Source organism: Streptomyces sp. NPDC049915 (assembly GCF_040656475.1).
Taxonomy (GTDB): Bacteria; Actinomycetota; Actinomycetes; order Streptomycetales; family Streptomycetaceae; genus Streptomyces.
In genome coordinates, this window is sequence record NZ_JBFAMH010000006.1 from 56,247 (window position 1) to 170,700 (window position 114,454).

Below are 114,454 nucleotides of genomic sequence, written 5' to 3' on the forward strand. Positions count from 1 at the left end.
GCCGCTGCAGCCGCGCCTCGAAGACCGCCTGTGCCAGCGCCCGCGGCACGTCCTGCGCACAGGACGGCTCGGCGGCCCATCCGACGAGGGGTTTCATCAGCGCGGGCGCGTCCACGTTCGTCAGGTTCGCCTGTGGACCCATGGCCGCCCGCACCTGCTGCCCGGCCACCACCACCAGCGGTGTACGGGAGGCCACCGCGTTCGTCAGGGCACCCATCGCGTTCCCGGAACCGGCGGCCGCGTGCAGATTGACGAGCACCGGGCGGCCCGTGGCCTGCGCGTACCCGTCGGCCATACCGACCACCGCGCCCTCGTGCAGACCCAGCACATAGCGGAAGCCGTCGGGCAGCTCGGCGAGGAAGGGCAGCTCGTTGGAGCCGGGGTTGCCGAAGATCGTGGTCAGCCCCTGGCGGTGGAGGAACTCGTGGGACACACGGCGAACGGAGGGCACGGGACGTTCCTTTCCGAAGTGACGCACGCCACGCTAAGGATCCCGCGACATGGACTCCAATAGATGTTTCCGCGCAGCGATATAGAGACCATCGATACAGTGGCCCGCCATGAGGAGCTTCGACCTCAACCTGGCCCGCGTCTTCGTCCTGCTGTACGAGACCGGCAGCGTCACGGCCACCGCCGACACGCTGCACCTCACCCAGCCCACGGTGAGCTACAGCCTGGCCAAGCTGCGCCGCCACTTCGGCGACGAGCTCTTCCGGCGCACCGGCCGCGGACTGACGCCGACCGCGGGCGCCCGCCGGCTGTACGAGCCGCTGCAGCGGGCGCTCGCGGAGATCGACGGCGCGGTGCGCCAGGCCGACCCAGCTCCCGCCGTCCACCGGTCACTAGTCCGCGACCCGCCGCACGGTGACGGTCACCTCCTGGTCGGGTGCGGCCGGCAACCATGCCCGGCCGGGCTCGCCGCGCAGCACCGTCGCGTTGGCGGTGATCCGCCAGGTGCCCCGGGGCAGGGACAGCTCGGTCAGCCGGGTGCCGTGTCGTGCGGCGCGGTAGGCCAGTCGGTACACACCCGTCTCGGGGTCGTACGACGCGGAGCGCACGGTGCCGGCCACGCTCGCCGCGTACGGTTCGGCGGTCAGCTCCTTGTTCTTGCGGAAGGCACCGGAGTCGTCGACCGTGCAGTATCCGCCGCCGTAGCACCACACGTACCCCGCCCAGCCGGAGGTGTAGCGGGCGAGGGAGGCCATCGCGTCGCCGTAGAAACGCCGCATGCTCGGCAGCGAGTTGTTCAGCGGACCCCACTCGCCCACCACCACCGGCACCTTGTACCGCTTCGGGTACGCGACGACGGCCCGCTCGTACGCCTCGATCCATCCGGCGCCGGGATCGTAGTCGGCGCCCGCCTCCATGGCGGTGTTGTAGAAGTGCGGGGCGTACACCACCTTCGGGTCGTCGACGTGTCCGAGACCGGTCGGCACGCCCTCTCCGACGATCGGCGTGGGTTCGACGAAGACCCATCCCTCCCGGTCGGCCGAACGCACCGCGTCGGCAAGGCGGTTGTACAGGGGGGTGAGTTGCTCGCGCTCGATGCGGCCGCCGGCCGTGGGCAGGTCCTCGCCCTGCTTCAGCTCACCCATCGGCTCGTTGATCAGGTCGTAGCCGATCACCGCCGGGTGGTGGGCGAAGCGGCGGGCGAGCACCCGCCACGCGCCGGCCTGGGCGCGGCGCAGGTCGGGGTCGTCGTAGAGGTGGGTGAAGGCGCGCTGGACGGCGGGCTCGAAGTACTCGGCGAACCAGTCGTCGGGGTGCGGGGTGAACGGCAGGCCGTCGGTTCTGGTCGCCCACTCGGGGATACCGCGATGGCCGAACGCGGGCCCGAAGACGTCCTGGTGGGCGTCGAGCACCACCTTGATGTCAGAGCGCTCGGCCCAGTCCAGGATGCGCTGGATCTTCCTCAGATACGCCTCGCTGTAGTGGCCCGGCCGTGGCTCCAGGTCGTCCCAGAACACCAGCAGCCGGGCGAAGTCGAAGCCCTGGGCGCGCATGTCGCGGAAGTGGCGCTCGGTGATGGCGGACAGCGCCTTCTCACCCCGGCCGGTCTTGTCCTCCACGTTCCAGCCGCGCAGTGTGAGCACCCGCCCCTGCCGGTCGGTGAGGTGGGGGATGCCCGGCTCTCCCTGGCCGGCCGGGGCGAGGGCCTCGGCATGTGCCGGGAGGGCGGCGGGAGCGAGCAGCGCGGCCGCAACCACGCTCGCCGTCAGGGTCGTTCGCAGCACGGGCACCTCCGGGGTCGGCGACACACGGAGCCGCGAAGCGGAACTTGAGACTCCCTCAACTTTACTCGGCAGAGGTATTCCCAAACGCGGCTACCGGCCAGTAAATACCGTGGGTAACCCCACGTCCAGGAGGTGTCATGAGACGCTCCGGGTACCGCATCCGGTGGACCGTCACCACCCTCGCCGCCCTGCTCGGCATGGCGACGGCCACCCTTCCCGCCACCGCGGCCACCGCCGACGACGCCCCGCGGCAGGTGTCCACCGCCACCCCGCTCCCGCCCGACCTGGAGGCCACCCGCGCCGCCGAGGCCACCCAGCTCTACGGCGACCCGGCCGAACGGCCCCTCGCCGACCGCAGGACCGCGCTGATCTCCCTCGGCGACAGCGAGATCTCCGGTGAGGGCGTCGGCACCTACGAGACGCCCACCAACGGCCCCGACAACTGGTGTCACCGCTCACCCGACGCGGCCATCCACCGCACCGGCACCCCCGTCGACCTCACCTACAACGTCGCATGCTCCGGCGCCTACACCGGCAACATCAGGATCGGTGGCGGCAAGCAGTACGCCGACGAACTCGTCCAGAGCGACAGCCTCGCCGTCAAGGCGCGCAACACCCGCATCAAAATGGTCCTGCTGGTCGCGGGCGCCAACGACGACCTGCAGTTCGGCCCCGTCATGACCGACTGCGTCGAGCGCTACCTGCTCTCCCAGGGCCCCTGCGAGCCCAAGTACGCACCGGGCTGGCAGGCCCGCGTCGACGCCCTCGTACCCAAGGTCGAGCAGACCGTCCGCGACCTGAAGTCCGTGATGCGCGAAGCCGGTTACGCCGACGGCGACTACAAGCTCGTGCTGATGAGCTACCCGAGTCCCATCGGCCCCGACTTCCGTGACAACCCCGACTTCACCACCAAGCTCGCCTGCGGCGGCCTCGGCTACGACTCCGACACCGTCTGGGGCCGCAACACCGCCGTCCCCGCCTTCGAACGCGGCATCCGCAAGGCCGCGGCCGAGACCGGCGCCTTCTACCTGGACAACTCGCGCCTGTTCCATGGCCACGAGGTGTGCACGGAGAACACCTGGGCCCGGGGCCTGTTCATCGACGTGTCCAAGCCCGGCCTGCCCGACGAGAACTCCGTGCGCCAGTCCTTCCACCCCGATGCCCGCGGCCACGCCGCCTTCGCCACCTGCCTCACCCGGTTCTACACCGCAGGCCTGCGCGAGGCGTCCTGCGCGGACGTCGACTCCTCCGGCACACCGGCCCTCTTCCCCTTCGCCTGGGACGACGTCTACAGCGCCGTACGCAACGAAGCCACCGGCACCTGCATGGACGTCACCGCCTCCCGGAGCGCGAACAACACCGGCGTACTCGGCTGGGACTGCACCGGCAACCGCAACCAGCACTGGTGGTACGACCCCGCCCGGCAGACCTACCACACCGAACTCACCCAGGACCGCTGCCTGGACGTCCCCGGCGCCCAGTACCGCGCGGGCGACGCACTGATCGTGTGGAACTGCTCCGGCGCGGCGAACCAGAAGTTCGTCCGCGACGGCGCCACGATCCACCCGGCCGCCGCGACGGGACTGTGCCTCACCCAGTCGGCACCGCGCGAGCCACTGCGCCTGCAGAACTGCGACGGCTCGGCGAACCAGCGCTTCACCTCCTGAGCCGCGTCGGCGCCCACGGCCGGCCCGGGCACTGTCCCGGCCGGCCACCACCGGTGCCGCATGGCGCCGTCCTCGGCGGGAACCCGCCCACCATGGCGAAGTCACGGTCGCGCCGATACGCGGTGGCGGCGAGCAGCCGCTGGTGGAGCGACGAGGACGCACGCTGGTTCCCCGCGGGCGAGGTACACGCCTGGGAACAGGGGATGAACCAGACCGTGTGCGGGCTGTCGTTGCACCGCTCCGAGCTCACCCGCTTCGCAGGCGTGCAGTGGGCCGACGCCCTGCCCGAATCGGGCGGCGCCGCCGACGCGGTCCGCCGCGTGTGCCCCCGCTGTGCCTCGGCGGCAGGACGCGGCGCCCCCGGCACCCGCCGCGCCTGGCGACGCACCAACGCCCGTCCCTAGGGGATGTCCGCGGGCGCGCCCGGTGTACCAGGCAGCGCGCCATGATTCCCCGCCAATCACTCCAACGAGTGAATTGCAGGATGGATTTCCGGACGTCTCCCGCTCTGTCCGGTGTGCTGGGCCCGGCGGTGCCCGAACCGGACGGGGCCTGCCGACGAGGCAGGGGAGTGGGGCGTATGCGTCTCATCGTGTGGTGTGCCTGGGTGCTGACGGCCGTTCTGGGCGGCTATCTCGCCACCGTGTGGATCCGCCACGGTGGTCTGCGCCAGCGCACGCCCGGCGTGACCCGGTTGCCGCTGTGGCTGGTGCTCGGGCACGTCGCGCTCGCGGTCGCGGGGCTCGCCGCCTGGACCGCGTACCTGCTGGGCGGGGTGCGCGGGTCGGCGTGGGCGGCCTGCGCGGTCGTCCTCGTCGTCGCCGCCTTCGGGTTCATGATGCTGCTGCGCTGGCTGCCCAGCTCCGGCCGGCACTCGAACGCCGGCGAGGCCACCGCCGAGCGGCACTTCCCGCTGACCGCGGTCGTCGCCCACGGCACGAGCGCCGGTGCCACCGTGCTGCTCGTGGTCCTCGTCGTACTGCGCATGGCCTAGATGCCGGCCAGGCGGTGCGCCGGGCCGCCGTTCCGGTCCGTGGCGCGGCGAGCCGCGGGTCAGGCGCCCGGCGTGCGCCGCGCCGGCGCGCTCGCCCGAGTGCGGGAGCGGGTGAACCAGCCGTGGACGGCGTCCCACGCGTGCGCTCGGGCGGCCTCCCAGTCCGGCTCCCAGCCGGGCCGCACCCCGCGCGCCCCCCACCCGTCGGGCCGGCGGTGCGGCACGTCGAGCCCGGCCGCGTGGGCGGCGAGCGCCGCGTCGCACACCTCGCGAGCGATCCGCACGGCCTCCCGGCTGCTGTCGGCCTGGCCGGTGAAGACATAGCTGCCCCGCCGGTCGGGCTGGGCCGGGTGCCTGATCGGGACGTCGACCTGGAAGAACGGCTTGGCCACCACGTCCACCTTCCTGTGTCGGTCGGTCGGTGTGACGAACGTATGGGCGATCCGCCGTGCCTGCCATCCGGGGACGGGGCCCTACGTATACGCAATTAACCCGCTGTGTGCGCCACGGCCCCGGTCGATCCCCGCCGACGTCTTTTGCTCCGGCCCACCTCGGACGCAGAATCGTCGTTCTGACGCTGGCAGAGCCGGGGGCCGACGACTGGAGCAATGTGGTGGCACTTGGTGACGCTCCGTGGATACACAGGCTGCGGCGGACGCTGGACGGCGAGACCGGCCGGCCGGTGCTCGTACTGGTGGAGGGCCCCGCCGGCTTCGGCAAGAGCCGTCTCGTCCGGTGCCTGACCACGACCCCCTGGGCGGCCCGCACGCCCCGTGAGGTGTGGGCGTGCGGCACGGGCGAGCCCCCAGCGCCGCCCGCCGGGGACGGGCCGCTGCTGTTCGTCGCCGAGGACCTGCACCGGGCCCGGGACCGGGACAGGGCATGGCTGCGCGAGGTGCTGGAGGACGCGCGCCCGGGGCTGGCGGCCGTGGTCACCTACCGGCCGGAGGAACTGCCCGAGCCCGGACTGCCACTCGGCACGCCGCCCCCGCACTACCCCTCCCGTCTGTCGGTGCGCAGACACCGCCTGCAGCCGTGGACCGCCGCCGACGTGCGCCGCTTCGCCGCCGAGGCCCTCGGCAGGCGCTGCACACCGGAGGCGGCCGCGCGGCTGTACGAGCGGTCCGCGGGCGTGCCGCAGGTCGTGGCCGACCTGGTGGAAGCCCTGCGGGACTGCCCCGAGGCACAGCGGTACACCCCCGCCGACGTCGACGCCGCCGGGGTGCCGGTCCGGCTGGCCGACCTCGTGCTGGGCCGTACCGCCGCGCTCGCGGAGCACCACCGGCCCGTGGTGTGGGCGGCGGCCGTGCTGGAGCGGCCCGCCACCGGCGCCGAGCTGCTCGCCGTGGCGGCCCTCGGGGAGCAGGAGGGCCGCACGGCCCTGACCGCCGCGCTGGCGTCGGGGCTGCTCGTGGAGGCCGCCGACGACGGCTACCGGCTGATCTGCCCGCTCGCTGCCCTGGCCCTGCACCAGATGCTGCCCGGCCCGCTCCGCGCCCACCTGCACGGACGGGCCGCGGACGCGCTGGGCGCCCGGCAGCCCGCGTCCTGGCCGGAACTGGCCCGGCACCGCCGCGCCGCCGGCCGTGTGCGCAGCTGGCTGCGGGCGGTGGAACGGGCCGCGGACCAGGCCCACGCCCTCGGGGAGAGCGCCCGCTATCAGGAGGCCATCGGGCTGCTGGAGCAGGCGATGGCCTCCCCGCTCGTCTCCCCGCAGGCCCGGGCCCGCCTGGCGCCCGTGCTGGCCCGCAGCGCCGTCGACGGGCTGCGCTCCGACCAGACCGTCGAGGCCCTCCAGCGTGTCGTCCGGGACGACACCCTGCCGGCCGCGGTGCGCGGCGAGATCCGCCTGGACCTCGGACTGCTCATGGTCAACCAGGTCGGCGGCGAGGACGGCCGCGCCGTACTGGAACAGGCCGCGGCGGAACTGCGCGAGGAGCGCCCCGCCCTCGCCGCGCGGGCCATGTGCGCGCTCGCCTCACCGCGCTGGCCCGGCACCGGCGCCGACGTGCACGAGAAGTGGCTGCGGGCCGCCGGCCAGGCCGCCGCCGACAGCGGCGACGAGGCAGCCCGGGCGGCCGTGGCCACGGCCCGGGTCACCCTCGCCACCATGCGGGGCGACCCGCGGGGCTGGGCCCTGCTCGACGCCCTGCCCACCACCAGCACGGACGCCCAGGCGCGCCGGCACGCCGCGCGCGGGCTGTGCAACGCCGCCGACGCGGCCGTCTGGCTCGGGCAGTACGAGCGGGCCGAGAAACTCCTCGCCGAAGGCGTCGAACTCTCCGTGACGAGCGGCTCGCCGTTCACCGAGCACACGGCGCTCGGGGCCCGCCTCACACTCGACTGGATGCTGGGGCGCTGGCAGGGGCTGGCGGAGCGGTGCGAGACGTTCGTGGCCGCCACCTTCGACATGCCGCTCATCTCCAGCGACGGACGGCTGGTCCTGGGCCTGCTGGCGCTGGCCCAGGGGGAGTGGGGCAGGGCGGTGTCCTGGCTGTCGGGCGAGCGCGGCACGGCACCGGAGTACGTCTCGCCGAGCCAGTCCGCCACCATGTCCGGCGCGCTGATCCGCCGCGAACTGGCCCGTGACGAGGTGGCGAACGCGGCCGCCGAGGCCCGCACGGCCTGGGAGAAGGTCGCCCGCAAGGGCATCTGGGCCTGGGCCGCCGAACTGGCCCCCTGGGCGGTCGAGGCGACCGCCCGCGTCGGCCGCGTACCGGAGGCGAGGTCCATGGTCGACGCCTTCGCCGAGGGGCTCGACGGCGTCGACGCGCCCGGCGCCCGAGCCGCCCTGACCTGGACGCGGGCCGCGCTCGCCGAGTCCACCGGCGAGGTGTCCGAGGCGACAGCGCTGTACCGCGAGGCCTGTGCCGCCTACGCCGCGCTCGGCCGGCCGTACGCGAGGGCACTGACCGCCGAAGGCGCCGGACGCTGCGCGCTGACGGCCCGCGACGGCGACGGCCCGGACTCCGTCGCCGCCGAACTCACCTCGTGCGTCGAGCAGTTCACGCATCTCGGGGCCACCTGGGACGCGGCCCGCACCCGCGCGCTGCTGCGCGTGCACGGCCCCGCACCCGAACGGCGTCGGAACGGCCGCCCCGCCTACGGCGACCAGCTCTCCCCGAGGGAGCACGAGGTGGCCCAGCTGGCCGGCTCGGGGCTGACCAACCGGGAGATCGCCGCCACCCTGCACCTGTCGCCCCGCACGGTGGAGCAGCACGTCGCCCACGCCATGCGCAAACTGAATCTCACCTCGCGGCAGCAACTGGCCGAGCCGGGCGACGACATCTGACGGTCGTGACGCAAGCCGGGGCGGCCAGGCCCGTGCCGGGCGTCATTCGACCGGCCAGGTGTGCACGGGGGCGTTGAGATGCATGTAGTCGATGTACTGCTGCGTCATGCGCCGCAGGGTCTCGTGCCGGCCCGTGTGGGCCAGGGTGTCGAGGTGGTGGAACACCTCCGTCTGCCAGACCGCTCCGTTGCGCGCGGACACACAGCGCTGCTCGATGATGCCGAGCAGCGGCTCCCGCCACGCGTCGTCCATGCCGGAGCGCTCCAGACCCCGGTGCGCCATCGGCAGCAGCCGCCGCAGCACCAGCTCCGGCACGGGCACCTCGCCCATGCCCGGCCAGTACAGGCGCGCCTCGATGCCCTCCCGCGCGGCGGTGTGCAGGTTGTCCTCGGCGGCGGAGAAGGACATGCGCGACCAGACCGGGCGTTCCTCCTCGACGAGGGCGCGGGTCAGGCCGTAGTAGAAGGCGCCGTTGGCCAGGGTGTCGGCGACGGTCGGACCGGCCGGCAGGACGCGGTTCTCCACCCGCAGGTGCGGCTTGTCGTGGGCGATGGCGTAGACGGGCCGGTTCCACCGGTAGATCGTGCCGTTGTGCAGGGTGAGCTCGGCCAGGTGTGGGATGTCTCCGCGTCCGAGCGTCTCGGCCGGGTCCTCCTCGTCGCACAGGGGCAGCAGCGCGGGAAAGTAGCGCAGGTTCTCCTCGAACAGATCGAAGACGCTGGTGATCCAGCGTTCCCCGAACCACACCCGGGGCCGTACGCCCTGCACCTTGATCTCCTGCGGGCGGGTGTCGGTGGCCTGCTCGAACAGCGGGATGCGCGTCTCGTGCCACAGCTCCCGGTCGAACAGGAACGGCGCGTTCGCGGCCAGCGCGACCTGGACACCGGCGATGGCCTGGGCGGCGTTCCAGTAGTCGGGGAACTCCTGCGGCGAGACCTGCAGGTGGAACTGGGTGCTGGTGCAGGCGGCCTCGGGGGTGATCGTGTCCGCGTAGGTGCGCAGCCGGTCGACGCCGCCGATCTCGATGTGCAGGTCCTCACCGCGGGCGGCGAAGATCTGGTCGTTGAGCAGGCGGTAACGCGGGTTCTCCGACAGCGCGGCCGCACCGACGTGCTGCTGCCGCAGCGTGGGCAGGATCCCGATCATGATCAGGCGGGCGCCGACCGAGCGGGCACGCTGCTCGGCGTGGTTGAGCGCGGCACGGATCTCCGCCGCCCAGGAGTCGGGGCCGCCCTCGGTGAGCCGGCGGGGCGGGATGTTGATCTCCAGGTTGAACCGGCCCAGCTCCGTCGACCAGGCCGGATCAGCGATCGCCTCCAGCACGTCGCTGTTGCGCATCGCGGGCTCGCCCCGATCGTCCACCAGGTTCAGTTCGATCTCCAGACCGACCTGGGGCCGTTCGGCGTCGAACCGTGCCTCACGCAGCATCTGCGCGAGGACGTCGAGACACTGCTGCATCTTGCTCCGGTAGCGGCGTCGGTCCTCACGGGTGAAGACCAGCGCCGGAACGTCCCGTCCCATGGGCCCTCCCGGTCGCGCCTGTCTGCGCTGCCGCTCACCCCAGAATCCCACCGCCGGCCGAGGGCGACCAGACGGGGCGCCGGCGTGCGCACCGCGGGCCGAGTACCCCCCTTCGCCGGACCACCACCGCCCGTGGACGGCCAGCCGGTGGAGTACGGCCGGTGTACGCGCCCGGGGTGTGCCTCACGCGTCGGCCGTGCCCCGCCGCTCCGGCGCACGGCGCGCCATCCAGGCGGCCACGAGCGCGCCGGAGACGTTGTGCCACACCGAGAACACGGCGGCCGGCAGCGCGGCGAGCGGTGTGAAATGCGCGGTGGCCAGTGAGGCGGCGAGGCCGGAGTTCTGCATGCCGACCTCGAAGGCCATCGCGCGGGAGGCCGGCCGGCCCAGGCGGGCGAGCCGGCCGCACCCGTAGCCGAGGGCCAGGCCGCAGCCGTTGTGCAGTACGACGGCCACCAGCACGGTGAGCGCGGCGGACTTCAGCGCGCCGGCGCTGCCCGCGACGACCACGGCGACGATCACCGCGATCGCCAGGGACGACAGCCACGGCATGGCACCCAGGACGCGCTCGATCCGCCGCCCGGCGACCAGCCGCACCACGAGCCCGGCGAGAACGGGCAGCAGCACGGTCTTGAGGATGTCGATCACCATCGACCCCGCGTCGACGGGCAGGTACTGACCCGCGAGCAGCAGCGTCAACGGCGGCGTGAGCAGCGGCGCGAGCACCGTTGAAACGGTGGCGACGGACACCGACAGCGCGACGTCGCCCCGTGCGAGGTAGGTGACGACGTTGGACGCGGTGCCGCTGGGCGCACAGCCGACCAGGATCACCCCGGCGGCGAGCGCGGGCGACAGATGCAGCAGATGGGCGATGAGCCAGCCCAGGCCCGGCATGATCACGTAGTGGGCCACGAGACCGAGGAGCACCACCCAGGGCCGCCGGGCCACGCCCCGGAAGTCCTGCAGGGACATGGTGAGTCCCATGCAGAACATGACCACGCCGAGCAGATACGGCACCCAGGGGCCGTAGCCCGTGAACATGCCGGGGGAGGCGAGACCGAGGGCGCCCGCCGCGACGACGAGAAGGGGGAAGACGGTGACGGCTCGCCGAGCGGCGCGGTCCGCGGGGCCGGGGCCGGTGGCCTGCGCGGCCGGACCGGAGGCCGTGGTCGGGGTGTCGGAGCTCTGCATGGAAACATGTAAATGCCACGCATCCTGCCTGGGCAACATCGTCTCGCGATCCGGGCCGGGTCGAACGAAGGGACCACTCGACAAAGAGTCAGCGCGCGCACTGTCACTACGATGCTCGCGGCGATCGAGAGGGGACGGCAGGACGGTGGGCGACCACTACGAGCGGATCGTGGACCTCGAAGTGAGCGGCGAGGAGGCCGGCCGGCTCGCGCAGCGGACGGTGGACCGGATGGTGGCCGAGGGACTGATCACTCGGGAGACGTCCGGCGGGGCGGTGTAAAGCCTGCACGTGGACAAGGGCAATGTGCCGGGCCCGCGCTGGGCACGGGCCGTGGCCGACGCGTCGGACCCGACCTGGCTGCCGGAACCCGTGGCCGTCGTCGTCGGACGCCACCAGCACGTCGGGGGCCAGGGACAGGACGAGGCGGCGTACGCCGTCTGCCCGCGCTGCCGGACCCGGACGGTCGTCATCGACCATCCGCAGCGATGGGAGGCGGACGAGGCGATCTGGCGGCCCTTCAGGGAGGGCATCGCCGCCTGGGAGGAGACGGGAGAGGGCACCGCGCCCTGCTCCGCCTGCGGCGCCCGTGTCCCGGTCACCGCGTGGCAGTGGGAGGACGGCTTCGCGCTGGGCGCCTTGGCCTTCGAGTTCTGGGGCTGGCCCCCGCTCGCCCCCGACTTCCTCGACCGGTTCGGCCGGCAGCTGGGCCACCGCATCGCCCACCACATGGGCAAGTTCTGAACCACGCGCGAGAACGGATACGACGCGGGGGGCGCGGCCCGGCCGGCCGCGCCCCCGTCCCGTGGTCCGTCAGCGCACCGCCGCGGACACCACGGCCCCGACCCCCGTGGCGCAGGCCAGGACGGCCGACCCCAGGACGGCGTGCCAGGTCAGCAGGCGCTGCCGCAGCTGGGCGTAGCGGGCCTCGTACTCGCCGCGCAGTTCGCCGGCCCGGCGCAGCGTCACTCGCAGCCGCTCGCGGGTGAGTTCGATGTGCTGTTCGGCATAGAGCCGAGCCACCTCCTCGGCCTGCGCGGTGGTCAGCCACGGCAGACCGGCGCAGAAGGCCTCGGCCGCGCGCCGCGCCTGTTCCCGGTCGGCCTCGGCGAGGAGGTAGCCCTCGATCTCGTCGGCCAGCGTCGCCCCTTGGTGCCGGGCGAAGGAGTGTGCCGAGTCGGTCATCGCCGCTCGCCTTCGTGCCCGGCGGCGTCGACGGCGTCACGCCGGCCCGTGAGCGCCTTCTGGTCCAGCTCGGAGATCTCCGGGTGGTGCAGGTCGAACGCCGGGGACTCACTGCGGATCCGCGGCAGGGTCAGGAAGTTGTGCCGCGGCGGCGGGCAGGAGGTGGCCCACTCCAGGGAGCGGCCGTAACCCCACGGGTCGTCGACACCGACGTGCTTGCCGTGCTTCGACGTCTTCCAGACGTTGTACAGGAACGGCAGCATGGACAGGCCGAGCACGAAGGAGGCGATCGTCGAGACCGTGTTCAGGGCGGTGAAGCCGTCCACCGCCAGGTAGTCGGCGTAACGACGCGGCATGCCCTCGGCGCCCAGCCAGTGCTGCACCAGGAACGTGCCGTGGAAGCCGACGAACAGCAGCCAGAAGGTCATCTTGCCCAGGCGCTCGTCGAGCATCTTGCCGGTGAACTTCGGCCACCAGAAGTGGAAGCCCGCGAACATCGCGAAGACGACCGTGCCGAAGACGACGTAGTGGAAGTGCGCCACCACGAAGTACGAGTCCGAGACCTCGAAGTCCAGTGGCGGCGAGGCCAGGATGACACCGGTCAGACCACCGAAGAGGAACGTGACGAGGAAGCCGGTGGCCCACAGCATCGGCGTCTCGAAGGAGAGCGCGCCCTTCCACATCGTGCCGATCCAGTTGAAGAACTTCACCCCGGTCGGTACGGCGATCAGGAACGTCATGAAGGAGAAGAACGGCAGCAGCACCCCCTGGGTGACGTACATGTGGTGCGCCCACACCGTCGCGGACAGACCCGCGATCGCGATCGTCGCGGCCACCAGGCCCATGTAGCCGAAGATCGGCTTACGCGAGAAGACCGGGATGATCTCGGTGACGATGCCGAAGAACGGCAGGGCGATGATGTACACCTCCGGATGGCCGAAGAACCAGAAGAGGTGTTGCCACAGCAGTGCCCCGCCGTTGGCCGGATCGTAGACATGGGCGCCGAACTTGCGGTCCGCCTCCAGGGCGAACAGCGCGGCCGCCAGGACCGGGAAGGCCAGCAGGACCAGGACGCCGGTCAGCAGCACGTTCCACACGAAGATCGGCATGCGGAACATGGTCATGCCCGGGGCACGCATGCAGATGATCGTGGTGATGAAGTTGACCGAGCCGAGGATGGTGCCGAAGCCGGAGAAGGCCAGACCCATGATCCACATGTCGGCGCCGATGCCCGGCGTACGGATCGCGTCCGAGAGCGGTGTGTAGGCGAACCAGCCGAAGTCGGCCGCGCCCTGCGGGGTGAGGAAGCCGCCCACCGCGATCAGTGAGCCGAACAGGTACAGCCAGTACGCGAACATGTTGAGCCGGGGGAAGGCGACATCCGGCGCGCCGATCTGCAGCGGCATGATCCAGTTGGTGAACCCGGCGAACAGCGGCGTCGCGAACATCAGCAGCATCACGGTGCCGTGCATCGTGAACGCCTGGTTGAACTGCTCGTTCGACACGATCTGCAGACCCGGGCGGGCCAGCTCGGCGCGCATGAGCAGTGCCATGACGCCGCCGATGAGGAAGAAGGCGAACGACGTCGACAGGTACAGCGTGCCGATCGTCTTGTGGTCCGTGGTGGTCAGCCACTTCACCACGACATTGCCGGGACGCTTGCGCCGCAGGGGCAGCTCGTCCTGGTAATACGCCTCTTCGGCTGGGGAACCTTGGGGATCGTTGAGGATGCTCACAAGCTGTGTCTCTCTCGAAAGACCGGCTTCGCCACGTCAGTCAGGCCATCCTTGCCGGACGTAGTCCGGGGCGTCGCCCGGAAGCAGCGACACGCGGCTGTTCACGTGACGATCGCACACGAACGGAGTAGTGGACGCGCGGCAGCCTCCTGCCCGCGCCCCGCTCCGTCCGTGCGACCCTTCCGGGCGAGCCGCACTCGCGTACACCTGTCGTCAGCGCCCTCGTTGCGGTGGCAGTCCTGCGGTCCGGACCGCAAGCTGGAGCCGTACCCGCACGCATCGCCGCGCACCCGTGCCGCGGAAGGCCTCCAGGAGGATCGTGTGACCGCTTCGCCGCCCGCAGGCGACCCGCCCCCGGCCCGGTACGACGACCTGCGCGCGTTGGTGGTCAACTGCACCCTCAAGCGCTCCCCGGCGACCAGCAACACCCAAGGACTCGTCGACCGCAGCCGCGCCATCATGGAGGCGCAGGGAGTGCGGGTCGACGTCGTCCGCGCCGTGGACCACGACATCGCCACCGGCGTGTGGCCCGACATGAGGGAGCACGGCTGGCAGACGGACGCGTGGCCGCAGTTGTACGAACAGGTCATGGCCTCGGACATCCTGGTCCTCGCCGGTCCCATCTGGCTGGGCGACAACAGCTCGGTGATGAAGCAGGTGATCGAACGCCTCTACGCCTGCTCCAGCCTGCTCAACGACGCCGGTCAGTACGCCTATTACGGCCGCGTCGGCGGCTGCCTCATCACCGGCAACGAGGACGGCGTGAAGCACTGCGCCATGAACGTCCTCTACAGCCTGCAGCACCTGGGCTACACCATCCCTCCCCAGGCCGACGCCGGCTGGATCGGCGAAGCGGGACCCGGGCCGTCGTACCTCGACCCGGGGTCGGGCGGTCCGGAGAACGACTTCACCAACCGCAACACGACGTTCATGACGTGGAACCTGCTGCACCTGGCGCGGGCGTTGAAGGACCTCGGCGGCATTCCCGCCTACGGCAACCAGCGCACCGCCTGGGACGCCGGATGCCGCCGGGACCAAGACAACCCCGAGCACCGATAGCACGGGTCGGGACGATGTCCCCGGGGCGTCACAGCTCGTGCGCCGGCCAGTCCAGCAGCCGGGCGCCGATGACCGCGGTCTGCAGCTTGTAGCGGTGCGCCGGATCGGCGGGATCGGCACCGGTGAGCTTGTGGATGCGCTCCAGGCGGTACGTCATGGCGCGCACGCTGAGGCAGAGCCGCCGGGCGGCCTCGGCGGCGACGCACCCCGAGTCGAAGTAGACCGTCAGCGTCCGCAGCAACGGCTCCGCCCCGCCGCGCGCCGCGGTGAGCGGACCGAGGGTGCTCAGGACCAGGTCGGCCATGGCCTGCCGGTCACGGGCCAGGACGGGGTAGACCAGCAGGTCGGTGGCGTACAGGACCGGGTCGTCCAGGCCGAGCCGCTCGGCCATCTCCAGGCAGTTCAGCGCCTCTTCGTAGGAGTGGACGACCCCGCCCGGCCCCGGCTGGGCGCGTCCGACGGCCACCCTTCCGCCGTCGGTCGCCGCGTGGGCCTGCTTCGCGAAGTGTGCGAGGATTTCCTTCTGATGGCCGGGGGCGATGCACAACAGCCGGCCGTCCTTGGTCGTGATCAGGATGCTGCGGTCACCGAAGCGGGCGATGAGTGCCCGCTCCACCTGACGGGGCACCGGATCGCCCTCCTCGTACGCCGTCGGTGACTGCGCGACGGCGACCGCGTAGGTGTGGGACAGCAGCAGGCCGAAGCGTTCGGCGCGCTGGGCGAGACGACCCAGGTCGCTGCGGCCGTAGAGCAGGTCGTCGATGAACTCCCGCCGAGCTGCGGCCTCCTGACGTACCGCCAGACGCTGTGCGCGCTCGTACCCCTCGGCGAAGGCGTCCACGATCTGCTGCACGGCACCGAGCGCGTCCGCGGCGGAACCGGTGGTGCGCGGCAGGGCGGCCCGGGCGGCGGACAGGTGGGCGTGGACGAGGGCGCGCAGGCCGTATCCGGCCTCGGCGGCCTGTTCGCCCAGGGAACGGCGCGACTCGACCTCCTCACGGGTGAGCCGCCGGCCGGTGGCCATGACCTCGGCCAGAATCAGGGCACAGCCGTCGAGGTACTGCTCGGGTATGTCCCGGTCGGTCAAGGCGGTCCCCCCGCTTTTTGATGTGCCGGTGACGGATTCCTGGCGGTTCACCGGCACGGAGACCTTAGTGAACACTGCCGGACACCGGCAATGCGGATGCGTGGGCCCGGCGTGCACCATGTCGCCCGGGGAGCACTGCGGATGGCCCGATGCCGGACACCGGCAGGTGCCCGGCATCGGGCCGAACCCCGCCCCGCTCGCCGCCTTCCGACCTCTCACGCCCCAAGGACGTATGCCATGACTGCCATCGGCGTGCTCGCCGCCGTCCTCCTCGTCGCCGTCGCCGTCGTGCTGTTCGTCTTCTCCCGGCTGTTCCGCAAGGTCGAGCAGGGCAAGGCGCTGATCGTGTCCAAGACGCGCAAGGTCGACGTGTCCTTCACCGGGCAGGTCGTGCTGCCGGTGCTGCACAAGGCCGAGGTGATGGACATCTCGGTGAAGGCCATCGAGATCACCCGGGCCGGCAAGGACGGGCTGATCTGCCGGGACAACATCCGCGCCGACATCCGTATCTCGTTCTTCGTCAAGGTCAACAAGACGGTGGGCGACGTCATCAAGGTCGCCCAGGCCGTCGGCACCGCCCGCGCGAGCGACCAGCGCACACTGCAGGAGCTGTTCCACGCGAAGTTCTCCGAGGCGCTGAAGACCGTCGGCAAGCAGCTGGACTTCACCGACCTGTACACCAAGCGCGAGGAGCTGCGGTACCGGATCATCGAGGTGATCGGCGTCGACCTCAACGGCTACCACCTGGAGGACGCGGCGATCGACTACCTGGAGCAGACGCCGGTCGGCCAGCTCGACCCGGCCAACGTCCTCGACGCCCAGGGCATCCGCAAGATCACCGAACTGACGGCGGTCGAGCACGTGCGCACCAACGAGGCCCGGCGCCACGAGGAGATGGAGATCACCCGGCAGAACGTCGACGCGCGCGAGGCGGTGCTGGAGCTGGAACGCCGCCAGGTGGACGCCGAGATCCGGCAGAAGCGGGAGATCGAGACCTCCCGGGCCCGTGAGGAGGCCGAGACGGCGCGGGTGGTGGAGGAGGAGCGGTTGCGGGCGCAGTCCGCCTTCCTGCGCACCGAGGAGCAGCTCGGCGTCCAGCGGGAGAACCAGGCCCGCGAGGTCGCCGTCGCCGCGAAGAACCGTGAGCGGGTCATCGCCGTCGAGAACGAGCGCATCGAGAAGGACCGCCTGCTCGAGGTCATCGCACGGGAGCGGGAGACCCAGCTGACGAAGATCTCCGCCGAGAAGGAGGTCGAGGCGGAGAAGCGGGACATCGCCGAGGTCGTCCGCGAGCGGGTCGCCGTCGACCGCACCGTCGCCGAGCAGGAGGAGTCCATCAAGAAGCTGCGCGCCGTGGAGCAGGCCGAGCGCGAGCGCCAGGCCGTGATCATCGCCGCCGAGGCACAGGCCCAGGAGAAGCTGGTCAAGGACATCAAGGCCGCTGAGGCCGCCGAGCAGGCCGCCGTCCACCGTGCCGCGCAGGAACTCACGCTCGCCGAGGCCCGGTTGAAGACCGCCGACCTCGACGCGCGGGCCAAGCTGCGGACCGCCGAGGGCGTCCAGGCCGAGGCCGCGGCCGAGGGGCTGGCCGCCGTCCAGGTCCGCGACAAGGAGGCCGAGGTCGTGGAGAAGACCGGCCGGGCCGAGGCCGAGGCGACGCAGGCGCGGATGCTGGCCGAGGCGGAGGGCGCCCGGGCGAAGGCGCTCGCGGAGGCGGCCGCCATCGGGGAGAAGCTGAAGGCGGAGGCGGCCGGCCTCACCGACAAGGCCGCGGCGATGGCGGCACTCGACGACGCGTCCCGCACCCACGAGGAGTACCGGCTGCGGCTGCAGGCGGAGAAGGAGATCCGGCTCGCCGGTCTCGACGTGCAGCGCCAGGTTGCCGAGGCACAGGCCACCGTGCTGGCGACCGGACTGGAGAACGCCGACATCGACATCGTCGGCGGCGAGTCGGTCTTTTTCGACCGGCTGCTGTCCTCCATCTCGCTCGGCAAGAGCGTCGACGGGTTCGTCCAGCACTCCGACACCGCGCAGGCGCTGGCCAAGCCCTGGCTGGACGGGTCGTCGCCCTTCACCGACGACCTCACCCGGATCCTCGGCTCCGTCTCGGCCGCCGATGTGCAGCACCTGACCGTCTCCGCCCTGCTGATGCAGCTCATCAACGCCGGCGGCCCCAACACCGGCCGGGTCAGGCAGCTCCTCGACCGCGCCGGTGAACTGGGCCTCGCCGACACCCCCGTGACCGCCCTGAACGGCGCCGGCCGGGCCTGACGACCAGCGGTGCGGGAGCTGCCGCACAGGGGAGGGCAGCTCCCGCACCGCCACCTTCGCGAAAGGGACCGTGATCCGTGGCAACCCGCCTGGACACCCAGACGTACGACGCCCTCGACGCCGGCACCTACGAGGTCCTGCGGGACCGGCTCACCTCCCAGGCCGCCGAACTCGCCCGCCGCGCCGAGGCGTTGAACGTCCGCCGCAGCGAGGAGTTCGGCTCGGTACGGCTGGAGCTGACCCGCACCCGGCACCTGCGCACCGAACGCACCGTCGTGCCCCGCGACCTCGTGTCCGTCGGTGACCGCTTGCTCGTCGGCTACGACGGCGGCGCCGGCCAGGAGCGCGCACAGGACGTCTTCGCGCTGTACGACCGCGAGCTGAACCGGATTCCCGCCGACCAGGTGCCCGGCCTGCTCGACGACCCCGGCGCCGTACGGGAACTCACGGCCCTGTTCCGCTACTACCGGCAGGCGCGGCTGCTGACGCTGCGCCGGCTCGACGGCAGGCTGCTGGCCGTCTTCCAGACCGGTGAGAAGACCGGCGACATCCGGGTGCTGCGCTGGACGGCCGGCGACGACGGGCGGGTGTCCTTCCTCGACGCACGCGGCGAACGCGACGACGTACTGCCGCCCGCTCACGACGTCGTCTGGACGCAGACCACCCGGGAGGACCACGTCCTCGGCAGCCGTCCGCACATCCGGGTGCCCGGCGGCCTCCTCGTCACCACCGTCGGCGGCTTCCTCACCGTCGGCAGCGAGGCGGGTCAGGAGCTGCTGCGTGAGCCGGTGGACGAGCCGCTGCAGTCGCTCGCCGACGCCACCGTCGCGTACGCGCGCGTGGGCGCGCTGCTCCTGCTGCGCATCCGCCCCTACAAGGAGGACGGGCACCGCCATCTGGTCGTCAACACCCTCACCCGCGAGGTCGTCCGTCTCGACGGCATCGGACAGGCCTGCCGCCGTCTGCCCGACGACCAGGGCATCGTCTTCCCCGGCGGCTACTGTCTGGCCACCGGCGCCCACAAGACCTTCGAACTCGACACGACAGGCCTGGAGTTCGAGCGCGAGGTGCGCTCGCCGTACGGAGAGGACGTGCTGTACGCGTTCCACGCGCGTGCCGAGGGGCGCAGCCTGCTGCTGTCGTACAACACCATCCGCAAGGAGATGGCCGCCCCGCTCACCTGCCGCGGCTGGACCCTGTTCGGCGACGGCACGCTGACGGTGCTGCGTGCGGACGGTGACGAACCGGCGCATGTGCACCCCCTCCAGATGTGGGCCTCGCCGTACGTCTCCGACACGTACGCCGCCGGGCGCCCGGTGGGGGAGGGGCCGCTGGCCCGGGTGGGCAACGCCGATCTCGTGCGCGCGGTCTCCGGCTGTCTGTCGCTGACCCGCGCGGTCGCCGAGACCACCCCGACGAGCGCGGTGTACGAGGCGCTGGTCGCGGACTGTGTCCGGCTGGCCGACACACATCACTGGCTGGGCGAGGCCGGCCTCGGCGATCTGCGCGCCCCGCTGGAGGCGGTCCGCGCCACCGCCGAACAGGTGCTGGCCGAGTTCGTCACCGTGCAGACGCTGACCCGGCAGGCCGCCGACGCGCTCGACGAGGCCGCCGGCCGGGTCGCGGCGGTCGTGCGCAGGCTGCGCGGCGAGACACCCCGCGACGCGGTCGCCTGGGTGGACGGGCTGACGGAACTGCGGCAGGCGCACGGACACCTGCTGACGCTCAAGGACCTGCGGTACGCGGACACCGCCCGCATCGACGAACTGGCCGCTGCGGCGCAGTCCGACCTCGGCTCCTTCGCCCACCGTGCCGTCGCCCATCTGGCCCGCGAGGGCGCCTTCGCCGGCTACCGCGCCGACGTGGAACGGCTCGCCGCCGACGCCGAGTCGATCGACGGCCTGGCGCAGGCGACGCCCGTCCGGGACCGTCTCGACAGCCTCGCGGACCGGCTCCACGCGGTCACCGAGGTGGTCTCGGGCCTCGACATCGGCGACGCCACGGTACGCACCGCCGTGCTCCGGCACATCGGGGAGATCCTCGGTGGCGTCAACCGCGCCCGCGCCCTGCTCGACGGCCGCTGCCGCACCCTGCGGGACAGCGAGGGACGCGCCGAGTTCGCCGCCGAGCTGACCCTGCTCGGCCAGACCGTGACCGGCGCCCTCGCGGCGGGGGAGAGCCCCGAGGAGTGCGACACGCGGCTGGCGTTCGTCCTGACCCGGCTGGAGACCCTGGAGTCCCGCTTCGCCGGCTTCGACGACCTCCTCAGGGACCTCGCCGGCAAGCGCGCCGAGATCCACGAGGCGTTCTCCGCCCGCAAACAGGCCCTGCTGGACGCCCGCGCCCGCCGCGCCGAACAGCTGGCGGCCTCCGCCGACCGCGTCCTCGCGACGATCGCCCGGCGCACGGCCGCGCTCGCCGACACCGACGCGGTCAGCACCTACTTCGCCTCCGACCCGATGGCCGGCCGGGTCCGCCGTACCATCGACGAGCTGCGCGAACTCGGCGACCCCGTCCGGGCGGAGGAACTGGAGGGCCGGCTGAAGGCCGCCCGCCAGGAGGCGGCCCGCGCGGTGCGCGACCGCACCGACCTGTACGCCGACGACGGCCGCACCCTTCGCCTCGGCGCACACCGCTTCGCCGTCACCACCCAGCCCCTCGACCTCACCCTGGTCCCGCACGGCGACGGCCTCGCCTTCGCCCTCACCGGCACCGACTACCGCGCACCCGTCACCGACCCGGACTTCGCCGCCACCCGCCCCCACTGGGACCGGCACCTGCCGTCCGAGTCGCCCGGCGTCTACCGGGCCGAACACCTCGCCGCCCGCCTGCTGCGCGCCCACGGCCCGGCCGCCCTCGCCGCCGCCGACCTGCCCGCCCTGGTGCGCACGGCCGCTCAGGAGGCCTACGACGAGGGGTACGAGCGCGGCATCCACGACCATGACGCGACGGCGATCCTCACCGCCCTGCTCCCCTTGTACGAGCAGGCGGGGATGCTGCGGTACGAGAGCGCCGCGCGCGCCGCCGCCCAGCTGTTCTGGGCGCACGGCACGACGGCCGAGGAGCGGACGGCCTGGACCCGCCGCGCGGTCTCCCTGGCCCGCGCCCGAACGGCCTTCGGCCCCACCTCGGCGATCGCCGACCTGCGCGGGGAACTGGGGACCGCGATCGCCGCCCGGTCCGGCGCGAGCGACTCCGAAGCGGCGGCCGCGTACCTCTTCGAGGAACTGACCACCGGCCCCGACGGCTTCGTCCTCAGCGCCGCGACCCGGACCCTGCTGGACAAGTTCCGCCGCGCGGTGGGCAGTTCGGCCTACGACGACGACCTCGCCGCCCTTGACGACCTGGCCGCCCGCCGTCAGCTCGCCCACGCCTGGCTGTCGGCGTACACCTCCGCCACCGGGGAGGACATCGGCTCCGGGGACCTTTCCGAGGCGGTGGCGGCACAGCTGTGCCCGCAGCTGACGCGCCACACGTCGGACGCTGCTGTGCAGACGGCCGTCGACGGTCTGCTCGGCACACACCCGCGCATCCGGAGCGGCCGGCTCCCGCTGCGGCTCGACGAATTCCTCGCCCGCACACGGCGGTTCGCCACCGAGGACGTCCCGGCCCACCGCGCGTACCAGCGCAGGCGCACCGCCCTGGTGCAGGCCGAGCGGGCCCGGCTGCGGCTCGACGAGCACCGGCCCCGATCCCTGGCCGCCTTCGTGCGCAACCGCCTCATCGACGAGGTGTATCTGCCGCTCGTCGGTGACAGCCTCGCCCGGCAACTCGGAACCGTCGGCGAGACACGGCGCACCGACACCGGTGGCCTGATGCTGCTGCTGTCCCCGCCCGGCTACGGCAAGACGACGTTGATGGAGTACGTCGCCGACCGGCTCGGCCTGATGACGTTGAAGGTCAGCGGCCCCGCGCTCGGCCACGCCGTCACCTCCCTCGACCCCGCCGAGGCGCCGAACGCCGGTGCGCGCCAGGAGATCGAGAAAATCAACTTCGCACTGGCGGCGGGCAACAACACGCTCCTGTACCTCGACGACATCCAGCACACGTCCCCGGAACTGCTGCAGAAGTTCATCCCTCTGTGCGACACCACCCGCCGCATGGACGGCGTGCGGGACGGCCGGCCGCACACGTTCGACCTGCGCGGCAAGCGCTTCGCCGTCTGCATGGCCGGGAACTCGTACACGGAGTCCGGCGCCCGCTTCCGGATCCCGGACATGCTCGCCAGCCGCGCCGACGTGTGGAACCTCGGTGACGTCCTCACGGGCAAGCAGGACGTCTTCGCGCTCAGCTTCCTGGAGAACTCCCTCACCGCGAACCCCGTGCTCGCCCCGCTCGCCGGGCGCGACCGCGCCGACCTCGAACTGCTCGTCCGGCTGGCGGAGAACGACCCCACCGCGCGAGCCGACCGGCTCGTCCACCCCTACGCGCCCGCCGAGACGCAGGAGATCGTCGCCGTGCTGCGCCACCTGCTGCGAGTGCGCGAGACGGTACTCGCCGTCAACGCCGCCTACATCGCCTCCGCGGCGCAGTCCGACACGACGCGGACCGAACCGCCGTTCCGCCTCCAGGGCTCGTACCGCACGATGAACAAGATCGCCCAGCGGGTGCGGCCGGTGATGAACGCCGCGGAGGTCGACGCCCTGCTCGACGACCACTTCAGCGCCGAGGCCCAGACCCTGACCACGGAGGCGGAGGCCAACCTGCTGAAACTGGCGGAACTGCGCGGCAACCGGACGGCGGAGCAGGCCGCCCGCTGGGCGGAGGTCAAGAAGGCCTACGTCCGGACGCGCACCCTCGGCGGCCCCGGCGACGAGCCGCTGGTGCGCGCGATCGCCGCGCTGGGCCTGCTCGCGGACCGGATCGCGGCGGTGGAGACGGCCATCAACCGGGCGGCAGATCCGCGCAGCAGAGATTTTTGAACATGTTCAATTCCGGGCGTATGCTGCCGCCATGAGCGATGTGAGCGGCAGAGCCGCCCTGCTGAAGGGCGTTCGCGCCTGGCTGGTCCTCTTCGTCGTCTGCCTGGTGCTCAGCGGTGCCACGGCCTTCCCCCTGGTGCACGAACTGCACTGGACCGAGTCGGTGCTGCGGGCGCTGTCCGTGCCGGACCATCTGCCGGGTCTGATGCGGTGGATCGAGCGGGTGCGCGACGGCCTGGACGCCACCGACGCCCGCCACCCCTTCCTCCTCTACGGCACCGACTGGCTGGCCTTCGCCCACCTGGTCATCGCGGTGGCCTTCTACGGCCCCTACCGCGACCCCGTCCGCAACATCTGGGTCGTCGAGTTCGGGATGATCGCCTGCGCCGGCATCATCCCGCTGGCCCTGATCTGCGGCCCGCTGCGCGGAATCCCCTTCTGGTGGTCGCTGATCGACATGTCGTTCGGCGTCTTCGGAGTGATCCCGCTGTACGTCGTACGCCGCAAGATCAAGCAGTTGGCGGAGATGACCGCGAAGGCGCAGGCGACACCGGCCACTTGACGGCGCCCGGCGCCGGTCGGACTACAGCGCCCGTGCCACCAGGAGGGCGACGTCGTCGTGGTCGTCGGGCTGGCGCAGGCCGTAGAGGAGGAGGTCGCAGGTTTCCTCCAGGGGGCGTTGGGGTTCGTCGAGGAAGCCGAGGAGGGCGTTCAGACGGTCGTCGATCGCGTGCTGGCGCGTTTCGACCAGGCCGTCGGTGTAGAGCACCAGCAGGTCCCCGGGGCGCAGTTCGGCGGTCGTGGTCTCGAACACGACGCCGCCGATGCCGAGCGGGGCACCGGGGGGCACGTCGAGCAGCCGCGCAGGTTCGCCGGCACGGGCCAGCGCGGGAGGCATGTGGCCGGCGTTGGCTATGGAGCACTGCCTCGTATGCGGGTCGTACACGATGAAGACGCAGGTCACGATGTAATGCTCGAGATCGCAGGTGATCTTGTCCAGGTGCCGGAGCACCTCGCCCGGGGGCAGGTCCAGATCCGCGTACGCGCAGGTCGCGGTCCGCAACCGCCCCATGGTGGCGGCGGCGTCGATGCCGTTGCCCATGACGTCGCCGACGACCAGGGCGGTCTTGTCGCCGCTCAGCTTGATGACGTCGTACCAGTCGCCGCCCACCTCGCTGGTCGCCTGTGCCGGCTGGTACCGGGAGGCGAGCTCCAGACCCGTGTGGTGCGGCGGATGGTCGGGCAGCAGGCTGCGCTGGAGGGTCAGCGACGTGTTGCGCACGCTCTGGAACCAGCGCGCGTTGTCGATGGCGATCGCGGCCCGGCCGGCCAGCTCGCCGGCCAGGATGACGTCGTCCTCGTCGAAGGAGAGCGGGTTGCGGGTGCGCTTGAGATCGAGCGCGCCGAGCACCTCGCCGTGGGCGATCAGCGGAACGGCGAGATAGGAGTGGACCCCGGCACGCGACAGCAGCGCGGCGGCCTCGGCGTCGCGGGCGATCCGCGGCAGATCCTCCTCACCGACGTACCGGACGAGCACCGGCCGGCCCGTGTGCACGCACAGGGTGACCAGGCGGTCCCCCTCGTAGGCTGCGAGGTCGCCGGGGGCGTCCGCGGCACGCAGCGCCACGGAGGGGTGGTCCGCCTTGAGAGCGAGGGCACGGAACAGCTCCGGACCGTTGTCCGGCTCGCGCATCCGGCGGCAGGCCAGAGCGGAGTCCAGTACGTCGACGGCGACCACGTCGGCCAGCGCGCCGCTGGCGATCTCGGCCAGCTCGGTCGCGGTCTGCTCGACCTCCAGCGAGGTGCCGACGCGGGTGGAGGCGTCCGCGATCAGGGCCAGCCTGCGCCGGGCCCGGTCGGCCTCGGCCGCCACCCGGTGCCGTTCGGTGACGTCGACTACCGACATGGCCGCGCCGAGCACCCGCCCGCCCGGGTCCTCCAGCCGGTAGAAGGACACCGACCAGGCGCGCTCGTGCTCGGGGGACGAGCGGGCCCGGCCCACGTGGTACTGGTCGAGCAGCGGTGTGCCGGTGCTGAGCACCTGCCGCAGCGCGGACTCGATGCTGTCGACGTCGGGGAAGGGCAGCGTCTCGCGCAGATGACGGCCGATGTGGTCCTCGGCCGGAACGCCGTCGAGCCGCTGCAGCGCCGGGTTGACCAGGAGGTAGCGCAGTTCGGGGTCCAGCATGGCGAGACCGATCGGAGACTGGTTGATCAGCCGTTCGCACAGCGCCAGATCGGTCTCGACCCGCTGCAGCAGACTGTGGTCGGCGGCGAGACCCAGGGCGTAGACGTCCCCGAGGTCGTCGAGCAGCCGCATGTTGCGGAACTCCATCAGCCGCGTGCTGCCGTCCTTGTGCCGGATCGGGAACGCGCCGGCCCAGCTCCGGCCCGTCTCCAAAACCTCCGCGAACAGTTTGAGGACCCCTTGCAGATGCTCGGGATGGATGATCAGCCGGGCCGCCGGTCTGCCCAGCGCCTCGGCCGCGGAGTAGCCGAACAATTCCTCCGCCTGCGGCGTCCAGAACACGATGCGTCCCTCGACGTCGAGCACCAGCGCCGCCACGCTCAGCACATCCAGCAGGCTGGTCTGCCGGTGCGCCTCGGTGCCGTACTGATCGCCGTCGGGCGGGAAGGTCTCGGCTGTCATCCCTGCGCCTCCTGTACCGGTCGGCAGCACCCGCCGGCCTTCGCCGTCCTCGCCGTACGGCTGTGAACCCGGCCCCTCCATGCTCCCTCGCCTCCCCGGCTAGGGCGACACAGCCCCGTGAGGCTTCCGACTGGCCCCCCGAGCGGGCTGGCCCCACCGCCGGCCATGCGCATCCGGCGGACAAGCAGCACCATGGTCCTGTAAGCGGACAAGCGGGATCATGATCCTTCACGTGGACGAGAAGGCCCCCCTGATCGTGTCGAAGGACGCACGACATGGACCCTGCGCGAAACGGCTCCGATCCACCCGCGGCCGCGGGGGCGCGCGACCTGTTCGACGCGTCCAGCGACGCGGCCGCCGCGCTGTCCCGGCACGGCGTGGTGCTCGCCTGGACGCGCGCCGCCGAGCAGCTGCTCGGCTACCCGGTGTCCGAGGTCGTCGGCCGGCCCGCCACGCGGCTGGCCGCCCTGCCCGGCGACTCCGCACGCGTCGCCGCGATCGCCGAGCGCTGCCGGGCCGGCATGGGATGGAACGGCGTCATCCCGGTCAGGCCTGTTCCTGGCGGCCCAGCTCGCCCACCGCTGGGGAGCCCGCTACACACCCGAGGGGAAGATCATCTGGGCCGAGCAGGAGATCCCGTGAGACCGGACCGGCCAGCCTTCCGCGCTCGCCGTGCTCGCCGGCCGGGTCAGTCGGCGAGGTCGCCGTCCTGGCCCCGGTGGTAGTGGTGGACGAGCCACACCACGCCCGTCACGACGGACCCGGCGGCCACCGCGAACCCGGCGGCGGCCCATCTGCTGCCCGCGAACCGCACGTCGGCGAAGAGGACGGTGACCGTGACCCCGATGGGGAGCAGCAGCGACAGCACCGCGCGTCCCGCGGCGAGCAGCACGGCCGGGTCCAGCCGTGACCGCTCGGGTGCGGCACCGCCGGCCTGCCCGAAGTAGTAGGCCTCCGCACGCTCGGTCAGCCGCTGCGTCGCGGACCGGTACGACACCGCCATGTACGGCACCCACACCAGGGGCGCCACCATGCCCGCCACCAGCCCGAGGAAGGCCATCCGGGCCACCTGGGCGTAGCGGGAGCGCCGGCTCGTCGCCGTGGCAGGCGTGAGCAGGCCGAGCAGGCGGGCCATCCGCAGGGTGAGGCGCCACAGGTCGGCGCGACGGGTGCCCCGTGTGCCCTGGGAGGCCGGGCGGCCGTCGCCGCGGAGCGCGCGCCGCGTGGTCGCCAGCGCCTCGGCGGCCCTTCCGGTGTCGGCGTACCCGCCCTGCAGGACGAGAAGGTCGGCCGCCCGGTCCTCGGAAACGGCGTCCCGGCCGCTCAATGCGGCCAGCTCCAGTACGGTGCGGGCCTGGCCGAGCAGCGCGGTGCAGAACGCGAACGGCACCAGCAACAGGACGGGCCCGCCGACGAAGGCTCCCTCCGCCACGACGGTGCGCTCGCCGCGCGGCCACCCGGCGGCGCAGCTCGGCGATCGGCGCGTCGGGCCGCCGCTCGCGCAGGCGTGCCGTATGGCGGCCGGCGGCGTGCCCCAGGTGCCGTACCGCGAACAGCGCGAGGTGTTCCGGAAGGTGGCCCGGGTCGGCCGTCACCTGACGCAGCAGCGATCGCGGCAGCGACCGCCCGGCGGACCGGGGCGCCGGCTGCGGCACCGTCATCTCCGGGATCGCGTGCCGAGGACCGGCAGTGCGGTCGGCACGGCGACCGTCGTGGTGGGGATCAGCGTTCCCGGGTGCGCCATGCGCCGCATTCAAGCGGCCCGGCATCCGGCCGGCGGTCGCCGACGGACGGGCGCCGGCTCGCGTCACCCGCCCGGCCCACCCCACATGGCCGTACGGCTGCGGCGGCCGGACGCTCGTAGCGCTGACAGAACTTCCGTTCGGCGACGTCACGGCGGTTTCCCGGCGGCGACGCCACGGGAGCCACCGGGCAGGAGAAGGGAACCCCATGAGCCAGGCCGCACAGCCGAACCGTTCCGACGGCCCCTGGCCGCCGCAGCCGGCCGGCACGAGCGGCGGCTGGGCCGCGGGCGGAGTCGTCTTCGCCGCCGTCATGCTGGTGTGCAGCGGCGTCCTCGCCATCCTCCAGGGCATCGCGGCGGTCTCGAAGGACGACGTGTACGCCCGCGTGGGCACCTACGTCTACGAGATCAACCTGACCGGCTGGGGCATCATCCACATCGTCATCGGAGCCCTCGCCGCCCTCACGGGAGCAGGCCTGCTGAGAGGCATGGCCTGGGCGCGCTTCGCGGGCATCTTCCTGGCCTCGCTCAGCCTGATCGCGCAGTTCCTGTTTCTGCCCTACCAGCCCGTCTGGTCCCTGGTCGTGATGGCGATCGACGTCTTCATCGTCTGGGCGCTGGCCAGCCACCGGGAAGCGACGAGCTGACACCCGGGCACCGCGCGACGCTACCCGCCCATCGCCGACCACGGCCTCGTCGGAGACCTCCAGACCGTCGCGCTGGTCTCCTCCGAGGGCGTGGTCGACCGGCTGTGCGCTCCCCGTTTCGACTCGCCCGGCATCTTCGGGGCCCTCCTCGACCAGGACCGCGGCGGCCACTTCGCGATCACCGTGGAGGGCCCGGACGTCACCACCCGCCAGTTGTACTTCCCGGACACCGCGATCCTCGTCACCCGGTTTCCTCACCCCGGAAGGGGTCGGCGAGGCTGTCGACCACATGCCCCTGGACCGCCCGCAGATCCCGAGCTCCCGGCACCGGTTCATCCGGGCGATGCGGGTGCCGCGCGGACGGATCCGGTTCCGTCTGACCTGCCGCCCTCGCCTCGACCACGGCCGCGGGCGGCACCGCCTGCAACTCCAGGAGGGCGCCGCCCGTTTCGCGGGCCCCGGCACCGACGCCCTCCTCCAGCCGGTGAACCCCCGCAGATCATGTACCGGGTGGACGGCGACCCCCACCTCGCCGAGGAGACCCTCGCGCACTGGGACGCCTACCGCGGCTCGGCGCCCGTCCGCGTCGGCAAAGGCGCCGCCGGCCGGCTGCAGCACCTACGCCAACCACGTCGGCCTCTTCGCCGAGGGGATCGGCCCCCTCGGTGAACAACTGGGCAGCTTCCGGCAGGCGTTCACCCACCTCGCCCTGATCACCGCGGCGACGGCACTGGACGAGGCGCTCGACCGGGCCGGGAGCTGAGTGCGAACGACTGGTTCACGTGTGGCTGTGAGGTGAATCAAGCCCGTCCCAGTGCCCTCCAATGACGGTGCCAATCGCATCCTATGGAGGAGCAAAGAATTCCCTGCGGTACTGCCGGTCCGCGCGCGGCGGACTTATGTTCCTCCCGCACCCTGTCATGCCATGTTCAACCAGCATGCGGGGCGCTGAGTGTCATGCTCATGACTGCGTTGTTCTGCCGCCGCTGCGCGCGTCACGGGCCTGCCCACCCAGTGCGAACCCCACCTCACATCGGAGGCAGTACCCCATGCGTGAGTCACGCCCGAGCGGGCGCCTGCACAGTCTGCGAAGACTCGTCGCCGTCGCCTTCCCCGCGCTCGCCCTCACCGTCACCGGACTCGTCGCGGCGCCGACGGCAGGGGCGGCCCAAGTCGCCGCTCCCACCCCGCACACCACCAAGGTCACGCAGAACCACAAGGCGCTGACCGCACCCGAGCGGCAGACCTACCACTCCACCGGCAACGCCGGCCAGAAGGTGCCCACCACACACCTGTGCGCCACCGCCGAGCCCGGCCACGCGTCGTGCTTCGCCCAGCGCCGCACCGACATCAAGCAGCGGCTCGCCTCGGCCCTCGCCGCCGCCACCCCTTCGGGCCTGTCGCCGGCGAACCTGCACAGCGCCTACAACCTGCCCACCACGGGCGGTTCCGGCATGACGGTCGCCATCGTCGACGCCTACAACGACCCCAACGCCGAGTCGGACCTCGCGACTTACCGCTCCACCTACGGCCTGTCCTCCTGCACCAAGGCCAACGGCTGCTTCAAGCAGGTCAGCCAGACCGGCTCCACCACGTCACTGCCGGCCAACGACACCGGCTGGGCCGGTGAAGAGGCCCTCGACCTCGACATGGTCAGCGCGGTCTGCCCGAACTGCAGCATCATCCTGGTCGAGGCCAACTCCGCGAACGACACCGACCTCGGCATAGCCGAGAACGAGGCCGTCACGCTCGGCGCCAAGGTCGTCTCCAACAGCTGGGGCGGTTCCGAGGCCTCCTCGCAGACCACCGAGGACACCCAGTACTTCAAGCACCCCGGCGTCGCCATCACCGTCTCCTCCGGTGACTCCGCCTACGGCGCCGAGTACCCGGCAACGTCCCAGTACGTGACCGCCGTCGGCGGCACCGCGCTGACCACCGCCGCCAACTCCCGTGGCTGGAGCGAGTCGGTGTGGCACACCAACTCCACCGAGGGCACCGGCTCCGGCTGCTCGGCCTACGACCCCAAGCCGAGCTGGCAGACCGACACCGGCTGCGCCAAGCGCATGGAGGCCGACGTCTCCGCCGTCGCCGACCCGGCCACCGGCGTCGCGGTCTACGACACCTACGGCGGCTCCGGCTGGGCGGTCTACGGCGGGACCAGCGCCTCCGCCCCGATCGTCGCCGGCGTCTACGCCCTCGCGGGCACCCCGGGCACGACCGACTACCCGGCGAAGTACCCCTACCAGCACACCGGCAACCTGTACGACGTGACCAGCGGCTCCAACGGCTCCTGCACCACCTCGTACTTCTGCACCGCGGGCACCGGCTACGACGGCCCGACCGGCTGGGGCACCCCGAACGGCACCGCCGCGTTCACCGCCGGCACCTCCACCGGCAACACGGTGACCGTCACCAACCCCGGCAGCCAGTCCACCACCACCGGCGGCTCGGTCAGCCTGCAGATCCACGCCACCGACAGCGCTGGCGCTGCCCTCACCTACAGCGCGTCCGGACTGCCGACGGGCCTGTCCGTCAACAGCTCCACCGGCCTGATCTCCGGTACGGCGTCCACCGCCGGCACCTACCAGGTCACCGTCACCGCCAAGGACTCCACCGGCGCCTCCGGCTCGACCTCGTTCACCTGGACCGTCGGCTCCTCGGGCGGCACCTGCTCCGCCTCGCAACTGCTGGCCAACCCGGGCTTCGAGTCCGGCAGCACCGGCTGGACCTCGACCACCGGCGTCATCACCAACGACACCGGTGAGGCCGCCCACGGCGGTTCCTACAAGGCCTGGCTCGACGGCTACGGCTCCTCGCACACCGACACCGTGTCCCAGTCGGTGACGATCCCGGCCGGCTGCAAGGCCACGCTCACCTTCTACCTGCACATCGACACCGCCGAGTCCGGCAGCACCGCGTACGACAAGCTGACGGTCACCGCCGGTTCGACCACCCTGGCGACGTACTCGAACGTCAACGCCGCCTCGGGCTACGCGCAGAAGACCTTCGACCTGTCCTCGCTGGCGGGCCAGACGGTCACCCTGAAGTTCAACGGCGTGGAGGACTCCTCCCTGCAGACCAGCTTCGTCGTGGACGACACCGCCCTGACGACCGGCTGACGCCCGGCCACACAGCGCCCGTCCCGCACGCGGAAGCCGTCCGCGTGCGGGACGAGCGCGTTTCCGGACGGGTCTGCGGGCCTCCGTCAGGTGTCCGGCAGGGTGAGGCCGGCCCTCGGGGCCGTCGCGCACCAGTGGGCGCGCGCAGGCGTACCGTTGCATCCGGTTTCCGGCGCCGCCGGCAGGGCGGACGAGCCCCGGTGCGGCCGCCGGGCATGTCCGGCCCTTCGGCGGGAAGACGTGGGCTCATGAACGGGGGAACACGAATGGACTCGGTGGATTCTGCGCCTGGCGGTGAAGGTGTGGCCGGCCGCGAGCCGATGCAGGAGATCGTCGCGCTCGACGGCGCCGGCGCGAGTATCGCCGAGGCACGCCGTCATGCGGCCGGCTTCCTGGCCCGCGTGCAGCGGGAGTACGGGCTGCCGGTGTCCGCCCGCGCGATGGACGTGACCCGGCTGGTGGTGAGCGAGTTGGTCACCAACGCCCGCAAGTACGCTCCGGGACCGGTGCTGATGGAACTGCGTGTCGTCGGCGGCCTCGTGGAGGTGGTCGTATGGGACAGCGATCCGTCGCTGCCGGTGGCCCGGGCCGCCGATCCGGGACGTGTCGGACAGCACGGACTGGAGATCGTGATGGCGGTCGTGCAGGGGTTCGAGGTGCAGCGGGAACCGCTCGGCAAGCGGGTCACCGCCCGCATCGCGCTCGCCGACCCGCCGGAGGAGGGCCTCACCGGCCTTCGCTAGCATGACGGCCTCGCGACGCCCTGCGCGCGGAAACCGGCACCTCTGTTTCAGCAGGCTGTGGTGGCCCCGCGCCGGCCCCGGCGGCCTTGGGCCGACGGGGCCGGTCGCCCGGGTTCATGCATGCCGTCGGGCCCACAGCGGGGTGACGAAGGCGATCAGGACCGCGGCGACGCCGATCTGCAGGACGTGGCGGATCCAGTCGATACCGCCCGTGTCCCGCACACCCATGGCGCTTGCGAGCGCGTTGCCGGCGACTCCGCCGAGGATACCGAGGATGACCGTCAGCCACAGCGGGATCGGCTGGCGGCCGGGAATGACGAGCTTGGCCAGCAGACCGATGATGAGGCCGGCGACGATGGCCCAGAGGAACGACACTTTCTTTCTCCCTCCCTGTTCACCGGTGAGGTTCACCCGTGAGTCGTGGATCGTTGGTGCATCTCCCGAATGCCCCCAGCGGCCGTCCGTACGCCTGCGCGATCCGTTCCGCCTCAGACGCCGTCCGCGCGCATGGCCCGGGTGCGCGAGTCGGTGACCGTGAAGTGGTCCCGGGTGCCGGTGAGGGTGAACAGCCGCTCGACGGACGGGTGGAAGGGGCCGAGCAGGATCAGTTCACGGCCGTCGGCCCGGTGCTGCTGCCAGGCCTCGAGGAGGGCGTTGAGCAGCCCGCTGTCGGCGAACGTGACCCGGGACAGATCCACCACGGTCACCCGGCGTGCCGACTCCTCGGCCTCGGCCCAGGCGGCCTGCAGGAGGTCGTCCTCGTCGTAGTCGACCTCGCCGCGCACGCTGATCTCGAAGACTCGGTCATGGCAGGTCACCTTCACGGTCGCCCTGTTGTCCCACTGCATCCGTCGTCCTCGTGCCCCTGGTCCGCTCGCGCGACGGCGCTGATGCCGTCTGCTCCTGTGATCCTCTTCTACCCCGTCCCGGCGATGAGTTGCCTGGGGGGAGACACGTCAGGTGGCATGGGCTCCCCCGGCGTCGTCGTCCTGGAGCGGCAGGCCGGTGAGATGGCCGAGCGTGCCGGTCTGGCGCAGCATGCGCTCGAGCAGGGCGGGACGTTCGTCGAGGCGGAGGATGCAGCCGGCGGCGCTGACGCGCCGATGCGCCATCAGCAGCGCCGACAGGCCGGCGGAGTCGATCCAGGACAACCGGGCGCAGTTCAGGCGCACCACGCGCACGTCCGGACGCCGGGTCAGGTTCTCGGACACGGTGTCGACCAGTCGGTCCACCGTGTCGAGACAGAGCTCGCCCTCGACGTCGACGGTGAGCTCATGAGCTCGGTCGGCGACGGTGAGGCGCAGGGCGGTGGGCGGAAGCTGGGTCATATGTCGCTGAGGGGGCAGGGGGCAGGGGGCAGGGGGCAGGGCGCGGTCGGCCAGGGCGGCCGTCCCGTCGCGGAGCAGGCGCAGGGCACGGGGGAAGTCACGCAGCCGGCCGCCGAGTACGTCGAGTGCGACGGCCACGGAGTGCGGGGGCACCCGCCGGGCCTGAAGGACGTCGGCGGTCCAGGTGAGGAACGTGGTGAAGAGGTCCGCGTCGTCGACGTAGAGGGCGGTGGCCAGGAAGCCGACGATGTGCGCCAGGTCCTCCGCGGTGCGCTCGCGCTGTGCGTCGCTGTAGCGGCGCAGGGCCGGCCGGCGGTCCTCCAGGTCCGTCAGCGCCTGCTTGACCAGATGACTGCGGGACCGGACGACGTACGTGTACTCCTGGTCGGCCAGGTGCGGCAGGTCGTCCACGGCCTGGCGGGTCCTCGCCGTGTCCGGCGGCGGCAGGCCCTCGTCCAGTACGGCGGCCGCGGCGCGGGCGTCCGCGGCCCAGCGGTCGGCGCCCAGCGCGCGGGCGTAGCGGCCGTCCGGTCCGAAGGCGCGGCCGCCCGCCATGACCGGGACGCCGACGGCCTGGCAGGCGGTGACGGCGGCGTGTGCGGTGGGCAGGTGCGTGGGCAGCGAACCGGACAGCAGCATCGCCTGCGAACCGGTGTGGTGCAGATGTGAGACCAGGTGCGCGGTGGGTGTCTGCGCGCCGAGGTAGTCCACGTGCCAGCCCCGCCACCGCAGTACCTCGGCGACCAGCCGGGCCGGCAGGGCGTGCCACTCGCCGTCCACGCAGCTGACCGTGATCCGGCCCTTGGGGGTGCCCGCGCGGAGGCTCCCGCCGGGGCGGCCGTGCACCAGGGCGGTGATGACCCGTTCGTTGATGGCGGTCGCCGCGTGTTCCTGCGCCACGGTCAGGCGGTCTGCGGCCCACTCGACGCCCACCGGGCCCGGTGGGCGAGGTGGACGGCCGCGTATTCGTCGCCCTGCGCCACGGCCTGCCACAACGCCTCCACCAGGATGTCCGTCGCGGTCACCGGGGGAGCGCTCACCCGGTCCTCCGCACAGCCGCCGAGCCCGCGCGGCCCTGACCGCCCACCACCGTCAGCTCCGCCGTACGCGGCGCGCTGATGGCGACGGTGGCGATGTCGTCATGGCTGCCCGGTCCCAGCCACTGCGCGGTCAGCAACTGGATCCGCTCGACGACGGCCTCCGCCGGCATGCCCGCGCACTCGGCGAGGGCCCGCTTGAGCCGGCTTTCGCCGAACAGTTCGTCCCCCAGCGGGCCACCGCGGGCCTCGCTGACCCCGTCGGTGTACAGCACACAGGTCTCTCCGGGTCGCAGCGTCACTTCGGCGCTGACGGCGGTGACGGTCGGCAGGGCCCCGATGAGCGAGCCGTGCGTGTCGGCCTCTTCGACGGTGCCGTCCCCGCGGACGATCAGCGGGGCGAGGTGGCCCGCACTCGTCAGCCGCAGATCCACCTTGCCACCCCGACGGCGGACCGACGCCAGCACCAGGGTGGCGAACCGGGTGTGATGGGAGGACAACAACGCCCCGTTGAGCAGCGTCAGCATGCGCGCGTGGTCGGCGGCCAGCGGGAGCAGCGCGTGCAGCGTGTTGCGGATCTTGCCGGTCAGCACCGCGGCTTCCAGGCCCTTGCCGGCCACGTCCCCGAGGACCACCAGCGTCTCCTCGGCGGGATCGGCGCCGGGGTGCACGTCGTAGAAGTCGCCGCTGATCCGCTCGTTGTCGCGCGCCGGGCGGTAGGCGCCGGCGTAATCCACGCCGTGCACGCTCCGCAGGGTCGGCGGCAGCAGCTCCCGCATCAAGGTGGTGGTGATCGCGGTCTGTTCGGTGTACAGACGCGCGGCGGACAGGGCGGCTCCGGCGCGGGCGGCGAGGAGGCGCGCGAACAGCTCCTCGTCCGCGCTGAAGGCGCGTTCGTGGCCGGACCGCAGCAGGATCAGGGCACCGGCGGGCACGCCGTGTCCCGGCAGCGGGGTGACGATGACGGAACCGATCGGTTCGGTGAAGTCCGGCGGATGCACCCACTCGGGCAGGACGGCCGGGTCGATCCAGCGCGCCGGGACGGGAGGGAACCCCTGCAGCGCCTCGGCAAGACCGGGCACGCGGTCCACGTCGACCTGCGCGGTCACCCGGGTCACCGGGCCGCCGCGGTGCGCGTACGTCAACGAGTGGCGGTGACCCTGCGGCGGAGCGACGAGCAGGGCCGCCTCGGCGAGATGGTCGGTGGCCATCCGGGCCGTCATCTCCATGCAGCGCGTCAGGTTCAGCGTCGACAGCAACTGGCCGGCCACGTCGGACAGCAGCGCGGACCTGCGCCGGGCGCCGGCCAGCGCGGTTTCGGCGATCCGCCGGTCGGTGTCGTCGACGAGCCACCACACCACATGGCGGTCGTCCGGCAGGGTCGGATGGGCCTCGAAGTGGCGGTCCCTGATGGTCCCGTGGACCGGCAGCGCGCCCTCGCGGGCCTCACCGGCAAGTCGGACGTGCGCGTCGGCCAGCCAGAACGGCGCGATGTTGCGCAACCGATCACCGGCAGCGGCCCGCGGCCACAACAGCCGTGCGGCGTCGTTGAGTTCCACCACACAGCCGTTGCGGTCCGCGACGATCACCGGGAAGGGGGACAGGTCCCAGGCGGCGGCGCCATGGACCACGGCGCCGGCAGGAAGGGCGGGGGTGCCGCTGGCATCGAACACACGCGGGGGCACGCCATCGGCGCACCCCACCACCTCTCTACGACAGGAAACAGATGTCCTCCGACAACAGTCCCGCATGAAGCCTTACCGCGCAAGCAGCTTGGGAGCCCGGGGGGCGCCCCCCATTACCGGCCCCCCGCGCCGACAGCCCTGTGCGGACGGCCCCGTGCCGACGCCTCTGTGAGGCAGCCCGGTTCACGCGGCCCCGAGCCGCCCCAGGCCGACAGCGGCGGCTGAAGCCGGCCCCCGAGTCGCACGGCCGGTGAGGTGCGTGATGTGACGGACAGTCAGAGATCGCCGCCGCGGGCCGCGCCCTGCTCCTCCGTCCTCGCCCCGTCGGTCGCGAGCGAGCCGCCCGCGCTCTCCAGGTGGGCGCGCACGAACCACTGGAACTGCTCGAGGTCCCGCAGCTGCTCGATGAGCAGGTCCTCCGTGGCGGGGTCGATCCCGCCCGCCTCCTTGATCGCGGCGCGCACGCCCTCGATCACGCCCGTGTAGACGACGTCGAGTGCGCCGAGGTGGGCGAGGGCGTCGGCACGGCCGATCGAGTAGTCGTCCCACTTCCGCTCCGCGACGAGTGCGCCGGGCGTGCCCTGGGCGACGCCGCCGAGCGCCGCGATGCGCTCGGCCACGTCGTCGGCCATCTCGCGCACCCGGTCGACCTGCGGGTCGACCATCTCGTGCACGGCGATGAAGTGCGGACCGACGACGTTCCAGTGGATGTGCTTGAGGGTGAGGTGCAGGTCGTTGAGGGCGTGCAGGCGCAGGCGGAGGAGGCCGATGAGCCGGCCGGCGGCCTCGCGCTCGATGCCGGGAACCGTGTAGCGGGGGGTCAGATCCTGGGCCACGTCAAGCTCCTTCGTCGTGCGATGTCGTGCGCAGGGACCGGTCCGGCCACGGCCGGACCGATCCAAGATCGTGTTGCATTCCTCTGCCCCGTTCTTCGCGATCCATGGCCGCGTCGGATGCGGGACGGCGACGGGTTTCCGGCCGGTGAGCACAGCCCGGGGGAGCGGGGGGCATACTGCGAACGGCCGAAGGGAAGACCACTCGCACGAGCGACGAATGCGATGCGTATGCGGAGGCACACGGAAAGTGCGCGCGTGCGGCCGTCTGCTTCCTCCTCCGAGCAGCCGGCGTTCCGTCCGCGCCGCGGTCCGGCGCCGACCGATCCTGCCCACGACCGGGTCGGCGTCGGATCACCAGCCCCACCGCCGTCGGCACACACCACCGCCGTCGCCAGACATCTCCGGCCCGGCGCACCCCGCTCCCCTCCGCCGTGACCAGGGAGTCCGGTTGGACGGGTGGGGCCGGGACACTCGGCAGCGGCCGGTCGCACGACCGGTCTCCCGTACGTGTGGAGGCGCTCGTGGCCGTTCGCCACCGTCTGATCAATGCCCGCCCCAGCGACGTGTGGGAAGTGCCGGCCGACGGCGGAGCGTGAGGAGGAGTTTCGCGGCGAGGGCGGCCGCCTGCTGCTGGTCGGCAACGCGTTGCACGCCGACCTCGCCCCCGAGTCGGCCGGCAGTGCGGGATTCGGCCGGCTGATGGCGATGCTGGGCCAGACCCACGGCTTTCCCGTCCCGGTCGGCGGCTCCGGGCGCGCTCCGACATCCGCGCGGACGCCGGCGGCGAGGGCATCACCGGGCAGTGGAACGCCAAGGAGCAGAAGCTCATGGCCGACCGCATGGAACGCCAGGCGGAACGCTTCGCGCCGGGCTTCCGCTCGCTGATCCGCGCCCGGCGCGTCCTGGCGCCCCGACACTGCAGTTCCTGGACGGCAACCTGGTCGGCGGCGCCATCAACGGCGGCACCCCCGCCCTGCACCAGCAGCCCTTCTTCCGGCCCCTGCCCGGCACCGGACGCCCCGAGACCCCCGTCCCCGGCCTGTACCTGGCCTCCTCCGGAGCCCACCCCGGCGGTGGTGTGCACGGCGCCCCCGGTGCCAACGCCGCGCGCGCCGCGCTGCGCCGCCACCTCGCGCCCGGAAGCGCCGGCCTGCAGCGGCTCCTCGCCCGCCGCGACCGCACCGGCGCCCCCCTGGTGTGCACCCCGACCGGAATGCCCATCCTGTGGGCGCTGACGAACCCGAAGATGGGCGAGCGGGAAGTCCTGTCCGCGATGCTCGACTGCGAACCGCATCTGGCCGCGGACCGGCCGGGCCTGCTGGTGATCGCGGAAAAGGGCTTCGCCTCCAAGGGGTCGAGGCCGATCTGGCCTTCCGGGGCGCGGAGTTGCTGCGTCCTTCGTTCAAGCGCGAGAAGGAGAAGGCCGGCTCGACCTGGAACAGCGCGGCGGCCGGGCCTTCGAAGGTGTCGCTGTCCGCGTCGCCCAGCGCATCCTCGCGATGGCTGCCGCGATCTGGCACAACCACAAGACCGGCCAGCCCGTCATACGATCCTTGATCGCTTACGACCACTGATCACATCGGAATGGCTCGTCTAGGGGCTGGAGGCGGGGGCGCTTGTCGTGGCTGCGGCGTCCTGCTGAAGCAGGGCGGAGATCTGGGCGATGTCGCTCGCGATGGAGAGGAGATCGTCGGTGGTTGCGACTTTGGCGTTGTTGAAGACCACGTCGAAGAGCCAGTAGTGCCCGCCGCCCGCATCGAGGTAGCCGGCCATGGCCCGCCCGGTGATCAGTGTCTGTCCGGTGAGACTGTCACCGGCCGCCTGGGTGCCGGACTTGGCGAAGACCTTTCCCTTGGCCGGACTGTCCGTGCCGAACAGGGAAAGATCGCCGCTGGTGCCCAGGACCGGCAGAGCCTCACGGAACTGCCTTGCCTGGGGCCGACTCGACATGTACCTCAGCAACGGGATGAAGGCCTGTGGGGTGAACGCGTCGCCGGGTAGCCCGCCCTGTCCGTCGGCCTGGGAGGCCTGGGCCAGGTCCACGCCGGCCTTGGTGTCGAACGCCTTGATGGCGGCGAATCCGTCCTGGCAGTTTTGGCTGCCCCGGTGGACGGCGAGCAGGCAGACCAGGAGATCGGCGCCCAGGTTGTGACTGACCTTGAGGATGAGTCTGGCCTCTTGCGAGAAGGGCAGGGAGACCAGCTTCGCCACCGGGCTGCCGTGCGCGGGCTGGTCCGGGGGCGCCGGATTGGGACCCGTCGGGGTGGCGTCGACGCTCACACCTGCCCGATGCAGGGCCTCGATCAGCGCGGTCCGGGCGAAGGCCGCAGGGTCCGCGATAGGGGCGATGGCCAGGTACGGGGCGGCGTCGGCGGCCAGGGTCCCGGTCACCCTGATCACGCCGTGGGGCCCCGGTGTGGCAGTGATGGCGCTGGGCTGCCCCTTGGCCACGGTTTTGACGTGGTAGGAGATGGAGTTCCGTGCGGTCCGGGGGCGCCAGGTGAACGAGGCCTGCTGTCCGGACTTGGTGGGCGTGCTCAGAATGTCGATGATGTTGTCGTTGATGATGATCGGCGAAGGGTTCGTGGTGAACGCCGGCTCCGGCGCGAACAGCCGGTTGTCGATGACCACGTTGCCGTTGACGTGCGTGATCCCGCGGGCTCGGATCTGCTTGGCCAGGCTGTCCAGGCCGGCGAGCGGGTTCTCCGGGGTGAGAGCGGCATGGCCGGGGACCGCCGCGGCGTAAGTGTGGTCGACAGGCCTGAAGTCGAGCGTGCCGTCCGGCTTCGTGCGCCCGCCCATGGTCAGGTCGCCCGCCGCCACGAGCACCAGGTTTCCCTCCAGCGTGTCACCCCTGACCTCGCCCTGCGCATACACCGGGGTGGTGGTGCGCTGCTCGCTGCCGAAGGTGTCCCAGGCCGTCGAGACGGTGAACAGCTTGGTCGTCGATCCGGGGATGAACAGGCGATCGGCGTTGAGCGAGGTGACGGTGCGCTTGGTCGCCGGGTCGACGACCACAAGGCCGAACTGGCCATGCCGGTAGACGGGCTTGTTCATGATCTTCTGGATGCGCGGGTCGATCGGATCCCCACCCGTGTGCGCCACGTCCTTGGGGGATTCGGCGCACGCACCGGCAACCAGCGCCAACAGGCACAGCCCCGCCGCGAGGCGCAGCCGGGCGCCGCCGCCACGCCCGCAAAGTCGGCCCCAAGCCTTGGCGGACGACGCCGGCGCACCGATACGCGTATCAGCGCCATGCCCGATCCGCGCCTGCCCTGCGTTCCCCAACATGCGCTCTCCACCGTCCCTGCCGATCGACGGGAGCCAACGCCCATCCTCTGACGCCAGCCTCACCGGGACCGCGGCGGCCCGCTCAACGGACGGGGCAAAAGGATGAGTGGCTTTGTCCCCGAGACGTGGTTCTGACTCAACTTCTGCGGCATCGCAGCCGGAGCCAAGAGCTTGATCGTCGACACGCCTTCACCTCCGACCGCGAGTACGCCGCCTACGGGTTGGATCCTGGCAAGTCGCCGAACTGGGGGCCTGGATCCGGCACTGGCTGAACGACCCTGGCCGGCACGGCCGGCGAAGTGCGGGTCCAGTTGGTGTGGTGACCGCGTAGGGCGCCGGGTTGGCGGTCGTGGGCATCCGCTGGGGCGGACTCCCCCTCCACAACCACAGCCTGGCCCTTCGGCGACCGTCTCCGCGATCAGGTGAGTCGCGGCACGACCTCGGCTGCGATCCACTCCATTGCCTGCACGACGTGCTCGGCAGCTACGGGCAGCCATAGGGTGCAGGCAGTGAGGCCCGCCTCGGTGAGCTGCTCAAGATCGTCGGCGACGCTCGCCGCGGTGGGCGCCGTGCCGCCGAGCGGCCGTCCCGGTGGCGATACGGCCGCGGGAACGCCGGGCGGCGTGAGGAATGCGGCCGAAGCGAGCGTGAGGCGGTCGGCGTCCGCCGTGCCGGCGGCAAGTTCGCGCCGGCGGCGCACGTCGGTAACGCAACAAGTCGGTGCGGCAGCTGATCGAGTCGGTCAACGACACCCTCAAAGGCCGGCTCGACCTGGAACAGTACGGCGGCCGGACCTTCGCAGGTGTCGCTGTCCGCGTCGCCCAGCGCATCCTCGCGATGGCTGCCGCGATCTGGCACAACCGCAAGACCGGCCAGCCCGTCATACGATCCTTGATCGCTTACGACCACTGATCACATCGGAATGACTCGTCTAGGCCCGGGAGACACCAGCCGGCTGAGACGGCGCCCGCGGTGTCACCCGAGCGCCGCGGGCGGCGGGCGCATCCACCCAAGGGTCCCGCAGCGTAGAGAGCGCAGAAGCACCTGCGACGGCGAACGGCAGAGGCGGGCTCATGCACGACGACCACCCCACCACCACGGACAACGGGGCGCAGAGCCGTGAACCGCTCCTCTGCCTGGTGACGGGCGCCAGCGGCTACATCGGCGGCCGCCTGGTCCCGGAGCTGCTGGACGCCGGTCACCGGGTGCGCTGCCTGGCCCGTACACCGCGCAAGCTGCGCGACCATCCCTGGGCGGACCGGGTGGAGATCGTGCCCGGCGACGTCACCGACGCATCGTCCGTCGCGCGGGCGATGGCGGGGGTGGACGTCGCCTACTACCTGGTGCACGCGCTCGGCAGCGGCCGCGACTTCGAACGGACCGACCGGGCCGCGGCAGGCGTCTTCGGCGAGGAGGCCCGCCGGGCCGGCGTGCGCCGCCTCGTCTATCTCGGCGGACTTACCCCGTACGGCGTCCCCGAAGCACACCTCTCCCCGCATCTGCGCTCCCGCGCCGAGGTCGGCCGCATCCTCCTCGGCTCGGGCGTGCCGATCGCCGTCCTGCGCGCCGCCGTCATCATCGGCTCGGGGTCGGCCAGCTTCGAGATGCTGCGGTACCTGACCGAGCGGCTGCCGGTGATGGTCACCCCGCGCTGGGTGCACACCCGTCTCCAGCCCATCGCCGTACGCGATGTGCTGCGCGTCCTGGTGGGCTGCGCGGCCCTGCCGGCCGACGTCAGCCGCACCTTCGACATCGGCGGCCCGGAGGTGCTCACCTACCTCGAGATGATGCAGCGCTACGCCGCCGTCGCCGGGCTGCCCCGGCGGCTCATCGTGCCCGTGCCCGTGCTCACCCCCGGCCTGTCCAGCCAGTGGGTCGGCCTGGTGACCCCGGTGCCCGCGTCCATCGCGCGCCCGCTGACCGAGTCCCTGCGCCACGAAGTGGTCTGCCGGGAGCGGGACATCGAGCAGTACGTGCCCTGCCCGCCCGGCCACCCCCTCGGCTTCGACCGGTCCGTCGCCCTGGCGCTGCAACGCGTGCGCGACGCCCAGGTCTCCACCCGCTGGTCGTCCGCCTCCGTGCCCGGCGCGCCCAGCGACCCCCTGCCGACCGACCCGGACTGGGCCGGCGGCAGCCTCTACACCGACGTACGGGAACGGGAAGCGGACGTGGCGCCCGACGCGCTGTGGCGGGTCATCGAGGGCATCGGAGGGGAGAACGGCTGGTACTCCTTTCCGCTGGCCTGGGCGGTACGCGGCTGGCTCGACCGTCTCGTCGGCGGTGTCGGCCTGCGCCGGGGGCGGCGGGACGCGCGGCGGCTGCGGGTGGGCGACTCCCTGGACTTCTGGCGGGTCGAGGAGATCGAGCGCGGCCGGCTGCTGCGGCTGCGCGCCGAGATGCGGCTGCCCGGCCTGGCCTGGCTGGAGATGCGCGTGGACGGCGACGGCGACGGGCCCGTCCGGTACCGGCAACGGGCGCTGTTCCACCCCCGCGGGCTGCTCGGCCACCTGTACTGGTGGAGCGTGTCGCCCTTCCACGCGGTCGTCTTCGGCGGCATGGCCCGCAACATCGTCCGCGCCGCCGGCCGGGTCCGGGAGGAGCACGCGCAGTCCTCCCGCACCTCCACCGCGCCCGCTCCGGGCCTCGGGTCCGGCACCGCATCCGGACCCGAGGCCCGGCCGGAAGAGAGCAACGACCGCCGCCGTCCACCGCAGGGGAGCTGACACCCATGCTGGAGACCCGGGTCCTGCACGAGCCGTGGAAGCTGCCCGCCGCCGAGCGGGCGGCCCTCGACTACCCGGAGCCGGTGGTGCAGTTGTCCGAGGGCCTGGCCCGGTTCCGGCACGCCCGCGGCGGCGACCACCAAGCCGCGCCGCGCGAGGACCGGCGGTGGGACGAGCAGCCGCCCTGACACGCGCCCCGCCCGGCCGGCCTCAATGCGGCCGGGGTCGGTGGGCGCCGCTGTCGTCGCCGTAGAGACGGCTCAGCGCCTCTACGGCGTCCCGCAGCCCGGAACAGCGCGGGAAGCCGGCGGCCGCCCGCCGGTCCCAGCCCGGTCCGACCGGCAGTACCGCGGGCCGTCTGCGGGCGCCCGCCGCGCCCCACTCCAGACCGGCGAGATGCCGGGCCAGCGGCATCGAGGCGGTGGAGCGGGTCTGCGACCACAGGACGATCGCGGCCGCGCCGGTGCGCCGCACACACGCCAGCAGGGCCTCCGCGGGCACCGCGGCGCCCAGCATCCGGGTCGGCACGCCGCGCTCGCCCAGTGCGGCGGTCAGCGCCTCGAGGGCCAGCGAGTGCTGTTCGCCAGGGGTACAGGCGAGGACCACGGCCGGGGCCCCGGCATGGGTCTCGGCGCGCGGCAGCAGCAGGGGAGCACTGCGCAGGGTGCTGGAGATGTGCCACGAGAGCAGGTGTTCGACCTCCACATACCGGTCGCCGGACGACTCCCATTTGCGGCCGACGGCACGCAGCGTGGGCACCATCACCTCCTCCCACGCCACCGCCAGGCCGTGCTGCCCGACGCTCTCCATCAGCCGCCGTTCCAGCTCCGGCGCGTCCAGCCGCACCGCGGCACGGGCCAGGCCACGGCACTCCTGACGCACGTCCCCGAGCGGCAGCCCGCTTCCGGCGCCGCCCGGGCGGACTGCCACGGGGGAGGAGGGCGTCGAGGTGGTGTCCGGCGGGGAGGGCGCGGAGACGGTGTCCGGCGGGGACGCCGGGCTCGTTGACGCCGGGCTCGCGGGCGTCGCGGCGGCCGGGGCCGCGGTGCCGTCTTCGGTGAAGCGCAGCCGGGCCACCCGCGCCGCCTCGGCCGGCGGGACGCCCGCCGCCGTCAGCCGGCACATCTCCTCCACCATCGCGATGTCCCGCGGCGCCCAGCGCCGGTGCCTGCCGTGGGCATGCACGGCCGGACCGAGTCCGTAGCGCCGGTCCCAGGAGCGCAGGGTGGTCGGGGACACGCCGAGCCGACGGGCGAGTGCCCCGGTCGTCACGCCCGCCGCTTTGGACGTCCGGTCCTTCGGCCCGCTCGCGGCGGGAACCGGTCCCTCGAGGGCGCTGGGCAGAACGGCTCCCTTCCTGCGGGGCGAGCCCCGATGCGCGGGCGGCTCGTCCCTGGCTCTATCGATGCGCTATCGATGCAAGTTGTCTCCATGGTTCCCGGACGCCCAGTCTGAAGCAAGACCCAGGGCTGTGCCACCCGCGGCTTCGAACAGGAGGCTCGACATGAACCGGCTCCCCTCCACGCCCGGCTCGACCGCGTTGCTCGATCCCGGCGACCGGGACGCCGGTGATGCCTGGACGTTGCTGCACCGGCAGTGGTCGGGACTCGTCCACGGCCTGGCCCGGCAGGCGCTCGGGGATCCACGGGAGGCGGAGGACGTGACCCAGCAGGTGTTCACCGCGGCCTGGCGCGGCCGCGACGGCTACGCCCCGGAGCGCGGGTCCTTCCCCGCGTGGCTGGTCGGCATCACCCGGCGCAAGGTGGCGGACGCCCTGGCAGCCCGCACCCGGCGAGCGGAACTGATCGTGGCGGCGGCCGGCCGCGCGCCGGCGCCGGAGGACCGCGCCGGCGGCGACCCGGAGACCGCGCTGGACCGTGTGGTCGTCGGACGCGCGCTGGAACGGCTCAGCGAGCCGCAGCGCCGCGTACTGCGGCTCGCCTTCTACCAGGACCTGACCCAGACCCAGATCGCCCGCGTCACGGGATGGCCGCTGGGGACGGTCAAGAGCCATACCCGGCGCGGCCTGGACCGTTTGCGCCGCAGCCTGCTGGAGGAGGAGGTGGTGGCCGGCTGATGCATCGATGCGATATCGATGCAACTCGGGGTCGACGGAGCTCGCCGGCCGGCGAACCGGATGTACGGGTCTCCGTCGAAGCCCGCCCAAGAACAAACAGTTCTATATCTGGACAAAGCCATCGACGATTCCCTAGCTTGAGTGCCACCTCTGCCGGGTGCACAACGCACGACACCCCGGACGGTCCGGTCAGCCGACGGCTGCCGGCTGCCGCCGGCGACCCGCCATGGGGAGGACCCCGTGAACTGGCTCGACCTTGCCGCCTGCCGCTTCGAGGACCCCGAACTCTTCTTCCCGCTCACCGAGGACGGGGCGTCCCTGCCCCAGATAGAGCGGGCCCGGCAGATCTGTCACCGCTGCCCCGTCATCCGCGAGTGCCGCACCGCCGCGGTCCGGCACGGCGAGAGCGACGGCGTGTGGGGAGGGCTGACGGCCCGCCAGCGCAAGGCGCTCTTCGCGAGGCCGGCGGACCGGCGAACTCGCGGCTCCGGCGACACCGGCTGAGTCCGGCACCCGCCTCAGCCCCCGCAGCCTTACCGGCCGGCCCGACGGTCCGCGGACGGCACCGCCGACCTCCCGGTGCCGTGCAGGTCGGTGCCCTGCTCCTTCCCGGCCGATCGACGTGGCACGCCCGCCCGGGAAGGACGTACGGTTGGCGGTCAGCGAGCCGACGAGGCGCCATGGACCCGGGGGCCGCACAGGAAGCACAGGGAGACCGTCACATGGCAGGGCCCAAGCACACGGAGCAGGCGGGTGCGTCGTCCGGACCCACGGTCCCGACCGAGCTCGCCGCACGGCTCGAAGCCATCGGAACCGGCGCCTATGTCGTGGACGCACAGGGCTGCATCGTCGCCGCCAACGCGCGCGCCGCGGCGCTCCTCGCCCGGCCCGTCGAACGCCTCATAGGCCAGGACGCGCACGACCTGCTCCATCGGGACCTGCACGGGCAGCCGATCGCCAGGACGCAGTGCGCCATGCGGCATGCCTTCCTCGAAGGGTGCCCCGCGCAGGCGGACCGCGACTACTTCGCCCGCGGGGACGGCGTCCTGCTGCCGATCGGCTGGCACATCACGCCGTACTACGTCGGCCAGGAGCTGACCGGCACCCTGGTCCTTTTCCACGCGTCGGGCCGCACGGTGACGAGCGGCCCCCCGGTCGAGGAGGCCGGCGCGTCGCTGTCGGAGCTGGAACGGCTGGCGCTGCTGGCCGAGACCACCACACAGCTGACCTCCACCCTCGACGTCGAGGAGGCGCTGGACCGGTTGGTGCGGCTGGTCGTGCCCCGGCTGGCGGACTGGGCCGTCATCGACCTGATCACCGAACGTGACGAGGTCTGGCGCAGCGCGGTGGTGCACGGCGAGGGCGACCGCCTGACCCATCTGGAGGAACTCCAGGGTCCGATGCCGCCGATCCCCGACGAGTCGCCCATGCCGCTGTCCCGGGCCCTGCGCGGCGTCGCCTCCACCGTCGCCGGTCCGCACACCTACCAGGGCGAGCCGGACTCCGGCATCGCGGTCGAACAGCGCCGCCTGTTCGAGGCCACCGGAATGCACTCCGCGGCCATCGTGCCCATCCGCAGCACCCGCGAGGTTCTGGGCGCCCTGACCCTCGGGCGGACGGACAAGCCGCTGCCCTTCGCCACGGCCGACCTGCCGCTGCTGGAGGACATCGCACGCCGCGCAGGGCTCGCCCTGGACAACGCGCGCCTGTACCAGCGCCAGCGCAAGGTCGCCGAGACCATGCAGAAGCACCTGCTGCCCCAGATGCCGCATGTGCCGCATCTGCGGATGACGGTGCGATACCTGCCCGCCCCGCACGCCTCGCAGGTCGGCGGCGACTGGTACGACGCCTTTCCGCTGTCGGACGGCGCCACCGCCCTGGCGGTCGGGGACGTCGTCGGCCACGACCTGGAGGCCGCGGCGGGCATGGCGCAGGTGCGCAACATGCTCCGCGCCTACGCCTGGTCCCAGCAGGACCCCCCGAGCCGGGTCGTGGAACGGCTGGACCGGGCGGTTCAGTACATCACCGAGGTCACCATGGCCACCCTGCTCTTCGCCCGGCTGGAACGCATGGAGGCGGGCCACTGGAAGCTGACCTGGACCAACGCCGGTCACCCGCCGCCCCTGATGCTGAGCCGTGACGGCGTGGCCGAGTACCTCACCGGCGCGCACGGCATCCTGCTGGGCAGCAGTGGCGCCGCCCCGCGGGTCGACGCCACGGTGACCCTCCCGCCCGGCAGCACCCTGGTGATGTACACCGACGGCCTGATCGAGGAGCGGGGCCTCTCCCTGGACGAGGGGCTTCAGCGCCTGAGCCGGCACGCCGCCGCCCTGGCCCACCGCCCGCTCGACTCCTTCACCGACCAGCTGCTGCGTCGCGTCCGCCCGGCCGACAACGACGACGACGTCGCCCTGCTGGCACTGCGCACCCCGCTGCACGGGGAGGACGACCCGATGTGGACGGCGCAGCGCCGCTCGGGTGAGTGATCCGGCCTCTGCCGGCTCCGCCGCACGGGCGGACGCACCGACCGCCAGTCGTAACTGCCCACCCCGCCCGCGCTCGGCCCGGTCCCGGCCCGCGGACGCCCGGAGCCGGTTCCTCAGGCCGAGGGTGACGGTGAACCGTCTCCCGCGGACCGGCGTATCGGAGCCAGCTGGTCGAAGCAGTAGTAGACGGCGAGCAGGGCGTGCGAGGCGAGCATGGCGACGGGGCTGACGTAGGCGAGAGCGACGATGGCCAGGTAGCCCAGCCCTCCGACGCCGAAGCGGCGCAGCGCGGCGCGCAGATCCGCCGGCGCGACCGGCGCACGCAGAACCCGCGCGTCGCGGGTGAAGGACAGCAGGAGCAGGGAGAAGGCGATCCCCATGACGACCATCGTCGCCGCGTAGATCGCAGCCGCGGTGTGCGCATCGCTGCCGCCGGCTGTCAGATAGGTGGCGAGCAGCCGGGTGGGGAACGGGATGACGGAGACGGCGAGCAGCAGGAACAGGTTGGCGAACAGCGTGCGGCGGTCCACCCGGCGCGCGAGGCCGCACACGGCGTGGTGGTTGATCCAGATGATGCCGATGACGAGGAAGCTGACCAGGTAGGCGAAATAGGAGGGCCACTGATGGGCGAGCGCGTGCGCCAGCGACTCCCCGTGCAGGGCGTCGGGCTCCGGCACCCGCAGATCGAGCACGAGCAGCGTGATGGCGATGGCGAACACGCCATCACTGAACGCCTCCAGCCGCGCGGTGCTGAAATCGGCCGCGCTGCGGCGCTCGGGAACGCCCGGCTCGGGGGTCATGAGGGCTCCGGTGAAGATGGGGACAGGGTGAACGTCGGTTCGACCCTTCCCACCCGGAGACCGGTGGAACCTCGGCCCGGACACCTCGTGTGCCACTTCCGGCGGACGCGCATGCGGTGAAGTCGCGCTGCGGGGGTACCGGCACAAGACGTGTACATGTCTGCCCGGGAGGGGCCGATGGAAGCGGTGAAGCAGTTGCGGCAGCTCAGGACCGTGTACGCCTGGGGCGCGGCCGCCTGGACCGGGTGTCTTCTGCTCACCTTCGTGGGGGAGCGCGGGACGACACGGCAGACGGTGCTGCTGCTGGTGCTCCTCGCCGCCTTTCTGACCCTGCTGCTGTGGTCGACCTGGTGCCTGTGGGAGACCGGGGCGATCCGCGCGGCCAAGCAGCGTCCCGACACCGCCGGCGGCATGGCGCCGCCGGGCGGGACGGGCGAGAGGTGACCGAGGGAGGATCACCATGACGACGTACGTCATCTCCGTGCCGGGGACGTTCACCGGCGGAGCCGGACACGACGTGCGGGAGGAGCTGGTGAGCGCGCTGCGCCCGGCCGACCCGCACCGCACGCACATGGGCGCACAGGAGGACATCGACATCCTCACGGTCCACGACGACGACACCTTCACCGTCCGCCTCACCGTGGAGGCGGACAGCGGCCCCGAGGCGGAGGGGAAGGCCCGCCGGCTCGCCGAGTCGGCGCTGACCGCGGTGGGCCTCGACGACGGCACCGCACTCCTGGGCCCCGCGGTGGTCACCGGCATCGACACGCAGGAGTGAGTCGCCGACCGCTGACGCGGCACACACCACGCACCCACACCCGGACAGCGCGCCAGGCCCGCGCTCATCACACGTTCGGGTGAAGGACGGCTCTTAGCCTTCGCTCGCCGCATGACCGGGGCCGCTGCGGGGATGACCTCGTCAGTGCTGCCGGTGCGGCGGACGAAGGGAGCCTGCTGCATGAGCGAGATCGTCTTCGTCGCGGACTTCGCCTCCGACCGCCAGTGGGTCGCGGGGCGGTCCTGGGCCTACCCGGACGGCGGCCCCACCAACCCGGGCGACGACAAACTCGACCACCTCACGGACGACCCCGACCACTCCCGCACCGGCACGTTCCGCGCCACGCGCCGCTCCGACGGCCTGTGGGACACGGGCCTGCTGACCACGGAGGACAGCGCCGACGGCTTCATGGTGCGCACCGGGGACCGCCTGGAGACCCGGGTCCGGCTGCCCGTCGGACTCGGCGCCTGGCCGGCGATCTGGACCTGGCGCGACGGCGGCAACGAGGTGGACGTCTTCGAATACCACCCGGACCACCCCGACCTGCTGGAGCTCACCAACCACGTGCGTCCGGGCGGCAGTTACGTCCGCGACAACGCCGTCCGCCCCGGGGGCGTCGTGGAACTCGCCGTGACGTTCGGCATGCGCGACGTGGTCTGGCGGCTGAACGGCCGCCAGGTCTTCGCCGACGGCCGCGGGGTGGGCTCCCGCTGGCACGCCTACCTGATCGTCAACATCTCGGTGTGCGCAGGCCGTTATCACCCCCCGCCCGAGCCCACGACGGACGAGCTGTCGTACCAGGTGGAGAGCCTCGTCGTGCGCCGCTGAGGGACCGTCTCGATAGGGTGGGCGGCCCGCCGACCCAGGAGTTGCCCGTGCCCGCCCGCCCCCGCGTGCTGTTCGTGACCGATCTCGCCTACCCGGCCCGCGGGCGCCGCTACTGCGACGAGGACATCTTCCTGTCGTCGCGGCTGCGCGAGGACTTCGACATCGCGTTGTGCCACCCGCTGGACGCCGCCGCACTCATGGACGCCTTCGACGCGGTGGTCGTCCGCAACAGCGGCCCCGTGCTGCACTACCAGAAGGAGTACGACGCCTTCCGCCACCAGGCCCTCGCGCGCGGCACCCGGGTGTACAACCCGCTGACCGGCCGGGGGGACATGGCCGGCAAACAGTACCTGCTTCAGCTCACGGCGGCCGGCTTCCCGGTCATCCCCACCGTCGACCGGCCCGAGGACCTCCCCGCGCTGCCGGACACCGACCACTACGTGGTCAAGCCGAAGGCGGGGGCGGACTCCCTGGGCCTCACCGTCGTGGCCCGGGACGAGCTGGACGGGATCGCCTACGGCGACGTCCTGGTCCAGCCCCGCGTCGACTTCCGCCACGAGGTGTCCTTCTACTACGTGGACGACGTCTTCCAGTACGCCCTGTACGCCCCCGACCCCGAGCGGCGCTGGGTCCTCGAGCCCTACGAGGCCGGCGCGGCGGACCTGGACTTCGCCCGCCGGTTCATCGACTGGAACACCCTCGACCACGGCATCCAGCGGGTGGACGCCTGCCGTACCCAGGACGGCGACCTGCTGCTGGTGGAGCTGGAGGACCTCAATCCCTACCTGTCCCTGGACCGTGTCGACGAGCCGGTGCGCGACGCCTTCGTCAGCAGCATGACGGCCTCCCTCCAGCGACTCCTGGACTGAGGGGGCGCACAGGGCGGGTTCAGCCGGGGAAGCGGCCCGTGGACCGCAGTTCCCAGCGGCGTTCGGCATAGGCGAGGTCGTCGCGCCACAGGCGTCCCGACGCCGCGCGCATCAGCGGGCGCAGCAGCGGGGCGGCCCGACGGGCGACGGCGAAGCCGCGGCGTTCCGAGGCGGCCACCACGGCCTCGACGACTGCCGTACACGGCCGGCCGTGCTCGTCGACGCCGACGGGCGTGGCGTGCGTCTCGACGACGGAACCCTCCCCCTCGCCACGCGTGATGCGCATGACGACCGTGCGCGGTCCGGGGGCGGTGAACACGGCCCGCACCGGCACGACCAGCCTTCCCGCGACCTTGAACGACACGTCGACGGTGAAGGCGTCGTCGCCGTCCCCGGGTGCGCCGACCACGGTGAGGTCGACGAACGAGTACGGGTGGAACCAGGCCCCGTGCCACGGGTCCAGGCGATTGGCCACCACGTCCTCGGGTTCGCAGACGCCCGTGCCGGTGTAGACGGCCGTCAGGGCGCGCTCGCGCTCCGGGCGCCGGGGCACGAGCGGCACGTCCGTCGGCGGCTCCCCGCCGGCCGCGTCGAGGCGCACCCACACCAAGACGCCGTCGTCGTGCACCGGCAACGGCGTCCAGCCCGCGTACGGGCTGCCGTCGAGGGACAGCCCGTGCCAGTGACACACCAGCGCCCCGCAGCGCACCGGGCTGTCGCGCAGCGGCGCCCCCAGATGCGGACACATCCCGGGGCCGCCCACGAGCCGGCCGTCGGCGCCGCGCCAGACGACGACCTCCTCGCCCGCGACCGTGCGCGCCAACGGGCGGTCACCGCGCACCGCGGCGGACGCGCAGACGACGTACCAGTTCCCCGAGGGACGCGCCGCGGCACGCTTCAGGGCCTGAGCGATCACCGCCGGTTTCGCGTCCCGCCAGGTGGGTCGCTGCCGGTCCCACGGCACAGGGCTGCGGCGCAGCGACAGGGGGATACGGCGGGGGCTCACGCGACCTCCTCCGGGACGGGCCGGCCCGCCCGCACGGGTGTGACGGCGGGCAGGGGCACCGGGGCCGGGGGCACCGGGCCGCGGGAGCGGCCACGGGCGCGCAGCCGTGCGAGGGCCACCCGGGTCAGCCCGTCGGCGGCCACCACGGCACGGCACCGGCGCGGGACCACCGCACGGCGGTGCAGCACGGCGTAGCCGTCCCGGGCCACGGCGTCGAGGATGCCGCCGTACAGGACGAACGCGGTGCGGATGCAGGGGCGCGAGACCGGGTCGAGCATGGCGATCCCCGGCGCGGCCTCCCGGTACACGCCACGGGTGAGTGCCGCGAACTCCTCCAGGGCGGCGGTGATCTTACGGTCGGAGCGGCCCGAGTCACGGCTCCAGCGCAGCAGTTCGCGGTCGACGCCGTGTCCGGCGAGCAGATCAGCGGGCAGGTAGACGCGGCCGCGGTCCAGGTCCTCGCCCACGTCCCGCAGGAAGTTGCTCAACTGGAAGGCCACCCCGAGCGCGGCGGCGTGCGGCGCGGCCACCTCGCGCGGCACCACCGTGCCCAGCACCGGCAGCATCTGCAGACCGATCACGGCGGCGGAGCCGTGCATGTAGCGGCGCAGGTCGGCGTAGGTGGGATAGTCCGTGACCGTGAGGTCGCAGCGCATCGCGGTCATGAAGTCGCGGAAGTGCGCGTGGTCGATGCCGTAACGGCGGGCGGTGTCGGCGAGGGCGAGGACCACCGGCTCCTCGCTGCGCCCGTCGCGCAACCCCCTGGCCAGAGCGCTGTCCAGCTGTGCCAGCGCCTCGACGCGGGCGGCGGTGTCCGTGGCCGGGTCGAGCGAGTCGACGATGTCGTCGGCCCAGCGCGCGAACCCGTACAACGCGTGGACGGCAGGCCTGCGCTCGACGGGCAGCAGCCGGGTGGCGAGGAAGTACGTCTTGCCGTGCCGCGCGTTGAGGGCGCGGCAACGACGGTACGCCGCGCGCAGCACCGGGTCGCCGATGCCCGCCGTGTCCAATTCCCGGTCGGTCATACGGTGGTCTCCTTCGACGGTACGAGGCGGTGCGCGCCGGGACGGGCCGGTGGGCCGGTGACGCGGGCGGCGGCGAGCTTCCCCGACACCAGCACGGTCGGCACGCCGACGCCCGGCGTGGTCCCGCAGCCCGCGAGGACGGCGTTCTCGGTGCCGCGCACCAGGTTGCGGGGGCGGAACGGGCCGGTCTGGGCGAAGGTGTGCGCCGCGGAGAAGGGCGTACCGGCGGCGTGCCCCTGCGCGTGCCAGGCCGCCGGAGTGACGAGGCACTCCTCCTCGATCGCGTCCCCGAGGCCGTCCAGGCCGCGCCGCTCCAGCTCGCGCAGCAGCGTCGCCCGGTAGCGGGGGGCGAGGTCGCCCCACGCGGCGGCCCCCGGACCGATGTCGGTGTTGGGGCAGGGCGCGAGGATGTAGTGCAGGTGCCGGCCCGGCGGAGCGAGCCCGGGATCGGTCGCGGTGGGACGGGTGACCAGCAGGGACGGATCGCTCATCAGCCGCCCGGTGCGGGTCAGTTCGTCGAAGGTGCTGCTCCAGGCCGCCCCGAACGACAGGGTGTGGTGGGCCAGATGTGGCCAGGTGCGGTCGGTACCGGCGTGCAGCACGACCGCGGACGGAGAGTGCCGCAGCCGCACCGGACGCCGGGGCCGGCGGCCGAGCAGCCGGTAGGCGACGGGCAGGTCCGGGGTGAGGACGACCGCGTCGCAGGGGATGCGGTCCTGCTCGGTGACGACCGCGGTGACGCGTGCACCGGACCGCTCCAGCCGGGTCACCTGCTGACCGAACCGCAGGTCGGCGCCCGCGTCGGCGGCGGCGTCCGCCATCGCCCGCGGCAGCGCGTGCATGCCGCCCCGCGGGAAGTACACCCCGGCGACGGTGTCCATGTACGCGATCACGGCGTACGCGGCCAGCGCGCGTGCCGGCGGCACACCCGCATACAGCGCCTGGAAGGAGAAGACACGCCGCAGCCGCTCGTCGTCCAGGAAACGGCCGATCCGGGCGTCCAGCCGGCCGAAGCCGCCGAGCGCCGCCAGCCGTGCCAGGTCGGCGTTGACCAGGGCGAAGGGCGAGTCGAAGTTGGCGTCGATGAAGCGGCCCATCTGCGCCCGGTACAGCCGCTCCAGCCAGGTCCGCAGCCGTCGGTACCCGGCCGCCTCACGGGGTCCGGAGAAGCGTTCCACCTCCGCGGCCATGGCGTCCGCGTCGGTGTGCACGTCCAGGGTGCTGCCGTCCGCGAAGCAGGCCCGGTACGCCGGATGCAGGGCGATCAGTTCCACGCGCCGGTGCAGGCTGTCGCCGACGGCGGCGAACGCCTCGTCGGCCAGGTCCGGCATGGTCAGCACAGTGGGCCCGGTGTCGATCCGGTAACCGCCGAGTTCGAGGCGTCCGGCCCGGCCGCCGGGCAGCGCGTCCCGTTCGACGACGGTGACCCGGCGCCCGGCGCCCAGCAGGTGCAGGGCGGCCGAGAGCCCGGCGAGGCCCGCCCCCACGACCACGACGTGATCCGTACGACCTGGCAGCTGACGTGTCATCGCCCTGACTCCCGCGCGGTGAGGTCCGGCGCAGAAGGGGAGTCCGGTTCGCCCTCGGCGGCACGGCGGAGCAGTTCCCGCAGCCGGCTCCCGGCCTCGGGATCGAGCGGCGCGCCGTCGAAGTGCCGCAGCCCCCGCACCACCAGCCGGCCGATCTTCGTCTCGACCACGGCCCGGGCGCCGGTCGCGTCCAGCACCTCCCGCACCTCGGCAAGGCCCGCGTCCGTCAGCCCGGTGTCCCCGAGCGACCGCTCCAGCACGGCCAGAGCGCGGTCGTCGCCGGCTGCCGCGGTCCGGGCCCGGGCGAGGGCCGTCAGATAGGTCGGCTTGCCCTCGCGGATGTCCGCGCCACCGCTCTTCCCGGTCCGGTGGGGATCGCCGAAGACGTCGTCCAGGTCGTCGCGCAGCTGGAACGCCATGCCGACACAGCGCCCCGCCGCGTCCAGCGCCCGCACCGTCGCGTCGTCGGCGCCCGCCAGCGCGGCACCCAGCGCCAGCGGGCGTGCCACGGAGTACAGGGCGCTCTTGAGACACGCGGTGTGCAGAGCACGTGGCAGCGCCTGCGCGGCGGTGGTCTGCCCGTGCACGTCCAGGTACTGGCCCGCCACCATCTCCGTGCGCATGTCGCTCCACAGCCGCCGCACCGGCCGTACCGACGAGGCGGGCAGGTCGGTCTCGGCGACCAGGTCGTCCGCCCACGCGAGCGCCAGATCACCGGCCAGGATGCCGGCCGCGTCCCCGAACCGCCCGGCGCGCCCGGCGGGGCAGGACCCGGCGTACCGGGTGCGCAGGTCCGCATGCAGCGCCGGCCGGCCCCGCCGCAGCAGCGCACCGTCCATGACGTCGTCGTGCACCAGGGCGCACGTCTGCAGCAGTTCCAGCGCCGCACCGACGCGCAGGGCCGCTACGGTGGTCGCCCAGCCGTCGCCGCCGCACGCGCGCAGCGACCACCACAGCATCTGCGACCTGGTGCGTTTGCCGCCGGCCCGGGTGAAGTCGGCGACCCGTGCCGCGAGGTCCGTGGCGAACTGTTCGTCCACGGCGTACGCACGGGCGACGCGCTCGGTGAGGACACCGTCGAGGACGCACCCGACCGCGGCGGACACATCGGCGTCGACCTGACGCGCGTCCCAGGTCTCCACCGGGCACGTGGCGCCTGCCGGGTCCGAGCGGATGTGATCGCTCGACCCGTCCGGGCGCGTCCGTCCGGGCGATCCCGGCATCCCCAGCAGGCGCGGGACGGGCGGCGGCGCGGCACCGTGGTGTTCCTTCGCCTGTGTGGGGCTCATCCCGCTTCCTCTCGTCGTGATCGCGATGCACTCCGTCACCACATGCTTCGGCGGGTCCGCCGGGCCCGGATGCGGCAGCGGCCGGCAACGTGCGCGCCGACCGTCGCGCGATGTCCTTTCCCGGCCCGTCGCCGGGGGGAACGGCGGATCGCCGCACACGAGTGACCCGCATCCGTTCGGGCACACGGGCGGGAACACCGGCAGGCGGGCCAGAGCGGGCGAAGACCGGCAGGCGCGCGGCGAGCAGGACGGGGCGAGGAGGAGGCGTGGTGCTGGAGGCGGAGGTGGCGGTGGTCGGTGCCGGGGCCGCGGGGCTGTCCCTGGCCCACCGACTGAGCGGGCATGCGCCGGGATCGCGGACGCCGTCGGTGATCCTGCTGGACGCCCCGCCCGGCCCGCTGCGCCCGCCGCGCCGCACCTGGTGCTTCTGGGAGCGCGGCCGGGGCCGCTTCGACGCCGCGGTGACGGCGTACTGGGAGCGGCTGCGGGTGCGTCCGCCCGCTGGGGCCCCGATCGAGGACGGACTCGCACCACTGCGCTACAAGATGATCCACTCCGACGACTTCGAGGACATGGTCGGCCGGGACCTCGCGCACAGCCCCAACGTGCGCCGGCTCCAAGCCACCGTGGAGACGGTGGAGGACGTCACCGGCGGCGCCCGCGTGCACCTGCGGGAGGCCGACGGAACCCACCGCGTCCTGCACACCCGCTGGGTCCTCGACTCCCGCCCGCTCGGCAGCCTGCCGGCCGCGCGCACCACCCTCCTCCAGCACTTCCACGGCGTCTTCGTCCGCACCTCCAGGCCGCTCTTCGACCCCGGCGTCGCCGAGCTGATGGACTTCCGCACCCCACAGCCCGCCGACGGCCTGTCCTTCGGGTACGTCCTGCCCACCGGACCGCACGAGGCGCTCGTCGAGTACACCGAGTTCTCACCGCGGACCCTGACCGCGCACGGCTACGACGCGGCGGTACGGCACTACGCCGACGACGTCCTGCGCCTGGGCGAGAGGGAGGTCCTCGCCACCGAGACCGGCGTCATCCCGATGACGGACGCCCCGATCGCCCGGCAGACCGGAGCGTCCGTGTTCCGCATCGGCGCCGCCGGGGGCGCCACCCGCCCCGCCACCGGATACACCTTCGCCGGCCTGCAACGCCAGACGCGGGCCGTCGCCGCGGCGCTGCGCGAAGGGCGCCGCCCGCTGCCCCCGCCCGCCCACTCCGTGCGCTCCCGGGCCATGGACGCCGTACTGCTGCGCGCCCTCGCCAGCGGCCGGGTCGACGGACCCGCCCTGTTCAGCGGCCTGTTCGCCCGGGTCCCCATGGCCCGGCTGCTGCGCTTCCTCGACGGAGACACCCGCCTGCACGAGGACCTCGCCATCGGCCTGCGCACCCCGATCCGCCCGATGCTCCACTCGGCGCTGGAACTGCCGTCCTTGCCCCGCCGCCCCTTCGACTGATGCCCCGACAGCCGCCCCTTCTCCTTTCCCCCTTCGGCCCCTGGAGACCGCATGACCCTGCTGCGCGACGAGGACCTCGCCGCCGCCTTTGATCACGCCTCGCGCAGCTACGACGCGCTGGTCGCCGCCAACCCCGGCTACCACGCCCACCTGCGGCGCTCGGTGCGCCGGCTCGGCCTGCCCGGGCACGGCGAAGGACTGGGCCTGCTCGACCTCGGCTGCGGCACCGGCGCCTCGACCGCCGCGCTGCGATCCGCCCTGCCGGCCGCGCACATCACGGCCGTCGACGCCTCCGCCGGCATGCTGGAGCGGGCCGCCGCCAAGCCGTGGGCGGACGGCGTGACCTTCGTGCACGCCCCGGTGGAACGGCTGGCCGAGGCGGGTGTCACAGGACCGTTCGACGCGGTCTTCGCCGCGTACCTGCTGCGCAACGTCGACGACCCCGACACCGTGCTGGCCACCGTGCGCGAGCTGCTGGCGCCCGGCGGGCGGCTCGTCGTGCACGAGTACGCCCTCAGCGGGCGTGCCGTGGACCGCGCGGTGTGGACCCTGGTGTGCCGCGGAGTCGTCCAGCCCGCGGGAAGGGCCCTCGGCGACGGCGCCCTCTACCGTCACCTGTGGCGCAGCGTCGTCGACTTCGACACCGCCGACCGCTTCGCCGACCGGCTGCGCACGGCCGGCTTCGACCACGTGCGGGCCCTGCCGCTGCCGGGCTGGCAGACGGGCATCGCCCACACCTTCGTCGCGCGCCGCCCGGAGGGCACGCGATGACCGGGGAACGCCGGACGACGGACGGGACGGCGGACGGGCGTCGGGCATCGGCCGGCGCCCGTCGCGGACGGGACCGGCGGGCCCGCGTCCTGCCCGGCCCCGAGGGAAGGCGGCGCGCCGACGGCGCCCGTCCCAGCGTCGCGGTCGTCGGCGGCGGCATCGCCGGGCTGGCAGCGGCCACGGCACTGGCCGAGCGCGGCGTGGCCGTCACTTTGTACGAGCGGCAGCCCTGTCTCGGCGGCCGTGTCGGGGGCTGGCCCACCCGCCTGCCGGACGGCACCCCGGTGACGATGAGCCGGGGATTCCACGCCTTCTTCCGGCAGTACTACAACCTGCGCGGTCTGCTGCGCCGTACCGATCCCGCGCTGGAGCGGCTCACCGGCCTGCCGGACTACCCGCTGCTGCACGCCGGCGGGACGCGGGACGGCTTCCGCCGCGTGCCGCGCACCCCGCCGTTCAGCGCGCTCGGCTTCGCCCTGCTCAGCCCGTCCTTCGGCCTGCGCGATCTGAGGGCCCTGGACCCGGTCGCGGCGCTGCCCCTGTTCGACGTGCGCGTGCCCGACGTGTACACCCGGCTCGACGACATCAGCGCCCATGACTTCCTGGACGCCGTCCGTTTCCCGGACAAGGCACGTCACCTGGCGTTCGAGGTGTTCTCCCGCAGCTTCTTCGCCGACCCGCGGCAGCTGTCGGCGGCCGAGCTGGCGCTGATGTTCCACATCTACTTCCTCGGCTCCGCCGAGGGCCTGCTGTTCGACGTGCCGCGCGCGCCCTTCCCGGCCGCCCTGTGGAACCCGCTGGCCGCCTACCTGGAGGGGCATGGCGCCGTGGTGCGCACGAACACATCCGTCGACCACGTGGAGCCGACGCGCGACGGCGGTCACCGGGTCACCACCGACGAGGACGAGGCCCATCACGACGGCGTCGTCCTCGCGCTGGACACCGCCGGACTGCGCTCCCTCGTCGCCCGCTCGGGCCGGCTGGGCGACGCCCCCTGGCGCGAGCGGATCGCGGGACTGCGCACCGCGCCGCCGTTCCTGGTCACTCGCCTGTGGCTGGACCGGCCCGTCGCCGCCGACCGGCCGGGCTTCCTCGGCACCAGCGGATTCGGCACCCTCGACAACATCAGCGTCCTGGAACGCTGGGAGGACGAGGCCGCCCGCTGGGCCGCACGCACCGCAGGATCGGTGGTGGAACTCCACGCCTACGCGGTACGGCCGCACTCGCCGCGCGACGTCGAGGAGAAGCGCCTCGTCGAGCAACTGCACCGTGCTTACCCGGAGACACGAGCGGCCACGGTCGTCGACAGCCGCCACGAGTGGCGCGAGGACTGCCCCCTGTTCCCGGTGGGCGGCTACCGCGACCGCCCCACCGTGCGCACCCCGGACCCACGTCTGACCGTGGCCGGGGACCTGGTGCGCACCGACCTCCCGGTGGCGCTGATGGAACGAGCGGCGACGACCGGCTTCCAGGCAGCCAACGCTCTGCTGCGGCAGTGGGGCCTGCGGGGCCAGACGCTCTGGACGGTCCCGGACCGAGGCCGCAACGCGGTGCTGCGGGGCCTGGCGCGGTGGGTGAGCGGGTGAGGCAGGCGCCTGAACGTCGGGCGACGTCTTGTAAGGTCCGCTCCGGTGGCAACAGACATCGACGGAGTGATCGAGTGCCGCGCGCACGGGCACGGCTGGCGGGTCGAGGCCGATGTGCTCGACTTCCGGCTGGGACGGGACGGCGACGCGTGGGGGTGTCTCTTCGGCGTCCGCGGTTCCGAGAGCATCGACAGACCGCTCTTCGCGCACCGCGGACTGCCGGACGACCTCTCCGACGTGGTACGGGAGAGCGCCGTCGGTGACTACCAGCACGGACACACCCATGCCACCTGGGCCGACGTGAGGGCGGCCGACTGGGACGCTCCGGTCACGTGCGGGCCCGCCTGGTACTGGGCCGCCGAGTGGAGGGAGGGCGAGCACGGACTCGTGTTCCACGTCGTCCGGGCCACGCCCGACGTGGGCGACGCGGCGGCCGACACCTTCGGCGGCCACATCCTGCTCGCGCCCTGCGAGTGGCCGCCGGGCGGCGAGGTACGACTGGGGGGCGCGGTGTACCGCCCCGTCGTCCTCACGGCCCGGATGCTCGCGCCACCGGACGAGGAGCCGTGGGACCGGCTCTGGGGAGCGATGCGCGACCTCGCCGGCGTACACGGAGACGACAACGTGCGACTGGTCGTGTGGTTCGGGTGAACGTGCGGCTGCTCGTCTGGTTCGGACCTCGGACCACGGGCCGGGCCGGCTGCCCAGGCCCGTCGGCGTGGCCGGCGGCTCTCAGCCCGCCGACCGGGCGGCGTGGGTGCGCACATCGCCGCCCCGGGTCCTCAGCGGCACGCCCGCTTCACGAAGCACGCGGTGCACGAAGCCGTACGAGCGTCCATGGGCCTCCGCTATCGCGCGGATCGAGCGGCCCTCCTCGTACTCCTTCTTCAGTACCTCGGCCAGCTGCTTGCGCGCCGCACCCGTGATCCACTTCCGCTTGTCCACGATGATCTCCTCTCGCGACCTCGAACGTGATCACCGGTTGCCCGCGTCGCCGCGATCCATGTCGCCGAGTCCGGACCCGGTCAGAACGCGTACCGGATCCGCAGCCAGGGCGCGTGCGAGGCGACGAGCCGGCGCAGGGTGCCCACCGCCTCCGCCTTGACGCCGTTGCGGTAACGGTCGTTCAGCGCGCCGTTCCGCGAGCGTTTGGCCTGCTGGAGGCCGGGCCGCCAGAGCAGTTCATGGGGATGCCCGCCGAGGTTGACCTCGTGCAGCCCCTCATGGTGGGTCAGCATGATCACCTCGGCCGCCGCCTGCCGCTTGACCGGCTCCGGCAGCACGTCGTCGAGATGCCTCAGCAGCTCGCTCCCACGCCGCCTGCCAGCCGGGACGCAGCGCGACGGGGGAGAGGTTGAAGGGCAACAACCGACGGGCCGTGGCACTGCGCCGGAACGTGTCCCCAGGGGCCTGGGACGGTGTGGCTGAGCGGCGGCGGCGCCGGGCGCGCCGAGGGCCTCCAGGCCGAACAGGGCGTCGGAGCCGTCGTCCGGTGCGGCGTGGGTCACCGAAGGGCGCTCCGGGAGAGGGCTCGGCTGCTGCGGCGCGTGGTGTCGGTGCCGGTCGGTCAACTGTAGGACCGTCACGCGCGTGGAGCGGCGGCACACGGCCACACGTGCGTGACGGGCACTGCAGGCTGGTCGGCCCGGCCGCCCGCCCGCTGCACGGTCGGCAAGCCTCGTTGACGCCCGGCTGAACGAGCGGCGGGCGGGTAGACGAGCGCTACGGACCCGGGGACCGCCCGCGGTCCCGCGGCCCGACGGAGATGGACGACAAGGAGTGTCATGGCCGGTGTGCTGGAACGCATCAAGGAGTTCGCGCGCAGCCCGCAGGGGCGCCGCACGATGGAGCAGATACGGCGGCAGGCCGCCGACCCGCGCCGGCGCGCCCAGGCCCAGCGCCTCTTCGAACGGTTCCGCTCCCGCCGGTGACGCGGACGCGCCCAGGAGTGATGGCGGTCACGTTTGCCGTACGCTGGGGGCATGACTCGCGCAACGCCGGGTAACGGCCGGTCAAGGACGGCCCGGGGGTACCGAGAGGGCCGGCACGACGAGGGAGGGCTCGACATGGCGGCGCGCGTCGGCACGACGACGGACACCGGCAGACCACTGCCGCGGATCACCGACCCGCAGAAGATCGCCCCTCAGGACGCCCGCACCCTCACCCAGCTGTTCCTCGAACGGCTCGCGGTGATCGAGGAGGGCACCGCCGAGTACCAGTACGCCCGCAACACGCTCATCGAGATGAACATGTCGCTGGTGCGCTACGCGGCCGGCCGGTTCCGCAGCGGGAACGGCCAGACGATGGAGGACGTCGTCCAGGTCGGCGTCATCGGGCTGATCAAGGCCATCGACCGGTTCGAGATCTCCCGCGAGGTGCAGTTCACGAGCTTCGCGGTGCCGTACATCGTCGGCGAGATCAAGCGGTTCTTCCGTGACACCTCCTGGGCCGTGCACGTTCCGCGCCGTCTGCAGGAGGCCCGCGCCGAACTGGCCAAGGCCACCGAGGAACTCCACACCCGGCTCGGCCGCGCGCCCCGGGTCGCCGAGCTGGCGGCGCTGATGAACCTCAGCGAGGACGAGGTCGTCGAGGCGCAGATCGCGGCGAACGGATTCACCTCCGCCTCCCTCGACGCGAGCATCAGCCAGGATCCGGACGACCACGAGACCGCGCTGGCCGAGGTCATCGGCGTGGAGGACCCTGCTTTCGAACTCGTCGAGAACTTCCACACGCTGGCCCCGCTCATCGCCGAACTCGGGGAGCGCGACCGGCTGATCCTCCATCTGCGGTTCGTCGAGGAGCTGACGCAGGCGCAGATCGGGGAGCGGCTGAACATCTCCCAGATGCACGTCTCCCGGCTGATCTCCCGCATCGTCGCCGGCCTGCGGTCGCAGATGCTGGTCACCCGCTGAGAAACGGCTGAACCCCGGGCGGGAGTGCCGGCGTCCGCCGCCGGCGCTCCCGCCCGCATTCGTCCCCCAACTCTCCCTCTCCTGCAGTGTGTTCGGATGAATCCGGGGCAATCGGGACGACACGACGGCGGCTCGCCGGCAGCCGCCACTGTCGAGAGGGGGCAGGGAATCATGCGGAACGCGTGGACGAAGTCCGGTGCGCTCATGGTGGCCACAGCCGCGTTAGGCGGTGTCCTGGCCGGCTGCGGAAGCGACGACGGGTCCGACACGCCAGGAAAGGCCGGCCGGTCCGGCGCCGCACGGGAGCAGGGCACCGCGGCGGTGCGCGCCGCCTACGACAGGACGGCTCAGGCCGACACGGCGAAGCTGACGGTGCGGGTCAGGGCCACGGCGGACGGCCAGACGGCCGTCTCCGACGGACGCGGCGTCGTCGACCTCAAGGACGGCGACAGCGCCCTGACGGTGACCGCCCAGGGCCGTCCGGTCGAGCAGCGTGTGGTGGACCAGATCCTCTATCAGAAGGTGCCGGGCGCCCGTACACCGGCCGGCAAGCCCTGGGTGCGGGTCGACCTCAAGCGGCTGGCCTCGCAACAGGGTCTGGGCACCCAGGGGATCGGCGACCCGGCCCGGTCCGCCGCGTTCGCCAGGGCGGTCACGGACCGGGGGGTGAGCAAGGCCGGCCGGGAAACGGTCGGCGGCGTGGCCACCACCCGCTACCGGGTCAACGTCGACGTGGGCGCCCTGCCCGACGGGGCGAACCTGCGCCGGCAGCTGGGGCCGGCCGTGCCCATGCAGCTCTGGCTCGACGACGACGGCAGGATCCGTCGTCAGCAGATCGAAACGGCCGTCAAGACGCCGATCCCGGCGTCCGCCGCCGCCTCCGGGCAGAGCGCCGCACCGCAGCAGCTGAGGATCGACACGATCCTGGAGTACTCGGACTTCGGCATGGACGTCGACGTCGAGGCGCCGCCCACGGCACAGGTGACCGACCTGACCGATCGCACACCGCAGGACGGCGGCACACCGCGCGGCTGACGCCCGCCGGCGCGGGCGCGGTGGCCCGAGGCGCGATGGGTTGCGTATGGCCAGGCCGTCCGACGCGTGCCTCTGATCATCCGTGAACCGGTCCCCGGGACGATCGCTTGATCCGGCCGATCGCGGGCATCCGCGACACTGCCGACTCACGCTGCCAGGGGAGGATCTCCATGAGCCGAGGAAGCCGCATACTCGTCGCTGCGCACGCAGCTGTCGGAGTGTGGCTGGTCTACTACACCGTCCGCACCTGGGGCGCCGCGACGACGTGGAGCAGCGCCATCATGGCCGCCGCCGCCGTCACGGTGCTGGCCGGCGTCGTCCGCTCCACCGTCGCCGGCGTGCGCGGCACCGGGCGCGAGCGGGACACCCGGCGCGGGGCGCGGCGCGCGGAGGTCGCCGAGGCGCTCGCCCAGCGGGAACTGTCGGCCGCCTGCTGCGAGCGCTGGTGGACGTCGCTCGGCGCCGACCACGACACCGCCTGCGCCCGCCGGACGCCCCGCAGCAGCGCCGCCTGACATCCGAGGATCTGCGGGCGTCCCGGCCGCGGGGTGTCGGCGCGTCAGCGCATACGGCGGTGACGGCGTCCCCCGCGGCGGAACCGCATGACTCCGTAGACGAGATCCGCCAGCAGGACGATGATGCCGATGATCAGCAGGTAGAGCAGGCCGTGGACGGCCGCCCCGACGATGCCCAGGATCAGGGCCACGATGATCAGCAGCAGGAACAGGCTCATCCTGTCCTCCCGGTTCGGGGCGGGTCGATCAGCGACGGGCCAGACGCCGTTCGCCGCCGACTCCGGGGATGTACTCGATTTCGTAGTGGGCGAAGACGGAGGGTTCGTCCTCGGCTGTGAGCACTCCGTCGACATCGATGGACGGAGCCTTCTTGATCACGTTCTTGGAGTGGGCGACCTTGAGGTAGCCAGGTCCGACGGTGGCACCGGTGAGCGGAACGAACACCAGGCGGCGGCGCGTGGGCAGGCCGACGATGACGGTCGCGAAGAACGGCTGGTCGGTCGACGTGTCCACATAGACCGACTCCAGCGCTCCGACCTTGCGCTTCTCCGCGTCGATGACGTCGTGTCCACGCCAGTTGCGGATGTCGTCCGCCTCGAACATGTCCGGCCTCCCGTCGCAGGCCCCTTCTTCATCTTGCCCCGGCGTCCGCCCATGGCGGGGTGCGGTCGGGGCGCTGGGGTGAAGCGACTCCATGCCGGTACCACCGAGTGGTGCGTCTCACACCCTGCCGCGGAAAGAAACCCATCAAGTTGACCGTTCAACTTGATGCGGGTGCGGAGGGGACAGTGTCCCCGGGCCTCACTCATCGCCCGTGGGGACGATCGTTCGGCTGAAGCCCCACGGAGCCACTCGCCGAGAGGCGACCGCCCTCCACCCCGCACCTGGCCGCCCCGGCCGGCTTTCCCCCGAGCCGGCCGGGGCTTTCGCACGTGGAGCGCCACGGCCCGCCGCCGTGCGTTGATCGCCCGCTCAACTTCGGCCAGGACCGGCGTGTTTGAGCCGGTGAGAGATCCCTAGCCTGAGGGCGAAGACCGGCCCCACCTCCGGAGGAAGCCCGTGTCCACCGCCCAGCAGGTTCCCGACACCTATGCGGTGATGCGGGAGAAGGAACCCCTCATCTGGCACGAGGCCACCAAGAGCTACATCATCTCCCGGTACGAGGACGTCGCACGCGTCTTCAAAGACAAGCAGGGCCGGTTTACGACCGACAACTACACCTGGCAGCCGGAACCGGTGCACGGCAGGACGATGACAAGGCCGACCACGCCCGCTTCCACGGCTGGTACACGTCCGTCATCGCCCTTCCTCGGCAACCTGTCCGGGGATCCGGAGGTGAGGGCCGCGGGCGAACGCACCCGTGTGGAGTTCGCCGAGTACATGATCCCGGTCATCCCGTGAGCGCCGTGAGAACCCGGGCGACGACCTGCTGTCCACCCTCTGCGCCGCCGAGGTCGACGGCGTACGGATGAGCGACGAGGACGTGAAGGCGTTCTGCAGCCTCCTGCCGGCCGCCGGCGGCGAGACCACCGACAAGGCCATCGCCGGCATCATGGCCAACCTGCTGCGCCACCCCGACCAGCTCGCGGCCGTCCGCGAGGACCGGAGCCTGATCGCCGCGGCCTTCGCCGAGACACTGCGCCACACCCCGCGCCCGTCCACATGATCATGCGGCTGTCGGCCAACGACGTTGGGGTCAGCGCAGGCACCATCCCGCGGGAGCCACGGTGAACTGCCTCATCGGCGCGGCCGACCGGGACGAGCGCCGCTTCCGCGACCCCGACCGCTTCGACATCTTCCGCGACGACCTCACGACGGACTCCGCGTTCTCGGCCGCCGCGGACCATCTCGCCTTCGCGCTGGGCCGGCACCTCTGTGTCGGCGCGCTGCTGGCCAAGGCGGAGGCGGGGACGGGGATCGACCAGCTGCTGGACGCCATGCCCGGCATCCGGCTCGCCGACGGCTTCGAACCGGTCGAGCGGGGCGTTTTCACCCGCGGCCCGCAGTCGCTGCGGGTGCGCTTCACTTCGGTCACCACCTGAGGGTGCGCATCGCACGTTGGGCGGGCGGACGGGACGCGCCGGTCCCTCCGCCCGCGACGCCTTCACCCGGCGATGCCCCCGCCCGCGACCTTCCCGGCTAGCGGGCCGACGGAGTGAACCGGACCGGCAGGGACGTCAGCCCGCGCATCCAGATCGACGGACGCCAGGTCAGCTCCTTGGCGTCCACCGCCAGCACCAGGTCCGGCAGATGCTCCAGCAGCGTCTCCACCGCCGTACGCGCCATCACATCCGCCAGCAGCGGGGCCGGGTAGGGGCAGCGGTGCTCGCCGCTGCTGAAGGACAGGTGCGCGGAGTTCTCCTGGCCCACATGCGCCTCGGGCCAGATCTGCGGATCGGTGTTGGCCGCGGCGAGGCCCAGGACGAGGCAGTCGCCCTCGCGGATGAGGCGTCCGCCGAGCTGCGTGTCGCGCACGGCCCACCGGCCGATGAACGCCTGCATCGGCGTGTCCAGCCACAGCACCTCGTTCAGCGCGTCCCCGACGCTGACCCGCCCGCCCGAGACGTTCACCGCGAAGCGCTCGTCCGTCAGCAGCAGCCGCAGGGTGTTGCAGATCCAGTTGGCGGTCGGCTGCTGGGCCGCGGCGATCACGGAGATCAGATCCTGCGCGATCTCCTCGTCACCGAGCCCGGCCGGATGCAGCAGCATGCGGGAGACGACATCGGGCCCCGGACGCTCCCGCTTCTCCTTCACCAGGCGGGCCAGACGCTCACCCACCCGCACAAACGCCGCGACCGGATCGTCGCCCTCACCGGCGTCGAGCGAGATCCGCAGATCGTCGACGAGCTGTTCGGTGTCCGCGCTGCCCTGCTCCACACCACACATCCACAGCACGCCGCGGGCCGGCAGGACGTGGGCGTACATGCTCATCAGTTCGGCCTGGCCGCTGCCCGCGAAAGTCGCGATCAACTGCTCGGCGATCGACTGGCACTCACGGGCCAGCTCGAACTGGTCCACGCCCTCGAGCGCCTGGGTGATCACACCGGCGCGTCGCTGGTGCTCCGGCCCCTCGGCGAACAGAACCGACGGCTGGTAGCCGACGAACGGCAGCAGGGGCCAGTCGTCAGGGATGCGGGGCCACTGGTTCCAGCGCCGGGAGTCCCGCGCGAACAACTCGTCGTGGCTGGTCACATAGCAGACCTCGGGGTAGCCGAGGACGAACCAGGCGGGGATGCCGCCGTCGAGCAGCACGGGCGCCACCGCCCCGTGCTCCTGGCGCAGCGTGCGGTACAGCTGCGCGGGGGTCTGCTGGTACTCCAGGCCGCCCAGCCGCACGGCGGAGGCGTGCGCGGGGCAGCCGGATGCGGGCGCGCCGACGGGCGGGGAGCCGGTGGAGTCGCTCACGGTGTTCTCTCCTGGGACAGGGCCAATGCGTACAGATGGTCCACCAAGGTGATGAGAACCTCCTTGCCGGAGGACCTGACCCGCGCGTCGCAGTCGACCATCGGCACGTCCCCGTTCAGGGCGAGGGCCTGCCGGATCTCCTCGAGCGAGAAGCGGTTCTCGTCACCGTCGAAGCGGTTGACGGCCACCACAAAAGGAGTGTTGTGGTGTTCGAGCCGGTCTATCGCGTACCAGGACTCCTCCATACGACGGGTGTCGACCAGGATCACCGCACCCAGCGTGCCGGCGAACAGCCGCTCCCACAGGAACCAGAACCGCTCCTGCCCGGGGGCGCCGAACAGGTACAGCACCATGCGCTCGTTGAGCGTGATGCGCCCGAAGTCGAACGCGACGGTCGTGGTGTTCTTCTGCTCCACCCCGGCGGTCTCGTCGACGCCCCGCCCCGCCTGCGTCATCAACTCCTCGGTGCTCAGCGGCCGGATCTCGCTGACCGACCGCACCAAGGTGGTCTTGCCGACCCCGAACCCGCCCACCACCACGATCTTCAGTCCGGTGTCGGCGCCATCGGCCAGCGGCGTGCGCTGGGAGGGCAGCTCAGAGGTTGCGGAGCCCATGGAGCACCTCCTGGAGCAGTGCGGTTTCGGGGAGGGACGCGACGGACGGTGCCGCGCGCGGGTGCCGGACGCTGATCCGGCCGCTGCCGTGGAGATCGCCGAGCAGGATCCGTACGACGGTGATCGGCAGTTTCAGCTCGGCCGCGATCTCGACCAGCGCCGTGGGGTGCCGGCACAGGCCGAGGATCCGCGCATGCTCGGACTGCATCCCGGCGGCCGGCTCGCACTCGCTGACGATCAGCGTCACCAGGTCGAAGCTCTCGTCCGCTTCGCTCCGGCCGCCCGTGACCGTGTAGAGCCGGTCCGGATCGCCGACGTCCACGGGGTGGTGCATCACGCGGTGGTGCCCAGGGCGACCGCCGCACGCGGCTCCGCCCGCAGGTGCTCGCCGATCTGCTCCACCATCACCGTCATCTGGTGCCCGATGATGCCCGGATCGGCGCTCTCCTGGGCGACGACGGCGAGATGGGCGCCCTGACCCGCCTGCACGATGAACAGCAGACCTCCGTGGAACTCGGTCATGGAGTGCCGGACGCCACCCGATCCGTCCCCGAACTCCATGGACGCGCCCTGGGCGAGGGCCTGGATGCCGGAGCAGATGGCGGCCAACTGGTCGGCCTGGTCCAGCGTCAGATGCTCCGTCCAGCACAGCTTCAGACCGTCCCGGGAGAGGACGAGCGCGTGGCGCGTGCCCGGCGTGCGCTCCAGGAGGTTCTTCAGGAGCCAGGTGAGGCTGTTGTCAGTGGTCTCCATGGTGGGTGGGCGGGGCGACCGGCTGGCGGTCGTCCGGCCCCTTCCTCCAATCCAACGAGGTGCTGTGAATCGGTGCGGGGTCCGGCAGTTGCACCCAAGGTGCGTGGCCCGACCCTAGTCGTCGGCCGTGGCGTCGGGCTTCTGGCCGGGCGTGGGCGTGGCGGCGGAGTCACCGGCGTGCCGGCCGCGATGGAAGGCACCGAACCGGCTTCCGGCATCGCGTCCCACCCGCCCCTCACCGTCCGCGGGTGCGGGCGCCTCCGGCGCCGGCTGCTCCCGCGTCCGCTCCGCCTGCGCCATGGTGCGCCCAGGCGACCTGACCGGCAGGCCGTTGGGGGTGGCGGCGCGGTGCCGCGGGATGTCCGCGCGTGGGCCGGACACGCCCTCGGGTGACGAGACCCGCGTCTCCCGTACCGGAGGGGCCGCCTCGGACACGGGGGCCGGCACCGCTGTCCGGGTCACGACCGGCTCGCGCTGGTGGGCCACCAGCTGAGGCGGAACGAGGACGACCACGCCCGTCCCCCCACGGGACGACGGACGGTAGTTGACGCTGATGCCGTACTTGACGGCGATGCCGCCGACGACCGCCAGACCCAGCCGCGTGCCCTGCAGCGAGGCCAGGTCGGTGACCTGGCCCGACACCGCGTCCTCCGCCCTGCGCAGGGCGGCGTCGGACATCTTCAGCCCGCTGTCCTCGATGGTGATGACGACACCTGCGCTGCGCTCCTCCACGTACACGTGGACCTCGTCGATGGGCGGGGAGAAGTTGGCGGCGTTGTCCATGAGTTCGGCCAGCAGGTGCATCACGCCCTCGGCCGCGAAGCCGGCGATGGCCGCCTTGCTGGAGGAGTGCAGACGCACCCGCCGGTAGGCGGCGATCCGGCCGACGGCCCCGCGCAGGATGCTCTCCATGACGATCGGCTTGTTCCACACCCGGCTGGGACGGCCGCCCATCAGCAGCGCCAGCCGGTCGGTCAGGAGCCCCAGTTGGGAGGTGCTGTGGTCCAGGCGCAGCAGGTCGCCGAACACCTCACCGGTGTGCCGGTCCTGCATCTCCCGCAGCGCCGCCAGCATGCTGACCGTCTTCGCCTGGACCCGGCTGAGCGCCTTGGCGGAAGCGGCCTGGGCGGCGGCCGAACGGCGTTCGCTGTAGGCGAGTTGGCGGACGAACCACTCGGCCGGCCCCTGCAGCAGGGGGCTCTGCGGCCAGTCGAAGCGGGCGAGGACGGTGTCGGCGGAGCTTCCCTCGCGCAGCAGTGCCATCGCGGTGGGCAGTGTCTCGCCGGTCAGCCGCTCGAGTTCCGCCGTGCCCCGGGCCAGTTCGCTGCGCGCGGCCTGCACCGAGGCTTTCGCGTCGGCGCCCCGCCGAACCGCTTCCGCGAGCTCGGTGACGACCATGCGCAGCAGCCGGCTGTGCAGCGGGTCGGACGGCGTGGCGACATGGGAGAGAACCTCGTCCGCACTCGCCCCGCTCTGCAGCTGCTTGATGACGGCCGGCAGGGTCACGTTGACCAACTGCGCGAAGCCGGCGCTGTGCTGCGCCCCGTTCTTCCTGGCCAGCTCCACCTCGTCGGCACGGGCCGAGGCCTGCCGGCGAGCGCGCAGCAGCAGCCGGGAGGCGCAGCCGGCGACAGCCGCCACGCAGCAGAATCCGGCGATCGCCGTGCCCAGCGCCCACACGCGCGCCGCGGCGGGAGCCAGGGCGGCTACGACGGCGACCCCCAGGGCCGCCACCGACAGCGCCACCGCGGCCAGAGCCGGCGAGGAGCGTGCCCCTTCGGCGGATCGACGCTGGCGGGGGCTGGGAGGCACTGGCATTCCGCGGTTCCTCGGTCGGTGCGAGCAGGACGTGCGGGCACGTCGGGGACGATCGCCTGAATCCGGTGGCCGGGCCGACCGGGTGCTCCGGGCGACCGGCACCCTTCCGGACCCTTTCCGGATCCTTCCGGACCTTTCCGGATCAAGCGCGCCGCTCATGTTAGTCACGCCGCGGGGTGCCGGGATGCGTGTAACGGGGCCGCCCCACGCATGAGTTCACTTCACCGAAAAGCAGTCACCGCTCCCTGTGCATGTGGTATGCGGCCTTCACGGCACCGAGTCTCAGCCGGCCGGGCGCGAGTCGGCAGGGGCCTCGACAGGCGCGCGCACCCGCCCCGCAGCCACGCGCAGCGTCACCGCGGCCACGACTCCCGCCGCCCCGCCGCAGGTGACGGCGGCCGGGATGCCCTCACCGATACCGGCCACCAGATACGCCAGGTCCCCTCCGGCCGTGACGGCGTGCAGCACCTGGCCGACCAGCAGGCCGACGGAGGTCGCGCAGACCGAGCACAAGGCCATCGCCGGGACGGTGACCCGGGTGAGGAGTGCGGGGAGTTTGCGCAGCGACCACCACACCACACCGAGCAGGAGGACATCACCGGCGCGGTTCAGCAGCCAGTCGCCGAGCGGTGAGCCGCCGGGAGCCGCCCAGGCGCTCAGCAGCAGCCACTGGCGCAGCAGGTCGCCCGGCTCGGAGAGCAGACCGATGCGAGGCGAGATCGACTGGATCCGGGCGGCGACCGGCACGTACGAAAGGACCAGCACCGAGAAGGCGACCACGGCCGTCCCCGCGGTCGCGGCCAGGCGGGCGGCGGGCGCCGGCCCGGAGCCGTACGGCCGCGGACCCGCGCCCTTGGCCGTGATGCGCGCGGTCAGCACGGTCACCGCCGCGGCGACGAGCGCACCCACCACCACGATCTGCCGCCCGGTGGAGATGACGCTCGCGAGCTGCGGCAGGAACCGGTAACTGCCGTGTCCCTGCGCGGCGATGAACCACGGCGCCGAGACCGTCACGGCCAGGGTTCCGGCCACCGGGCCCCACGCCCACACCGCGACCAGCGAGACCGGCGTCCGGCCGTGCGCCGGTGGCAACCGGCGGATCACCAGCAGCGCCCCCGCCAGGAAGAAGGCGAACAAGGCGCCGAACCGGATCTGCACCCCGGTGTGGTACAGCCGCAGATAACGGGCGCCGTCCACGCTCGTCCCGGCGCCGGTGCTCTGCCCCAGGCCCGGCGGATCGTACGACCACGGACCGAGCCAGCGCTGGAGTTCGGCGACGGGCCGGCCACCGATCACCGTGCTCGCGCCCTGGAGTTCCAGAGCCTGGGTGCAGGACCCGGCCCACCACAGCAGCGCCACGAGCACGATCGCTCCCACCGTCGCCGGTATCACAGCTTGGCGGTACGTCATGGACATCCCCCGTTCCGACCAGACGACCCGCCCGAGGCACTCGCCCCGCGGGTCTGGTCCCGGGCGTATTCAACCAAGTGCTCGACGGGGGAGACGCGGCGGCTGCGCCCGGCCGGTCAGCAGGTCACGTCGTCGCTGCCGGCGGTGTCCCCCGCCGCCCAGGGAGCCGCTCCGCCGTCGCTCCACGCATGCAGCGCCGAACGGTCGACGCACACGATGCCGCACTGTTCGGCGTACTCGGCAGCCGGTGCGGTGAAGTCGCTCGTGGTCACCAGGACGGCGACATCGGCCTCGTGCACGGTGTAGCAGGTGCCGCCGAACCGCTGCAGGTCCTGGGAGCCGACCCGGTGTTCGTCGCTGTAGTGCTTGCACTGGATGACCATCCGCCGTCCGTCCGGTGTCACGGCCAGCACGTCCGCGCCCAGATCGCCTGCGCCGCCGACGACTTCGACCCCGGTGCACCCGTCCCGTTCGCACAGCGCGGCCACGGCCTGCTCGAACTCGTCGGCGTCGAGGGCGTCGTAGTCGACAACCGGTTCGGGGGGCAATGCCTCGCCGGCCTGCCGCGGCACGAACGGTGACTCCACCGCAGGTGTCTCCAGCGCCTCCAGCGCCGTGTCCGTCGCCGCCTCCAGTGCCGCGGCGGCCCGCCGGGCGGTGCGGGCGGCAGTGGCGCGGCGCCTGCGGTGACGCAGGGCGAGGAGTACCGAGACGGCCACGAGGCACAGGGCGGCCTCCCAGACCGGCCGCCGCTGAACGGCCTCGATCACGGTGCGGACAGCGAACCCGAGGGCGCACACGACGAGGGCGAGAAGGCCGAAGTACACGGTCGTGGCGCGCAGGTCGAACCGGCGCCGACCGGTGCGGCGTATGCGGCGTGCGGGTGTGGTCACGGCGGTGCGGGCCCCCTCCTGGCAGAAACACGGTCGGCTCCTGCCTGGTGCCCGCGATCAGCGAGTTCACGGCCGACATGACATGACCATCAGCTTTTCGCCGGCCGAACCGCCCCGGCGGGCAAGGACTCCGTCGGCCTCCGGGCATCTGCGGCGCGGCTCGGCGGATGGGTGCGCGCCCCGTGGATACGCTCAACGGTAAGAGCGCCGCAGGAGGTACCCATGCAGGTGTCACCGCGAGTGATCCGCACCGCGCGTGCTTTCGACGGCGAACGCGTGGTGCCCGGCGGCGTGGCCGTGTTCGTCCGGGACGGGCTGATCGCCGGCCTGGAAGCCGCGCAGGCACCGGTTCCGGACGGCTGGGAGCTGGTGGAGTTCCCGGACGCCACGCTGCTGCCGGGGCTCATCGACATGCACTGCCATCTGGGAGCCGACAGCGACGACGGGGCACTGGAGCGGATGGCCACCGACTCGCCGGCCCGGCTGGAGGAGGTCATCGACGAGTCCCTGCGGCGCCAGCTCGCCGCGGGTGTCACCACGGTGCGCGACCTGGGCGACCGTGACTGGTCCGTCGTCCGCCGTCGCGACCGGGCCCGCGGCCCCGGCGCACCGGGCGTGCCGGCTCCCGCGATCGTCGCCGCCGGGCCGCCGATCACCACTCCCGACGGCCACTGCGCGTTCATGGGCGGTGGCGCCGAGGGCCCGGAGCAGCTGCGCGCGGCGGTGCGCGAGCGCGTGGAGCGGGGCGCCGACGTCGTCAAGGTGATGGGCAGCGGAGGAGTGCACACGCCGGGCACCGACGTGGTGCGCTGCCAGTTCACCCTGGAGGAGCTGCGGCTCGTCGTGGACGCCGCGCACGCCGCGGGAGTGCCGGTGACCGTGCACGCGCACGCCCTCGCCGCCGTGGAGCAGGCACTGGACGCCGGGGTGGACGGCATCGAGCACTGCACGTGCCTGACCGCCGACGGCGTCCTGATCACGGACGGGCTGCTGGAACGCCTCGCCCGGCAGGACACGGCGGTGTGCCTGACGCTCGGGCAGACGGCCGAGGGCGTGCCGCCGCCGCAGGTACAGGCGATCATGGACCGCTTCGGCCTCGGCTTCGAACAGCGCCAGAAGGCGGCCGCTCGGATGTACCGCGCGGGCGTCCGCCTCGTCTCGGGCTCGGACAGCGGTATCAATGCCGCCAAGGCCCACGGCGTCCTCCCCGCGGCCGTCGCCGAACTGACCGCGGGGGGCATTCCCGCGGACGTCGCGCTCGCCACCGCCACGTCGCTCGCGGCGGACGCGTGTGGCGTCGGCGACCGCAAGGGCAGGCTCCGCCCGGGGTTCGACGCCGATCTGCTCGTCGTGCGCGGAGACCCGGCCAGGGACATGGCGGCCCTCGCCGCCCCGGTCGCGGTGGCGGTCCGCGGAGCGTGGATCTCTCCCGAGCCGTGACGACCGGCTGACCGGCTGCCTGACGGGATGCCCCCCTCCCGGTGTGGCCGAAAGTGAAGCTGCACTTCCGCATGGCTGAAACGGGGGAGGCGCCGTAGGCGGGAGTGGTGGAGTCTGGGCCCGAGGGAAACCCGAAAGGAATCGTGCCCAGACGGAGGGGAGAGCGGGCGATGGCCACCACAGCGGGTGCAGAGCGGGCGGTTGCGGCACCGGGCAGTCTCCGGCTGCCGGGGATCATCCTCGGCGTCGGGCTCGGCGGCTTCGCGGACGGCATCGCGCTGCACCAACTCCTGCAGTGGCACCACATGCTCACCAGCACCAACCACGACCACATCGGAGTGAAGTACTACGACCCCCACACCGTCTCCGGCCTGGAGATGAACACCGTGTGGGACGGCGTCTTCCACACCGTGTGCTGGCTCGCCGTACTGCTGGGCCTGGCCGTGCTCTACTCCCGCGTCACCCACCAGCGGCGGGCCGTATGGGCCTCGCGGGTGCTGTGGGGCTGGATCCTCGTCGGCTGGGGCCTGTTCAACCTCGTCGAAGGGCTCCTGGACCATCAGATCCTCGGCATCCACCACGTCCACGGCGGCCCCCACCAGGCCTGGTGGGACGCCGGCTTCCTCGTGCTGGGTGCGGCGCTCGTCGTCGGCGGCCACCTCCTCCAGCGCAGCGGCCGCCCCTTCGTGCCCGGCGCCGCGCCCGGTGCCGAGCGGGCCGGAGGCCAAGCCTGATGCACCATATGCACCCCGCAAGCGGCCAGGACGGCACCGGTGGCCCGGCAACCGTCCTGACCGTCCTGGTCCTGCTGGCCGCCGCGGCCGGATACCTGCTCGCCGTCCGGCGGGCCCGGCGCCGCAATCCGGCCCAGGGATGGAGCCGGACGCGGACGCTCTCCTTCCTCACCGGAACGGCCCTCCTCGCCGTGGCCCTGCTGCCGCCGCTGGCGCCGGCCGCGCACACCGACTTCCGCGGCCATATGACCCAGCACCTGCTCATCGGCATGTACGCGCCGACGGCGCTGGTTCTGGCCGCTCCGGTCACCCTCCTGCTGCGCGCGCTGCCACCGGCCCGGGCCCGGCAGGTGACGGCCCTCCTGCACAGCCCGCCCGCGCGGCTGCTCGCGCATCCGGCCGTGGTCCTGACGCTGAGCACCGGCTCGCTGGTGCTGCTGTACTTCACGCCGCTGTACAACACCGCCATGGCCCATCCGGCCGGGCACGGGCTGATGCACGCGCACTTCCTCGCCTCAGGGTTCCTCTTCGCCTACGTCGTCGCGGGCCCCGACCCCGCGCCCGCGCGGCCCGGCGTGCGCGCCCGGCTGGTCTGCCTCGGCATCGCGATCGCCGCCCATGCGCTGATCGCCCAGGCCATGTACGGCGGCTTCTTCGTCGACATCCACGCCCCCATCGACCAGGTACAGCAAGGCGCGGAGATCATGTACTACGGCGGTGACATCGCCGAACTCCTCCTGGCGGCCGCGCTGGTGGCCACCTGGCGACCCGAGCGCCGCACCCCGCGTGCCACACGGTGGGCGGAGGGCGGCATCGGGGGACCGGCCGGAACGGTCGGTCCCAGTCCCGTGCGGTGAAGCCCGGCGGCGGCCGCTCAGCCGTCCGCCACGCCGTGCAGGAGGTTGTGGACCAGCTGCGTCGCGAAGTCCTCGGTGAGGGGCAGGTTGGGCAGCAGCAGACGGTGGTAGCAGGCGCCCCACAACTGGTCGACCAGCACCTGCGGTTCGATGCCTGCGCGAAGCTGGCCGCGTTGCTGTGCGCGCCTGATGGCCTGCACGGCCAGGTCGCGGCGGGGACCGGAGTAGTGCTCCAGGAGGGCTGCGGACAGGTCGGGGTCGGTCTGCGCCTGGCCGATCAGTTCGGCCATGACCCGGCCGGCCGGCGTCTCGGTCAGCAGCCGGACGAAGGCGCGCACCTGCGTGGTCAGGTCGGCTTCGATGTCACCGGTGTCGGGGAAGGCGAGGGTGGACTCCACGGCGTGGAAGTAGCCGTCGAGGGCGAGCGTGCCGCGCGAGGACCACCACTTGTAGAGGGTCGTCTTGCTGACGGCGGCTTCCTGCGCGACCCGTTCCATGGTGAAGGCGGCCATGCCCTCGCGCAGCAGCAGGGTCCCGGCCGCGGCGAGCGCGTCGGCGCGCACCTCGTCCGCGGGCCGCCGGCCCCGCCCGCGCCGCACCGCCGCGCCCGGCGTGCGTTCCGATTGTTCCTGCATCGCGCTGCCTCCCACTGCTCCGGCGTGCTGTTCCGGCGTATTCCCTTGACGCCTGCGACGCCTATGACGCGTGCGCCTTCCACGCCTTCGACGCCGTTGACGGTGAACACTCACTGTGACATATGGACGGCGCGTCCACCATCTGCTTAAATGAACGTACCGTCCATTAATGAGGCGGGTCCGCTTCAGGAGGTGGCTTCTCATGTCCCAGGTCACACGGGTCGCGCTGGTCACCGGAGCGTCCGGCGGTATCGGCCGCGCCGTCGCCGAGCGCCTCGCCGCCGCCGGCCTGGCGGTCGGCGTCCACTACGCCGGTAACGCCGGCGCCGCGCAGGAAGTCGTCGAGGCTATCGAGCGGGACGGCGGCCGGGCCGTCGCGGTCCGCGGCGACGTCGCCGACGAAGGCGCCATGAGTGAGGCGTTCGACACGGTCGAGAAGGAGTTCGACGGGGTCGACGTGGTCGTCCACACCGCCGGGGTGATGATCCTCGGACCTGTCGCCGAGTTCGACCTCGACGCGCTGGACCGCATGCACCGCACCAACATCCGCGGCACGTTCGTCGTCGCCCAGCAGGCCGCACGCCGGGTCCGGACCGGAGGCGCCATCATCACCTTCTCCACCTCCATCACCCGCCTCGCCACCCCCGGTTACGCCGCCTACGCCGCGAGCAAGGGCGCCGTCGACGCGATGACGCTCGTCCTGGCCCGTGAGCTGCGCGGACGCGACATCACCGTCAACGCCGTCGCCCCTGGGCCCACGGCCACGCCGCTCTTCCTCGACGGCAAGGACGAGGCGACCGTGCAGCGACTGGCGGCTCAGGCCCCGCTGGAGCGTCTGGGCACCCCCGCCGACATCGCCGAGACGGTGGCCTTCCTGGCCGGCCCGGGCCGCTGGGTCAACGGTCAGGTCCTCTTCGCCAACGGCGGCATCGCCTGACGGTGCCGTGTACGGCCCCGGTCGCTCGACGACGCCGTAACGCCTCTTGGGCTCGATGCGCCTCGCCGAACCGGGCGGCGCCCGCGTGGCACACGCCCGGCCGGAGGCTCGCGTCATGCCCGAGCCGCACCGGACGGCGGACGCTCACTGCTCCGTTTGGTCCGTTAGGCCCTGTCGGGTACCCGGCGCGCGCGGGAGGGTGGGGGGAGTGCGGACCGGCACGCCACCGCCCGACACCAGATCCGGAAGGGACCCGACATGTCCGTCGACACCCGGCAGGCGCCCACTCGGCTCGGCGACGAGGAGCTGAGGGCACTGGACGCCCACTGGCGCGCCGCGAACTACCTCGCCGTCGGCCAGATCTACCTCATGGACAACCCCCTGCTGACCGAGCGGCTGCGCCCGGAACATGTCAAACCGCGGCTGCTCGGCCACTGGGGCACCTCGCCCGGCCTCAATCTCGTCCACACCCATCTCAACCGGGTCGTCCGGGCCCGCGATCTGAACGCCCTGTGCATCTGGGGGCCGGGGCACGGCGGACCGGCGGTGCTGGCGAACTCCTGGCTGGAGGGCTCGTACACGGAGACCTATCCCGACGTCACCCGGGACGCGGCCGGCATGGCCCGGCTGTTCCGGCAGTTCTCCTTCCCCGGGGGTGTGCCCAGCCACGTCGCGCCCGAGACGCCCGGCTCGATCCACGAGGGCGGTGAGCTGGGCTACTCGCTCTCCCACGCCTACGGTGCCGCTCTGGACAACCCCGACCTGGTCGTGGCATGCGTCATCGGGGACGGGGAGGCGGAGACGGGCCCGCTCGCCGCGTCCTGGCACTCCAACAAGTTCCTCGACCCCGTGCACGACGGCGCCGTCCTGCCGATCCTCCACCTGAACGGTTACAAGATCGCCAACCCGACGGTGCTGGCCCGGCTGCCCGAGAGCGAGCTCGACGACCTGCTGCGCGGCTACGGCCATGACCCACTGCACGTCACCGGCGACGACCCGGCGGCCGTGCACCGCGCGATGGCGGAGACGATGGACACCGCCCTGGACCGGATCACCGCGCTCCAGCGGGCCGCACGCGAGGACGGCACCGACGAGCGCCCCCGCTGGCCGATGATCGTGCTGCGCACGCCGAAGGGCTGGACCGGCCCGGCGGAGGTCGACGGCCTGCCCGTGGCCGGCACATGGCGCTCGCACCAGGTGCCGCTGGCCGCCGTCCGCGACAACCCTCAGCACCTGCGGCAGCTGGAGGAGTGGCTGCGTTCCTACCGGCCCGACGAGCTTTTCGACGAGCACGGACGCCCCCACCCGGACGTCCTGGCCTGCGTCCCCGACGGCTCCCGCCGCCTCGGCGCCACCCCGCACGCCAACGGCGGGCTGCTGCTGCGTGAACTCCCGTTGCCCGCGCTGGAGAAGTACGCCGTGGACGTCGCCAAGCCCGGCGCCACGCTGCACGAACCCACCCGTGTCCTCGGCGACATGCTGCAGGACGTGATGGCAGCCACCGCCGAACGACGCGACTTCAGGCTCGTCGGTCCCGACGAGACGGCCTCCAACCGCCTGCAGGCCGTCTACTCCGCCAGCGGCAAGGCATGGCAGGCGCAGATGCTGCCGGTGGACGAAGACCTCGACCGGCACGGCCGGGTGATGGAGATCCTCTCCGAACACACCTGCCAGGGCTGGCTGGAGGGCTACCTCCTGACGGGCCGTCACGGGTTGTTCTCCTGCTACGAGGCGTTCGTGCACATCGTGGACTCGATGGTCAACCAGCACATCAAATGGCTCCGGGTGACCCGCCGGCTGTCCTGGCGCGCCCCCATCGCCTCCCTCAACTACCTGCTCACCTCGCACGTGTGGCGCCAGGACCACAACGGCTTCTCCCACCAGGACCCCGGCTTCGTGGACCACATCCTCAACAAGAGCCCCGAGGTGGTCCGTGTCTACTTCCCGCCGGATGCCAACACCCTGCTGTCGGTGGCCGACCACGCGCTGCGCAGCCGTGACTACGTCAATGTCGTCGTCGCCGGGAAGCAGCCGTGCTTCGACTGGCTCACCATGGAACAGGCGAAAGCGCACTGTGCCCGCGGGGCCGGGATCTGGGACTGGGCCGGCACCGAGGACGACGCCCGCGAACCCGACGTCGTCCTCGCCTGCGCGGGGGACGTGCCCACCCAGGAGGTCCTGGCCGCGGCGCAACTGCTGCGCCGGCACCTGCCCGAATTGGCGGTGCGGGTGGTCAACGTCGTCGACATCGCCCGGCTCCTGCCCGCCGAGGAACACCCGCACGGCATGAGCGACTTCGAGTACGACGGGCTGTTCACCACCGACAAGCCCGTCATCTTCGCCTACCACGGCTACCCGTGGCTCATCCACCGGCTCGCCTACCGCCGCACCGGTCACCCGCACCTCCATGTGCGCGGATACAAGGAGATCGGCACGACCACCACGCCGTTCGACATGGTCGTGCGCAACGACCTGGACCGCTACCGCCTCGTCATGGACGTCATCGACCGCGTCCCCGGCCTCGCGGTACGCGCCGCGGCCGTACGACAGCGCATGGAGGACGCACGGCTGCGCCACCACGACTGGATCCGCGTCCACGGCACCGACCTGCCGGAGGTCGCCGACTGGGCCTGGGACGCCTGACCACCGAACACGCCGGGGGCGCTCCGGTGGCTGACGTTCCCAGGCCGTGTGTGGCTCAGCCGTGGTACGTGATGTAGCCGTTGCCGTCGCGGTCGTTCGCGCTCTTGGTGTAGGAGTGCACGTCGGCGCGGGCGCCGCCTGGCTTGTACAGGTAGATGGTGTCCTTGTCGTTGTTCCATATGAAGTTGCAGTTCTGGCGGTAGACCACGTTGTAGCGGTCGGAGTCGGTTCCGCGGCCGCCGCGCAGCTGGACGTAGTCGCCCGGCTCGAGGGTGTGGTTGGCGGTGAAGGCGAACCTGTTGCCGGTGGCGTCCTTGACGACGTAACCCTTGAGGTTGACGGTCGTGCGCGAGTAGTTCTTGATCGTCAGGTACTCGTTCTTGGTGTTGCCGCCGTTGCAGCGGTTGTCGTCGCGGCCCGGCGCGTCGTACTGGATGCCCTTGATCTTCAGGGCCGAGGAGTACTCGGCGGCCTGGGCGGGCGTGGCGGTCACGACGGCCATCATCCCGGCGGAAGCGGCGGCGTACGCGACAGCGTGGCGCATGCGGATGCGCATGAGGTGATCCCCCCTCAGTTGTGGCTCTGGTGCGGATTGGAGCTTATAGGTCGTATGAGATGCGTGACGGCCATGTGATGAAAATGTGAACAGGCGGGTGCTGGTCCCGTCGCTCTCGGGACTCGTGGCAGTGATGCGCAACGCGCATAGTTCATGCCTCTTGCGCGGACGAGTGGTGCCGTGGTGATGAGTCTCGAAGAGCGCGTGCGGTCGGCTGTGGCCGCTCTGCTGTATGCGTCAGGGGAGTCGCAGGGGGATCTCGCTGACGGGCTGGGGGTGAGCCAGGCCCAGGTGAGCCGCCGTCAGTCGGGTAGGGCTTCGTGGAGTCTGGCGCACTGCGACGCGGTGGCCGCGCACTACGGTATCGACGTGCTCGAACTTCTGGCCGGACCGACCCGGGCCGTCCAGGCGCTGGGTGAAGGACGTCTACACCGTCGGTACCCCGGCGACGACGGACGAGGACCCGCCGGTGCGTTGACGTCCGTGAGCGTGGCTGACGTGTTCGAGCTGATGCTCACGGTGGGCGGCGTACTCGGATCCGTCGGCCGGGAGGAGGGGCGTTACCGTCTTCAGCAGAGCGGACCGCACGTCCGCGGGCTGGGCGTCCGCCTACCTCGCGACGACCTGAGGGACGCCGCTCTGCGCGTTCCCCGGTGTCAGCCGGTGTCGATGAGCGGTTCCCGGAACCCTTCGGCGTCAGCCTTCCGCCGTGCCGACGCCGCGTTGCGGTCGCGCACCGCCGCCAGCCACCGCCAGGGCCTTGATCTCGTCCAGAGTGAGCCCTGGGCAGGCCAGTTGGTGCGGGATCCGGCAGGTCTCACCCGGGCGTGGCTCGTCCAGGCCGCCGTTCCAGGCGACACCGTTGCCGTCGACGTGCCAGCGGTGCCCGCCGGGCACGAGATGGGCCGGCATCCTGAGCCCGGGTTCGAGGAGCACGTGCCGGCCCGTGTAGGTGCGCAGGCGGTCACCGGCCAGACCGCAGTGGGGACACTGGGGAGGTGCGGGTGGCTCAGGTCCGGTCGCGCCGTCTCGGGCGGCCTGGGCGCGGTCCGCCTTCTCCCACGGCGTGGGCGTGTCCGGCGGCCGCTGCCGCTGTCCGTCCGGGCCGGGTAACGGGATGATGCTGTCGGTGTCGTCCCCCATAACTTGAGCGTGCGGCCGGTCGCCCGACCGAGGGCAGGGCGCAATCCGGGCGCAGCGGGAGCATGCGGGCGGGGCACGCCGGGTCGTACGGGTGCCGCGCCGGCCGCCGTGCGCTGTGGCCCGACGACCCACCGACCAGCCTCCGCTAGCCGTTGATGTCGAGCGCCGTCCCGTACAGCCGGTCCACCTTCAACCGGACGACCACACGGCGTTCCGCGACCAACTGTTCCAAAAACGTCTGCTCATCCGCCGGCTGCACGTCCTGCGGGATCATGCCGAGCAGTTCCCGGCCGACGGCGTCACCGGGAACGGCCGTGGCGTGCGAGACCTCCGCCTCGCCCTCGGCGACGGCGAACGACCACACGTCGCCGCCCTGCACATGCAATGCCGCACGCGGGTCGCGTCGCAGATGCGCGACCTTGATGCGATCGGCCGTCGTCGAGAACCGTGCGATACGGGCCTCGGGGTCCCAGCTGTACAGCATGGTCGTCAGATGGGGGTGGCCGCCGCGCTTGACGGTGGCGAGCGTGCCGAAGCGCTGGGTGCCGAGCAGCGCGGAGAGGGCTTCGTCGGACAGCGGGCGAGGGGCGGGGCCTTGAGTCATGACGTGATCAACCCATCGGCCCTGCCGAACATTTCACGGCCGGTGTGAGCGGGCAGCACCGGGCCACGGGAGATCGGTGTCGGTGGGGGCGTCGTAGGCGACTTCGGGGAGGGCGAAGCCGTACAGGCGCCGGACCTCGCCGTTGAACCAGCCGGGGTCGGCCGGGCCGACGACCGTTGCCGGTGGTGGCCGTCTCCCAGCGCTCGGCACGGCCTGCTGAATGCTGTCGGACAGTTCCCAGGGGTCGAGGCGGCCATCGCCGGCGCTGTCCCGTACGAGCGGGCGGCGCCGGTGAGCCGGTGCCACAGGCCGGCCGGCTGCCCCGTCGGGGGGACGCTGCCGTCGCGTCGCGTCGCGTCGCCGTCGTCGTCACCCCTCCGGATCCGGCCGCCCGGGTGAACGACCGGCCAGGCGCGCCCCGGTCGCACCCGACCGCCGGAAAGGGCTGCGTGCACTGTGGGAAAAGGCAACGTGCGCGCGTCGGCAATCGCGCCGTTCGAGGCGGCCTTAGCGTGACTCACCGGCGCAAACGAAACACAGAGCCAGGAGACAGACATGCCCGATGCCGTCGAGCCCGTACAGCCCGTGCTGGAACCCGCGGCCGCCGCGTTCGCCGAGGCGACCGCCAACCCGCCCTACCTCTTCGACCTCACCCCGGCCGAGGGCCGCAACGCCGTCGACGACGTGCAGTCCGGCGAGATCGCCAAGCCGGCGATCGACGAGGAGTGGGTGACCGTACCGGGCGGGCCCACCGGCAGCGTCCGCGCGCGGATCGTCAGGCCCGCCGGCGCCACCGGCACCCTGCCGGTGATCCTCTACATCCACGGCGCCGGCTGGGTGTTCGGCAACGCCCACACCCACGACCGCCTGGTGCGCGAACTGGCCGTCGGTGCCGAGGCCGCCGTGGTCTTCCCCGAGTACGACCTGTCGCCCGAGGCCCGTTACCCGGTCGCCATCGAGCAGAACTACGCCGTCGCCCGCTGGATCGTCGACGAGGGCGCCGGCCAGGGCCTGGACGGCACGCGCCTGGCGGTGGCCGGTGACTCGGTCGGCGGCAACATGGCCGCCGCCCTCACCCTGATGGCCAAGCAGCGCGGCGGGCTCCCCCTGCGCGGGCAGGTCCTGTTCTACCCGGTGACCGACGCGAACTTCGACACCCCGTCGTACCACCAGTTCGCCACCGGCTACTTCCTGCGCCGTGACGGCATGCAGTGGTTCTGGGACCAGTACACGACCGACGAGGCCGAGCGCGCCCAGATCACCGCCTCCCCGCTGCGCGCCACCACCGAGCAGCTGACCGGCCTGCCCCCGGCGCTGGTCATCACCGGCGAGGCGGACGTGCTGCGCGACGAGGGCGAGGCGTACGCCAACAAGCTCCGCGCCGCCGGCGTCCCCGTCACCGCGGTGCGCTTCCAGGGCATCATCCACGACTTCGTGATGCTCAACGCCCTGCGCGAGACCCACGCCGCCGAGGCCGCCATCTCGATGGCCGTCCGCACCCTGCACTCCGCCCTGCACGACGCCTGACCCATAAGGGACTCCCCTCATGACCACTCCCACCGTCCTCCTCGTCCACGGCGCGTTCGCCGACGCCGGCAGCTGGACCGGCGTCATCTCCCACCTGCAGCGCCATGGCATCCCCGTCATCGCCCCGCCCAACCCGCTGCGCGGCCTCGCCTCCGACTCCGCCTACGTCGCCTCGGTCGCCGCCCAGATCGACGGCCCCGTCGTGCTGGTCGGGCACTCCTACGGCGGCGCTCTCATCACCGTGGCCGGCACCACCGAGAACGTGGTCGGCCTCGTCTACGTCGCCGCCTACGCCCTGGAGGAGGGCGAGAGCCTGGGCGAGCTGCAGGGCCGCTTCCCGGCCTCCTCGCTGGTGAGCAGCCTCAAGCAGTGGACGTACCCCCTGCCGGGCGGCGAGCCGGCCGTCGAGGTCACCATCACCGAGGACGCCTTCCCGTCCGTCTTCGCCGCGGACGTACCGGCCGAGACCACCAAGGCCCTCGCCGCGGCGCAGCGCCCGCTCGCCGCCGCGGCCTTCGAGGAGACGGCGTCCGCCGCCGCCTGGAAGACCAAGCCGTCCTGGGCGCTGGTGGCCACGGCCGACCAGGCGATCAACCCGGAGGTCGAGCGCTTCGGTGCGAAGCGGGCCGGGGCGACCATCGTCGAGCTGGAGGGCGCCTCCCACGCGGTGGCCGTCTCCCAGCCCGAGGCGGTCGCCGACCTGATCCGTGAGGCGGTCCGCGCGACCGGCTGACGCAGCGTCCCTCCGGCCGCGCGGGCGCCTCCCCTCGCCTGCGCGGCCGTTCGGCATGCCCGCACGCGATCGGCCGCGCCCGGGACCGCCTCTGCGCTGACGCGCACAAGGACGTGCGCTCACGGACAAGGCGACCCGGGCACGGGCGCCTAGCGTCACAGCTGTACCCACCGCACCACCCACAGGAGGCCGACCATGACCACCACCGACACCGCGCACGCCGGCAGCCAGCCCCGGCTGCACCAGAAGGGCCGTGTCATCCAGGAGTTCGGCACCGTCAAGCAGTTCCCGCTGGCCCTGTCCTACGAGGCCCGCATGTACTCCTGCCAGCGGCTCAACAAGGTCCTCGCGGACACGCAGATCCTCTACGGCCTCTACAAGAAGCACCACTGGCTGATGCGCGGCGCGACCTTCTACCAGCTGCATCTCGTCCTGGACCAGCATGCGACGCAGCAGCTCGCCCTCGTGGACACCCTCGCCGAGCGCGTCCAGACACTGGGCGGCGTGGCCGTCGGCGACGCCCGCCATGTCGCCGAGCTGACCTCGATCCCGCGCCCGCCCGACGGCGTCGAGGAGGTCCCCGCGATGCTCTCCCGCCTGCTGGAGGCGCACGAGACGATCCTCACCGACGCGCATGACGCGGCGGCCCGCGCCGCGGCGCAGGGCGACGACGGGACCAACGACCTGCTCGTCTCCCAGGTGATCCGCACCGGAGAACTCCAGACCTGGTTCCTGGCCGAGCACCTGGTCGACACGCCCCTGGTGCGCGCCTGACCCGGCGACCAGGGGGAGCGTCAGGGCAGGATGGAGTCCACGTACCCGCCGTCCACCCGCAGCGCGCCGCCCGTGGTGGCGGACGCCTGGTCCGAGCTGAGGTAGACCACCATGTTGGCGATCTCCTCCGGCTCGATCAGCCGCTGCAGCAGCGACTGCGGCCGGTGCTGCCGCATGAACGCGCGCTGGGCCTCGTCCCAGGGCAGATCCCGGTCGACCAGCTCGTAGACGAAGTCCTCCACACCGCCCGTGTGGGTGGGGCCGGCGATGACCGAGTTCACCGTCACCCCGGTGCCGGCCGCCTGCTTGGCGAAGCCACGGCCGACGGCCAGGAGCGCCGTCTTCGTCATGCCGTAGTGGATCATCTCCGCGGGGATGACCACGGCCGAGTCACTGGCGATGTACTGCACCCGCCCCCAGCCGCGTCGGGTCATCTGCGGCAGATAGAGGCGAGTCAGGCGGACGGCGGCGAGCACGTTCACCTCGAAGTAGCGCCGCCACTCCTCGTCGGTGATCTCCAGCGGGTCGGCGGCGCCGAACACGCCGAGGTTGTTGACGAGGATGTCCACGTGGGGGAGAGCTTCGGCCAGCCGGGCCGTGCCCTCCTCGTGTGTGACGTCCGCGGCGACGGGGACCACGTCGGCGCCGGGCACCTCGTCGGTCAGCCGGGCCGCGGCCTCGGCCACGCGCTGCTCGGTGCGGCCGTTGAGGGCCACCCGGGCGCCGGCCCGGGCGAGGCCGGCGGCGATGGCCGCGCCGATGCCCTGCGTGGAGCCGGTGACCAGAGCGGTACGTCCTGTCAGATCGATGCGCATCCCACGACCCTCCTGCGGGCGTCCATGCTTGCGTACGCATGCTAGGCGCGCGTGCGGACACAGGGCGTGCGCAATGCCGGTGGCGGCGGGGCCCGGCGCCCGGCGGTCAGCGCGGCGGCGCCGGGCGTACCGGGTGCTTGCTCATGACGGAGACCCGGTTGAAGGCGTTGATGGTGATCGCCACCCATATCACGGCGGAGATCTCGGCGTCCGACAGGACGGCACGGGCGAGGGCGTAGGCGGTGCTCTGGGCGTCGGCGTCCGCGGGGTGGGTGGTGGCTTCGGCGAGGGCCAGCGCCGCGCGTTCGCGCGGTGAGAACAGCTCGGTGTCGCGCCAGGCGGGCAGCACGCCCAGCCGCTGGGTCGTCTCCCCGGCGCGCAGGGCGGCCCGGGTGTGCAGGTCGAGACAGAAGGCGCAGGCGTTGAGCTGCGACACCCGGATGTTGACCAGCTCGACGAGGACGCGGTCCAGTCCCGCCTCGGCGGCGACCGTGCGGACCGCTTCGGCGGTGGCGGTCATCGCGCGATAGGCGTCCGGGCTCTGCTTGTCGACGTACACCCGTCCGTGGGTCGTCGCCGTCACCGTCTCCGGCACGTGATCTCCTTCATCGCGCGATCTTACGATGTACGTCCTATCATCATCGAGTGAATGTTGAAAATCGAACTTTCCCTTTCGGGGCAGGAGTAGACCGGTGAGCAACACAGAAGCCCTGCCCGCCCCCGTCGCCTGCGGCGGCGAGACCGGCGGACCGGCATCCGCGCGCATAGAGATCCTCAGCCCCCGCGACGTACCCCTGGGCGGTCCCCGGGCCATGCGGGTGCGGCGCACGCTGCCGCAGCGCGCCCGGACGCTGATCGGCGCCTGGTGCTTCGCGGACCACTACGGGCCGGACGACGTCGCCTCGAGCGGCGGCATGGACGTCGCCCCGCACCCCCACATCGGTCTGCAGACCGTCAGCTGGCTCTTCAGCGGCGAGATCGAACACCGCGACAGCCTCGGCATCCACGCCTACGTCCGTCCCGGCGAGCTGAACCTGATGACGAGCGGCCACGGCATCTGCCACTCCGAGGTGTCCACCCCCGCGACCACGATCCTGCACGGCGTACAGCTCTGGGTCGCTCTCCCTGAGGAACACCGCGACACCGCACGGGACTTCCAGCACTACGCCCCCACGCCGGTGCCGCTGGACGGCGGCGAGGTCCGCGTCTTCCTCGGTACCCTCGCCGGGGACACCTCACCGGTGCGCACCTTCACCCCGCTGCTGGGCGCCGAGCTGCACGTGGCCCCCGGCGCCACACTCACCCTCGATGTCGCCCCCGACTTCGAACACGGCGTCCTCGTCGACACCGGGCAGGTCCTCCTCGACGGGACCACCCTGAAGCCGGCGGACCTCGGTTACGCGCCACCGGACCGCACGACCCTCACCCTGACGAACCCCGCGGACGAACCGGCCCGCCTCATCCTGCTGGGCGGCCCGCCGTTCCAAGAGGAGATCATCATGTGGTGGAACTTCATCGGCCGGTCGTCGGAAGAGATCGCCCAGGCACGCCTGGACTGGACGGAGGGCCGACGCTTCGGCGAGGTGACGGGATACGACGGTGACCCGCTGCCGGCCCCCGAGCTGCCGACGGTCCCGCTGAAGCCGCGGGGAAACCGGCGCTGAGCTGCGGGGATGCGCCAAGCCGATGTCCCGGGCCCCGGGGACGGTGAGGGCGTGGCTCCAGCCGCCGGTGCGCGGCGAACAGTCAAGGACGATCGGCGTCACGGCGCGGATGACCCGAAATTTTCCTGCACCGGCTGGGCTGCGCGACGGCGGGCCCAGGGAGAGCGGCCGTCGACCACTGCGTTCTGGGAGAGGTGGGGTGCAGCCATGCGCGCGCAGCCGACCCGCGGCACGAAGGCGCTCTCCGGTGCGAAATACTCTCCGGATGAGTTCACGCACTTCCCCGATCGGCCAGCCGGTCACCATACGGCGGGCCGTCGCGCGGGATGCCAAACGGCTCACGCGGCTCGTGCGTGGTTCGGGCGCATACGAGGGTAAGTACGCAGCCGCCGTCGCGGGCTACCGGGTCGGTCCTGATTACATCGAGGCCCACCGCGCCTTCGTGGCCGTCGGCGCCGACGAGCACGGGGGCCGGGTCCTGGGGTTCTACTCGCTGGTCCTCGCTCCACCGGAGCTCGACCTGCTCTTCGTCGCCGACGAAGCGCAAGGACGGGGTATCGGGGCACTGCTCGTCGCGCACATGCAGTCCGAGGCCCGTGCCGCCGGGCTGGACCGTGTCAGGGTCGTGTCGCACCTTCCGGCCGAGGGCTTCTACCACAGCGTCGGTGCGGTGCGGACCGGCACCGCGCTCGCGAACCCGCCCGCCGTGCCGTGGGACCGTCCCGAATTCGAGTTCCGCATCCCTGTGCAATGACGCCCTGAGAACCGTCCCGCAGGCGCTGGTGGAAGGCGTACGGGGAGGACTGCCGCCGAGACTCCCCACAGCCCCGCAGCACCGAACCGAGCCGCCCCCGGCTCTTTGGAGGAGCGGGCCCCGTGCACGATCCGACGCAAGCAGCCCGAGAGGCGATGCGGCCCCACAACCGTCCCGACGCGTGAACAGCGCCTCCTCCCACGCGGCCGCACCAACCGAGGTGGACGGAACGGCCCACGCCGAGCGGTCCGCAGCCACGGCCGTGCCGTATGTGCTCCGCACCTGTACCTCGCGGCGGGGATGCGTCTCCGGCCGGGCATCAAGGCTCAAGTCGGGTCGTGTGCCCGCACCACCTGGGCAGCCGCGGAGCAGCGGCCAGTGGAGACGGGAGTTCCGTGCGGGACCACTCGCCGGCTCGGGTCGCGGGCGACCGAGGCGGCCCCGACGATGTAGGGACGAGATCGCTCCCCGACCCGATGGACGACGAAATGCCGACGAGAAGACTCACAGGCCCCGGTAGGGCTGGGCGCCGGATTGCCTTCGGAAGCGCCGCCCTCAGCAGCGTTCTCCTCGGCGGGGTGCTGGCCGGCTGCAGCGACGGAAGCGGTCAGGACACCGGCTCCTCGCCCCGCGCCAGCGTCACCCGTACACCGAATGCCTCGTCTTTCACCGGGCAACCACCCTCGGCATTGGCGTCCTCGGCCTCCGCGGCCGTCAGTTCGGCCCGCGCTGCAGTATCCGCTGCGGCCTCGTCCGCGTCGGCTCGCGCCTCGGAGTTCGCGGCGTCGGTGGACGCCCAGACTCAGCGCAGGAGTGAGGCGGCGGAGCAGGAGCTCAAGAAGGTCGACGGCCGGGGCAACGCACTGTCCGAAGTGGGAATGAAGGGGATGCCCAGAGCGGAGACCGGGGGAGTGCAGGCTGTCCTGGTCACCATCACCAACAAGACGGACCGTGAAGCGTCGTATGCCGTCCAGATCGACTTCAAGAACGCGGAGGGCAAGGTGGTGGAGACACGGTATGTCGGTGCTGAAGACCTTCAGCCGGGTAAGAAGGAACAACCGATCGCCTTCAGCCATCAGCCACCGGATTCCAAGCTGACGCCTGTTCTCGCCAAGGCGCAGCGGTATTGACGCTGACGCACACCGGCGGAAGCCGTCGTACCGGGTCGTGACCACGGGTGGGGGCGGCTGCGTGGTGGTGGCGTGGCGTTCGCGGGATGCCCTTCGTGTCCCCTGCCCACCCGTGATCGTTACGTCCGGTGCCGCCGCGCGTCGGTGGCACCGGGGCCTCGCAGCGGCCCCGGGGCGAGACGAAACCGGGCGTGGTGAGGCAAGGAGCCGCTCGCGGGAGGCTGGGTCGGTGTGGCCATGCGAGACGACAAACCCGTCGACGGCGCCGGCTCCACGCTGTTGCGGCGCATCCGCAGCGACATCGCCCACCACACGCCGGCCGACGAACCCCAGGCCTACCAGCCGCTCCTGGACCAGGTCGCCGCCGCGGGCGACGCCCGCCACCAGCGTCTCGACAGCGCCGGCACCACCTTGCCGGGGGCGGTCTGGTTCGGCCTCGTCGCGGGTGGCGTCGTCACCCTCGGCCTGCTTTACACCCTGCAGATCCGCCGCTCCACCCGTGAACTCCTGCTCGCCACCGCCTTCAGCGCGCTGGTCTTCCTCCTCTTCCTCGTCTGGAGCTTCGACGCCCCCTTCGGCCACTCGGGAACGGAATCCGCCCAGCCGTTCACCGACCTGCTGACGAACCTCTGACGGAGCAGGTGGTGATCAGGCGTCCGCGAGGAGCGGGTCGTACGCGGTGGAGCGGCGACGGCCGGACATGAAGGACAGGAAGTCCTTGACGAACGCGCTCCGGGTGTACGCCACCTCCGTGCCGGCCGTGTCGCGCAGGAAAGCGGTGTGGAACAGGGTGCGGTACTCGTCCGCGTCGATGGTCTGGTCGCCGTCCTTGTCGGTGGCGTCGAAGAGGACTTCCGCGACCTTGATGAGCGCCGGGCCGGCCAGCGAGGGCACGGCCGCGGCGTACTCCTGGGCGCTGATGCGGCCGTCGCCGTCGGTGTCGAGGGCGGACTGCAGTTCGCGCCACCAGTCGGCGAACGCGTTGTAGAGCCTGCTCTCCTCGGGCTCGTCCAGGTCGAGGCGAGCGGACAGTTCCCGGGCCATCGCCGCCAGGTCGGGCCAGTCCAGGTACCCGTTGCCGGTCTGGTCCAGCACCTCCGCGAAGAACTCCTGCGCGCTGCGCCGCATGCCGCCGTCCGCGGCGGGCTCCGGCTCCGGGGGAAGCGGGGTGAGGAGACGGATCAGCGCTCCGGCCCGCTTCATCCTGTCCCGCAGGGCAGTGATCGTGCGTGCTCGCGGGTCGTCGCTGTCGGGGGACAGGGAGAGCAGGTCGGAGACACCTTCGGTCGTGATCCAGCCCTCGGGCAGCAGGCGCGCCAGGCCGACGGCCAGATAGGCCCCCTGCATCAGCGTCTGGGCGCCCGGCAGCTCGGGCAGGCCGATCCGGCGGCGGAACGGTTCGGGCAGGGACGCCACGGTGATGGCCCCGATCACGGGGCCGGCGATCGCGCGGCCCGCCGCCCAGACAGTGGGCAGGCCGTGCAGCAGAGGCGGTGCCGGGAGGTGGTCGAAGAGGTTGTAGAGGATGATGCGCACCGGCTCCGTGTTCTCCAGCTCCTCCTCCACCACCCGGTCGTAGTAGCTCCAGAACTCGTCCAGGGAGGGCGGCAGGTGACCGCTGTCGTCGCCCAGGGCGGCAAGGAACGCCTGGAACTCCGCGTACAGCTGCTCCGTCGCTTCCTGTGAGAGGGGCTGCCCGCTCATCCGGTACATGGTGACGGCGCTCTCGAACAGGGTGGCGACCACCCAGGCCCGTACCGCCGGATCCAGCGCGTCGTACGGACGGTTGCGGGCGTCGGTGCCGTTCAGCCGTGCGTGCAGCCGGTTGAGCCGTGCCGCCTCCCGTTGCCGGGTGTGGTCGTCGGCGCCGAACATGCGCTGCAGGCTCAGGAGCGTGTTGCGCAGCCGGCGCCACGGATGTGCGACGAACGTGGAGCTGTCGATCAGGGCGGCACCGATCTGCGGGTGAGCCGCCTCCAGAACGGTCGCCCGGATGATGGCGAGAGCCCAGCGCGGGTCGTCGAAGAGCTCATGGAACTGCGAACCGGGCCCGAACAGGGGCCGAGCTCCCGGCTCGGCGCCTGGCCGCGAGGAGTGCCCGTCGCGATCCGTGGCGCCGGCGCTGTCGGGGGAGCCGCTGTCTGGGTGGGTCACGGTCGGGGGTCTCCGTTCTGGTGCGGGAGCACGCCGCCGAAGCGGCGATCGCGTTGCTGATAGGTGTGCAGGCACTCGAAGAAGTGCGGTGCGCGGAAGTCGGGCCACAGCACCGGTGGGAAGACCCATTCGGCGTAAGCGACCTGCCACAGCATGAAGTTGGAGATGCGCTGCTCCCCGGACGTCCTGATCACCAGGTCGACGTCCGGGGTGTCCGGGAAGGGCAGATGCGCGGCGAAGCGCTCCTCGTCGACGGCCTCGGCCTGCACACCACTGCGGATGAGGGAGCGTGCCGCCTCGACGATGTCCCTGCGCCCGCCGTGATCGAAGGCGACGGTCAGTGTCATGCCCCGGTTGTCGCCGGTCAGCGTCATCAGGTCGGCGAAGTCCCGCGCCAGTGCCGGGGGCACCCGCGGGTCGGTCACGCCGAGGAAGCGGCAACGGATCCCGCGCGCATGCAGCAGCGGTGCGTGTTTGCGTACGACGCGGCGCACCAACTGCATGAGGAAGTCGACCTCGGTGCTCGGGCGACGCCAGTTCTCCGTGGAGAACGCGTACAGGCTCAGCCATCCGACTCCGGCCGACCGGGCCGCCTCGATCACGTCGATCACCGACGTCTCGGCGGCCCGGTGTCCCGACGTCCGCGGAAGCGAGCGCCGCGCGGCCCAGCGTCCGTTGCCGTCCATCACACAGGCGACGTGACGGGGCACCTTGGGCGATGGCCCGGCGTCCGGGCCAGGGGAGGGGGCAGCCCCGACAGCATGCCGATGTGTCACATCCGCCCCCCAGAAAACTGACTGTGATCCCTCTTCGCGATCACTCCCAGCAGAGTGTCAGCACAAGTCCGGCCAGGCGGTGCCGCCTGCGGCACTTCACCCGTGGCACGCCTGTGCGACATGGGGACGCGCAACGGTCTCCGGCTCCCGGAGCGCTCCCCGGGCGGCCGGAGACCGCAGCGTGCGTCGATGTGCTGTTCTTGCCTCTTGAGGGACGAGCGGTAGGACGAGCAGTAGGCGTACGAGGTCGCGCCGGACGCGGCAGCGGCGCCCTGCGCGACGCGGCCACCGCGACTCGACCCACCCCCACAGCGTTCCGAACCGCCCCGGCACCGCCGTTACTTGCTCGCTCCCTGGGCGAACCCGTTGTAGATGTAACGCTGCAGGAAAAGGAACACCACCAGCGTCGGCACGATCACCAGGATCGCCCCGGCGGAGATGGTCTCCCAATGCGCGCCGAAGGGACCCTTGAAGCGGTACAGGGAGGTCGAGATGGTGCCCAGGTCCTCCGAGGGCATGTAGAGGAACGGAATGTAGAAGTCGTTGTAGGTGGTGATGCCCTTGATGATGACGACGGTGGCGATCGCCGGCTTCAGCATCGGGAAGATGATCTTGCGGTAGATGGTGAAGGCGTTGGCGCCGTCGAGCCTGGCCGCCTCGTCCACGGACACCGGGATGCCCCGGATGAACTGCAGGAAGATGTAGATCGACACGATGTCCGTGCCCATGTACAGCAGGATCGGCGCCCACCTGGTGTCGAAGAGACCGAAGCTGTTGACGACCTGAAAAGTCGCCACCTGGGTCGTCACCCCCGGCACCAGGGTGGCGATCAGGAACAGCGCCATGACCAGCTTCTTGAACCGGAACTCGAAACGGTCGATGGCGTACGCGGTCATCGAGCCGATGATCACTGTGCCGGTGATCGAGAACAACAGGATGAAGGCCGTGTTCCCGAGGGCCGTCAGCATATGGCCGCCGGAAAAGGCGGTGGCGTAGTTGGAGAAGTTCAGCCAGTCGTGGGGCAGCGCCAGGGCGCCCTGCCCGTCCGCGACCTCTCCGGACGACTTCAGTGAGGTCAGGAACACCACGGTGAGCGGTACCAGGACCACGAGAGACGCGGCGATCAGGACCAGATAGGTCAGCGTGGTGGCGACGCCGAGGCGCCGCCGCGGCCGCCGCCGAGCGGGGGCGGTGATGGTCATACGATGTCCACCCTCTCGTCGGGCACGAGGCGTCGCTGGATCCAGGTGACCAGCAGGATGATCGCCAGCAGCACCACCGCGCACGCGGAGGCCAGGCCGGTCTTGTTGAACTGGAAGGCGAACTTCACCGTCTGGATCACGAAGGTCGAGGTGCCGGTCGCGCCGGTGGTCATGATGTACGGGATCTCGAAGACGGACAGCGAGCCGGAGATCGCCAGGATGACGCTCAGGCTGAGCACGGGCCGGATGCTCGGCGCGATGATGTGCCGGAACTGCTGCCACCGGCTCGCACCGTCGAGCTGGGCGGCCTCGTACAGTTCGCCGGGGATCGACTGGATGGCGCCGAGGAACAGGACGAAGTTCAGGCCTGTGTAGCGCCACACGGACACCCCCGCCAGCGAGGTGTTGGCCGACTCGGGACTGCTCAGCCAGGCGTGGTCGCCGTTCGCGCCGAACCAGGACAGCACCGAGTCGAGGGTGCCACCGTCCTGGAAGAAGTAGAGGAAGACGAACCCGATCGCCACCCCGTTGATCAGGTAGGGGAAGAACAGGATGCCCTTGAACAGGTTCCTGAAGCGCAGGTCGAAGCTGAGGACGGTGGCGAAGTACAGGGCGATCGCGATCTGTACGACCGACGCCGCGAGGTAGTACAGGCTCACCGCGAAGACCCGGAACAGCTCGGGGCGGGTGAAGAGTTCCGTGTAGTTCTCGGCGCCCACGAAGGAGCGGTCGGGGCTGACGCCGTCCCAGTCGGTGAAGCTGTAGTAGATCATGTCGCCCACCGGCACATAGGTGAAGGTGACCAGGAGGGCGACGGGGACCAGCAGGAACAGCCAGGGAGTGAGCCGGCGCAGGGACTGGTGCCCGCGGCTCCGGGCGCCCGGGGCCTGACGCCGGCCATGCCGTGTGCCGCGGTCCTTTTCGGTGACCGGCGTGGGCGGTGAAGCGGTGGAAACGGTACGGGTCATTGCTGGCCAGGGCCTTTCGTCGTCCGCTGGGCGCTGGATGGCCGGGTCCCGTCGGGCGCGAGCGCGCGGGGACCCGGCGAACGGGGTTTCAGTTGCCGGCGGTCTGGCGGGCCTGGGTCCAGCGCTTGTTCAGATCGTCGAAGTAGTCCTGGAGTGAGCCCTTCTGGGCGCCGCGGGCGAGGTCGACGAGCTTCTGCCGGTAGTCCTGCTGACTGAGCCCGATCTCCGATGCCTGGTCGACGGCGTTCACCTCGGCGGTCTTCGCCTCGGAGCGCTCCACCATCTTGACATCGTTGTCAATATATTCTTCGAGCGTCACCGGAAGCGCATCGGCCCTCAGGGCGGAAACGGCGCCCTCTTTGGCGGAGTAACCGGACTTCTCGGTGAACCAGTCGATCCACGCCCGGGCCGCGCCCTTGTTCTCGGAGTGGATGTTGACGGCCTGCTGGTAGTCGGAGACGAGCGTGGAGCAGAAGGTGCCGCCGACCTGGCCCGGGTAGGGCATGAAGCCGATGTCGTCCGGGTTCCGGCCGGCCTTCCGGGCGGCCTCGCGCATCTGGTTGACGGCCCACGAGCCGAGCATCATGGAGCTGATCTGCCCCTTGGCGAGCAGGGTCTTCGAGCTCTCCCAGTTGGTGGTCGTCGGGTCCTTCTCGGCGAGCTTGTCGTGCACGATGTCGTACAGCAGGGAGTCGAGCGCGTACAGGTCGCTGCCCTTGACCCACGGCTTGTCCGTGGCCGCCAGCTTGTCCGACGCCTGGCTGTCGCAGCTGACGGCGCCGACGCTGTTGGTCCAGGGGCTGGTGAGCGGCCAGCCGTCCTTGAAGTTCGTGTAGTAGGGCGTCGCGCCGGCCTTGTCCTTGACGGCTCGCAGGTCGCCGAGAAACTCCTGTGCCGTCTTCGGCCAGGCGGTGATGCCGGCCTTCTTCCATACGGCCTTGTTGTAGACGAAGCCGTTGGCGGTGCCGAACGTGGCGATGCCGTAGACCCTGCCGTTCACGTCGGTCTTGTCGGTGAAGCGGTAGGTCTGCTTCATGTCGCCCGTGGATCCGAGCGGCGCGAAGAACTTCGGGTAGTCGCCCTTGGAGACCGCCGCGGGGATCAGCAGGACGTCACCGTAGTTCTCGGTGTTCATCCGGATCTTGACCTCCCCCTCGTAGTCGGTGATGGCCTCGAACTTGACCTTCACCTTCGGGTAGGTCTTGTTGAACTCGGCGGCGTACTTCTTCATCGTGCCGTCCTGCACGAGATCCGTACGGTTGGTGAGCACCGTGATGGCGCCCGAGGCGCTGTCCGGGTTCAGTGGCGCGGCCGCCGTCTCGTTGGCGTTGGGCGTCCCTCCTCCGCCGCACCCGGCGACGGTCACCATCGCGATGGCCAGCAGAGCGGCGCTCCGTGCTTTTGTCCCCATATGCCCCACTCCTCCATGGATCACGGCTCGGGCTTCCGGTGGTTCTGCGGCAGCATGTCAGTCGGAAGTGAACCGGTAAAGTTGCAGGCCCTGTCGCGATACATAATCGTTACCTTGATGGGGGAAGTGATGGGCTAACCAGCACCTCAGTCACAACCCCAACTTGCCGATGGGCTGCGATAGGGGACTAGACCGGTTCAGTTGCGGGCGTTAGGTTGGCTCGCGCTGCTACACGTTGACAGGCCCGCACGGTCGAAGGAGCCGCACATGAAGGAAGTCGTCCAGCTCTCCGAGGGATGGAGTCTGACGCACGAAGGCGAGTCACTGCCCGCCCATGTGCCCGGATGCGTCCACACCGATCTGCTGGCCGCCGGGCTGATTCCCGACCCCTTCCTCGGGCAGAACGAGCGGGAGGTGGACTGGGTCGGGCGCCGGGCGTGGACGTACGGCCGCGACCTCGGCGCCGCCGACACGGCCCAGGAAGGCCACGAGCGTACCGACCTGGTCTTCGACGGCCTCGACACCGCCGCCGTGATCACACTCGACGGGCGCGAGCTGGGACGCACCCGCAACATGCACCGCCGCTACCGGTTCGACGTCACCGGCCGACACGGCCGGCTCCACGTGGAGTTCACCTCCGCCTACGACGAGGCGGAGTTCGTCCGTCTGCTGACCGGCGACCGGCCCAACGTCTATCCGGAGCCCTTCCAGTACATCCGGAAGATGGCGTGCAGCTTCGGCTGGGACTGGGGGCCGACCCTGGTCACCGCCGGGATCTGGCGCCCCGTACGCCTGGAGAGGTGGTCGACGGCGCGCCTGGCACAGGTGCGGCCGCTCGTGACCGTCACCGACGACGCGGGCACGGTGGAGGTGCACGTCGACGTCGAACGCACCGAGCAGGGCGAGGGCCGGCCTCTCGAAGTGCGTGCCTCGGTCGCGGGAGCCCAGGTCCGGACCGTGGTGGAGGGCGACAGCGCGGTGCTGACCCTGCGCGTGCCCACGCCCGAACTGTGGTGGCCTCGCGGGTACGGTGCCCAGCCCCTGTACGACCTGGACGTCAGCCTGGTCGACACCGGCACGGACCGGCCACTCGACTCCTGGCAACGGCGTACCGGCTTCCGCAACGTCGAACTCGACCGCTCCGCGGACGAGCACGGCACCGGATTCACCCTGGTCGTCAACGGTGTACGGATCTTCGCCCGCGGCGTGAACTGGATCCCGGACGACGTCTTCCCCTCCCGGGTCACCCCCGAGCGCTACCGCACCAGGCTGCGTCAGACGGCCGAAGCCGGCGCCGACCTGGTGCGCATCTGGGGCGGCGGCATCTACGAGGACGACGCCTTCTACGACGCCTGCGACGAACTGGGCCTGCTGGTCTGGCAGGACTTCCTGTTCGCCTGTGCCGCCTACCCGGAGGAGCAGCCGCTGCGCGGAGAGGTCGAGGCCGAGGCGCGCGACAACGTTGTCCGCCTCATGCCGCATCCCTCCCTCGTGCTGTGGAACGGCAACAACGAGAACCTCTGGGGCTTTCGCGACTGGGACTGGGAAGGCTCCCTCGCCGGTGACTCCTGGGGCGCGGGCTACTACCTCGGGCTGCTGCCCCGGATCGTCGCCGAGCTGGACCCCACCCGCCCGTACGCCGCGGGCAGCCCGTGGTCGGGCTCCTGGGACCATCACCCCAACGACCCCGCGCACGGCACGCACCACTCCTGGGAGGTGTGGAACCGCCGCGACTACGCCGAGTACCGCGACACGGTGCCCCGTTTCGTGGCGGAGTTCGGCTGGCAGGCGCCGCCCGCCCTGGCCACCCTGCGCCGCGCGCTGCCCGGTGAGCGCCTCGCCCCCGACTCGCCCGGCATGCTGCACCACCAAAAAGCCGACGACGGCAACGGCAAGCTGAACCGCGGCGTGGAACGCCACTTCGTCCTCCCCGAGGGCGACTTCGACCGCTGGCACTATCTCGCCCAGGTCGTGCAGGCACGGGCGGTGGCCGCCGGGATCGAGCACTGGCGCTCGCACTGGCCGGTCTGCGCGGGCACCGTCGTCTGGCAGATCAACGACTGCTGGCCGGTCAGCTCCTGGTCCGCGATCGACGGCGACGGCCGCCTCAAACCGCTGTACCACGAACTGCGCCGGGTCTACGCCGACCGCCTGCTGACCCTCCAGCCGTCGGCCGCCGGCCCGGTCCTGGCCGTGATCAACCAGTCCGCCGAGCCCTGGCACACGACGCTGACCGTGCGCCGTATGCACACGGACGGCACGGTGATGGCGGAGCGCACGCTCGACGTCACCGTCGCGGCGCGTACGGTCCACCGGCAGAGCGTGGACGCGGATCTCGCGCCGGACGCGGCCTCCGCCAAGGAGTTCCTCGTCGCGGACGCCGGCTCGCTGCGCGCCGTGCACTTCCCCCTCCGGGACAAGGAGTTCGCCTACCCCGCCCCCGACTACGACGTGAGCGTGACCTCCGCTCCCGGCGCCGTTGGCGGTAATGTCGAGGTCGTGGTGACAGCACATACCCTCGTTCGCGATCTGCTCCTGCAGACCGACCGGCTCGGACCGGACGCCGTCTGCGACACGGGGTTGCGCACGCTCCTGCCGGGCGAGCGGGCCCGCCTGAGGATCCGGGGTGCCGTCGAGACGGGCGCCAACGCCGTACGCGCCGCTCTGTTCTGCGTGGAACCGGCGTGAGCGCACCGACGGACCGCGTCACCATCAAGGACGTCGCCGCCGCGGCCGGGGTGTCCAAGGGGGCGGTGTCGCTCGCGTTCAACGGCAAGCCCGGAGTCTCCGAGGCGACCCGGGAGCGGATCTTCGCGGCCGCCCGAAGACTGGGCTGGGCCCCGAACTCCTCGGCCCGCAGCCTGTCCCGGCAGTCCGTCGACACGATCGGGCTCGCCATCTGCCGCCCGGCCCGGCTGCTCGGTCTCGAGCCCTTCTACATGGAGTTCATCTCCGGCATCGAGAGCGTGCTCGCCGAGCGCAACTGCTCACTACTGCTGCGGCTGGTCGGCTCCCTGGAGGAGGAGATCGGCCTGCAGGAGCGCTGGTGGCGCGAACGCCAGGTCGGCGGCTCGATCCTGGTCGACTTCCACCAGAGCGACCCGCGGATCGCCGCCCTGCGCGATCTGGGGCTCCCGGCCGTAGCCGTGGGGCACCCCCGGCTCACCGGGGGACTGCCCTCCGTGTGGACCGACGACGGCCCGGCCGTCGCCGAGGCGGTGCGCTATCTGGCGGCGCTCGGACACCGGCGGATCGCCCGCGTGGGCGGGCCCGGTGGTCTGGGGCACAGCGCCATCCGTACGGACGCGTTCGAGCGGGCGATGCGGGAGCTCGGACTGGACGACGCGGTGCACATCGAGACGGGCTTCTCGGGCGAGGAGGGCGCGCGGGCGACACGCTCCCTGCTGCTGTCGTCCCAGCGCCCCACGGCGATCGTCTACGACAACGACATCATGGCGGTCGCCGGCCTGGGCGTCGCCGCCGAGATGGGCGTCGCCGTACCGGACGACCTGTCCCTGCTGGCCTGGGACGACTCGCAGCTGTGCCGGCTCACCCATCCGACACTGTCGGCGATGAGCCACGACGTGCACACCTTCGGTGCGGAGGTCGCGCGGCTGCTGTTCGACGTGATCGCCGGGCAGGACGTCGCCTCCCGGCCGGCGGACACACCCCAACTCGTACCGCGCGGCTCGACCGCACCGCCGCCCCGCACGTAGCGGACAGGGCACGCATGACCCGAGGGGCCGCGACGCGCGACGTCGCGGCCCCTCGGGTCATGGACATCGTTGTCAGACCGTACGCGTCAAAGGTGCGCTTGCATCGAGCGCAGGGGATCCCGCGCTCGCCACGAACAGTGTCCCGGTGCCTTGCACCGTGACGCCCTCGTCGGAGTCGGGGACGAAGCACGAGGCGCCCGGACCGAGTGTGAGGGTGTCACCCGCCGGTCCGCTCAGCAGGGCCGAGCCGTCGAGGCACAGGGCGACACGAGGCCCGGACGCAGGAGTCAGCGGCGTCGGTGAGGCGGACAGGGCGATCCGGTGGAGGGCGAACTCCTCCGCCGGGCAGTCGTAGGAGTGCGTGGTGCCCGGACCGGGAAGAAGCCGCGGCCGGACGGCGGCCACGCGTACCGACGGGTCGGTGATCCGCAGCAGCTCCGGCACGTCGATCTCTTTGGAGGTCAGCCCCGCGCGCAGCACATTGTCGGACGCGGCCATGACCTCCACACCCACCCCCCGCACATAGGCGTGCAGTCCGCCGGCCGGCATGAACAGCGCGGCGCCCGGCTCGACGACTTGGTGCCGCAGCAGGAGGGAGGCCACGAGTCCGATGTCGCCGGGGTGGTGACGCGCCATGCGCGTGACCGCTTCGTAGGGGGCCGCGTACGGCCCGGCCTGCCGGGCGAGTCGGGCACACGAGCGGACGACCTCGTCGACGAGTCTGCCGCGAGTCCGCTCCGGCCACTCGAGCAGAGCGCGCAGTGCGGTGGTCAGTGCCGCTGCACCGCTGTCGGCCTCCAGGAGCGCGGCGACGGGACGCAGCGCGGGCAGAGCGAGCCCGTTGAGTACGCGGGCGGCCTCCTCGCGCGTCCGGAAGCCGGCCAGTACCTCGAACGGGGTCAGCGCACAGAGCAGTTCGGGCTTCGGCCAGTCGTCCGTGTAGGGGCCGCGTCCCGTCCCGGCGAGCTGTGCGGCGAACGCCTCGCGTGCCTGGTTGCGGTCGGGGTGCACCTGGATGGACAGCGGCTGTTCGGCGGCCAGGATCTTGAGCAGAAAGGGCAGCCGGCCACCGAACCGGGCGGCGCAGTCCGCCCCCAGTTCCCGCTCCGGATGGCCGGCCACCACGTCCTGGAGGGTGACCGTCTCTCCGCCGCGCGTGACACGCGCTGGACCCGCCGGATGCGCGCCCATCCACAGTTCCGCCTCGGGACTGGATGACGGAGTGTTCCGTCCCTGTATTCGCGCGAGCGCGGTGCGGGAGCCCCAGGCGTAGTTCTTGATGATCGGTTGCGGTAGATCCACGGAGGTATGTTATCCAGGTCAATCGGGCATTCGCGGGCATGATCGCTCGTTGCTGTTGAACCGGTATAGGACGCATGGCGTACACCTCTCCGCAGAAAATAGGGAGTCATGGGCTCCATTGCAATACTGTCGACATGACCGGTTTAGTTAAGTGCGAGTTTAGCTCTTTGCGCGCCCCGGAATCGCTTGTCAGCGCAACAAGAGATGTCCCGACTATTGACATGGCCGAAACACTCGGTGGTGTTATGGAGGCGTTCCCACGTTGTCGCCCCGCGACGCCCACGGCTCGCCTGAGGGCTCTCGCGTGCCACTCGGCATCCCGTCGTGACAACGTTGTCTCATGTGCGAAAGGAAGACATGGCAACGACCCGTAGAAGCAGGCTCCGCTCCGCCTTCGCCGTTGCGCTCACCGGCTCTCTCGGCCTGCTGATGTCCGCCCTCGGCGGCCTCATCGCCCCGGCCGAGGCAGCCAGTACCGCCACCGGCATCCATGTCTCCAACGGCCGGGTGTACGAGGCCAACGGCAACGAGTTCGTGATGCGCGGGGTCAACCACGCGTACGCCTGGTACCCGACCCGGACCGGAGCCGTCGCCGACATCGCCGCGAAGGGCGCCAACACCGTCCGCCTGGTGCTGGCAAGCGGTGACCGGTGGACGAAGACCAGCAGCTCCGAAGTCTCCTCCCTGATCGCCCAGTGCAAGGCGAACAAGGTCATCTGCGTGCTGGAGGTCCATGACACCACCGGCTACGGCGAGGACTCCGCCGCGACCTCGCTCGACAGGGCGGCGGACTACTGGACCGGTGTGAAGAGCGCGCTGGCCGGCCAGGAGGACTACATCGTCGTCAACATCGGCAACGAGCCCTACGGCAACACCGGTTACGGTGCCTGGACCGACGCCACGAAGAACGCCATCAGGAAGCTGCGCGACGCCGGCATCCGCAACGCCCTCATGGTGGACGCCCCCAACTGGGGCCAGGACTGGTCGGGAACGATGAAGGCCAACGCGGCGTCGGTCTTCTCCTCGGACCCCGATCGCAACACGATCTTCTCCATCCACATGTACGGCGTCTACGACACCGCCGCCGAGGTGCAGGAGTACCTGAACTACTTCGTCGGCAACAACCTGCCGATCGTCGTCGGTGAGTTCGGTGACCGGCGCAGCGACGGCGACCCGGACGAGGACGCCATCATGGCGACCGCGCAGTCCCTCCGGGTCGGGTACCTCGGCTGGTCCTGGAGCGGCAACGGCGGTGGGGTCGAGTACCTCGACCTGGTGAGCAACTTCGACCCCAACTCGCTCACGGCCTGGGGGCAGCGTCTCTTCCAGGGAGCCAACGGCATCGTGGCCACCGCCAAGAAGGCCACCGTGTACAGCGCCGGTGGTTCGGGCGGTGGCACGGCACCGAACGGTTACCCGTACTGCGTCAACGGCAGCAGCTCCGACCCCGACGGCGATGGATGGGGCTGGGAGAACTATCGCTCCTGTGTCGTGCGGGGCGGCGCGGCGGACCACTGAGTCCCGGGCGCGGTGGGGGAGCGGGGCCGCGTCCGGTCAGGTGGCCGCGTCCGTCGAAGGGCGTGCACGCCGCGCCCGTATGCCCTCGACCTCGTGAAAGTAACGCGCCGACCGGGTGTTTGTCGGGGCGTGATGGGAGCACACGACGGCCAGGAGGTTGATAACAATGGTTCCCCTGCTTCTGGTTCTTCTGCTGGCTCTCGTTCTCTTCGGTGCGGGCTTCGCACTCAAGGCCCTGTGGTGGGTCGCGGTGATCGTGCTCGTGGTCTGGCTGCTCGGTTTCGTGGTCCGTCCGGCGGCCGGTGGCGGCCGCCGGGGTCGCTGGTACCGATGGTGACCGCCGGCGCGCACTGAGCGGTTCGAGGCGGCGTCCATGTGACGGCGTCTGTGGGGTGGGTCGGCCCGGAAGGGTCGGCCCACCCCCTTTTTTTGTGCGTCCCGGACGCTGCCGGGGGGATGGCGGCCGCACGGAACAAACGGGGCGTACGGCTTGGTTCGGGCGTACCGGGTGGGCCGGTGGGTACTGGATCGCGAGTCGGCCCCCGTGAACTCCGCAGTGGGAACCTGCGCCTCCTGGTTCGCGGGGGCCGATGCTGCGGCGCGGGAGTGTCCGACGGGCCGCGCCCGCTCCGACGTGAACCGGCCGGTCGGCTTCTTGATCAAAAGCGCTTCCGACACCTCTTACAATGTTCAAGTACAGGGTGGGGTGGAAGGGGCGGATATGTCCGCGCACGACGCGGCTTTCGGGCCGCTGCTGCGGGAGTTGCGGCTGGCGAAGTCGTTGACGATCGAGGCGTTGGCGGACGCGTCCGGCGTCAGTGTGCGCGGCATCGGCGATCTGGAACGCGGACGGCGGGCCGCCCCGCAACGGCGCACGGTCGCCGCGCTCGCGGACGGGCTCGGCCTCGACGACAGCGAGCGGGAGCGGCTGCTCGCCGCCGCCCGCATCGGCCGTACCCCCGGATACAGTCCCGTCGGTGTGCGCTCCTTCCCCCGCGGCATCGACGACTTCGTCGGCCGCGCGGACGAACTGGCGGAGCTGGAGAAACTCGCCGCGGGACCGCCCGCGGTCCATGACGCCGAGAGCGCAGGCGGCGCCACGGACGCCCAGCCCGTCGTCGTCACCGTCCACGGCGCCCCCGGCACCGGCAAGACCACCCTCGCGCTGCGCGCCGCCCGCCGGCTCGCCGACCGCTTCCCGGACGGACAGCTCATGGTGGACCTGCGGGGAACCGACGACACGCCGCCCGGCCCCTCGGAGCTGATGGTCCGCGTGCTCAAGGCCTTCGGCGTGCCCGACCGGGACCTGGCCAAGTCGGGGCCCCAGGCCCACCCGGCCCTCTACCGGCAGGTCCTCGCCGACCGCCGCTGCCTGCTCGTCCTCGACAACGCCCGCGACGAGGCGCAGGTACGGCCACTCCTGCCCGGCGCGGGCCGCACCCTGGTCCTGGTGACCAGCCGCCGCATGCTCACCGGACTCGACGGTGTGCACCGGCTGCCGCTCGGCCGGCTCGACCCCGCCGAGGCGGCCGCGTTCCTCACCGCCCTCGTCGGCGAGGACCGTGCGACGGCCGAACCGGAAGCCCTGCACGAGGTCGCCCGGCTGTGCGAACAGCTGCCGCTCGCCCTCCGGGTCGCGGGCAACTGGCTGGCGACCCGCACCGGTTGGAGCCTGCGCCGGCTCGCGGACCGGCTCGCGCGCGAGGAGCGGCGACTGGACGCGCTGTCCGCCGGGGACATCCGGGTGACGAACGCCTTCGACCTGTCCTACCGCCAGCTCACGCCCGACGCCGCCCGCCTCTTCCGGCGGCTGTCCCTCGTCCCCGGCCCCGATGTCGGCGCCGCCTGCGCGGCCCGGCTCACCGGTCAGGACCTGTACGACGCCGAGGACACGCTGGAGGAACTGGTCGAGGCCGGCCTGCTCGGCACCACCGCGGACCGGTACCGGCTGCACGACCTGCTGTGCCTGTACGGCCGCACCCGGCTCGCCGCCGAGGACGGCGACGACGACATCGAGCGGGCCCGCCGGTCGATGTACCGCTGGCTGCTGGACACCGCCGTCATGGCCGGCCGGTGGTACGAACCCGACCACGGTGCCCCGCCCCCCGGCTGGCAGGGCACCGTCGATCTCTCCAGCGCCGACCGGGCACGCGAATGGCTCCAGGCCGAAGCCCCCAACTGGCTGGCCGCCCTGCACGCGGCCGCGGCGGAGGGCGAGCACGCATCCGTAGTCGAGGTGGCCGAGTCCCTGCACTGGTTCTCGGATCAGTGGATCTTCTGGGGTCACTGGCCGGAGGTGTTCCGCGCCGCCGCACGCTCCGCCGAGGCGCTCGGGGATCCGCTGCTGGAAGCCACGCAGCTCAACTACTACGCCTGGGCGGTACTCCTGTGCGAGGGCCGGCCCCGGGACAGCCTGGAGTACTCCGCCCGCGCGCTCACCGCCGCCCGGCGCGCCGACGACCGCGTCCAGCAGGCGTGGGCGCACCAGTACGCCGGCTGGGCTCACCACCTGCTCGGCGAGCACCGCGAGGCCTTCGGTCACACCACGCACGCCATCGACCTGTTCGAGGCCGCTGGGGACCTGCACGGCATGCTGCAGGCCCTGCTCCGACGCGCCCTGGACCTGGAGGGCACCCGGCGCGACGAGGAAGCGGCCGAGGTGTACCGGCAGGCCCTGGCGCGGCTCGACGAGGACGCCGACGCCTTCCAACCGCACATCGCCGCCGTCACCCGGGGCAACGCGCTCGCGGGCCTGGGCCGCAGCCTCGGCCGGCTCGGCCGCTGGGACGAAGCGGTGCACCATCTGCGGGCCTCGGTGGCGCTGTGCCGGGTGGACGGCAACATCGCGCTGGAGAGCCGCTATCTTCTCTCGCTCGGTGACGTCCTGCTCGACGCCGGCCGTGCCGCCGAAGCGCGTGAGGCGTTCACGCGCTGCATCGCCCTCGGCCCCGACGCCGATCCCCAACGGGTCGCCGAGGCCCGCTCCCGGCTCGCCCGCCCGGACATGCGGTGACCCCGGCCGTCGCCCGACGCAGGCGACCCGGCCACTCTACGCGGGCCCGGGCGGCCCGAGTTGCCCCTGCGCGCACGGCCGTGTTCCGTACGCGCACGCCCGGCACCGCCTCTTTCTGCCTGGAGAGTGCCTGGTGCCCTCACCGGCCGAACTGGTTGATTGCTGCTGAGCGGAGAGAGGGGGAGAATCAGGTGGACCTCGTGCTGTCGACGGACGCGGTTCCCGTCGGGGACCGGCTCGGCCGCTGGCGCGCCGCCCTCGCCGCGGCTCTGTTCCCCATGGCGGTGACACCGCGCGGCGGCGGCCCCTTCGCCGGCCGGATCGCCAGTGGCCGCCTCGGGCACCTGCGCGTCTGCTCCCTGCGGGCCGACGGCCAGCGCGTCAGCCGCCAAGGGCCGGGGGAAGCGCTCGTGGGAATAATTGTCCTGACGGCCGGCACGGTGACCCTGCTCCAGGACGGCCGGCACGCCGCCGCGAGCGCCGGCGACCTTCTGGTCTACGACACCGCTCGGCCGTACAGCCTCGACTTCCCCGACCGGTTCGCCTGCCACATCGTCCACCTGCCCCGCCGTGGGCTGGACGTGTCCGACGACGACCTGAGCCGGATCACGGCGACCGCCATCAGCGGCACCGAGGGTGTCGGCGCGATCCTCAGCCCCTTTCTCGTACGGCTCCTCGACTCGGCGGACTCCTACGGTCCGGCGGTGGCGACGCGGCTCGCGGCCGGTGTCGAGGACCTTTTCGGCACGCTGGTGGCCGAACGCAGCCCGCTCGGCGGCGCCGACAGCGGACGCGGCGAACTCGTGCGGCGCATCCGCGACCACATCGACCGCCATCTGGAGGACCAGGGTCTGACGCCGGAGACGGTCGCCGCAGCCCACCACATCTCCGTGCGCTACCTGCACCGGCTGTTCGAGGACGAAGGCATCACCGTGGCCCGGCTCGTCCAGCGCCGCCGGCTGGAGGAGTGCGCCCGGGAACTGGCCCGCGGAGGCGCCGCGCCCGCCGTGGCGGTGGTGGCGCACCGCTGGGGTTTCGTCAACGCCGCCCACTTCAGCCGGGCCTTCCGCCGGGTGTACGGCCACTCGCCGCGCGAGTGGCGAGGGTTGAGCTCGGCGACCCGTGCGCCGCGCCGGGAGTACGGCGACCCGGCCCGGGATGCCGGACCGGCGGCCCTCACCGGGCGCACCGCCCCTGGTGCGGGCCGGGACACGGACCGTGCGGCCTGACGCGGCGCCGACGCGGGCCGCGGAAGGAGACGGCACGGTGACCGGCGTACAACCGGACGCCCTGTCGCCACCACCCGCGTCGGCCGCGGGGCGCGCCGACGTGGGACCGCCGGGCGAGGCCTCCGCTGCCGCTCTTCCGGCCCGGCACCGCCCGGCGCTCGCCGGCCGTGCCCCGGAACAGGCCCTGTTGCGTCGGGTGCTCGACAACGCCCGCTCGGGCAGCGGTGGAACCGGCACCCTCCTGCAGGGCGCCCCCGGCATCGGCAAGACGGCCCTGCTGGACTGGGCCCACGCCGAAGCGCGCGCCCTGGACTTCACCGTCCTGCGCGCGGTCGGCTCCGAGGCCGAGGCCGGCGTGACGTTCGGCGCGCTGCATCAGCTGCTGTGGCCGCTCACGGGCCGTATGCGGGCGCTGCCGGAGCCGCAGCGGCGGGCGCTCGCCTTCGCCCTCGGGGAGGCCGCGGAGCCGGTACGCGGCGGCTTCCTGGTGGGCGCCGCCGTGCTCGCGCTGCTTGCGGGGGAGGCGCGCATGCGACCCGTGCTGGTCCTCGTGGACGACCTGCAGTGGGTGGACTCCTCCAGCGCGGCCGTGTTCGCGTTCCTGCAGCGCAGAACCGCCGAGGTGCCCCTCGCCTTCGTCAGCGCCGGCCGCCCCGAGGGCGCGACGACGCAAGCCCGGCCCGGCACCGTCGTCGACCTGAGCGCGCTGGACGGCGACGACGCCCGCACCCTGCTGCGCACCCGGCACCCCCACCTGGCGGTCACCACCGCCGACCGCATCCTCCAGGAAGCGGCGGGCAACCCGCTGGCGCTCGTCGAACTGCCCGTGCACCTCCACCCGGACCAGGCGCGCGGCGTCATGCCGCTGCCGAGACGGTTCCCGCTCGGACACCGGCTGGAGCGGCTGTTCGCACCCAGACTGGAGCGGCTGTCCGACGAGGCCGCCCACGTGCTGCTGTACGCGGCCCTCGGCGGCACGGCGGCGACGTGGGTGACGCCGGCCCTGCTGGACGGCCTCGACGCGCGGCGCGCCGACGACGTACTCGACGAGATCGAGACGAGCGGACTGGCGCACCTGGAACCGGACGGCAGGCTCACCTTCCGGCACCCGCTGGTGCGCGGCGCCGTCGTCGCCCGGGCCTCTGGACCCCAACGACGGGCCGCCCACCGCCGGCTCGCCGCCGCGCTGCCGTACGACGACCCGCGGGCGCTCGGGCACGAAGCCGACGCGACCGTGCTGCCCGACGAGGACCTCGCCGGGCGGCTCCAGGAGGCGGGCCGCCGGCTCGCGCTGCGCGGCGGCGACGCCGAGGGCGCACTCCTGCTGCACCGCGCGGCCGCCCTGAGCACCGCCCCCGCGGCCCGCGCCCGCCGCCTGACCTGGGCCGCCGCCATGGCCGCCCGCGGCGGACGGCTGCCGTACGCGGCGAAACTGGTCGAGGAACTGCGCCGCGCGCCCGTCCCCGCCGACAGCGCACCGCTGTACGCCTACGCCGTCGTCTACGTCGACCAGAGTCACCACGTCGACTTCGAGTCGTCGTTCACCCTGCTCCCGCAGGCCCTCACCGCCCTCGCCCGGACGGACCCGGGCGCCGGACCGTTCGACGACCTCGCCGAACAGGTCTACTTCAAACTGCTGCTGGCAACCGTCTACACGTCGGACCCGCGCGGCTGGGCCGCCCTGCGGGCCCACCGTCACCAGGTCTCCGCGCTGGCCGACCTGTGCCGCCGCGCCTGGTCGGACCCCGCCCGCACAGCCCACGGCACCGGCGCCGAACTACGCGCCACGGCCGCCGCCATGAGCCAGGAACAGCAGGCCGGCGCGGCCTGGCTGCTGCTGTGGACGGCCGCCGCGGTCGACATGGCCGACGCCTCCCTGTGGCGCCGGTTCCTCGGCCAGCACGCCTACGCCACCCAGGGCAGCATCGCCAAGGCCGGCGGCTACCAGAACTATCTGCGCGGCGACTGGGACCAGGTCGAGGTGTGCCTGCGCGAGGCCGAGGCGGCCGACGCCCTCGGCTACCACTGCAACGCCCTCCTCTTCCGGCACCACTACGCCCATGTCCTGGCCGGACGCGGTGACGAGGAGGCCCTCCTCGCGCTGGACCGCGCCATCCGGCCGGCGGCCGACCGCGCCCGGATGACGTTCGTGACGGACCATCTCACCCACCTGCGCGCCTTGGCCGCCCTCGCCCACGGCCGCGACGAAGAGGCGTACACCACCCTCGCCGGCCTGACCCCGCCCGGCGTGCTGCCGGCCGGCCTGCCCTGGTTCCACCTGCCGTTCTTCGACTTCGTGGACGCGGCCCTGCGCACCGGACGCACCGGTGAGGCGAGGGCGCACGTGGCGGCGGGCAGCGCGGCACGCATGGGCGACATCTCCCCGCACCACGCGTTCCTGCTGGCCGCCGCCCGAGCACTCGCCGCCGCCGACGAGGACGCCGACGCGCTGTTCGAGGCGGCGTACGCCGTGCCCGGCGCCGACCAGTGGGTGTTCGAACTGGCGAGGCTGCGGCTGGCCCACGGCGTCCGGATGAGCGACCGCCACCGTCCGCAGGCACGGCGGACGCTGGAGCGGGCCCTGGAAACATTCCGCACCCTGCGCGCCACCGCCTGGGCCGAGCGTGCGGAGCGCGCACTGCACTCCCACGCCACCCGGGACGGCGGCGCGTGCTCGCTCACTGCGCAGGAGCTGCGCATCGCCCAGCTCGCGGCGGACGGGCTGACCAACAAGGAGATCGGCGCGAGACTGAGCCTGTCCCCGCGGACCGTCGGCGGACACCTGGCCAAGGTCTTCCCCAAGCTCGGCATCGCCTCGCGCGCCGCCCTGGCGCGGGCGCTGGAGAAGGGCGCCGCATAGCGGCTCACATGGGCCAGGTGTGCCGGGCCTCGTGCAGGGTGTCGAGCAGATGGGTGCGTGCCGCACTGGCCGTGGGGCTGCCGCGCACCTGCTCGAATCATCGGACGGGGAGGGGGAGACCAACAGGTCGTGCCCGCGGCCTCGCCGTCCTGCCGTCACATGCCGAAGTCGGCAGTGATCGCGGCGAGATGGTCGCGCCCGGCAGCGTCCTGAGCGGCACGGTTGAAGTCGTGGATGCAGGGTGTTGTTCGGGAAGCGAGCCAGAGGGGAGCCCACTCGAGCCGTGGTGCATCGCTGAACGGAACGTAGGCGACGTCGGATCGCGCGTAGTAGCGCGTCGCCTGGGAGCCCACGACGAAAGCGCCCTGACCTGCGCCGATGAGGGCCAGGGCCTCTTGGAAGGTCTCGAAGGCGGGACCGGGTTCGATGGGGTGGCCCGCGGGCGTGAGCAGGGGCGTGCGCTCGGCGCGCCAGTGCGCGGGGACCGCTCGGGCCTGCAGAAGCCTCACACCGGGGAGATCTTCGAGGGAGACGGTTTCCTTCCCGGCCAACGGATGCCGGGTGGAGACGGCGAGCATACGGTGCTCGGAGTACAGCACGGGGCCGACGACCATCCCGGCCTCTTCGTGCGGCAGGGACACGATGAGCAGGTCCACATCCCCGTCGCGCAGCCTCGGGTAGGCGTCGGATATCTGCAGTTCCCTGGGCTGCGCCCGGCATCCGGGATGGCGCTCGGCGTACAGCTGAGCCGCGTGGACCATGAGCTGTCCCGAGGCGGCGCCCACGAACCCGACCCGCAGCACGTGCCGGATGCCGTGCGCGGCATCGACCGCCTTCCGCAGACCGGCCCGCAGCTGTTCGTAGGCGGGCAGGAGATCGTCGTGCAACTGGCGGCCCGCGGGAGTCAGACGGACGTAGCGGCTGGTGCGCTCGAACAGCGGCGTCCCGATGTGCCGTTCCAGCTTCTTGATGCTCTGGCTGATCCGGCCGGTTGTCAGATGCAGGCGTTCGGCGGTGCGGCCGAAGTGCAGTTCCTCGGCCAGCGTCAAGAACGCCTCCAGCTCCAGCCGCTCCAGCACCGATCCCCCTCGGTTGAGCCTGGTTAAACGGTCGCGTCACTATCTCATCTTGTTGACGCCGGCGCAGCGTTGCAGTCTTTTCCTGCACCGCTTGCCCATCAGCAACGTGAAGCCCTCTCGCACCCCCGTCACGGCCATGTGCCCGCGTTCGAGGCCCGGACAGGCCACGAGTCGGTGGCCGGGCCGGCTCTCGCCAGAGCGACCCCGTTCAGTCCCGCCCCCGTACCTCGAAGGAGAGAAACACCCGTGAATCCGCTCATCGCCGGAGCGCCCATGCCGCAGGAAGACGTGGACGCCATCGTCACGCTGGTCGCGGAATTCGAGTACGCCCAGCAGAACGCGCTGCCGGACGCGCTGGCGCGCCTGTTCCGCCGGGACGCGCTCTGGCCGGTACCGCACCGGGATCCGCTGGGCGGAGCGGAGGAGATCAGGGCCTTCGTCCGACGTGTCCTTCCCAGCACCCTTCAGCAGCCGCTGACCGTCACCTACGAGGTCGAGGACATCCTCGCCATCCGCCCTGACACAGCAGCCGTCAAGGTCCGTCACAGACCGGTCACCCGCAGCGGTCTGCGTCTGGAGGAGGTACTGCGCACCCACGACGAGCCCGCCGTGCGCGGCGGCTGCGGCAGACCGGGCACGTCAGCCCGCCGATGGGCGTCCTGGGTGGCCGCGAACCCGGACGCCGCCCCGGGTGTCGCCGTGTACGTCCTTGCCAAGGACGAGGGGCGCTGGCGCATCGCCGTGGCCCAGAACACCACGGTGATCGATCCCGAAACCCGTACCGCTCTCACCGCAAGCTGAGACTTCCCCGGCATCAAGGTGAGGGGCACCGTCGGTGACGAGACACCGGCCGGCACCCGAGCCCCACTCACCCGGCCCGAAGACCGCGTCAGGCGCCCAGGTCGCGAACCGAACCGACGGGCGCCCACCCCAGTTCGCCACTCCGGCCACGCCCAGCACAGGGCCGCGAAAGGGATCCGCATGTCCTCTCCATTCACGGTCGCCGCAGCCGACACCCGGCTCTACGGCCTCGACAGCCGCCTGTACGGCCTCGACACTTCCGAAGAGACACCTCCACTGCTCTTCCTCAACGGCGCCTTCGCGACGCGCCGGCAGTGGAGCCGCGTCCTCGAACGGCTCGTCGGCAGGTACCGCACCGTCACCTTCGACGCCCGGGCGCGAGGCAAGTCGGGCCGCTCGTCGGACTGCTCGATCCGAGCCGACATCGACGACATAGACCGCGTCGTCGAAGCGACAGCGCTCCGACGCCCCATCCTGGTCGGCCGGTCCTACGGTGCAACGCTCGCCGTCTGCTACGCCGCCGAGTACCCCGGCCAGGTCGGCGGGCTGGTCCTCGTCGATGGCGCCCATCCCGTGTCCCTGCTCGACCAGGCAGACCAGGAGGAGCTGCGCAGCCGTTTCAGCCGGCGGGGACCGATCGAGCGCATCCTGGCGCCCCTCGGCCTCGTCGCACGGATGACTCCTGAGCAGCGCGCGGAGGTCGTCATCGAAATGGACATCGTCAACGGCGAGTTGTCGGCGGACCTGGCCGCGCTGCGCTGCCCGACCGTCTTCGTGACCGGTGACCAAGGCACCCTGGCCGCATCCGAGCACCACACCGGTCTGAAGCGGGCGGCCGTCGCCAAGGCCGTTGCCGCCAACCCGCACCTCAGCCTCTTCCCCACCAGCCTCGGCGACCACCGGAAGATCCTCAGCATGGATCCCGGTGTCGTGGTCGCCGCAATCGGGGAAGTCGTCCGGCGGTCCGAGTGGGTGAGTCACCGATGACATCGCAGCCACAGCACCGCCACGCCGAGACCGAGCGCCATGGGATGCAGGATCCTCAGCACGAGAAAACTGCATCGCAGGACGCCGGGGACCTCGGCGACGACCAACTGGTGAACCAGCCCGTCACCTACTGGACGGGCGCGGCACACACCGCCCTCGCCTCGTTCGTCGACGCCGAACACGCCTCACTCGGCGTGACCCAGCGACACGGGATGACCCTGAACCGACTCGCCCGTATCGAGGGCGGATTGACCCGCACAGGCCTGACCGAGGCGCTGCGCGAGTACATGACACCTCAAGTCGGCACTGTCTCGACGTACGCCGAGATCCTTGACGACTTGCTCGACCGCGGCTGGATCACCTGCGATGACAGCGGGCGCTTCACGCTGACCGACACCGGTCGCCGAGCCCGGGCCCGGCTAGCGGCAGCCGCTCCCCGCATCCGCGGCCGGATCCACCGCGGCGTCTCCGACGAGGACTACGTCATCGCACTCAGGGTGCTGTACCGCATGATCGCCAACGTGGACCACTGAACGCGTACCCCCGCGTGGCCGCGTGTGTGACATTTCCCTGTGCACACGTCGATCGACCCCTCACGAAGACAGGTCATATGACCTAACCCCTCCCCGATGCCCCCGACCAGGCTGAAGACGTCACGTACCCGTCCCGCCGGGACCGGACGACAGGAAGGGGGCGTCGTGCAGGACGAGGTCAGCACAGCGTCGATGCCGGGGCCGGACCGGGCACGGCAGTGGCAGCACGCGGTACGGCGGCGCCTGGCGCCCGTGGAGGTCACACTGCCCTCGGGTGCCGCGGACTTCCACGGCACACTCGGCTCCGGCGACGCGGGCCGGCTGCGGCTGCTGTCCATGCGGGCCGCACCGCTGCGCCTGAGCCGACCCGCCCCTTCGGCGCCGGACGAGCCGGAGGACCGCCTGGTGCTGCTCGTGCAGAAGGAGGGCACGGGTGCCGTCCGGCAGGACGGCCGCGAGACGGTCGTACGCGCCGGTCAGCTGGCCCTGCTGGACCTTCGCCGGCCCTTCACGCTGGACCAGCACACGCCGTTCCACCTGTACGCCCTGCGCCTGCCCGAGCGCGCCCTCGGGCCGTCGGCGCTGCACGTTCCGCGCGTCACGGGCCGTGCCATCGCCGCAGGCGACGGCGTGGCGGCACTGCTGCGGACCCTCGCGACCGACGTCGCCTGCGGTGCCGCCGCCCTCGCCGACCACGTCAGGGAACGCCTCGCAGGCCACCTCGCGGACCTCGTGGCAACGGTCGTCGACGAGCAGGCACGCGGGCACAGCGCGAGCGCACCCGACACCCCGCGCGCCCTGCTGATCACCGAGATCCGCACCCACATCGACGCGCGGTTGCGCGACCCGGCCCTGTCACCGGCACGCGTCGCCGACGCCCACGGCATCTCCCTGCGCTACCTGCACGTGCTGTTCGAGGACGAGGACACCACGGTGCACCGGCTCATCCAGCAGCGGCGGATCGAGGAATGCGCGCGGGAACTGCTGCGCCGCGCACGCGTCAGCCGCACCATCTCCGCGGTGGCCCGCGGCTGGGGCTTCCAGAACGCCGCACACTTCAGCCGGGCGTTCAAGTCCGTCTACGGCTGCTCACCCAGCGAGTGGCGTGACGCGGGGCGAAACTACGCGGCGACGACGGCCACC

General features: G+C 72.1%; 100 protein-coding genes and 8 pseudogenes (2 of these 108 only partly in view). 59 read left to right on the plus strand and 49 right to left on the minus strand.

Going from position 1 to position 114,454, the window contains the following annotated elements; all coding sequences use genetic code 11:
• Positions 1-451, minus strand: the beginning of a protein-coding gene (mdlC, locus tag AB0J12_RS12365) for a benzoylformate decarboxylase (protein ID WP_363264228.1). 1,130 nt of this gene lie to the left of the window's left edge; 451 of the gene's 1,581 nt are visible here — the first part of the coding sequence; the start codon lies at positions 449-451; its stop codon lies off the left edge, out of view.
• A gap of 109 nt (positions 452-560) precedes the next feature.
• Between mdlC and AB0J12_RS12370 the strand changes: the two are divergent.
• Positions 561-812: pseudogene (locus AB0J12_RS12370) on the plus strand (LysR family transcriptional regulator); the annotation flags it as partial.
• A gap of 30 nt (positions 813-842) precedes the next feature.
• Here AB0J12_RS12370 and AB0J12_RS12375 read toward each other — a convergent pair.
• Complete coding sequence (locus AB0J12_RS12375; protein WP_363264229.1) at positions 843-2,234, minus strand: cellulase family glycosylhydrolase; 1,392 nt, start codon at positions 2,232-2,234, stop codon at positions 843-845.
• Positions 2,235-2,371: 137 nt separating this feature from the next.
• Between AB0J12_RS12375 and AB0J12_RS12380 the strand changes: the two genes are divergently transcribed.
• The 3 genes from AB0J12_RS12380 to AB0J12_RS12390 all read left to right on the plus strand — a co-directional run bounded on the left by AB0J12_RS12380 (position 2,372) and on the right by AB0J12_RS12390 (position 4,895).
• Complete coding sequence (locus AB0J12_RS12380; RefSeq protein ID WP_363264230.1) at positions 2,372-3,901, plus strand: ricin-type beta-trefoil lectin domain protein; 1,530 nt, start codon at positions 2,372-2,374, stop codon at positions 3,899-3,901.
• A 92-nt stretch (positions 3,902-3,993) separates the two neighbouring features.
• Positions 3,994-4,305 (plus strand): hypothetical protein, encoded by a 312-nt coding sequence (locus AB0J12_RS12385; RefSeq protein WP_363264231.1) that lies wholly within the window; start codon positions 3,994-3,996, stop codon positions 4,303-4,305.
• A gap of 176 nt (positions 4,306-4,481) precedes the next feature.
• Positions 4,482-4,895 carry a hypothetical protein gene (locus AB0J12_RS12390; RefSeq protein WP_363264232.1) on the plus strand — a complete coding sequence of 138 codons (414 nt, stop codon included), beginning with the start codon at positions 4,482-4,484 and terminating at the stop codon, positions 4,893-4,895.
• Positions 4,896-4,954: 59 nt separating this feature from the next.
• Here AB0J12_RS12390 and AB0J12_RS12395 read toward each other — a convergent pair whose 3' ends face one another.
• Positions 4,955-5,287 (minus strand): hypothetical protein, encoded by a 333-nt coding sequence (locus AB0J12_RS12395; RefSeq protein WP_363264233.1) that lies wholly within the window; start codon positions 5,285-5,287, stop codon positions 4,955-4,957.
• A 221-nt stretch (positions 5,288-5,508) separates the two neighbouring features.
• On the opposite strand from AB0J12_RS12395, the gene AB0J12_RS12400 reads away from it, so the two are divergent.
• Entirely contained in the window at positions 5,509-8,187 is a 2,679-nt protein-coding gene (locus AB0J12_RS12400; protein WP_363264234.1) for a LuxR C-terminal-related transcriptional regulator, read from the plus strand.
• Between the two features lie 42 nt (positions 8,188-8,229).
• On the opposite strand, the gene AB0J12_RS12405 is transcribed toward AB0J12_RS12400, so the two are convergent.
• Complete coding sequence (locus AB0J12_RS12405; RefSeq protein WP_363264235.1) at positions 8,230-9,708, minus strand: glutamate--cysteine ligase; 1,479 nt, start codon at positions 9,706-9,708, stop codon at positions 8,230-8,232.
• Between the two features lie 183 nt (positions 9,709-9,891).
• Positions 9,892-10,899, minus strand: coding sequence for a bile acid:sodium symporter family protein (locus AB0J12_RS12410; RefSeq protein WP_363264236.1), 1,008 nt, complete (start codon positions 10,897-10,899; stop codon positions 9,892-9,894).
• A 145-nt stretch (positions 10,900-11,044) separates the two neighbouring features.
• Here AB0J12_RS12410 and AB0J12_RS12415 point away from each other — a divergent pair, with 145 nt between their 5' ends.
• Together AB0J12_RS12415 and AB0J12_RS12420 are read left to right on the plus strand one after the other, a co-directional pair.
• On the plus strand, positions 11,045-11,179 hold the full coding sequence (locus AB0J12_RS12415; protein WP_363264237.1) for a hypothetical protein: 135 nt from the start codon (positions 11,045-11,047) through the stop codon (positions 11,177-11,179).
• A 9-nt stretch (positions 11,180-11,188) separates the two neighbouring features.
• On the plus strand, positions 11,189-11,641 hold the full coding sequence (locus AB0J12_RS12420; RefSeq protein ID WP_363264238.1) for a hypothetical protein: 453 nt from the start codon (positions 11,189-11,191) through the stop codon (positions 11,639-11,641).
• Positions 11,642-11,710: 69 nt separating this feature from the next.
• On the opposite strand, the gene AB0J12_RS12425 is transcribed toward AB0J12_RS12420, so the two are convergent.
• Together AB0J12_RS12425 and ctaD are read right to left on the minus strand one after the other, a co-directional pair.
• Positions 11,711-12,082, minus strand: coding sequence for a hypothetical protein (locus tag AB0J12_RS12425; RefSeq protein WP_363264239.1), 372 nt, complete (start codon positions 12,080-12,082; stop codon positions 11,711-11,713).
• Positions 12,079-13,818, minus strand: coding sequence for a cytochrome c oxidase subunit I (ctaD, locus tag AB0J12_RS12430; protein ID WP_363264240.1), 1,740 nt, complete (start codon positions 13,816-13,818; stop codon positions 12,079-12,081). Before ctaD ends, AB0J12_RS12425 begins: the two co-directional genes overlap by 4 nt.
• A gap of 321 nt (positions 13,819-14,139) precedes the next feature.
• Between ctaD and AB0J12_RS12435 the strand changes: the two genes are divergently transcribed.
• Positions 14,140-14,877 carry a flavodoxin family protein gene (locus AB0J12_RS12435; protein WP_363264241.1) on the plus strand — a complete coding sequence of 246 codons (738 nt, stop codon included), beginning with the start codon at positions 14,140-14,142 and terminating at the stop codon, positions 14,875-14,877.
• A 28-nt stretch (positions 14,878-14,905) separates the two neighbouring features.
• Here AB0J12_RS12435 and AB0J12_RS12440 read toward each other — a convergent pair whose 3' ends face one another.
• Positions 14,906-15,964 carry a helix-turn-helix domain-containing protein gene (locus AB0J12_RS12440; protein ID WP_363264242.1) on the minus strand — a complete coding sequence of 353 codons (1,059 nt, stop codon included), beginning with the start codon at positions 15,962-15,964 and terminating at the stop codon, positions 14,906-14,908.
• Positions 15,965-16,201: 237 nt separating this feature from the next.
• Here AB0J12_RS12440 and AB0J12_RS12445 point away from each other — a divergent pair, with 237 nt between their 5' ends.
• The 3 genes from AB0J12_RS12445 (at position 16,202) to AB0J12_RS12455 (ending at position 23,719) form a co-directional block, all read left to right on the plus strand.
• The gene (locus tag AB0J12_RS12445; RefSeq protein ID WP_363264243.1) at positions 16,202-18,235 is read left to right on the plus strand and encodes a flotillin family protein; all 2,034 of its coding nucleotides are present in this window, start codon (positions 16,202-16,204) and stop codon (positions 18,233-18,235) included.
• A gap of 77 nt (positions 18,236-18,312) precedes the next feature.
• Entirely contained in the window at positions 18,313-23,157 is a 4,845-nt protein-coding gene (locus AB0J12_RS12450; RefSeq protein ID WP_363264244.1) for a DNA repair ATPase, read from the plus strand.
• A gap of 40 nt (positions 23,158-23,197) precedes the next feature.
• Entirely contained in the window at positions 23,198-23,719 is a 522-nt protein-coding gene (locus tag AB0J12_RS12455; protein ID WP_363264567.1) for a hypothetical protein, read from the plus strand.
• Positions 23,720-23,740: 21 nt separating this feature from the next.
• On the opposite strand, the gene AB0J12_RS12460 is transcribed toward AB0J12_RS12455, so the two are convergent.
• On the minus strand, positions 23,741-25,807 hold the full coding sequence (locus tag AB0J12_RS12460; protein ID WP_363264245.1) for a SpoIIE family protein phosphatase: 2,067 nt from the start codon (positions 25,805-25,807) through the stop codon (positions 23,741-23,743).
• Positions 25,808-26,082: 275 nt separating this feature from the next.
• Between AB0J12_RS12460 and AB0J12_RS12465 the strand changes: the two genes are divergently transcribed.
• Complete coding sequence (locus tag AB0J12_RS12465; RefSeq protein ID WP_363264246.1) at positions 26,083-26,532, plus strand: PAS domain S-box protein; 450 nt, start codon at positions 26,083-26,085, stop codon at positions 26,530-26,532.
• Here the strand turns inward: AB0J12_RS12465 and AB0J12_RS12470 are convergent.
• On the minus strand, positions 26,496-27,239 hold the full coding sequence (locus AB0J12_RS12470; protein WP_363264247.1) for a hypothetical protein: 744 nt from the start codon (positions 27,237-27,239) through the stop codon (positions 26,496-26,498). The two genes, AB0J12_RS12465 and AB0J12_RS12470, sit on opposite strands and share 37 nt — an antisense overlap.
• Before the next feature lie 518 nt (positions 27,240-27,757).
• Here AB0J12_RS12470 and AB0J12_RS12475 point away from each other — a divergent pair.
• From AB0J12_RS12475 to AB0J12_RS12490, 4 genes and pseudogenes are all read left to right on the plus strand, one after another.
• Positions 27,758-28,198: a hypothetical protein gene (locus AB0J12_RS12475; RefSeq protein WP_363264248.1), complete on the plus strand. Its 441-nt coding sequence runs from the start codon at positions 27,758-27,760 to the stop codon at positions 28,196-28,198.
• 30 nt (positions 28,199-28,228) lie between these two features.
• A pseudogene (locus AB0J12_RS12480) lies at positions 28,229-28,628 on the plus strand (trehalase-like domain-containing protein); the annotation flags it as partial.
• Between the two features lie 619 nt (positions 28,629-29,247).
• The gene (locus AB0J12_RS12485; protein WP_363264249.1) at positions 29,248-31,317 is read left to right on the plus strand and encodes a putative Ig domain-containing protein; all 2,070 of its coding nucleotides are present in this window, start codon (positions 29,248-29,250) and stop codon (positions 31,315-31,317) included.
• Positions 31,318-31,637: 320 nt separating this feature from the next.
• Positions 31,638-32,060 (plus strand): ATP-binding protein, encoded by a 423-nt coding sequence (locus tag AB0J12_RS12490; RefSeq protein WP_363264568.1) that lies wholly within the window; start codon positions 31,638-31,640, stop codon positions 32,058-32,060.
• Between the two features lie 114 nt (positions 32,061-32,174).
• Here the strand turns inward: AB0J12_RS12490 and AB0J12_RS12495 are convergent, their stop codons facing one another.
• The 6 genes and pseudogenes from AB0J12_RS12495 to AB0J12_RS12520 all read right to left on the minus strand — a co-directional run bounded on the left by AB0J12_RS12495 (position 32,175) and on the right by AB0J12_RS12520 (position 36,946).
• On the minus strand, positions 32,175-32,435 hold the full coding sequence (locus AB0J12_RS12495; RefSeq protein WP_363264250.1) for a GlsB/YeaQ/YmgE family stress response membrane protein: 261 nt from the start codon (positions 32,433-32,435) through the stop codon (positions 32,175-32,177).
• Positions 32,436-32,548: 113 nt separating this feature from the next.
• Positions 32,549-32,908 carry an STAS domain-containing protein gene (locus tag AB0J12_RS12500; protein WP_363264251.1) on the minus strand — a complete coding sequence of 120 codons (360 nt, stop codon included), beginning with the start codon at positions 32,906-32,908 and terminating at the stop codon, positions 32,549-32,551.
• Between the two features lie 108 nt (positions 32,909-33,016).
• Positions 33,017-33,388, minus strand: coding sequence for an STAS domain-containing protein (locus AB0J12_RS12505; protein ID WP_363264569.1), 372 nt, complete (start codon positions 33,386-33,388; stop codon positions 33,017-33,019).
• Between the two features lie 51 nt (positions 33,389-33,439).
• Positions 33,440-34,428 (minus strand): annotated as a pseudogene (locus AB0J12_RS12510) (cobalamin B12-binding domain-containing protein); the annotation flags it as partial.
• Positions 34,425-36,014 (minus strand): PP2C family protein-serine/threonine phosphatase, encoded by a 1,590-nt coding sequence (locus AB0J12_RS12515; protein ID WP_363264570.1) that lies wholly within the window; start codon positions 36,012-36,014, stop codon positions 34,425-34,427. The pseudogene AB0J12_RS12510 and the gene AB0J12_RS12515, both read right to left, overlap by 4 nt.
• A 371-nt stretch (positions 36,015-36,385) precedes the next feature.
• Positions 36,386-36,946 (minus strand): DNA starvation/stationary phase protection protein, encoded by a 561-nt coding sequence (locus tag AB0J12_RS12520; protein WP_363264252.1) that lies wholly within the window; start codon positions 36,944-36,946, stop codon positions 36,386-36,388.
• 594 nt (positions 36,947-37,540) lie between these two features.
• Between AB0J12_RS12520 and AB0J12_RS12525 the strand changes: the two are divergent.
• A pseudogene (locus tag AB0J12_RS12525) lies at positions 37,541-38,132 on the plus strand (hypothetical protein); the annotation flags it as partial.
• 407 nt (positions 38,133-38,539) lie between these two features.
• Here the strand turns inward: AB0J12_RS12525 and dacB are convergent.
• Both dacB and AB0J12_RS12535 read right to left on the minus strand, forming a co-directional pair.
• Positions 38,540-40,051 carry a D-alanyl-D-alanine carboxypeptidase/D-alanyl-D-alanine-endopeptidase gene (dacB, locus tag AB0J12_RS12530; protein WP_363264253.1) on the minus strand — a complete coding sequence of 504 codons (1,512 nt, stop codon included), beginning with the start codon at positions 40,049-40,051 and terminating at the stop codon, positions 38,540-38,542.
• A 604-nt stretch (positions 40,052-40,655) separates the two neighbouring features.
• Positions 40,656-40,937: a hypothetical protein gene (locus AB0J12_RS12535; RefSeq protein WP_363264254.1), complete on the minus strand. Its 282-nt coding sequence runs from the start codon at positions 40,935-40,937 to the stop codon at positions 40,656-40,658.
• Between the two features lie 20 nt (positions 40,938-40,957).
• Here AB0J12_RS12535 and AB0J12_RS12540 point away from each other — a divergent pair.
• The 3 genes and pseudogenes from AB0J12_RS12540 to AB0J12_RS12550 all read left to right on the plus strand — a co-directional run.
• Positions 40,958-41,149 (plus strand): annotated as a pseudogene (locus AB0J12_RS12540) (IS982 family transposase); the annotation flags it as partial.
• Positions 41,150-41,310: 161 nt separating this feature from the next.
• Positions 41,311-42,960, plus strand: coding sequence for an SDR family oxidoreductase (locus AB0J12_RS12545; protein ID WP_363264255.1), 1,650 nt, complete (start codon positions 41,311-41,313; stop codon positions 42,958-42,960).
• 5 nt (positions 42,961-42,965) lie between these two features.
• On the plus strand, positions 42,966-43,148 hold the full coding sequence (locus AB0J12_RS12550) for a hypothetical protein (RefSeq protein ID WP_363264256.1): 183 nt from the start codon (positions 42,966-42,968) through the stop codon (positions 43,146-43,148).
• Between the two features lie 22 nt (positions 43,149-43,170).
• Here AB0J12_RS12550 and AB0J12_RS12555 read toward each other — a convergent pair whose 3' ends face one another.
• Positions 43,171-44,232 carry a MerR family transcriptional regulator gene (locus AB0J12_RS12555; RefSeq protein ID WP_363264257.1) on the minus strand — a complete coding sequence of 354 codons (1,062 nt, stop codon included), beginning with the start codon at positions 44,230-44,232 and terminating at the stop codon, positions 43,171-43,173.
• Between the two features lie 232 nt (positions 44,233-44,464).
• Between AB0J12_RS12555 and AB0J12_RS12560 the strand changes: the two genes are divergently transcribed.
• The 3 genes from AB0J12_RS12560 (at position 44,465) to AB0J12_RS12570 (ending at position 47,523) form a co-directional block, all read left to right on the plus strand.
• Positions 44,465-45,037 (plus strand): sigma-70 family RNA polymerase sigma factor, encoded by a 573-nt coding sequence (locus tag AB0J12_RS12560; protein WP_363264258.1) that lies wholly within the window; start codon positions 44,465-44,467, stop codon positions 45,035-45,037.
• Positions 45,038-45,277: 240 nt separating this feature from the next.
• Entirely contained in the window at positions 45,278-45,541 is a 264-nt protein-coding gene (locus AB0J12_RS12565) for a WhiB family transcriptional regulator (RefSeq protein WP_363264259.1), read from the plus strand.
• A gap of 218 nt (positions 45,542-45,759) precedes the next feature.
• Positions 45,760-47,523 carry a GAF domain-containing SpoIIE family protein phosphatase gene (locus tag AB0J12_RS12570; RefSeq protein ID WP_363264260.1) on the plus strand — a complete coding sequence of 588 codons (1,764 nt, stop codon included), beginning with the start codon at positions 45,760-45,762 and terminating at the stop codon, positions 47,521-47,523.
• Positions 47,524-47,636: 113 nt separating this feature from the next.
• On the opposite strand, the gene AB0J12_RS12575 is transcribed toward AB0J12_RS12570, so the two are convergent.
• Positions 47,637-48,323, minus strand: coding sequence for a TMEM175 family protein (locus tag AB0J12_RS12575; RefSeq protein ID WP_363264261.1), 687 nt, complete (start codon positions 48,321-48,323; stop codon positions 47,637-47,639).
• 177 nt (positions 48,324-48,500) lie between these two features.
• Between AB0J12_RS12575 and AB0J12_RS12580 the strand changes: the two genes are divergently transcribed.
• The 4 genes from AB0J12_RS12580 to AB0J12_RS12595 all read left to right on the plus strand — a co-directional run bounded on the left by AB0J12_RS12580 (position 48,501) and on the right by AB0J12_RS12595 (position 50,798).
• A complete protein-coding gene (locus tag AB0J12_RS12580; protein WP_363264262.1) occupies positions 48,501-48,767 on the plus strand; it encodes a hypothetical protein in 267 nt (88 codons plus the stop codon).
• 16 nt (positions 48,768-48,783) lie between these two features.
• Positions 48,784-49,101, plus strand: a complete 318-nt coding sequence (locus AB0J12_RS12585; RefSeq protein ID WP_363264263.1) for a hypothetical protein — start codon at positions 48,784-48,786, stop codon at positions 49,099-49,101.
• A gap of 180 nt (positions 49,102-49,281) precedes the next feature.
• On the plus strand, positions 49,282-49,929 hold the full coding sequence (locus AB0J12_RS12590; protein ID WP_363264264.1) for a beta-glucanase: 648 nt from the start codon (positions 49,282-49,284) through the stop codon (positions 49,927-49,929).
• Positions 49,930-49,976: 47 nt separating this feature from the next.
• Positions 49,977-50,798 (plus strand): hypothetical protein, encoded by an 822-nt coding sequence (locus tag AB0J12_RS12595; protein WP_363264265.1) that lies wholly within the window; start codon positions 49,977-49,979, stop codon positions 50,796-50,798.
• 19 nt (positions 50,799-50,817) lie between these two features.
• Here AB0J12_RS12595 and AB0J12_RS12600 read toward each other — a convergent pair whose 3' ends face one another.
• From AB0J12_RS12600 to AB0J12_RS12615, 4 genes are read right to left on the minus strand one after another with little or no spacing between them, the layout of a single operon-like run.
• Complete coding sequence (locus AB0J12_RS12600; RefSeq protein WP_363264266.1) at positions 50,818-51,804, minus strand: DUF5914 domain-containing protein; 987 nt, start codon at positions 51,802-51,804, stop codon at positions 50,818-50,820.
• Entirely contained in the window at positions 51,801-52,829 is a 1,029-nt protein-coding gene (locus tag AB0J12_RS12605) for a phytoene/squalene synthase family protein (RefSeq protein WP_363264267.1), read from the minus strand. Before AB0J12_RS12605 ends, AB0J12_RS12600 begins: the two co-directional genes overlap by 4 nt.
• The gene (crtI, locus tag AB0J12_RS12610; protein ID WP_363264268.1) at positions 52,826-54,358 is read right to left on the minus strand and encodes a phytoene desaturase family protein; all 1,533 of its coding nucleotides are present in this window, start codon (positions 54,356-54,358) and stop codon (positions 52,826-52,828) included. Before crtI ends, AB0J12_RS12605 begins: the two co-directional genes overlap by 4 nt.
• A complete protein-coding gene (locus AB0J12_RS12615) occupies positions 54,355-55,647 on the minus strand; it encodes a polyprenyl synthetase family protein (RefSeq protein ID WP_363264269.1) in 1,293 nt (430 codons plus the stop codon). Before AB0J12_RS12615 ends, crtI begins: the two co-directional genes overlap by 4 nt.
• Positions 55,648-55,916: 269 nt before the next feature.
• Here AB0J12_RS12615 and AB0J12_RS12620 point away from each other — a divergent pair, with 269 nt between their 5' ends.
• From AB0J12_RS12620 to AB0J12_RS12635, 4 genes are read left to right on the plus strand one after another with little or no spacing between them, the layout of a single operon-like run.
• Positions 55,917-57,104 carry a lycopene cyclase family protein gene (locus AB0J12_RS12620; protein ID WP_363264571.1) on the plus strand — a complete coding sequence of 396 codons (1,188 nt, stop codon included), beginning with the start codon at positions 55,917-55,919 and terminating at the stop codon, positions 57,102-57,104.
• Between the two features lie 51 nt (positions 57,105-57,155).
• A complete protein-coding gene (locus AB0J12_RS12625) occupies positions 57,156-57,875 on the plus strand; it encodes a class I SAM-dependent methyltransferase (RefSeq protein WP_363264270.1) in 720 nt (239 codons plus the stop codon).
• Entirely contained in the window at positions 57,872-59,461 is a 1,590-nt protein-coding gene (locus AB0J12_RS12630; protein ID WP_363264271.1) for an FAD-dependent oxidoreductase, read from the plus strand. The genes AB0J12_RS12625 and AB0J12_RS12630 overlap by 4 nt, the downstream gene beginning before the upstream one ends.
• A gap of 45 nt (positions 59,462-59,506) precedes the next feature.
• Positions 59,507-60,112: a hypothetical protein gene (locus tag AB0J12_RS12635; RefSeq protein ID WP_363264272.1), complete on the plus strand. Its 606-nt coding sequence runs from the start codon at positions 59,507-59,509 to the stop codon at positions 60,110-60,112.
• A gap of 81 nt (positions 60,113-60,193) precedes the next feature.
• On the opposite strand, the gene AB0J12_RS12640 is transcribed toward AB0J12_RS12635, so the two are convergent.
• Positions 60,194-60,406, minus strand: a complete 213-nt coding sequence (locus AB0J12_RS12640) for a helix-turn-helix domain-containing protein (RefSeq protein WP_363264273.1) — start codon at positions 60,404-60,406, stop codon at positions 60,194-60,196.
• Positions 60,407-60,486: 80 nt separating this feature from the next.
• Positions 60,487-60,826, minus strand: a pseudogene (locus AB0J12_RS12645) (spore photoproduct lyase family protein); the annotation flags it as partial.
• A 419-nt stretch (positions 60,827-61,245) separates the two neighbouring features.
• Between AB0J12_RS12645 and AB0J12_RS12650 the strand changes: the two are divergent.
• The 4 genes from AB0J12_RS12650 to AB0J12_RS12665 all read left to right on the plus strand — a co-directional run bounded on the left by AB0J12_RS12650 (position 61,246) and on the right by AB0J12_RS12665 (position 63,923).
• Complete coding sequence (locus AB0J12_RS12650) at positions 61,246-61,392, plus strand: hypothetical protein (protein WP_363264274.1); 147 nt, start codon at positions 61,246-61,248, stop codon at positions 61,390-61,392.
• A 135-nt stretch (positions 61,393-61,527) separates the two neighbouring features.
• Positions 61,528-62,373: a SigB/SigF/SigG family RNA polymerase sigma factor gene (locus AB0J12_RS12655; protein ID WP_363264275.1), complete on the plus strand. Its 846-nt coding sequence runs from the start codon at positions 61,528-61,530 to the stop codon at positions 62,371-62,373.
• Between the two features lie 171 nt (positions 62,374-62,544).
• Entirely contained in the window at positions 62,545-63,408 is an 864-nt protein-coding gene (locus tag AB0J12_RS12660) for a hypothetical protein (RefSeq protein ID WP_363264276.1), read from the plus strand.
• A gap of 170 nt (positions 63,409-63,578) precedes the next feature.
• The gene (locus tag AB0J12_RS12665) at positions 63,579-63,923 is read left to right on the plus strand and encodes a hypothetical protein (RefSeq protein WP_363264277.1); all 345 of its coding nucleotides are present in this window, start codon (positions 63,579-63,581) and stop codon (positions 63,921-63,923) included.
• Positions 63,924-63,967: 44 nt separating this feature from the next.
• Here the strand turns inward: AB0J12_RS12665 and AB0J12_RS12670 are convergent, their stop codons facing one another.
• Both AB0J12_RS12670 and AB0J12_RS12675 read right to left on the minus strand, forming a co-directional pair.
• Positions 63,968-64,141 (minus strand): hypothetical protein, encoded by a 174-nt coding sequence (locus tag AB0J12_RS12670; RefSeq protein WP_363264278.1) that lies wholly within the window; start codon positions 64,139-64,141, stop codon positions 63,968-63,970.
• Positions 64,142-64,169: 28 nt separating this feature from the next.
• The gene (locus AB0J12_RS12675) at positions 64,170-64,526 is read right to left on the minus strand and encodes a PRC-barrel domain-containing protein (RefSeq protein WP_363264279.1); all 357 of its coding nucleotides are present in this window, start codon (positions 64,524-64,526) and stop codon (positions 64,170-64,172) included.
• Positions 64,527-64,982: 456 nt separating this feature from the next.
• Here AB0J12_RS12675 and AB0J12_RS12680 point away from each other — a divergent pair.
• Positions 64,983-65,965, plus strand: a pseudogene (locus AB0J12_RS12680) (cytochrome P450).
• A 97-nt stretch (positions 65,966-66,062) separates the two neighbouring features.
• On the opposite strand, the gene AB0J12_RS12685 reads toward AB0J12_RS12680, so the two are convergent.
• From AB0J12_RS12685 to AB0J12_RS12715, 7 genes are all read right to left on the minus strand, one after another.
• On the minus strand, positions 66,063-67,328 hold the full coding sequence (locus AB0J12_RS12685) for a cytochrome P450 (RefSeq protein ID WP_363264280.1): 1,266 nt from the start codon (positions 67,326-67,328) through the stop codon (positions 66,063-66,065).
• Positions 67,325-67,942, minus strand: coding sequence for an ATP/GTP-binding protein (locus tag AB0J12_RS12690; RefSeq protein ID WP_363264281.1), 618 nt, complete (start codon positions 67,940-67,942; stop codon positions 67,325-67,327). Before AB0J12_RS12690 ends, AB0J12_RS12685 begins: the two co-directional genes overlap by 4 nt.
• Entirely contained in the window at positions 67,923-68,279 is a 357-nt protein-coding gene (locus AB0J12_RS12695) for a DUF742 domain-containing protein (protein ID WP_363264282.1), read from the minus strand. Before AB0J12_RS12695 ends, AB0J12_RS12690 begins: the two co-directional genes overlap by 20 nt.
• Positions 68,276-68,695, minus strand: coding sequence for a roadblock/LC7 domain-containing protein (locus AB0J12_RS12700; protein WP_363264283.1), 420 nt, complete (start codon positions 68,693-68,695; stop codon positions 68,276-68,278). Before AB0J12_RS12700 ends, AB0J12_RS12695 begins: the two co-directional genes overlap by 4 nt.
• A gap of 114 nt (positions 68,696-68,809) precedes the next feature.
• A complete protein-coding gene (locus AB0J12_RS12705; RefSeq protein ID WP_363264284.1) occupies positions 68,810-70,513 on the minus strand; it encodes an ATP-binding protein in 1,704 nt (567 codons plus the stop codon).
• 282 nt (positions 70,514-70,795) lie between these two features.
• On the minus strand, positions 70,796-71,923 hold the full coding sequence (locus tag AB0J12_RS12710; protein WP_363264285.1) for a hypothetical protein: 1,128 nt from the start codon (positions 71,921-71,923) through the stop codon (positions 70,796-70,798).
• A gap of 116 nt (positions 71,924-72,039) precedes the next feature.
• Positions 72,040-72,816, minus strand: a complete 777-nt coding sequence (locus AB0J12_RS12715; RefSeq protein WP_363264286.1) for a restriction endonuclease — start codon at positions 72,814-72,816, stop codon at positions 72,040-72,042.
• A 222-nt stretch (positions 72,817-73,038) separates the two neighbouring features.
• Here AB0J12_RS12715 and AB0J12_RS12720 point away from each other — a divergent pair, with 222 nt between their 5' ends.
• The 3 genes from AB0J12_RS12720 to AB0J12_RS12730 all read left to right on the plus strand — a co-directional run bounded on the left by AB0J12_RS12720 (position 73,039) and on the right by AB0J12_RS12730 (position 75,847).
• Positions 73,039-74,256: an amidohydrolase family protein gene (locus AB0J12_RS12720; protein ID WP_363264287.1), complete on the plus strand. Its 1,218-nt coding sequence runs from the start codon at positions 73,039-73,041 to the stop codon at positions 74,254-74,256.
• Between the two features lie 170 nt (positions 74,257-74,426).
• Positions 74,427-74,990 (plus strand): DUF2243 domain-containing protein, encoded by a 564-nt coding sequence (locus AB0J12_RS12725; RefSeq protein ID WP_363264288.1) that lies wholly within the window; start codon positions 74,427-74,429, stop codon positions 74,988-74,990.
• Between the two features lie 8 nt (positions 74,991-74,998).
• Positions 74,999-75,847 (plus strand): cytochrome c oxidase assembly protein, encoded by an 849-nt coding sequence (locus AB0J12_RS12730; RefSeq protein WP_363264289.1) that lies wholly within the window; start codon positions 74,999-75,001, stop codon positions 75,845-75,847.
• A gap of 17 nt (positions 75,848-75,864) precedes the next feature.
• On the opposite strand, the gene AB0J12_RS12735 is transcribed toward AB0J12_RS12730, so the two are convergent.
• Positions 75,865-76,482, minus strand: a complete 618-nt coding sequence (locus AB0J12_RS12735) for a TetR/AcrR family transcriptional regulator C-terminal ligand-binding domain-containing protein (RefSeq protein WP_363264290.1) — start codon at positions 76,480-76,482, stop codon at positions 75,865-75,867.
• A 202-nt stretch (positions 76,483-76,684) separates the two neighbouring features.
• Here AB0J12_RS12735 and AB0J12_RS12740 point away from each other — a divergent pair, with 202 nt between their 5' ends.
• Together AB0J12_RS12740 and AB0J12_RS12745 are read left to right on the plus strand one after the other, a co-directional pair.
• Positions 76,685-77,419, plus strand: a complete 735-nt coding sequence (locus AB0J12_RS12740; RefSeq protein ID WP_363264291.1) for an SDR family oxidoreductase — start codon at positions 76,685-76,687, stop codon at positions 77,417-77,419.
• Positions 77,420-77,677: 258 nt separating this feature from the next.
• Positions 77,678-80,062, plus strand: a complete 2,385-nt coding sequence (locus AB0J12_RS12745) for a phosphoketolase family protein (RefSeq protein ID WP_363264292.1) — start codon at positions 77,678-77,680, stop codon at positions 80,060-80,062.
• Positions 80,063-80,117: 55 nt separating this feature from the next.
• On the opposite strand, the gene AB0J12_RS12750 is transcribed toward AB0J12_RS12745, so the two are convergent.
• From AB0J12_RS12750 to AB0J12_RS12765, 4 genes are all read right to left on the minus strand, one after another.
• Positions 80,118-80,618 carry a lamin tail domain-containing protein gene (locus AB0J12_RS12750; RefSeq protein WP_363264293.1) on the minus strand — a complete coding sequence of 167 codons (501 nt, stop codon included), beginning with the start codon at positions 80,616-80,618 and terminating at the stop codon, positions 80,118-80,120.
• 696 nt (positions 80,619-81,314) lie between these two features.
• Positions 81,315-81,761, minus strand: coding sequence for a DUF6083 domain-containing protein (locus tag AB0J12_RS12755; RefSeq protein WP_363264294.1), 447 nt, complete (start codon positions 81,759-81,761; stop codon positions 81,315-81,317).
• Positions 81,762-81,906: 145 nt separating this feature from the next.
• Positions 81,907-82,365, minus strand: a complete 459-nt coding sequence (locus AB0J12_RS12760; RefSeq protein WP_363264295.1) for a TIGR03618 family F420-dependent PPOX class oxidoreductase — start codon at positions 82,363-82,365, stop codon at positions 81,907-81,909.
• Positions 82,366-82,398: 33 nt separating this feature from the next.
• Entirely contained in the window at positions 82,399-82,671 is a 273-nt protein-coding gene (locus tag AB0J12_RS12765) for a hypothetical protein (protein ID WP_363264296.1), read from the minus strand.
• Positions 82,672-82,920: 249 nt separating this feature from the next.
• Between AB0J12_RS12765 and AB0J12_RS12770 the strand changes: the two genes are divergently transcribed.
• From AB0J12_RS12770 to AB0J12_RS12780, 3 genes are all read left to right on the plus strand, one after another.
• The gene (locus AB0J12_RS12770) at positions 82,921-83,892 is read left to right on the plus strand and encodes an alpha/beta hydrolase (RefSeq protein ID WP_363264297.1); all 972 of its coding nucleotides are present in this window, start codon (positions 82,921-82,923) and stop codon (positions 83,890-83,892) included.
• A gap of 19 nt (positions 83,893-83,911) precedes the next feature.
• A complete protein-coding gene (locus tag AB0J12_RS12775) occupies positions 83,912-84,625 on the plus strand; it encodes an alpha/beta hydrolase (protein WP_363264298.1) in 714 nt (237 codons plus the stop codon).
• Positions 84,626-84,820: 195 nt separating this feature from the next.
• Positions 84,821-85,399 carry a DNA starvation/stationary phase protection protein gene (locus tag AB0J12_RS12780; protein ID WP_363264299.1) on the plus strand — a complete coding sequence of 193 codons (579 nt, stop codon included), beginning with the start codon at positions 84,821-84,823 and terminating at the stop codon, positions 85,397-85,399.
• A gap of 20 nt (positions 85,400-85,419) precedes the next feature.
• Here AB0J12_RS12780 and AB0J12_RS12785 read toward each other — a convergent pair whose 3' ends face one another.
• Together AB0J12_RS12785 and AB0J12_RS12790 are read right to left on the minus strand one after the other, a co-directional pair.
• The gene (locus AB0J12_RS12785) at positions 85,420-86,214 is read right to left on the minus strand and encodes an SDR family oxidoreductase (protein WP_363264300.1); all 795 of its coding nucleotides are present in this window, start codon (positions 86,212-86,214) and stop codon (positions 85,420-85,422) included.
• Positions 86,215-86,320: 106 nt separating this feature from the next.
• The gene (locus AB0J12_RS12790) at positions 86,321-86,809 is read right to left on the minus strand and encodes a carboxymuconolactone decarboxylase family protein (RefSeq protein WP_363264301.1); all 489 of its coding nucleotides are present in this window, start codon (positions 86,807-86,809) and stop codon (positions 86,321-86,323) included.
• Between the two features lie 97 nt (positions 86,810-86,906).
• On the opposite strand from AB0J12_RS12790, the gene AB0J12_RS12795 reads away from it, so the two are divergent.
• From AB0J12_RS12795 to AB0J12_RS12810, 4 genes and pseudogenes are all read left to right on the plus strand, one after another.
• Entirely contained in the window at positions 86,907-87,878 is a 972-nt protein-coding gene (locus AB0J12_RS12795; RefSeq protein WP_363264302.1) for a pirin family protein, read from the plus strand.
• 265 nt (positions 87,879-88,143) lie between these two features.
• A complete protein-coding gene (locus tag AB0J12_RS12800; protein ID WP_363264303.1) occupies positions 88,144-88,632 on the plus strand; it encodes a GNAT family N-acetyltransferase in 489 nt (162 codons plus the stop codon).
• A gap of 788 nt (positions 88,633-89,420) precedes the next feature.
• Positions 89,421-89,762: a hypothetical protein gene (locus AB0J12_RS12805; protein ID WP_363264304.1), complete on the plus strand. Its 342-nt coding sequence runs from the start codon at positions 89,421-89,423 to the stop codon at positions 89,760-89,762.
• Positions 89,763-90,029: 267 nt separating this feature from the next.
• Positions 90,030-90,395: pseudogene (locus tag AB0J12_RS12810) on the plus strand (hypothetical protein); the annotation flags it as partial.
• 15 nt (positions 90,396-90,410) lie between these two features.
• Here AB0J12_RS12810 and AB0J12_RS12815 read toward each other — a convergent pair.
• The 5 genes from AB0J12_RS12815 to AB0J12_RS12835 form a co-directional block, all read right to left on the minus strand.
• Positions 90,411-91,820 carry an oxygenase MpaB family protein gene (locus AB0J12_RS12815; RefSeq protein ID WP_363264572.1) on the minus strand — a complete coding sequence of 470 codons (1,410 nt, stop codon included), beginning with the start codon at positions 91,818-91,820 and terminating at the stop codon, positions 90,411-90,413.
• Positions 91,821-91,912: 92 nt separating this feature from the next.
• Positions 91,913-92,626 (minus strand): polyprenyl diphosphate synthase, encoded by a 714-nt coding sequence (uppS, locus tag AB0J12_RS12820; RefSeq protein ID WP_363264305.1) that lies wholly within the window; start codon positions 92,624-92,626, stop codon positions 91,913-91,915.
• Between the two features lie 404 nt (positions 92,627-93,030).
• Positions 93,031-93,894 carry a carbohydrate ABC transporter permease gene (locus AB0J12_RS12825; RefSeq protein ID WP_363264306.1) on the minus strand — a complete coding sequence of 288 codons (864 nt, stop codon included), beginning with the start codon at positions 93,892-93,894 and terminating at the stop codon, positions 93,031-93,033.
• A complete protein-coding gene (locus AB0J12_RS12830) occupies positions 93,891-94,862 on the minus strand; it encodes a sugar ABC transporter permease (RefSeq protein ID WP_363264307.1) in 972 nt (323 codons plus the stop codon). The genes AB0J12_RS12825 and AB0J12_RS12830 overlap by 4 nt, the downstream gene beginning before the upstream one ends.
• Before the next feature lie 88 nt (positions 94,863-94,950).
• On the minus strand, positions 94,951-96,273 hold the full coding sequence (locus AB0J12_RS12835; RefSeq protein WP_363264308.1) for an extracellular solute-binding protein: 1,323 nt from the start codon (positions 96,271-96,273) through the stop codon (positions 94,951-94,953).
• 267 nt (positions 96,274-96,540) lie between these two features.
• Here AB0J12_RS12835 and AB0J12_RS12840 point away from each other — a divergent pair, with 267 nt between their 5' ends.
• A complete protein-coding gene (locus tag AB0J12_RS12840) occupies positions 96,541-98,961 on the plus strand; it encodes a glycoside hydrolase family 2 protein (RefSeq protein ID WP_363264309.1) in 2,421 nt (806 codons plus the stop codon).
• Positions 98,958-99,989, plus strand: a complete 1,032-nt coding sequence (locus AB0J12_RS12845; RefSeq protein WP_363264310.1) for a LacI family DNA-binding transcriptional regulator — start codon at positions 98,958-98,960, stop codon at positions 99,987-99,989. The genes AB0J12_RS12840 and AB0J12_RS12845 overlap by 4 nt, the downstream gene beginning before the upstream one ends.
• A 72-nt stretch (positions 99,990-100,061) precedes the next feature.
• On the opposite strand, the gene manA is transcribed toward AB0J12_RS12845, so the two are convergent.
• Complete coding sequence (gene manA / locus AB0J12_RS12850; RefSeq protein WP_363264311.1) at positions 100,062-101,291, minus strand: mannose-6-phosphate isomerase, class I; 1,230 nt, start codon at positions 101,289-101,291, stop codon at positions 100,062-100,064.
• A gap of 357 nt (positions 101,292-101,648) precedes the next feature.
• On the opposite strand from manA, the gene AB0J12_RS12855 reads away from it, so the two are divergent.
• From AB0J12_RS12855 to AB0J12_RS12875, 5 genes are all read left to right on the plus strand, one after another.
• Positions 101,649-102,809 carry a cellulase family glycosylhydrolase gene (locus AB0J12_RS12855; RefSeq protein WP_363264312.1) on the plus strand — a complete coding sequence of 387 codons (1,161 nt, stop codon included), beginning with the start codon at positions 101,649-101,651 and terminating at the stop codon, positions 102,807-102,809.
• Between the two features lie 166 nt (positions 102,810-102,975).
• Complete coding sequence (locus AB0J12_RS12860; protein ID WP_363264313.1) at positions 102,976-103,146, plus strand: hydrophobic protein; 171 nt, start codon at positions 102,976-102,978, stop codon at positions 103,144-103,146.
• A gap of 384 nt (positions 103,147-103,530) precedes the next feature.
• Positions 103,531-105,822: a tetratricopeptide repeat protein gene (locus AB0J12_RS12865; RefSeq protein WP_363264314.1), complete on the plus strand. Its 2,292-nt coding sequence runs from the start codon at positions 103,531-103,533 to the stop codon at positions 105,820-105,822.
• A gap of 191 nt (positions 105,823-106,013) precedes the next feature.
• On the plus strand, positions 106,014-107,051 hold the full coding sequence (locus AB0J12_RS12870; protein WP_363264315.1) for a helix-turn-helix domain-containing protein: 1,038 nt from the start codon (positions 106,014-106,016) through the stop codon (positions 107,049-107,051).
• 37 nt (positions 107,052-107,088) lie between these two features.
• Positions 107,089-109,911: an AAA family ATPase gene (locus tag AB0J12_RS12875; protein ID WP_363264316.1), complete on the plus strand. Its 2,823-nt coding sequence runs from the start codon at positions 107,089-107,091 to the stop codon at positions 109,909-109,911.
• Positions 109,912-110,066: 155 nt separating this feature from the next.
• Here the strand turns inward: AB0J12_RS12875 and AB0J12_RS12880 are convergent, their stop codons facing one another.
• Positions 110,067-110,990 (minus strand): LysR family transcriptional regulator, encoded by a 924-nt coding sequence (locus AB0J12_RS12880; RefSeq protein ID WP_363264317.1) that lies wholly within the window; start codon positions 110,988-110,990, stop codon positions 110,067-110,069.
• Between the two features lie 246 nt (positions 110,991-111,236).
• Here AB0J12_RS12880 and AB0J12_RS12885 point away from each other — a divergent pair, with 246 nt between their 5' ends.
• The 4 genes from AB0J12_RS12885 to AB0J12_RS12900 form a co-directional block, all read left to right on the plus strand.
• Positions 111,237-111,791 carry an SgcJ/EcaC family oxidoreductase gene (locus tag AB0J12_RS12885; RefSeq protein ID WP_363264318.1) on the plus strand — a complete coding sequence of 185 codons (555 nt, stop codon included), beginning with the start codon at positions 111,237-111,239 and terminating at the stop codon, positions 111,789-111,791.
• A 180-nt stretch (positions 111,792-111,971) separates the two neighbouring features.
• Positions 111,972-112,778, plus strand: a complete 807-nt coding sequence (locus AB0J12_RS12890; RefSeq protein ID WP_363264319.1) for an alpha/beta hydrolase — start codon at positions 111,972-111,974, stop codon at positions 112,776-112,778.
• The gene (locus AB0J12_RS12895) at positions 112,775-113,311 is read left to right on the plus strand and encodes a MarR family transcriptional regulator (protein ID WP_363264320.1); all 537 of its coding nucleotides are present in this window, start codon (positions 112,775-112,777) and stop codon (positions 113,309-113,311) included. The genes AB0J12_RS12890 and AB0J12_RS12895 overlap by 4 nt, the downstream gene beginning before the upstream one ends.
• Before the next feature lie 165 nt (positions 113,312-113,476).
• Positions 113,477-114,454: the 5' portion of a helix-turn-helix domain-containing protein gene (locus AB0J12_RS12900; RefSeq protein ID WP_363264321.1), read on the plus strand. 39 nt of this gene lie beyond the right edge of the window; only the first 978 of its 1,017 coding nucleotides appear in the window; its start codon is at positions 113,477-113,479; its stop codon lies beyond the right edge, outside the window.

Bases quoted from the DNA above. Each gene is read 5' to 3' on its own strand.
- AB0J12_RS12800 (WP_363264303.1), top strand. From the start codon at position 88,144: ATGAGTTCACGCACTTCCCCGATCGGCCAGCCGGTCACCATACGGCGG.
- AB0J12_RS12720 (WP_363264287.1), top strand. From the start codon at position 73,039: ATGCAGGTGTCACCGCGAGTGATCCGCACCGCGCGTGCTTTCGACGGC.
- AB0J12_RS12630 (WP_363264271.1), top strand. From the start codon at position 57,872: ATGACCGGGGAACGCCGGACGACGGACGGGACGGCGGACGGGCGTCGG.
- AB0J12_RS12745 (WP_363264292.1), top strand. From the start codon at position 77,678: ATGTCCGTCGACACCCGGCAGGCGCCCACTCGGCTCGGCGACGAGGAG.
- AB0J12_RS12625 (WP_363264270.1), top strand. From the start codon at position 57,156: ATGACCCTGCTGCGCGACGAGGACCTCGCCGCCGCCTTTGATCACGCC.
- AB0J12_RS12410 (WP_363264236.1), bottom strand. From the start codon at position 10,899: ATGCAGAGCTCCGACACCCCGACCACGGCCTCCGGTCCGGCCGCGCAG.
- AB0J12_RS12780 (WP_363264299.1), top strand. From the start codon at position 84,821: ATGACCACCACCGACACCGCGCACGCCGGCAGCCAGCCCCGGCTGCAC.
- AB0J12_RS12855 (WP_363264312.1), top strand. From the start codon at position 101,649: ATGGCAACGACCCGTAGAAGCAGGCTCCGCTCCGCCTTCGCCGTTGCG.
- AB0J12_RS12825 (WP_363264306.1), bottom strand. From the start codon at position 93,894: ATGACCATCACCGCCCCCGCTCGGCGGCGGCCGCGGCGGCGCCTCGGC.
- AB0J12_RS12655 (WP_363264275.1), top strand. From the start codon at position 61,528: ATGGCGGCGCGCGTCGGCACGACGACGGACACCGGCAGACCACTGCCG.
- AB0J12_RS12690 (WP_363264281.1), bottom strand. From the start codon at position 67,942: ATGGGCTCCGCAACCTCTGAGCTGCCCTCCCAGCGCACGCCGCTGGCC.
- AB0J12_RS12570 (WP_363264260.1), top strand. From the start codon at position 45,760: ATGGCAGGGCCCAAGCACACGGAGCAGGCGGGTGCGTCGTCCGGACCC.
- AB0J12_RS12460 (WP_363264245.1), bottom strand. From the start codon at position 25,807: ATGACAGCCGAGACCTTCCCGCCCGACGGCGATCAGTACGGCACCGAG.
- AB0J12_RS12390 (WP_363264232.1), top strand. From the start codon at position 4,482: ATGCGTCTCATCGTGTGGTGTGCCTGGGTGCTGACGGCCGTTCTGGGC.
- AB0J12_RS12700 (WP_363264283.1), bottom strand. From the start codon at position 68,695: ATGGAGACCACTGACAACAGCCTCACCTGGCTCCTGAAGAACCTCCTG.
- AB0J12_RS12475 (WP_363264248.1), top strand. From the start codon at position 27,758: ATGAGCCAGGCCGCACAGCCGAACCGTTCCGACGGCCCCTGGCCGCCG.
- AB0J12_RS12895 (WP_363264320.1), top strand. From the start codon at position 112,775: ATGACATCGCAGCCACAGCACCGCCACGCCGAGACCGAGCGCCATGGG.
- AB0J12_RS12725 (WP_363264288.1), top strand. From the start codon at position 74,427: ATGGCCACCACAGCGGGTGCAGAGCGGGCGGTTGCGGCACCGGGCAGT.
- AB0J12_RS12665 (WP_363264277.1), top strand. From the start codon at position 63,579: ATGAGCCGAGGAAGCCGCATACTCGTCGCTGCGCACGCAGCTGTCGGA.
- AB0J12_RS12675 (WP_363264279.1), bottom strand. From the start codon at position 64,526: ATGTTCGAGGCGGACGACATCCGCAACTGGCGTGGACACGACGTCATC.
- AB0J12_RS12750 (WP_363264293.1), bottom strand. From the start codon at position 80,618: ATGCGCATCCGCATGCGCCACGCTGTCGCGTACGCCGCCGCTTCCGCC.
- AB0J12_RS12590 (WP_363264264.1), top strand. From the start codon at position 49,282: ATGAGCGAGATCGTCTTCGTCGCGGACTTCGCCTCCGACCGCCAGTGG.
- AB0J12_RS12890 (WP_363264319.1), top strand. From the start codon at position 111,972: ATGTCCTCTCCATTCACGGTCGCCGCAGCCGACACCCGGCTCTACGGC.
- AB0J12_RS12775 (WP_363264298.1), top strand. From the start codon at position 83,912: ATGACCACTCCCACCGTCCTCCTCGTCCACGGCGCGTTCGCCGACGCC.
- AB0J12_RS12865 (WP_363264314.1), top strand. From the start codon at position 103,531: ATGTCCGCGCACGACGCGGCTTTCGGGCCGCTGCTGCGGGAGTTGCGG.
- AB0J12_RS12405 (WP_363264235.1), bottom strand. From the start codon at position 9,708: ATGGGACGGGACGTTCCGGCGCTGGTCTTCACCCGTGAGGACCGACGC.
- AB0J12_RS12755 (WP_363264294.1), bottom strand. From the start codon at position 81,761: ATGGGGGACGACACCGACAGCATCATCCCGTTACCCGGCCCGGACGGA.
- AB0J12_RS12835 (WP_363264308.1), bottom strand. From the start codon at position 96,273: ATGGGGACAAAAGCACGGAGCGCCGCTCTGCTGGCCATCGCGATGGTG.
- AB0J12_RS12740 (WP_363264291.1), top strand. From the start codon at position 76,685: ATGTCCCAGGTCACACGGGTCGCGCTGGTCACCGGAGCGTCCGGCGGT.
- AB0J12_RS12485 (WP_363264249.1), top strand. From the start codon at position 29,248: ATGCGTGAGTCACGCCCGAGCGGGCGCCTGCACAGTCTGCGAAGACTC.
- AB0J12_RS12705 (WP_363264284.1), bottom strand. From the start codon at position 70,513: ATGCCAGTGCCTCCCAGCCCCCGCCAGCGTCGATCCGCCGAAGGGGCA.
- AB0J12_RS12545 (WP_363264255.1), top strand. From the start codon at position 41,311: ATGCACGACGACCACCCCACCACCACGGACAACGGGGCGCAGAGCCGT.
- AB0J12_RS12490 (WP_363264568.1), top strand. From the start codon at position 31,638: ATGCAGGAGATCGTCGCGCTCGACGGCGCCGGCGCGAGTATCGCCGAG.
- AB0J12_RS12785 (WP_363264300.1), bottom strand. From the start codon at position 86,214: ATGCGCATCGATCTGACAGGACGTACCGCTCTGGTCACCGGCTCCACG.
- AB0J12_RS12465 (WP_363264246.1), top strand. From the start codon at position 26,083: ATGGACCCTGCGCGAAACGGCTCCGATCCACCCGCGGCCGCGGGGGCG.
- AB0J12_RS12760 (WP_363264295.1), bottom strand. From the start codon at position 82,365: ATGACTCAAGGCCCCGCCCCTCGCCCGCTGTCCGACGAAGCCCTCTCC.
- AB0J12_RS12840 (WP_363264309.1), top strand. From the start codon at position 96,541: ATGAAGGAAGTCGTCCAGCTCTCCGAGGGATGGAGTCTGACGCACGAA.
- AB0J12_RS12425 (WP_363264239.1), bottom strand. From the start codon at position 12,082: ATGACCGACTCGGCACACTCCTTCGCCCGGCACCAAGGGGCGACGCTG.
- AB0J12_RS12445 (WP_363264243.1), top strand. From the start codon at position 16,202: ATGACTGCCATCGGCGTGCTCGCCGCCGTCCTCCTCGTCGCCGTCGCC.
- AB0J12_RS12505 (WP_363264569.1), bottom strand. From the start codon at position 33,388: ATGACCCAGCTTCCGCCCACCGCCCTGCGCCTCACCGTCGCCGACCGA.
- AB0J12_RS12585 (WP_363264263.1), top strand. From the start codon at position 48,784: ATGACGACGTACGTCATCTCCGTGCCGGGGACGTTCACCGGCGGAGCC.
- AB0J12_RS12605 (WP_363264267.1), bottom strand. From the start codon at position 52,829: ATGACCGACCGGGAATTGGACACGGCGGGCATCGGCGACCCGGTGCTG.
- AB0J12_RS12500 (WP_363264251.1), bottom strand. From the start codon at position 32,908: ATGCAGTGGGACAACAGGGCGACCGTGAAGGTGACCTGCCATGACCGA.
- AB0J12_RS12580 (WP_363264262.1), top strand. From the start codon at position 48,501: ATGGAAGCGGTGAAGCAGTTGCGGCAGCTCAGGACCGTGTACGCCTGG.
- AB0J12_RS12650 (WP_363264274.1), top strand. From the start codon at position 61,246: ATGGCCGGTGTGCTGGAACGCATCAAGGAGTTCGCGCGCAGCCCGCAG.
- AB0J12_RS12380 (WP_363264230.1), top strand. From the start codon at position 2,372: ATGAGACGCTCCGGGTACCGCATCCGGTGGACCGTCACCACCCTCGCC.
- AB0J12_RS12385 (WP_363264231.1), top strand. From the start codon at position 3,994: ATGGCGAAGTCACGGTCGCGCCGATACGCGGTGGCGGCGAGCAGCCGC.
- AB0J12_RS12770 (WP_363264297.1), top strand. From the start codon at position 82,921: ATGCCCGATGCCGTCGAGCCCGTACAGCCCGTGCTGGAACCCGCGGCC.
- AB0J12_RS12710 (WP_363264285.1), bottom strand. From the start codon at position 71,923: ATGACGTACCGCCAAGCTGTGATACCGGCGACGGTGGGAGCGATCGTG.
- AB0J12_RS12735 (WP_363264290.1), bottom strand. From the start codon at position 76,482: ATGCAGGAACAATCGGAACGCACGCCGGGCGCGGCGGTGCGGCGCGGG.
- AB0J12_RS12730 (WP_363264289.1), top strand. From the start codon at position 74,999: ATGCACCCCGCAAGCGGCCAGGACGGCACCGGTGGCCCGGCAACCGTC.
- AB0J12_RS12670 (WP_363264278.1), bottom strand. From the start codon at position 64,141: ATGAGCCTGTTCCTGCTGCTGATCATCGTGGCCCTGATCCTGGGCATC.
- AB0J12_RS12575 (WP_363264261.1), bottom strand. From the start codon at position 48,323: ATGACCCCCGAGCCGGGCGTTCCCGAGCGCCGCAGCGCGGCCGATTTC.
- crtI (WP_363264268.1), bottom strand. From the start codon at position 54,358: ATGACACGTCAGCTGCCAGGTCGTACGGATCACGTCGTGGTCGTGGGG.
- AB0J12_RS12660 (WP_363264276.1), top strand. From the start codon at position 62,545: ATGCGGAACGCGTGGACGAAGTCCGGTGCGCTCATGGTGGCCACAGCC.
- AB0J12_RS12860 (WP_363264313.1), top strand. From the start codon at position 102,976: ATGGTTCCCCTGCTTCTGGTTCTTCTGCTGGCTCTCGTTCTCTTCGGT.
- AB0J12_RS12615 (WP_363264269.1), bottom strand. From the start codon at position 55,647: ATGAGCCCCACACAGGCGAAGGAACACCACGGTGCCGCGCCGCCGCCC.
- AB0J12_RS12830 (WP_363264307.1), bottom strand. From the start codon at position 94,862: ATGACCCGTACCGTTTCCACCGCTTCACCGCCCACGCCGGTCACCGAA.
- AB0J12_RS12560 (WP_363264258.1), top strand. From the start codon at position 44,465: ATGAACCGGCTCCCCTCCACGCCCGGCTCGACCGCGTTGCTCGATCCC.
- AB0J12_RS12550 (WP_363264256.1), top strand. From the start codon at position 42,966: ATGCTGGAGACCCGGGTCCTGCACGAGCCGTGGAAGCTGCCCGCCGCC.